Source organism: Klebsiella sp. Q11 (assembly GCF_964241505.1).
Lineage (GTDB): Bacteria > Pseudomonadota > Gammaproteobacteria > Enterobacterales > Enterobacteriaceae > Klebsiella > Klebsiella michiganensis.
On sequence record NZ_CAXSXW010000009.1, the window covers coordinates 170,636 to 274,434 of the forward strand.

At 54.9% G+C, this 103,799-nt stretch carries 104 protein-coding genes, 2 tRNA genes, 1 other RNA gene and 1 pseudogene (1 of these 108 cut by a window edge); 47 read left to right on the forward strand and 61 right to left on the reverse strand.

Translation table 11 applies throughout. From position 1 onward, the window contains the following. From ACESQ2_RS16710 to ACESQ2_RS16725, 4 genes are all read left to right on the forward strand, one after another. Positions 1-7: the end of a YqjK-like family protein gene (locus ACESQ2_RS16710; protein WP_004854457.1), read on the forward strand. 293 nt of this gene lie to the left of the window's left edge; the window shows 7 of its 300 coding nt (coding positions 294-300); its start codon lies off the left edge, out of view; it ends in the stop codon at positions 5-7. Positions 8-351: 344 nt separating this feature from the next. Next, positions 352-744, forward strand: coding sequence for a DoxX family protein (locus tag ACESQ2_RS16715; RefSeq protein ID WP_004125512.1), 393 nt, complete (start codon positions 352-354; stop codon positions 742-744). A gap of 69 nt (positions 745-813) precedes the next feature. Beyond that, positions 814-1,800: a glutathione S-transferase family protein gene (locus ACESQ2_RS16720; RefSeq protein ID WP_373170938.1), complete on the forward strand. Its 987-nt coding sequence runs from the start codon at positions 814-816 to the stop codon at positions 1,798-1,800. A gap of 126 nt (positions 1,801-1,926) precedes the next feature. Further along, the gene (locus ACESQ2_RS16725; RefSeq protein WP_004105984.1) at positions 1,927-2,295 is read left to right on the forward strand and encodes a DUF805 domain-containing protein; all 369 of its coding nucleotides are present in this window, start codon (positions 1,927-1,929) and stop codon (positions 2,293-2,295) included. 36 nt (positions 2,296-2,331) lie between these two features. Here ACESQ2_RS16725 and ACESQ2_RS16730 read toward each other — a convergent pair whose 3' ends face one another. Continuing rightward, the gene (locus tag ACESQ2_RS16730) at positions 2,332-3,228 is read right to left on the reverse strand and encodes a LysR family transcriptional regulator (protein ID WP_014226944.1); all 897 of its coding nucleotides are present in this window, start codon (positions 3,226-3,228) and stop codon (positions 2,332-2,334) included. A gap of 104 nt (positions 3,229-3,332) precedes the next feature. Between ACESQ2_RS16730 and ACESQ2_RS16735 the strand changes: the two genes are divergently transcribed. Both ACESQ2_RS16735 and ACESQ2_RS16740 read left to right on the forward strand, forming a co-directional pair. Continuing rightward, the gene (locus tag ACESQ2_RS16735; protein WP_014226945.1) at positions 3,333-4,034 is read left to right on the forward strand and encodes a pirin family protein; all 702 of its coding nucleotides are present in this window, start codon (positions 3,333-3,335) and stop codon (positions 4,032-4,034) included. Positions 4,035-4,058: 24 nt separating this feature from the next. Beyond that, the gene (locus tag ACESQ2_RS16740) at positions 4,059-4,220 is read left to right on the forward strand and encodes a hypothetical protein (protein ID WP_162934508.1); all 162 of its coding nucleotides are present in this window, start codon (positions 4,059-4,061) and stop codon (positions 4,218-4,220) included. A 33-nt stretch (positions 4,221-4,253) separates the two neighbouring features. On the opposite strand, the gene ACESQ2_RS16745 is transcribed toward ACESQ2_RS16740, so the two are convergent. The 6 genes from ACESQ2_RS16745 to garP all read right to left on the reverse strand — a co-directional run bounded on the left by ACESQ2_RS16745 (position 4,254) and on the right by garP (position 9,809). Next, positions 4,254-4,664: a Spy/CpxP family protein refolding chaperone gene (locus tag ACESQ2_RS16745; RefSeq protein ID WP_014226947.1), complete on the reverse strand. Its 411-nt coding sequence runs from the start codon at positions 4,662-4,664 to the stop codon at positions 4,254-4,256. A gap of 470 nt (positions 4,665-5,134) precedes the next feature. Continuing rightward, positions 5,135-5,513: RNase P RNA component class A (gene rnpB / locus ACESQ2_RS16750), an RNA gene on the reverse strand. 32 nt (positions 5,514-5,545) lie between these two features. Then, entirely contained in the window at positions 5,546-6,691 is a 1,146-nt protein-coding gene (gene garK, locus ACESQ2_RS16755) for a glycerate 2-kinase (protein WP_014226948.1), read from the reverse strand. 65 nt (positions 6,692-6,756) lie between these two features. Beyond that, positions 6,757-7,647 (reverse strand): 2-hydroxy-3-oxopropionate reductase, encoded by an 891-nt coding sequence (gene garR, locus ACESQ2_RS16760; protein ID WP_004105999.1) that lies wholly within the window; start codon positions 7,645-7,647, stop codon positions 6,757-6,759. 28 nt (positions 7,648-7,675) lie between these two features. Beyond that, on the reverse strand, positions 7,676-8,446 hold the full coding sequence (gene garL / locus ACESQ2_RS16765; protein WP_049071564.1) for a 2-dehydro-3-deoxyglucarate aldolase: 771 nt from the start codon (positions 8,444-8,446) through the stop codon (positions 7,676-7,678). Between the two features lie 28 nt (positions 8,447-8,474). After that, complete coding sequence (gene garP / locus ACESQ2_RS16770) at positions 8,475-9,809, reverse strand: galactarate/glucarate/glycerate transporter GarP (protein ID WP_049078864.1); 1,335 nt, start codon at positions 9,807-9,809, stop codon at positions 8,475-8,477. Positions 9,810-10,327: 518 nt separating this feature from the next. Between garP and garD the strand changes: the two genes are divergently transcribed. Continuing rightward, positions 10,328-11,899: a galactarate dehydratase gene (gene garD, locus ACESQ2_RS16775; protein ID WP_025108326.1), complete on the forward strand. Its 1,572-nt coding sequence runs from the start codon at positions 10,328-10,330 to the stop codon at positions 11,897-11,899. A gap of 50 nt (positions 11,900-11,949) precedes the next feature. Here garD and ACESQ2_RS16780 read toward each other — a convergent pair whose 3' ends face one another. Continuing rightward, positions 11,950-12,897: a sugar kinase gene (locus ACESQ2_RS16780; RefSeq protein ID WP_014226952.1), complete on the reverse strand. Its 948-nt coding sequence runs from the start codon at positions 12,895-12,897 to the stop codon at positions 11,950-11,952. Between the two features lie 10 nt (positions 12,898-12,907). Next, complete coding sequence (locus ACESQ2_RS16785; RefSeq protein ID WP_162097181.1) at positions 12,908-13,702, reverse strand: DeoR/GlpR family DNA-binding transcription regulator; 795 nt, start codon at positions 13,700-13,702, stop codon at positions 12,908-12,910. Positions 13,703-14,054: 352 nt separating this feature from the next. Here ACESQ2_RS16785 and ACESQ2_RS16790 point away from each other — a divergent pair, with 352 nt between their 5' ends. The 10 genes from ACESQ2_RS16790 (at position 14,055) to ACESQ2_RS16835 (ending at position 23,691) form a co-directional block, all read left to right on the forward strand. Next, complete coding sequence (locus ACESQ2_RS16790) at positions 14,055-14,909, forward strand: tagatose bisphosphate family class II aldolase (RefSeq protein WP_014839619.1); 855 nt, start codon at positions 14,055-14,057, stop codon at positions 14,907-14,909. Between the two features lie 24 nt (positions 14,910-14,933). Then, on the forward strand, positions 14,934-15,848 hold the full coding sequence (gene pfkB, locus ACESQ2_RS16795; RefSeq protein ID WP_049078861.1) for a 1-phosphofructokinase: 915 nt from the start codon (positions 14,934-14,936) through the stop codon (positions 15,846-15,848). Positions 15,849-15,858: 10 nt separating this feature from the next. Beyond that, on the forward strand, positions 15,859-17,271 hold the full coding sequence (locus ACESQ2_RS16800; RefSeq protein ID WP_032720221.1) for a PTS fructose transporter subunit IIC: 1,413 nt from the start codon (positions 15,859-15,861) through the stop codon (positions 17,269-17,271). Between the two features lie 10 nt (positions 17,272-17,281). Beyond that, positions 17,282-18,097 (forward strand): HPr family phosphocarrier protein, encoded by an 816-nt coding sequence (locus ACESQ2_RS16805; RefSeq protein WP_049082258.1) that lies wholly within the window; start codon positions 17,282-17,284, stop codon positions 18,095-18,097. 176 nt (positions 18,098-18,273) lie between these two features. Beyond that, positions 18,274-19,545, forward strand: coding sequence for a tagatose-bisphosphate aldolase subunit GatZ (gene gatZ / locus ACESQ2_RS16810; protein ID WP_373170947.1), 1,272 nt, complete (start codon positions 18,274-18,276; stop codon positions 19,543-19,545). Positions 19,546-19,559: 14 nt separating this feature from the next. Beyond that, complete coding sequence (gene gatA, locus ACESQ2_RS16815) at positions 19,560-20,027, forward strand: PTS galactitol transporter subunit IIA (protein ID WP_014226959.1); 468 nt, start codon at positions 19,560-19,562, stop codon at positions 20,025-20,027. Between the two features lie 26 nt (positions 20,028-20,053). After that, positions 20,054-20,338: a PTS galactitol transporter subunit IIB gene (gatB, locus tag ACESQ2_RS16820; RefSeq protein WP_004106023.1), complete on the forward strand. Its 285-nt coding sequence runs from the start codon at positions 20,054-20,056 to the stop codon at positions 20,336-20,338. Between the two features lie 5 nt (positions 20,339-20,343). Further along, positions 20,344-21,717: a galactitol-specific PTS transporter subunit IIC gene (locus ACESQ2_RS16825; RefSeq protein WP_373170949.1), complete on the forward strand. Its 1,374-nt coding sequence runs from the start codon at positions 20,344-20,346 to the stop codon at positions 21,715-21,717. A gap of 46 nt (positions 21,718-21,763) precedes the next feature. Next, the gene (gene gatD / locus ACESQ2_RS16830) at positions 21,764-22,807 is read left to right on the forward strand and encodes a galactitol-1-phosphate 5-dehydrogenase (protein ID WP_014226961.1); all 1,044 of its coding nucleotides are present in this window, start codon (positions 21,764-21,766) and stop codon (positions 22,805-22,807) included. Between the two features lie 110 nt (positions 22,808-22,917). After that, a complete protein-coding gene (locus ACESQ2_RS16835) occupies positions 22,918-23,691 on the forward strand; it encodes a DeoR/GlpR family DNA-binding transcription regulator (protein WP_014226962.1) in 774 nt (257 codons plus the stop codon). Between the two features lie 64 nt (positions 23,692-23,755). On the opposite strand, the pseudogene ACESQ2_RS16840 reads toward ACESQ2_RS16835, so the two are convergent. Further along, positions 23,756-24,757, reverse strand: a pseudogene (locus ACESQ2_RS16840) (Fic family protein). A 4-nt stretch (positions 24,758-24,761) separates the two neighbouring features. After that, positions 24,762-25,625 carry a 16S rRNA (cytidine(1402)-2'-O)-methyltransferase gene (gene rsmI, locus ACESQ2_RS16845; RefSeq protein WP_014226964.1) on the reverse strand — a complete coding sequence of 288 codons (864 nt, stop codon included), beginning with the start codon at positions 25,623-25,625 and terminating at the stop codon, positions 24,762-24,764. A gap of 63 nt (positions 25,626-25,688) precedes the next feature. On the opposite strand from rsmI, the gene ACESQ2_RS16850 reads away from it, so the two are divergent. Genes ACESQ2_RS16850 through dolP form a run of 4 tightly spaced genes read left to right on the forward strand, consistent with a single transcriptional unit; the run spans position 25,689 to position 29,312 of the window. Next, positions 25,689-27,770 (forward strand): penicillin-binding protein activator, encoded by a 2,082-nt coding sequence (locus tag ACESQ2_RS16850; RefSeq protein ID WP_373170951.1) that lies wholly within the window; start codon positions 25,689-25,691, stop codon positions 27,768-27,770. Continuing rightward, positions 27,728-28,114, forward strand: a complete 387-nt coding sequence (locus ACESQ2_RS16855) for a YraN family protein (protein ID WP_046878313.1) — start codon at positions 27,728-27,730, stop codon at positions 28,112-28,114. The genes ACESQ2_RS16850 and ACESQ2_RS16855 overlap by 43 nt, the downstream gene beginning before the upstream one ends. A gap of 22 nt (positions 28,115-28,136) precedes the next feature. After that, positions 28,137-28,727 carry a DnaA initiator-associating protein DiaA gene (diaA, locus tag ACESQ2_RS16860; protein ID WP_002918211.1) on the forward strand — a complete coding sequence of 197 codons (591 nt, stop codon included), beginning with the start codon at positions 28,137-28,139 and terminating at the stop codon, positions 28,725-28,727. Positions 28,728-28,736: 9 nt separating this feature from the next. Continuing rightward, positions 28,737-29,312: a division/outer membrane stress-associated lipid-binding lipoprotein gene (dolP, locus tag ACESQ2_RS16865; protein ID WP_004125578.1), complete on the forward strand. Its 576-nt coding sequence runs from the start codon at positions 28,737-28,739 to the stop codon at positions 29,310-29,312. Positions 29,313-29,419: 107 nt separating this feature from the next. On the opposite strand, the gene ACESQ2_RS16870 is transcribed toward dolP, so the two are convergent. Both ACESQ2_RS16870 and ACESQ2_RS16875 read right to left on the reverse strand, forming a co-directional pair. Then, entirely contained in the window at positions 29,420-30,460 is a 1,041-nt protein-coding gene (locus ACESQ2_RS16870) for a permease (RefSeq protein ID WP_032720217.1), read from the reverse strand. Between the two features lie 69 nt (positions 30,461-30,529). Beyond that, positions 30,530-31,180, reverse strand: a complete 651-nt coding sequence (locus tag ACESQ2_RS16875) for an NAD(P)H-binding protein (protein ID WP_046878314.1) — start codon at positions 31,178-31,180, stop codon at positions 30,530-30,532. A 128-nt stretch (positions 31,181-31,308) separates the two neighbouring features. Between ACESQ2_RS16875 and ACESQ2_RS16880 the strand changes: the two genes are divergently transcribed. Further along, entirely contained in the window at positions 31,309-31,827 is a 519-nt protein-coding gene (locus ACESQ2_RS16880) for a type 1 glutamine amidotransferase domain-containing protein (RefSeq protein WP_004854517.1), read from the forward strand. Here the strand turns inward: ACESQ2_RS16880 and ACESQ2_RS16885 are convergent. Next, on the reverse strand, positions 31,807-32,250 hold the full coding sequence (locus ACESQ2_RS16885; RefSeq protein ID WP_046878315.1) for a YhbP family protein: 444 nt from the start codon (positions 32,248-32,250) through the stop codon (positions 31,807-31,809). The genes ACESQ2_RS16880 and ACESQ2_RS16885 overlap by 21 nt on opposite strands. A 55-nt stretch (positions 32,251-32,305) precedes the next feature. On the opposite strand from ACESQ2_RS16885, the gene ACESQ2_RS16890 reads away from it, so the two are divergent. After that, entirely contained in the window at positions 32,306-32,590 is a 285-nt protein-coding gene (locus tag ACESQ2_RS16890; protein ID WP_004854522.1) for a GIY-YIG nuclease family protein, read from the forward strand. On the opposite strand, the gene ACESQ2_RS16895 is transcribed toward ACESQ2_RS16890, so the two are convergent. Then, complete coding sequence (locus ACESQ2_RS16895) at positions 32,577-33,080, reverse strand: GNAT family N-acetyltransferase (protein ID WP_004125592.1); 504 nt, start codon at positions 33,078-33,080, stop codon at positions 32,577-32,579. The genes ACESQ2_RS16890 and ACESQ2_RS16895 overlap by 14 nt on opposite strands. Further along, the gene (locus ACESQ2_RS16900; RefSeq protein ID WP_004854523.1) at positions 33,074-33,598 is read right to left on the reverse strand and encodes an SCP2 domain-containing protein; all 525 of its coding nucleotides are present in this window, start codon (positions 33,596-33,598) and stop codon (positions 33,074-33,076) included. The genes ACESQ2_RS16895 and ACESQ2_RS16900 overlap by 7 nt, the downstream gene beginning before the upstream one ends. Before the next feature lie 221 nt (positions 33,599-33,819). On the opposite strand from ACESQ2_RS16900, the gene ACESQ2_RS16905 reads away from it, so the two are divergent. The 3 genes from ACESQ2_RS16905 to ACESQ2_RS16915 all read left to right on the forward strand — a co-directional run bounded on the left by ACESQ2_RS16905 (position 33,820) and on the right by ACESQ2_RS16915 (position 36,853). Further along, on the forward strand, positions 33,820-34,815 hold the full coding sequence (locus tag ACESQ2_RS16905; RefSeq protein ID WP_004106058.1) for a peptidase U32 family protein: 996 nt from the start codon (positions 33,820-33,822) through the stop codon (positions 34,813-34,815). Then, complete coding sequence (locus ACESQ2_RS16910) at positions 34,806-35,702, forward strand: U32 family peptidase (protein WP_345911737.1); 897 nt, start codon at positions 34,806-34,808, stop codon at positions 35,700-35,702. Before ACESQ2_RS16905 ends, ACESQ2_RS16910 begins: the two co-directional genes overlap by 10 nt. Positions 35,703-35,845: 143 nt before the next feature. Next, positions 35,846-36,853, forward strand: a complete 1,008-nt coding sequence (locus ACESQ2_RS16915) for an LLM class flavin-dependent oxidoreductase (RefSeq protein ID WP_032693258.1) — start codon at positions 35,846-35,848, stop codon at positions 36,851-36,853. A gap of 32 nt (positions 36,854-36,885) precedes the next feature. On the opposite strand, the gene mtr is transcribed toward ACESQ2_RS16915, so the two are convergent. From mtr to ACESQ2_RS16975, 12 genes are all read right to left on the reverse strand, one after another. Then, entirely contained in the window at positions 36,886-38,130 is a 1,245-nt protein-coding gene (gene mtr, locus ACESQ2_RS16920; RefSeq protein ID WP_038423732.1) for a tryptophan permease, read from the reverse strand. A 144-nt stretch (positions 38,131-38,274) separates the two neighbouring features. Further along, the gene (locus ACESQ2_RS16925) at positions 38,275-40,236 is read right to left on the reverse strand and encodes a DEAD/DEAH family ATP-dependent RNA helicase (RefSeq protein ID WP_014839626.1); all 1,962 of its coding nucleotides are present in this window, start codon (positions 40,234-40,236) and stop codon (positions 38,275-38,277) included. Further along, positions 40,229-40,309, reverse strand: coding sequence for a protein YrbN (yrbN, locus tag ACESQ2_RS16930; protein ID WP_085903200.1), 81 nt, complete (start codon positions 40,307-40,309; stop codon positions 40,229-40,231). Before yrbN ends, ACESQ2_RS16925 begins: the two co-directional genes overlap by 8 nt. A gap of 100 nt (positions 40,310-40,409) precedes the next feature. Continuing rightward, positions 40,410-41,294, reverse strand: coding sequence for a lipoprotein NlpI (nlpI, locus tag ACESQ2_RS16935; protein ID WP_004854535.1), 885 nt, complete (start codon positions 41,292-41,294; stop codon positions 40,410-40,412). Positions 41,295-41,401: 107 nt separating this feature from the next. Next, the gene (gene pnp / locus ACESQ2_RS16940; protein ID WP_009651902.1) at positions 41,402-43,540 is read right to left on the reverse strand and encodes a polyribonucleotide nucleotidyltransferase; all 2,139 of its coding nucleotides are present in this window, start codon (positions 43,538-43,540) and stop codon (positions 41,402-41,404) included. A gap of 241 nt (positions 43,541-43,781) precedes the next feature. Further along, positions 43,782-44,051 carry a 30S ribosomal protein S15 gene (rpsO, locus tag ACESQ2_RS16945; protein WP_002918244.1) on the reverse strand — a complete coding sequence of 90 codons (270 nt, stop codon included), beginning with the start codon at positions 44,049-44,051 and terminating at the stop codon, positions 43,782-43,784. A gap of 147 nt (positions 44,052-44,198) precedes the next feature. Next, the gene (truB, locus tag ACESQ2_RS16950) at positions 44,199-45,143 is read right to left on the reverse strand and encodes a tRNA pseudouridine(55) synthase TruB (RefSeq protein ID WP_014839629.1); all 945 of its coding nucleotides are present in this window, start codon (positions 45,141-45,143) and stop codon (positions 44,199-44,201) included. After that, positions 45,143-45,544 (reverse strand): 30S ribosome-binding factor RbfA, encoded by a 402-nt coding sequence (gene rbfA, locus ACESQ2_RS16955; protein ID WP_004106092.1) that lies wholly within the window; start codon positions 45,542-45,544, stop codon positions 45,143-45,145. The genes truB and rbfA overlap by 1 nt, the downstream gene beginning before the upstream one ends. Positions 45,545-45,635: 91 nt before the next feature. Further along, positions 45,636-48,326: a translation initiation factor IF-2 gene (gene infB / locus ACESQ2_RS16960; RefSeq protein ID WP_025108147.1), complete on the reverse strand. Its 2,691-nt coding sequence runs from the start codon at positions 48,324-48,326 to the stop codon at positions 45,636-45,638. Between the two features lie 24 nt (positions 48,327-48,350). Beyond that, positions 48,351-49,838, reverse strand: a complete 1,488-nt coding sequence (gene nusA / locus ACESQ2_RS16965) for a transcription termination factor NusA (RefSeq protein ID WP_004854539.1) — start codon at positions 49,836-49,838, stop codon at positions 48,351-48,353. 27 nt (positions 49,839-49,865) lie between these two features. Beyond that, positions 49,866-50,318, reverse strand: coding sequence for a ribosome maturation factor RimP (gene rimP, locus ACESQ2_RS16970; protein ID WP_004125659.1), 453 nt, complete (start codon positions 50,316-50,318; stop codon positions 49,866-49,868). 206 nt (positions 50,319-50,524) lie between these two features. Then, a tRNA-Met gene (locus ACESQ2_RS16975) sits at positions 50,525-50,601 on the reverse strand. Positions 50,602-50,909: 308 nt separating this feature from the next. Here ACESQ2_RS16975 and argG point away from each other — a divergent pair. Beyond that, entirely contained in the window at positions 50,910-52,253 is a 1,344-nt protein-coding gene (gene argG, locus ACESQ2_RS16980) for an argininosuccinate synthase (RefSeq protein WP_004106101.1), read from the forward strand. 155 nt (positions 52,254-52,408) lie between these two features. On the opposite strand, the gene ACESQ2_RS16985 is transcribed toward argG, so the two are convergent. The 6 genes from ACESQ2_RS16985 to rlmE form a co-directional block, all read right to left on the reverse strand. After that, positions 52,409-52,495: transfer RNA gene (locus tag ACESQ2_RS16985), tRNA-Leu, on the reverse strand. A gap of 14 nt (positions 52,496-52,509) precedes the next feature. Beyond that, complete coding sequence (gene secG, locus ACESQ2_RS16990; protein WP_004106103.1) at positions 52,510-52,839, reverse strand: preprotein translocase subunit SecG; 330 nt, start codon at positions 52,837-52,839, stop codon at positions 52,510-52,512. A gap of 229 nt (positions 52,840-53,068) precedes the next feature. Next, positions 53,069-54,406: a phosphoglucosamine mutase gene (gene glmM / locus ACESQ2_RS16995; RefSeq protein ID WP_014226977.1), complete on the reverse strand. Its 1,338-nt coding sequence runs from the start codon at positions 54,404-54,406 to the stop codon at positions 53,069-53,071. After that, positions 54,399-55,247 (reverse strand): dihydropteroate synthase, encoded by an 849-nt coding sequence (folP, locus tag ACESQ2_RS17000; protein WP_014226978.1) that lies wholly within the window; start codon positions 55,245-55,247, stop codon positions 54,399-54,401. Before folP ends, glmM begins: the two co-directional genes overlap by 8 nt. Before the next feature lie 98 nt (positions 55,248-55,345). After that, positions 55,346-57,280: an ATP-dependent zinc metalloprotease FtsH gene (gene ftsH, locus ACESQ2_RS17005; protein ID WP_004854549.1), complete on the reverse strand. Its 1,935-nt coding sequence runs from the start codon at positions 57,278-57,280 to the stop codon at positions 55,346-55,348. Positions 57,281-57,379: 99 nt separating this feature from the next. After that, positions 57,380-58,009 (reverse strand): 23S rRNA (uridine(2552)-2'-O)-methyltransferase RlmE, encoded by a 630-nt coding sequence (rlmE, locus tag ACESQ2_RS17010; protein ID WP_004106110.1) that lies wholly within the window; start codon positions 58,007-58,009, stop codon positions 57,380-57,382. Between the two features lie 124 nt (positions 58,010-58,133). Here rlmE and yhbY point away from each other — a divergent pair, with 124 nt between their 5' ends. Further along, positions 58,134-58,427, forward strand: coding sequence for a ribosome assembly RNA-binding protein YhbY (gene yhbY, locus ACESQ2_RS17015; RefSeq protein ID WP_004139797.1), 294 nt, complete (start codon positions 58,134-58,136; stop codon positions 58,425-58,427). Positions 58,428-58,579: 152 nt separating this feature from the next. On the opposite strand, the gene greA is transcribed toward yhbY, so the two are convergent. Further along, the gene (gene greA / locus ACESQ2_RS17020) at positions 58,580-59,056 is read right to left on the reverse strand and encodes a transcription elongation factor GreA (RefSeq protein WP_004854554.1); all 477 of its coding nucleotides are present in this window, start codon (positions 59,054-59,056) and stop codon (positions 58,580-58,582) included. A gap of 234 nt (positions 59,057-59,290) precedes the next feature. Here greA and dacB point away from each other — a divergent pair, with 234 nt between their 5' ends. After that, positions 59,291-60,724, forward strand: a complete 1,434-nt coding sequence (dacB, locus tag ACESQ2_RS17025) for a serine-type D-Ala-D-Ala carboxypeptidase (RefSeq protein WP_004854556.1) — start codon at positions 59,291-59,293, stop codon at positions 60,722-60,724. A gap of 45 nt (positions 60,725-60,769) precedes the next feature. Here dacB and cgtA read toward each other — a convergent pair whose 3' ends face one another. The 4 genes from cgtA to rplU form a co-directional block, all read right to left on the reverse strand. After that, the gene (gene cgtA / locus ACESQ2_RS17030) at positions 60,770-61,942 is read right to left on the reverse strand and encodes an Obg family GTPase CgtA (RefSeq protein ID WP_046878320.1); all 1,173 of its coding nucleotides are present in this window, start codon (positions 61,940-61,942) and stop codon (positions 60,770-60,772) included. A 15-nt stretch (positions 61,943-61,957) separates the two neighbouring features. Continuing rightward, the gene (locus ACESQ2_RS17035) at positions 61,958-62,923 is read right to left on the reverse strand and encodes a DMT family transporter (protein ID WP_014226981.1); all 966 of its coding nucleotides are present in this window, start codon (positions 62,921-62,923) and stop codon (positions 61,958-61,960) included. 95 nt (positions 62,924-63,018) lie between these two features. Next, positions 63,019-63,276 (reverse strand): 50S ribosomal protein L27, encoded by a 258-nt coding sequence (gene rpmA / locus ACESQ2_RS17040; RefSeq protein WP_003861831.1) that lies wholly within the window; start codon positions 63,274-63,276, stop codon positions 63,019-63,021. 19 nt (positions 63,277-63,295) lie between these two features. Further along, a complete protein-coding gene (gene rplU / locus ACESQ2_RS17045; protein WP_004106123.1) occupies positions 63,296-63,607 on the reverse strand; it encodes a 50S ribosomal protein L21 in 312 nt (103 codons plus the stop codon). Between the two features lie 260 nt (positions 63,608-63,867). Here rplU and ispB point away from each other — a divergent pair, with 260 nt between their 5' ends. Together ispB and sfsB are read left to right on the forward strand one after the other, a co-directional pair. Next, the gene (ispB, locus tag ACESQ2_RS17050; protein ID WP_004854564.1) at positions 63,868-64,839 is read left to right on the forward strand and encodes an octaprenyl diphosphate synthase; all 972 of its coding nucleotides are present in this window, start codon (positions 63,868-63,870) and stop codon (positions 64,837-64,839) included. Positions 64,840-65,038: 199 nt separating this feature from the next. Further along, positions 65,039-65,311 (forward strand): DNA-binding transcriptional regulator SfsB, encoded by a 273-nt coding sequence (gene sfsB, locus ACESQ2_RS17055; RefSeq protein WP_004854566.1) that lies wholly within the window; start codon positions 65,039-65,041, stop codon positions 65,309-65,311. Positions 65,312-65,366: 55 nt separating this feature from the next. Here sfsB and murA read toward each other — a convergent pair whose 3' ends face one another. From murA to mlaF, 7 genes are all read right to left on the reverse strand, one after another. Beyond that, entirely contained in the window at positions 65,367-66,626 is a 1,260-nt protein-coding gene (gene murA, locus ACESQ2_RS17060) for a UDP-N-acetylglucosamine 1-carboxyvinyltransferase (RefSeq protein WP_004854569.1), read from the reverse strand. 54 nt (positions 66,627-66,680) lie between these two features. Beyond that, positions 66,681-66,935 (reverse strand): BolA family iron metabolism protein IbaG, encoded by a 255-nt coding sequence (gene ibaG / locus ACESQ2_RS17065; protein ID WP_004106141.1) that lies wholly within the window; start codon positions 66,933-66,935, stop codon positions 66,681-66,683. Positions 66,936-67,070: 135 nt separating this feature from the next. Continuing rightward, a complete protein-coding gene (gene mlaB, locus ACESQ2_RS17070) occupies positions 67,071-67,361 on the reverse strand; it encodes a lipid asymmetry maintenance protein MlaB (protein ID WP_004854573.1) in 291 nt (96 codons plus the stop codon). Next, entirely contained in the window at positions 67,361-67,996 is a 636-nt protein-coding gene (mlaC, locus tag ACESQ2_RS17075; RefSeq protein ID WP_004125682.1) for a phospholipid-binding protein MlaC, read from the reverse strand. The genes mlaB and mlaC overlap by 1 nt, the downstream gene beginning before the upstream one ends. 18 nt (positions 67,997-68,014) lie before the next feature. After that, a complete protein-coding gene (mlaD, locus tag ACESQ2_RS17080; protein ID WP_014226983.1) occupies positions 68,015-68,566 on the reverse strand; it encodes an outer membrane lipid asymmetry maintenance protein MlaD in 552 nt (183 codons plus the stop codon). A gap of 4 nt (positions 68,567-68,570) precedes the next feature. Further along, positions 68,571-69,353, reverse strand: a complete 783-nt coding sequence (mlaE, locus tag ACESQ2_RS17085; RefSeq protein WP_004125690.1) for a lipid asymmetry maintenance ABC transporter permease subunit MlaE — start codon at positions 69,351-69,353, stop codon at positions 68,571-68,573. A gap of 7 nt (positions 69,354-69,360) precedes the next feature. Beyond that, positions 69,361-70,173, reverse strand: a complete 813-nt coding sequence (mlaF, locus tag ACESQ2_RS17090) for a phospholipid ABC transporter ATP-binding protein MlaF (protein ID WP_004125691.1) — start codon at positions 70,171-70,173, stop codon at positions 69,361-69,363. Positions 70,174-70,382: 209 nt separating this feature from the next. Between mlaF and ACESQ2_RS17095 the strand changes: the two genes are divergently transcribed. From ACESQ2_RS17095 to npr, 11 genes are all read left to right on the forward strand, one after another. Beyond that, entirely contained in the window at positions 70,383-71,360 is a 978-nt protein-coding gene (locus ACESQ2_RS17095; protein WP_004854581.1) for a calcium/sodium antiporter, read from the forward strand. Continuing rightward, positions 71,357-72,361 carry an arabinose-5-phosphate isomerase KdsD gene (gene kdsD, locus ACESQ2_RS17100; protein ID WP_160741439.1) on the forward strand — a complete coding sequence of 335 codons (1,005 nt, stop codon included), beginning with the start codon at positions 71,357-71,359 and terminating at the stop codon, positions 72,359-72,361. Before ACESQ2_RS17095 ends, kdsD begins: the two co-directional genes overlap by 4 nt. Positions 72,362-72,375: 14 nt before the next feature. Then, on the forward strand, positions 72,376-72,942 hold the full coding sequence (kdsC, locus tag ACESQ2_RS17105) for a 3-deoxy-manno-octulosonate-8-phosphatase KdsC (protein WP_004854584.1): 567 nt from the start codon (positions 72,376-72,378) through the stop codon (positions 72,940-72,942). Beyond that, positions 72,939-73,514, forward strand: a complete 576-nt coding sequence (gene lptC / locus ACESQ2_RS17110) for an LPS export ABC transporter periplasmic protein LptC (RefSeq protein ID WP_004854587.1) — start codon at positions 72,939-72,941, stop codon at positions 73,512-73,514. Before kdsC ends, lptC begins: the two co-directional genes overlap by 4 nt. Then, positions 73,483-74,028, forward strand: coding sequence for a lipopolysaccharide ABC transporter substrate-binding protein LptA (gene lptA, locus ACESQ2_RS17115; protein WP_004125703.1), 546 nt, complete (start codon positions 73,483-73,485; stop codon positions 74,026-74,028). The genes lptC and lptA overlap by 32 nt, the downstream gene beginning before the upstream one ends. Positions 74,029-74,034: 6 nt before the next feature. Beyond that, positions 74,035-74,760 carry an LPS export ABC transporter ATP-binding protein gene (lptB, locus tag ACESQ2_RS17120; RefSeq protein ID WP_004125705.1) on the forward strand — a complete coding sequence of 242 codons (726 nt, stop codon included), beginning with the start codon at positions 74,035-74,037 and terminating at the stop codon, positions 74,758-74,760. 47 nt (positions 74,761-74,807) lie between these two features. Further along, positions 74,808-76,241 carry an RNA polymerase factor sigma-54 gene (gene rpoN / locus ACESQ2_RS17125; protein ID WP_025108150.1) on the forward strand — a complete coding sequence of 478 codons (1,434 nt, stop codon included), beginning with the start codon at positions 74,808-74,810 and terminating at the stop codon, positions 76,239-76,241. Positions 76,242-76,263: 22 nt separating this feature from the next. Continuing rightward, positions 76,264-76,551, forward strand: a complete 288-nt coding sequence (gene hpf, locus ACESQ2_RS17130) for a ribosome hibernation promoting factor (protein ID WP_004106167.1) — start codon at positions 76,264-76,266, stop codon at positions 76,549-76,551. Between the two features lie 65 nt (positions 76,552-76,616). Further along, entirely contained in the window at positions 76,617-77,105 is a 489-nt protein-coding gene (gene ptsN / locus ACESQ2_RS17135) for a PTS IIA-like nitrogen regulatory protein PtsN (protein WP_004854593.1), read from the forward strand. 45 nt (positions 77,106-77,150) lie between these two features. Further along, on the forward strand, positions 77,151-78,005 hold the full coding sequence (gene rapZ, locus ACESQ2_RS17140) for an RNase adapter RapZ (RefSeq protein ID WP_004106169.1): 855 nt from the start codon (positions 77,151-77,153) through the stop codon (positions 78,003-78,005). Continuing rightward, positions 78,002-78,274 carry a PTS phosphocarrier protein NPr gene (gene npr / locus ACESQ2_RS17145; RefSeq protein ID WP_004106170.1) on the forward strand — a complete coding sequence of 91 codons (273 nt, stop codon included), beginning with the start codon at positions 78,002-78,004 and terminating at the stop codon, positions 78,272-78,274. The genes rapZ and npr overlap by 4 nt, the downstream gene beginning before the upstream one ends. 51 nt (positions 78,275-78,325) lie before the next feature. Here the strand turns inward: npr and mtgA are convergent, their stop codons facing one another. The 4 genes from mtgA to ACESQ2_RS17165 form a co-directional block, all read right to left on the reverse strand. Beyond that, on the reverse strand, positions 78,326-79,051 hold the full coding sequence (gene mtgA, locus ACESQ2_RS17150; protein ID WP_014226984.1) for a monofunctional biosynthetic peptidoglycan transglycosylase: 726 nt from the start codon (positions 79,049-79,051) through the stop codon (positions 78,326-78,328). Continuing rightward, positions 79,048-79,701, reverse strand: coding sequence for an isoprenoid biosynthesis glyoxalase ElbB (gene elbB, locus ACESQ2_RS17155; protein ID WP_014226985.1), 654 nt, complete (start codon positions 79,699-79,701; stop codon positions 79,048-79,050). Before elbB ends, mtgA begins: the two co-directional genes overlap by 4 nt. 234 nt (positions 79,702-79,935) lie before the next feature. Continuing rightward, complete coding sequence (gene arcB, locus ACESQ2_RS17160; RefSeq protein ID WP_014226986.1) at positions 79,936-82,275, reverse strand: aerobic respiration two-component sensor histidine kinase ArcB; 2,340 nt, start codon at positions 82,273-82,275, stop codon at positions 79,936-79,938. Positions 82,276-82,406: 131 nt separating this feature from the next. After that, on the reverse strand, positions 82,407-83,342 hold the full coding sequence (locus ACESQ2_RS17165; RefSeq protein WP_224260265.1) for a TIGR01212 family radical SAM protein: 936 nt from the start codon (positions 83,340-83,342) through the stop codon (positions 82,407-82,409). A gap of 673 nt (positions 83,343-84,015) precedes the next feature. Here ACESQ2_RS17165 and gltB point away from each other — a divergent pair. Together gltB and gltD are read left to right on the forward strand one after the other, a co-directional pair. Beyond that, positions 84,016-88,476 (forward strand): glutamate synthase large subunit, encoded by a 4,461-nt coding sequence (gltB, locus tag ACESQ2_RS17170; RefSeq protein WP_025108152.1) that lies wholly within the window; start codon positions 84,016-84,018, stop codon positions 88,474-88,476. A 9-nt stretch (positions 88,477-88,485) separates the two neighbouring features. Beyond that, positions 88,486-89,904 (forward strand): glutamate synthase subunit GltD, encoded by a 1,419-nt coding sequence (gene gltD, locus ACESQ2_RS17175; RefSeq protein ID WP_004854608.1) that lies wholly within the window; start codon positions 88,486-88,488, stop codon positions 89,902-89,904. A gap of 46 nt (positions 89,905-89,950) precedes the next feature. Here gltD and ACESQ2_RS17180 read toward each other — a convergent pair whose 3' ends face one another. The 9 genes from ACESQ2_RS17180 to zapE form a co-directional block, all read right to left on the reverse strand. Continuing rightward, the gene (locus ACESQ2_RS17180) at positions 89,951-90,511 is read right to left on the reverse strand and encodes a hypothetical protein (protein WP_046878322.1); all 561 of its coding nucleotides are present in this window, start codon (positions 90,509-90,511) and stop codon (positions 89,951-89,953) included. Beyond that, on the reverse strand, positions 90,502-92,916 hold the full coding sequence (locus tag ACESQ2_RS17185; protein ID WP_046878323.1) for a fimbrial biogenesis usher protein: 2,415 nt from the start codon (positions 92,914-92,916) through the stop codon (positions 90,502-90,504). Before ACESQ2_RS17185 ends, ACESQ2_RS17180 begins: the two co-directional genes overlap by 10 nt. A gap of 9 nt (positions 92,917-92,925) precedes the next feature. Then, entirely contained in the window at positions 92,926-93,636 is a 711-nt protein-coding gene (locus ACESQ2_RS17190; RefSeq protein ID WP_102075995.1) for a fimbria/pilus chaperone family protein, read from the reverse strand. Positions 93,637-93,741: 105 nt separating this feature from the next. Continuing rightward, on the reverse strand, positions 93,742-94,419 hold the full coding sequence (locus ACESQ2_RS17195; RefSeq protein WP_046878324.1) for a DUF1120 domain-containing protein: 678 nt from the start codon (positions 94,417-94,419) through the stop codon (positions 93,742-93,744). Positions 94,420-95,168: 749 nt separating this feature from the next. Then, the gene (gene sspB, locus ACESQ2_RS17200) at positions 95,169-95,657 is read right to left on the reverse strand and encodes a ClpXP protease specificity-enhancing factor (protein WP_014226996.1); all 489 of its coding nucleotides are present in this window, start codon (positions 95,655-95,657) and stop codon (positions 95,169-95,171) included. A gap of 3 nt (positions 95,658-95,660) precedes the next feature. Continuing rightward, on the reverse strand, positions 95,661-96,299 hold the full coding sequence (gene sspA / locus ACESQ2_RS17205) for a stringent starvation protein SspA (protein WP_014226997.1): 639 nt from the start codon (positions 96,297-96,299) through the stop codon (positions 95,661-95,663). Positions 96,300-96,610: 311 nt separating this feature from the next. After that, positions 96,611-97,003: a 30S ribosomal protein S9 gene (gene rpsI / locus ACESQ2_RS17210; RefSeq protein ID WP_000829815.1), complete on the reverse strand. Its 393-nt coding sequence runs from the start codon at positions 97,001-97,003 to the stop codon at positions 96,611-96,613. A 15-nt stretch (positions 97,004-97,018) separates the two neighbouring features. After that, positions 97,019-97,447: a 50S ribosomal protein L13 gene (gene rplM / locus ACESQ2_RS17215; protein ID WP_004106200.1), complete on the reverse strand. Its 429-nt coding sequence runs from the start codon at positions 97,445-97,447 to the stop codon at positions 97,019-97,021. Between the two features lie 219 nt (positions 97,448-97,666). Next, positions 97,667-98,800, reverse strand: a complete 1,134-nt coding sequence (gene zapE, locus ACESQ2_RS17220) for a cell division protein ZapE (RefSeq protein ID WP_046878325.1) — start codon at positions 98,798-98,800, stop codon at positions 97,667-97,669. 190 nt (positions 98,801-98,990) lie between these two features. On the opposite strand from zapE, the gene zapG reads away from it, so the two are divergent. The 3 genes from zapG to degS all read left to right on the forward strand — a co-directional run bounded on the left by zapG (position 98,991) and on the right by degS (position 102,077). Continuing rightward, positions 98,991-99,389: a Z-ring associated protein ZapG gene (gene zapG, locus ACESQ2_RS17225; protein WP_004854637.1), complete on the forward strand. Its 399-nt coding sequence runs from the start codon at positions 98,991-98,993 to the stop codon at positions 99,387-99,389. 172 nt (positions 99,390-99,561) lie between these two features. Next, positions 99,562-100,929 carry a serine endoprotease DegQ gene (degQ, locus tag ACESQ2_RS17230; RefSeq protein WP_014226999.1) on the forward strand — a complete coding sequence of 456 codons (1,368 nt, stop codon included), beginning with the start codon at positions 99,562-99,564 and terminating at the stop codon, positions 100,927-100,929. 86 nt (positions 100,930-101,015) lie between these two features. Further along, complete coding sequence (degS, locus tag ACESQ2_RS17235) at positions 101,016-102,077, forward strand: outer membrane-stress sensor serine endopeptidase DegS (RefSeq protein WP_009651894.1); 1,062 nt, start codon at positions 101,016-101,018, stop codon at positions 102,075-102,077. 27 nt (positions 102,078-102,104) lie between these two features. Here the strand turns inward: degS and ACESQ2_RS17240 are convergent, their stop codons facing one another. Both ACESQ2_RS17240 and ACESQ2_RS17245 read right to left on the reverse strand, forming a co-directional pair. Then, entirely contained in the window at positions 102,105-102,806 is a 702-nt protein-coding gene (locus ACESQ2_RS17240; protein WP_046878326.1) for a membrane protein associated with oxaloacetate decarboxylase, read from the reverse strand. Between the two features lie 213 nt (positions 102,807-103,019). Continuing rightward, the coding region (locus tag ACESQ2_RS17245; protein WP_373170974.1) for a sodium ion-translocating decarboxylase subunit beta at positions 103,020-103,799 on the reverse strand (780 nt) is incomplete at its 5' end.

Consider the following 103,799-nt stretch of genomic DNA (forward strand, 5'->3'; position numbering starts at 1 on the left):
GCGCTAAGGCTAATGACCGGGTCCGGCGCCAGCCGCCGCCCGGCATCCCTCTCGCCCCACTGTCCCCGTCAGGTTTGCCCCTCTTCTTGCTCACCAGCAGACCGCTTTCGCCTTTCAGCGTCTGCCGTCATTTTGCGCAGCACCGCCTGTACGACCCGCTACAGCCCCACTTACATTCATGTCCTTTATCAATAATTACTCAGAAACTTTGAAGAAGATCTACAGTTTTCCTTGCTAACAATCACATCTCATCCTCGCTAATATCCTCTCCATCGACAGCAAGCCCGCGTAACTACGCAGGATTGCACCAAAAAACAAAATCGCCGCCCTTTGGGTTTTCTGGAGTAAGAAATGAAAAAATTAGAAGATGTTGGTGTACTGGTAGCGCGCATTCTGATGCCCATTCTGTTTATCACCGCAGGTTGGGGAAAAATCACCGGTTATGCGGGTACTCAACAATATATGGAAGCCATGGGCGTCCCTGGGTTTATGCTGCCGCTGGTTATCCTGCTTGAATTCGGCGGCGGTCTGGCGATTCTGTTCGGTTTCCTGACCCGCACCACCGCGCTGTTCACCGCAGGCTTCACCGTGCTGACCGCGTTTCTGTTCCACAGCAACTTTGCTGAGGGCGTGAACTCGCTGATGTTCATGAAAAACCTGAGCATCGCAGGCGGCTTCCTGCTGCTGGCTATCACCGGTCCAGGCGCCTTTAGTATCGACCGCGTCCTGAATAAAAAGTGGTAAGCGCACTATACTAGTAAATAAAAAAGCGAGGGGACTTCTCCTCGCTTTTGCTATCTGAAGGAGGAAATAATGGGACAATTAGTTGACGGCGTCTGGCACGATACCTGGTATGACACCAAATCCACCGGAGGGCGATTTAAACGTTCTGTGTCCGCCTTTCGCAACTGGCTAACCGCCGACGGCGCGCCGGGCCCAAGCGGCGAAGCCGGGTTCGCTGCGGAAAAAGACCGTTACCATCTGTACGTTTCTCTGGCCTGCCCATGGGCGCATCGCACCCTGATCCTGCGCAGCCTGAAAGGACTGGAGCCGTTTATCTCCGTCTCCGTGGTCAACCCCCTGATGTTCGAGAACGGCTGGACTTTCGACGATAGCTTCCCGGCAGCGACGGGCGATACCCTCTACCAGCACGAATTTCTTTATCAGCTTTATCTGCATGCCGATCCCCACTATAGCGGGCGCGTCACGGTGCCGGTATTGTGGGATAAAAAGCAGCAAACCATCGTCAGCAATGAGTCGGCGGAAATCATCCGCATGTTGAATACCGCATTTGACGGACTGGGTGCCCGCGCTGGAGATTACTACCCGCCTGAGCTGCGCGCGCAAATTGATGAGCTGAACGGCTGGATCTATGACAACGTCAACAACGGGGTCTATAAAGCCGGATTCGCCACCAGCCAGCAGGCCTATGACGAAGCGGTCGATGCGGTGTTTACGTCTCTGGAGCGTCTGGAACAAATCCTTGGTCAACACCGCTTCCTGGCCGGTAACCAGCTGACGGAGGCCGATATTCGTCTGTGGACCACCCTGGTTCGTTTCGACCCGGTGTATGTGACCCACTTTAAATGCGACAAACGCCGCATCAGCGATTATCTCAATCTTTATGGCTTCCTGCGCGATATCTACCAGATGCCGGGCATCGCGGAAACGGTGGATTTTGCCCATATTCGCAACCATTACTACCGTAGCCATAAGACGATCAACCCAACCGGGATTATCTCCGTCGGCCCGCAGCAGGATCTTAACGAACCGCACGGCCGCGATCTTCGCTTCCGCTAATCCGTTGGGCGCCCTTTACCGCGCCCAATAATTCACAAAACAAATATTTACCAGCATTTCATTCACGTCTATTCTTATTTCGATCGCTTTAAAAACAAGTGATTGACGGTTAATCGAGGCGTAAAAATGGACTGGTATCTTAAAGTATTAAAAAACTACATTGGATTTGGCGGCCGCGCCCGGCGCAAAGAGTACTGGATGTTTATTCTGGTCAACATCATCCTGACCGGCGTACTCAGCATTATTGATAAAATGCTCGGATGGCAGCGCGCAGGAGGGGAAGGCATTCTGACGACCATCTATGGCGTGCTGATATTCTTACCGTGGTGGGCGGTGCAGTTTCGTCGATTGCACGACACCGACCGCTCGGCATGGTGGCTGTTATTGCTGCTGATCCCCGTGATCGGCTGGCTGGTGATCCTGGTCTTCAATTGCCAGAACGGCACTCCCGGCAATAACCGCTTCGGGCCGGACCCGAAACCGACCTCTTACTGACCATGCGCCCCTCGTCAAAAAGGGGCGCATTTTGTTTTATCTTGCCATAAATAGCTTCGGGATTTCCCGCAGACACCATGATTTTGCCTCACCCATGCTGTCCCGGCGCCAGGCCATAATAATGTCGATCTCGTTGCTGTACTCCGGGCTGACCACCCGCAGGCGCCCTTCGGCAATATCCCGCTCAACCAGCGGATAGGGCATCGTGGCGACGCCCAACCCTGCCAGCAGCGCCTGGCGTTTATCTTCGATCGAGCTCACGGTTAATCGCGGCTGTTTATCAAGCAGCTGCACCGTCAGCACCGGACGTTCGCGGGCGGTGTCCGCCACCGCCACGCCGCGATACTTCACGCGCGTGACTTCAGAAAGCGGCTCAGGCTCGAGGTGAATGGGATGGTCGGGCGCGGCAACGTAGACGCTCATAACCGAGTAGAGCTTACGGGAGTTAATTTCCGAGGAGGAACGGAAATGCATATCCGGCGCAACGACAATATCCGCCCGCCCCTGCTCAAGACGCTCCCATGCTCCGGCCAGCACTTCGGTAATAATCGACAGCTGAGTGTTCGATTTGGTCGCGAGCTTTTCAATTAGCGGAAACAGGTCGGTGGTGGGTACCAGCGCCTCGGTGACGATGGTCAGGTGCGTTTCCCAGCCGCGCGATAGCGCTTCGGCATCGGTTGTCAGCTTATCCGCCGCTTCCAGCAGAACGCGCCCGCGCTCGAGCAGCATTCGGCCAACGTTGGTGAATTTTGTTCGATGACCTGAACGGTCAAACAGAACGACATCCAGCTCTTCTTCCAGCTTTTGCATGGTATAGCTGAGCGCTGAAGGCACTCGACCAAGCTCATCAGCCGCCGCCGCAAAGCTTCCGCGCCGGTCAATCGCATCCATAACGCGTAACGCTTCCAGCGTTAATGCTCTCTCTTTAGCCATCGTTCTCTCATTCAGGAAATTTGAACATACCGGGCAGAATATCTGGCTAACAATACAGCGTCCATACCTTTACCATTGATTTAGTGTAAAGAGAGGTCAAGAAGATGATTACAACCCGAACAGCCAAACAGTGCGGTCAAGCCGACTTCGGCTGGCTGCAGGCCCGCTACACCTTTTCCTTTGGCCACTACTTCGACCCGAAATTGCTAGGTTACGCGTCGCTGCGCGTGCTCAACCAGGAAGTCCTGGCGCCCGGCGCGTCGTTCCAGCCGCGTACCTATCCGAAAGTCGACATTCTGAACCTGATACTGGAAGGTGAAGCGGAATACCGCGACAGCGATGGCAACCATATCCAGGCTAAAGCTGGCGAAGCGCTGCTGATATCCACCCAGCCCGGCGTGAGCTACAGCGAGCACAACCTGAGCAAAGAGAGCTCGCTGACGCGAATCCAGCTGTGGCTGGACGCCTGCCCGCAGCATGAAAACCCGCTGGTGCAAAAAATCGCTATCGCCGAGGGAGCGCAGCAGCTGCTGGCTTCGCCGGACGGCAGCCAGAACAGTCTCCAGCTGCGCCAGCAGGTATGGATCCACCATATCAATCTGGCGAAAGGCGAGCAGCTTAACGTGCAGCTCCACGGCCCGCGCGCCTACCTGCAGTCGATTCACGGCACGGTACATGCGCGAGTGCAGGAAGAAGAGAAACAGGCTTTGACCTGCGGCGACGGCGCGTTTATTCGTGACGAAGCTAACATTACCCTCGTTGCCGATACGCCGCTGCGCGCTTTGCTGATAGATTTACCTGTGTAACAACGGCAGTAAGGGAGTGTGTCAGTGGGCAAGAAGAAAACAAAAAAAGCGGTGCTGGCAGCATCGCAGCCGCAGCCAGAAACCATAACAACGGTTAGCTTTGGTTATGAAGAGATGTTGAGCGAACTGGAGGCGATCGTCGCAGAAGCGGAGATACGGCTCCAGGAAGAAGAAAGCGTCGCCTGACGTCAATATCGGCCCCGGCCGGGGCCGATAGATTTACTCACTCAGCGCCTGAGCTAAATCTTTTTGGACCTGCTTACGCTGTTCTGGCGTCAGGACCTGATTCACATCAAAATAGTACTTCACGCGATAATAGCGGACCTGCTGTTCGACTTTACTAAACGCCGCCAGCTGATCTTTGACCGCTTTTTCATTCCATTTTCCGGAATCAATCACATCAAATAATACGCCGTCTTTAATATCCTTCTGGGAGATCTGCTGAACGTTTTTTTCCAGCTGCTGGTGCAGGCTTTTAATTTTCGTTACCTGATCCTGGGTCAGTTTTAAGTGTTGGACAATCGGATCCTGCGCCGGGGCTGGCGCAGCGTTAACATCCGCAGCCTGTGCCGCCATTGAGAAGCCCGTAGCGAGGACGGTTGTCACTGCAATGCGAGTCATTAATTTCATTTTTTGTTTTATCCTGATTAATTATCACCGATGTGGCTGGCTATTATTTTTCATAAGCCGATGACGAAATGTAAAAAATAGTTCGCATAAATGTAGTTAAATCAGGAGATACATAATAAACATGAATGCCATAATTGAATTCATTTATTTTAAATATATTAATTAAGCAAGAAGAACGCATAACCGCATGAGTCATAATGCGGTTGATGGCAGACCTGTTTCCTCCATTGTGCCGCTTTCTTTTGGGGTATAGCGTCGTGGACAGGCATTCATCTGCCCTCTGTTTCAACCTGCCGTATGAAGCAAAAACCCCCGCCATTGCTGACGAGGGTTTTCTTTGAATGAGGAAGCTGACCGTTAAGCCGCTTTCTTTTGGGTATAGCGTCGTGGACAGTCATTCATCTGTCCTGTGTTTCAACCTGCCATATGAAGCAAAAACCCCCGCCATCGCTGGCAGGGGTTTTGTAGAAAGTTGAAGCTGACCGTTAAGCCGGGTTCTGTCGTGGACAGTCATTCATCTAGGCCAGCAATCGCTCACTGGCTCAAGCAGCCTACCCGGGTTCAGTACGGGCCGTACCTTATGAACCCCTATTTGGCCTTGCTCCGGGTGGAGTTTACCGTGCCGCGAACTGTTACCAGACGCGCGGTGCGCTCTTACCGCACCCTTTCACCCTTACCTGATCCCACTTGCGTGGGCCATCGGCGGTTTGCTCTCTGTTGCACTGGTCGTGGGCTTGCGCCCCCCAGGCGTTACCTGGCACCCTGCCCTATGGAGCCCGGACTTTCCTCCCCTCCGCCCGTCTCCCCCGAAGAGGACGACGACGAAGCGGCGACTGTCTGGTCAGCTTCGGCGCGCAGTATAGAGGGTTTACCGACGGTTGTCATCCTTCCGTCGCCATCCCAACCTGCAATGTCGCCGCAATATTACGCGACGCATGATAAATATTGTCCGCCGCGCCGCGAAACGCCTCTTCGAGCGTCGTTACGCTGGTCAGTACGCTAAACACCGCATCAATCCCATACTGGTGAACCACGCCGACGTCCCGGGTCAGACTACCGGCAATGCCAATTACCGGCTTATGATACTTTTTCGCCACGTTCGCCACGCCAACCGGCACTTTACCGTTAATACTCTGGCTATCCAGCCGGCCTTCACCGGTCACCACCAGCGAACAATCGAGGATATGCTCTTCCAGATTCAGCGCCTGGGTCACGATTTCAATCCCGCTGCGTAATTCAGCGTTCAGGAACGCCATCAGCGCTGCGCCCATACCGCCCGCCGCGCCCGCGCCGGCAACCTGCTTCACATCGACATGCAGATCGGCCTTAATAACGTCCGCATAGTGCGCCAGGTTGCTGTCCAGCTCGCGGATCATCGCTTCGGTAGCCCCTTTCTGCGGACCAAATATCCTTGATGCGCCGGTATCGCCAGTCAGCGGATTGGTGACATCGCAGGCGACCCGAATAGCGCAATCATGCAGTCGCGCGTCAAGACCGGAGAGATCTATCGAATTGAGGCTACACAGACTACCGCCGCCGTTGCCAATCTCCACGCCATTGGCATCGCAGAGACGCGCGCCCAGCGCCTGAACCATCCCCGCGCCGCCGTCATTGGTGGCGCTGCCGCCAATGCCAATGATGATATTTTTCGCCCCATGATCCAGCGCCTGCAAAATCAGCTCGCCGGTACCGCGCGACGTCGTCAATAGCGGGTTACGCTGAGCGGGCGGCACCAGCCCCAGCCCGCTGGCCGCAGCCATTTCGATAAACGCGGTTTTGCCGTCGCCGGAGAGCCCCCAGCAGGCATTAACCGGAACACCCAGCGGCCCCGTCACGCAGGCGCTCATTTCGGTTCCCTGCGTCGCGGCAATCATCGCCTCAACGGTACCTTCTCCGCCATCGGCGAGAGGAACCTTCACGTAGAGCGCATCGGGGAAAATTTCCCGAAAACCTTTTTCTATAGCCTGAGCAACCTCGGTGGCCGAGAGGCTTTCTTTATAAGAGTCTGGGGCGATTACGATTTTCATAGTTATGTAGCCTGACAGTGCCGCGCGAGGCAAGAATTACAGGGCGCGCATCCGCGCCCTTCTTGTTAGCGAGTGACTTCCACTTTCGCCAGTTTTTCGTAGTAGCATGCAAGCGCGCTGTGGTCGGCGGTACCCAAACCGTCGGCGCGCAGCGCCTGCATCATCTCCATCACCGCGGCGGTCAGCGGCAGCTGGGCGCCCACGCCGTGAGAAGTGTCCAGCGCATTCGCCAGATCTTTGATATGCAGATCGATACGGAAACCCGGCTTGAAGTTGCGGTCCATCACCATTGGCGCTTTGGCATCCAGTACGGTACTTCCGGCCAGCCCGCCGCGGATCGCCTGATATACCAGATCCGGGTTCACGCCCGCTTTGGTCGCCAGCGTCAGCGCTTCGGACATCGCCGCAATGTTCAGCGCCACGATCACCTGGTTGGCCAGCTTGGTCACGTTGCCCGCGCCGATCTCGCCGGTATGCACCACCGAACCCGCCATCGCTTTCAGCAGATCGTAATATTTGTCGAAAATCGCTTTATCACCGCCCACCATCACCGACAGCGTACCGTCGATGGCCTTCGGTTCGCCGCCGCTGACCGGCGCATCCAGCATATCGACGCCTTTCGCTTTCAGCGCTTCGCTGATTTCGCGGCTCGCCAGCGGCGCGATGGAGCTCATATCGATCAGCACGGTGCCCGGCTTCGCGCCTTCAATAATGCCGCCTTCACCCAACGCCACCTCTTTCACGTGCGGGGAGTTCGGCAGCATGGTGATGATCACATCGCACTGCTCGGCAATCGCTTTCGCTGACGCGGCGGTTTCTGCGCCTGCGGCAATCACTTCGGCAATCGCTTCCGGGTTACGGTCAGCAACCACCAACGAGTAACCTGCCTTGAGGAGGTTTTTACTCATTGGTTTACCCATGATACCGAGGCCAATAAAACCAACTTTCATTGTCATGTCTTTATCTCTCTAGTTTCGGTGGTGGTTATTTCTTAAAGGAGTCAGCCAGCTTCTGCGTGGAAGAACGGAAAACGCCCAGGTCGCTGCCGACGGCAACAAAGGTCGCGCCCCATTCCAGATAGCGGCGCGCGTCGGCTTCAACCGGCGCCAGAATGCCGCTCGGCTTACCGTGCTTTTTCGCGCTGGCAAAAATGTGCTGGATAGCTTTCTGCACTTCCGGATGGGAAGCATTGCCCAGATGGCCCAGCGCAGCGGCCAGATCGCTTGGGCCAACAAAAATACCGTCAACGCCCGTCGTGGCGGCTATCGCATCAACGTTATCCACGCCCTGCTGGCTCTCGATTTGCACGAGGATGGTGATGTTGTTGTTCGACTGCGCGAAGTAATCCGGCACGGTGCCAAACATATTGGCGCGGTGCGAGACGGATACACCGCGAATGCCTTCTGGCGGATAGCGGGTTGAGGCGACGGCGTTAACCGCCTGCTCTTCCGTTTCGACAAACGGAATCAGGAAGTTATAAAAACCGATATCCAGCAGACGCTTAATAATCACCGGCTCATTGGTCGGTACGCGAACGACCGGCGCGCTGGCGCTGCCTTTCAGCGCCATCAGCTGCGGGATAAAGGTTGAGATGTCGTTCGGCGCATGTTCGCCATCCAGAACCAACCAGTCGAAACCTGCCAGACCTAAAACTTCGGTGCTAATTGGGCTCGCCAGCGCGGACCAGCAGCCAATCTGAACCTGATGCGCCGCCAGGGCCGCCTTAAATTTGTTCGGGAAGATATCGTTGTTCATCGTTTATACCTTGTCACTTAACCGTTAATTATTTCTGCAGTTCCATGCGTTTGATGTCGCCGACCACAAACAGATAGCAAACCATCGCCATCAGGGCTGAGCATCCGACGAAGACCAGCGCTGCGTTGAATGAGTGCAGCTCGCTCACCAGGTAACCGATAACCAGCGGGGTTACGATGGAAGCGACGTTACCAAATACGTTAAAGACGCCGCCGCACAGGCCGACAATCTCTTTCGGCGCGGTATCGGAAATCACCGGCCAGCCCAGCGCGCCGAACCCTTTACCGAAGAAAGCCAGCGCCATCAGGGTCACCACCAGCGCGGTGTTATCGGTGTAGTTACACAGAATGATGGTGGAAGCCAGCAGCATTCCGAGGACGATCGGCAGCTTACGCGCCACGGTGATGGAAAAACCGCGTTTAATCAGATAGTCGGAGAACACCCCGCCCAGCACGCCGCCGGCAAAACCGCACAGCGCCGGAATCGATGCGACCAGACCCACTTTCAGAATCGACATGCCCTTTTCCTGCACCAGATAAATCGGGAACCAGGTGAGGAAGAACCAGGTGATGGTATTGATAAAATATTGGCCGAAGAATACGCCCAGCATCATGCGGTTGGTCAACAGCTGCTTGATATAGTGAAGCTTCGGGCCGCTGGCCGCCGCGCTGCCGGGCTTTTTATGGTCCATATCAACGACGGCGCCGTTCTCGGAGATAAACTTAAGCTCCTCCTGCGTCATGCGCGGATGGTCGGTGGGGTTATGGATCAGTTTTACCCACAGGCCGGTCAGCACAAAGCCAATCACGCCCATGACGGTGAAGACGTGCTCCCAACCCCAGGCAAAGGTCAGCCAGCCCAGCAGCGGCGAGAACAGCGCCAGGGAGAAATACTGCGCGGAGTTAAAGATCGCAGATGCGGTCCCGCGCTCTTTCGTCGGAAACCACGCCGCGACGATACGGGCGTTTGCCGGGAAAGATGGCGCTTCAGAGAAACCCAGCATAAAGCGCATAAAAAACATTGAGATACCCGCCCACGCCAGTGGAAACATATCCACAAAGCCTTGCAGGAAGGTAAACAGCGACCAGAAGAACAGGCTGTAAGAGTAGACTTTCTTCGAGCCAAATTTATCGAGCAGCCAGCCGCCGGGGATCTGCATCAGCAGGTAGGCCCAGCCGAAAGCGGAGAAAATATAGCCCATCGAGACCGCGCTCAGCTGCAGCTCTTTCGCCACCTCTGTACCGGCGATCGAGAGCGTCGCCCGGTCGGCATAGTTAACGGCGGTAACAATGAAAATGATCAACAGAATTAAATATCGAGTTGGCACTTCCCTTTTCTGTTCTATCGTTGCATCCAGACTCATCTAATATTCCTCAGGTACAACACACCTTCCATTATTTATTTTGGCGTGATTCTTCATTATTCAGAAATCAATATCAGGAGGTATCGATTTACTTATCCGGCGCATTGCAAGCATGACTCAGTATAATCAGCTTGCGAGCGTTAAACACTGTGCATATAACCTGTAAATGGCGTTTAATAATCGTTATTGTTGTGCAAATGCAATAATCAGTGGGCGCTGTTCCACAGTTCCAGCGATTTCCCTCTTTAACGTATTCGCCCGCGCAGCAATGGGTGATTTAGATCACATTTTCAGATTCAAACACCTGACATTCTCTATTTCACAAATTTGCACATCAGAAATTGAATATACCCTAAATATTTCGAGTTGCATGACGGCGGCAGCGCAGGGAATCCCCAGGAGCTTACTAAAGTAAGTGACTGAGGTGAGCGAGGAAAGCCAACGCACATGCAGCTTGAAATATGACGGGTATAAACGTTTTATTTTATTATTCGCACCTTGCTGGAGAATACTGGACAATGGCTGATATTGAAATTAGACAAGAATCGCCAACGGCGTTTTATATAAAAGTACACGAAACGGATAACGTGGCGATTATTGTTAACGATCGAGGTTTAAAGGCCGGAACGCGTTTCCCTGACGGGCTCACGCTCGTTGAACATATCCCGCAAGGCCATAAAGTCGCGCTGGTCGATATTCCCGTCCACGGTGAAATCATCCGCTATGGCGAAGTGATTGGCTATGCGGTACGCGATATTCCGCAGGGCAGCTGGATTGACGAATCGCTGGTCGAACTACCGAAAGCGCCGCCGCTGCATACCCTACCGCTGGCGACCAAAGTCCCGGCGCCGCTGCCGCCGCTGGAAGGCTATACCTTCGAAGGCTATCGCAACGCCGACGGTAGCGTGGGCACCAAAAACCTGCTCGGCATTAGCACCAGCGTGCACTGCGTGGCGGGCGTCGTCGATTATGTGGTGAAAATTATCGAACGCGATCTGCTGCCGAAGTATCCCAACGTCGATGGCGTTGTGGGTCTGAACCACCTGTATGGCTGCGGCGTGGCGATTAACGCTCCGGCGGCGGTCGTCCCGATCCGCACCATTCATAACCTGGCGCTCAATCCAAACTTCGGCGGCGAAGTGATGGTGATTGGCCTTGGCTGCGAAAAACTGCAGCCGGAGCGCCTGCTGGAAGGCACCGACGATGTGAAAAGCATCCCCGTGGATAGCGCCAGCATCGTCAGCCTGCAGGATGAGAAGCACGTCGGTTTTAAATCCATGGTGGATGACATTCTGCAGGTCGCCGAGCGCCACCTGGAGAAGCTGAACCAGCGCCGGCGTGAAACCTGCCCGGCCTCCGAGCTGGTTGTCGGTATGCAGTGCGGCGGCAGCGATGCGTTTTCTGGCGTCACCGCCAACCCGGCGGTGGGCTACGCGTCCGATCTGCTGGTGCGCTGCGGGGCGACCGTTATGTTCTCGGAAGTCACCGAAGTGCGCGATGCGATCCATTTGCTGACGCCGCGCGCCATCAACGAAGAAGTCGGAAAACGCCTGCTGGAGGAGATGGCCTGGTACGATAACTATCTCGATATGGGCAAAACCGACCGCAGCGCCAACCCCTCCCCGGGCAACAAGAAAGGCGGCCTGGCGAACGTCGTTGAGAAAGCGCTGGGCTCTATCGCTAAATCCGGGAAGAGCGCGATTGCCGAAGTGCTCTCTCCGGGGCAGCGCCCGACCAAACGCGGGCTGATTTACGCCGCGACGCCGGCGAGCGACTTTGTCTGCGGTACTCAGCAGGTAGCTTCCGGGATCACGGTGCAGGTCTTTACTACCGGTCGCGGTACGCCGTACGGCCTGGTCGCCGTGCCGGTCATAAAAATGGCGACGCGTACCGAGCTGGCAAACCGCTGGTATGACTTAATGGATATCAACGCGGGAACCATCGCCACCGGAGAAGAAACCATCGAAGAGGTAGGGCTGAAGCTGTTTGAATTTATTCTTGATGTCGCCAGCGGCCGCAAGAAGACCTTCTCGGATCAGTGGGGATTGCACAATCAGCTGGCGGTGTTTAACCCGGCGCCGGTGACATGATCGAATCAGCAATTTATCCCGCTCGTGATGCTTCGGGCGGGATACCTCTGCTATTGATGCGCGTTAAGAAAGGCCTCTATCTGCGCCTTCGTGGACGTTCCCTCCATCGGGCCACGGCGGGAAATCGCCAGAGAGCCGCTGGCGTTGGCCCATCTCAGTGCCTCCTGCGGCGATGCGCCGGACAGGAACAGGCTGACAAAGGTCGCACCGAAGCAGTCGCCAGCTCCCGTTGGGTCCACGACCGGGACATGAAAACCGGCAACATGATGCATTTCCCGGGCGCTGAAATAGCTCGCTCCGCGCGGGCCGCGTTTAATCACCACGTGCTTAACGCCGCGCTTTAAAAGCTTATCCACCAGCACCTGTTCATCGCGCCCCGGGTTGAGGCCAAAGTAATCCAGTTCGCCATCGCTGGGCAAAAAGATATCGGTGTAATCAAGGATATACTCAAAGGCCTGCGACATTTCAGGGATATTAAGCATCTCTTTACGGATATTCGGATCGAACGAAACCGTGCCGTTGCGCGCTTTGATATTTTCAATCGCTTTACGCATCGCGTCGATCATGCGAAACGAAAACAGCGAAGAGCCCATAATGTGAAAATGGTTGCACTGGCTAAGCAGAGTATCGTCAATATGGTCAGCGGTTAGCAGGCCGCAGGCGCTGTTCGGCATATTAAAAATAAAATCGCGCTGCGCCTGGCTGCGGTAGCTCACAAAAGCGCTGCCGGTGGTCGCCTTTTGCAGTATGGCGATGCCATTAATATTCACGCCGTCGCTTTCCAGCCGCGCGATATTCATTTCACCAAACGCATCGTTGCCAACGCAGCTAAAAAGCACCGACCCTAACCCCAGCTTTGCCACCTGATCGGCGAAAATTGCCGGCGCGCCGCTGGGATATGGCCCCCAAAACTCTCCCGGGCGCGAAAAGCCCTGGTTCTCTTCTTTTGCCAGAAACTCCACCAGTAGTTCGCCGATGGTGCAAATGGTCACATTCATCATCGCTCCTTTACTTTGCCTTTTGCAAAGCAGGGTTGAGCCATGTCAGGCACTCGTTATTGGTATAGCTGTTAGTCAGGCCAGCGGCGAGAAGGCGGGCATGATACTCCGCGGCGACAATCTGCGGCGTCACGATGCCGCTAATTTGCTGCAAATCGCCAATCGGGTAGCGCTTGTCGCCATACACCGGACGATGCGCGACGACCGCAATCGCCCTCTCACTTTGCGCCACCGCTTCGCTCAGCAGGCGGGCGCTGGCTTCCTGTCTGACGCTTAAGGTGCCATCTTCAGCAATGTGGTCGACAGCGATCAGCGCTCGCGAGGGACGATAATGACCCAGCGCGCTCAGCGCCAGATCGCCTTCGACTATTTTGCCGCTACTCCCCAACACACCGCCGAGCAGCACGGTTTCTCCATTCAGGAACTCCTGCGCCAGCGGCACATGCGCCAGGTCGTTTAATAGCAGGCAGAGCTCGTCATAACCGGCAAGGAAAGGGATCACTTTGCGTAAGATTGATCCCTGCCCCAGGAACAGCGTTTCGCTATCTTCGATCTGCGCAGCGATCTGGCGCGCCATTTCGGTCTCCAGCGCTTTGTCCGTGGCAACCGGGGCTTCCTGAGCCAGGGCGACCGGAGCGCCGGCCTGGGAAGTGTAAATTGCGCCGCCAAACGAGCGCTTAAGGTAGCCCTGCTGTTCAAGGTAGTTCAGGTCATTACGGATCGTTACCCCAGATACAGCCAGCATTTCAGCCAGATCGTCGACTTTGATCTCTCCGTTCTTGCGCACGATCTCCGCGATGTCCAGGCGCCTTTTCAGCAGACTTGTAGACGGTTTTGCCACAGTGTTGTGCCTTCTTATTTTCTCCCAGAATAACTTTCATTTTTAAATTTCCCCGCTGCATTGTCAAACGCAAGGCCTTGCATACCTGTTTCACATCGATTTAAAAACATTTAATTCAGTAAGTTACATAAAACATCGTCATTTAAGATACTTTTAAAAAAGAAAACAAACAAGACTATATAACTTTCGTTTTTAAAATTACATCACTGTTGTGTGCGATTGATCACAACAATACGTCGAGACGATCGCTACATTACTTTCAAAATGAAGACTCAAAACACAAAAACACTTACAACATGAAAGTAAAGGAGAACGAATGTACATTATTTCGAGTAAAAACATGCTGTTGAAAGCTCAGCGCCACGGCTATGCCGTTCCCGCCTTTAATATCCACAACCTGGAAACGATGCAGGTGGTGGTAGAAACCGCCGCCGAACTGCGTTCTCCGCTGATCCTTGCCGGCACCCCGGGAACTTATAGCTATGCAGGAACCGGGAACGTGGTGGCGATCGCTCGCGATCTGGCTAAATACTGGGATCTTCCCTTAGCGGTCCACCTCGATCACCATGAAGATCTGACCGATATCACGCATAAAGTGCAGGCCGGTATCCGCTCGGTCATGATCGATGGTTCACACTCGCCTTTTGAAGAAAACGTCGCGTTAGTCAAGAGCGTGGTTGAACTGAGCCATCGCTATGATGCCAGCGTTGAAGCCGAACTCGGCCGTCTGGGCGGCGTGGAGGATGATTTGGTGGTCGATGCAAAAGATGCGCTGTATACCAACCCGGAACAGGCGCGCGAATTTGTCACCCGCACCGGCATCGACTCGCTGGCGGTGGCTATCGGTACGGCGCACGGCATGTACGCCGCAGAACCCAAACTCGATTTTGAGCGCCTCGCCGCCATTCGCGATCGCGTTGACGTCCCTCTGGTTCTTCATGGCGCATCCGGGCTGGCCGATAGCGATATCCGCCGGGCAATCTCTCTGGGCGTGTGCAAAGTCAACGTCGCTACCGAGCTGAAAATCGCGTTCTCCGATGCCCTGAAGCAGTACTTCGAGGAAAATCCGGACGCTAACGATCCGCGTCATTACATGAAACCGGCCAAAGCGGCGATGAAGGATATCGTACGCAAAGTCATTCACGTTTGTGGCTGTGAAGGACAACTGTAATTTTCGGATCGAAGGAGCAATGTCGTGATCCATACCCTGACACTCAATACGGCAATCGATATGAATATCTTTTGCGATCCGCTGAAGCCGTCGGCAGTGAACCGAACCCGGCACACCGAATATTGCCCGAATGGCAAAGGAGTGAACGTTTCGCTGATATTAAATCACTATCAGCAACCCACTCACATTATGGGTATTTTCGGTGGTTTCACTGGCCGTTATATCGTGGAAGAGTTACGTCAGAAAAAAATTAAAGTGACGCCGACATGGGTATCTGAGCCAACCCGAATTAATATTTTTATAAATGACGGCGCAGAGGAATATAAGCTCGTTAACCCCGGTGCAAAAATTGATGACGAGTGTAAACAGCAGGTTATTCATCATCTGCAATGCGTCACCTCCGGGGATTATTTAGCGATCAGCGGCAGCCTGCCGCCGGGAATTGAAAGCCGGTTCTATAGCGAGATCATTGAATTATGTCAGCAGAAAGGCTGCGAGGTTATCCTCGATATCAGCCATCCGGTTCTGCGCCAGCTGCTGGAATTACGGCCATTGTTGATCAAACCCAACGATGACGAGCTGCGGGAAATATTTGGTCTCGACGTCAGCAACCATCAGCAGGTACGCGAAGCTATGCGTACCCTGCATCAGTTGGGCGCTCGCAACGTGCTGCTGACGATGGGCGCGGAGGGCCTTTACTTTTCCGATGGCGCAAGCGTGTGGTTTTGCTCCGCACCGAAAATTGACCTGGTCAGCTCCGCCTGCGCCGGCGACGCCGCGCTGGGCGCCTTTCTCAGTAAATGGATTAACGAAGACGATGTCGCTCACGCCCTGGCACTAGCCAGCGCGACCGGCGCCGACGTCGCCGGTTCCGCCGGATTAGGAAATTTACAACGCACAGAAGAATTATTACAGCAAATTCAGGTCGTTCAATTATAAAGGTCCGATTATGAAAAAAATTATTGCAGTTACCGGCTGCCCTACGGGTATTGCGCATACTTTTATGGCTGAAGAAGCCTTAAAAACCGCAGCGAAGAAATTAAATGTCGACATTAAAGTGGAAACCAACGGAGCTTCCGGCGTTGAAAATGCCATTACCCCCGCGGATTTAGAAGATATTTATGGTGTAATTATTGCCGCCGATAAAGACGTTAACGCCGAGCGATTTAATGGTCTGCCGGTCATTGAGGTTCCGGTTAAAGAAGCCATTCATCATCCGGTCGATTTAATTAATAAAGTGATCGGCGGCCAGGCGTCGCGCCGTCAGGGTATTTCTTCCTCGCCGGAGTCACCGGAGAAATACGCGCAAGAGTCTTTCGGACGCCAGGTTTATAAGCACCTGATGAGCGGCGTATCCAACATGCTGCCGTTTGTGGTCGCCGGGGGGATTTTAATTGCCATCTCCTTCCTGTGGGGTATCTACTCAGCCGATCCGAACTCGCCGCAGTATAACGTTATTGCCGCGACGCTGATGAAAGTAGGCCAGCAGGCCTTCTCAATCATGGTGCCGATTTTTACCGCTTATATCGCCTGGTCTATTTCCGGCCGCCCCGGTATGGTTGCGGGCTTCGTCGGCGGCTTACTGGCCAACGCGACCGGCGCAGGCTTTCTCGGCGGGATTATCGCTGGTTTCGCCGCCGGTTATTTTATGTTGCTGATCCGCAATATGCTCAACGGCCTGCCGCGTCAGTATGAAGGGCTGAAATCGATCTTCATTATGCCGCTCGTTGGCGTGCTGGTAATAGGCGTGATGATGGTGCTGCTGGGTCAACCTGTCGCCGCCATCAACAACGCAATGATGAACTGGCTGAGTTCATTACAGGAAGCAAACCCGATTCTGCTGGGTATTGTGGTAGGCGCGATGTGCTCCTTCGACTTCGGCGGTCCGGTGAATAAAGCCGCCTACGTCACCGGTACGCTGCTGCTTGGCCAGGGGAACTACTTCTTTATGGCCGGGGTTTCCGCCGCCTGCATTACGCCGCCGCTGGTTATCGCGCTGGCGACAACCTTCTTCCCGAAAGGCTTCAGTGAAGAAGAGCGCGCCGCCGGGATGGTCAACTATATCCTCGGCTGCACCCATATTACTGAAGGCGCTATTCCGTTCGCCGCGAAAGATCCTTTACGCGTCATCCCCATGATGATGATCGCCTCTTCCATCTCTGCGGTTCTCAGCTATAGCCTGCAAATCCAGGTTCCTGCTCCGCACGGCGGCTTCCTTATCCTGCCGCTGGTAAGTAAACCGCTAATGTGGGTGCTGTGTATTCTCGCCGGTTCCGCCTGCGGCGCGGTCATGCTGGGATGCTGGAGGCTATGGCAAAAACGGACCCAGGAAGCAGCGACGCTTGCCGGTGCCATTAAATAAGGAGCTATTTATGCAACTGACTTGCGCAGATATCCATTTCGATCGCGCGATCAAAACGAAAGATGAAGCGCTGCAACGCGTCGTTGGCAGATTAACCGAAGCCGGGCATACCACGCCCGCTTATCTGAACGGCATGCGCGAACGCGAAGGGCAAATCAGCACGTACCTTGGCAACGGTATTGCCATTCCTCACGGCACGCCGCAGAGCCGCGATGCGGTACTGAAAACCGGTGTCAAAGTACTGGCCTGCCCGCAGGGGGTGGATTGGGGAGAAGAACAAGCGGCTTATCTGATTGTGGGGATCGCCGCGCAGAACAACGAACACCTTGATATTCTTCGCCAGCTTACCCACGCCCTGAGCGACGAACGCGTACCTGCAGCGCTATCGCGCGCTGAGAGTCCGCAGGCGGTGCTGGAGATTCTGGCCGGCAATATCTTCCCGGCCGAAGGGGAAGAGATTGAACCGCCCCCGGCGTTCGATGAAGAGGCGACTTTTACCCTGCGCAATCCCCACGGACTGCACGCGCGGCCAAGCGCTGTACTGGTGAAAGCGGTGAAGCAGTGGCGATCGCAAATTCGGGTGGAAAATCTCGACACCCGTTCCGCTATTGTTGACGCCAAAAATCTGATGCGGGTGGTTTCTCTCGGCGCAAAACAGGGACATCGGCTGCACTTTATGGCCAGCGGGGAAGATGCCCATCAGGCGCTGGAGGCTATCGGTACGGCCTTTAATGCCGGATTAGGCGAAATTGCCGCTCAACCGCAGCAGGTCGTTCAGCCAGCAGAAAAGCCTAAACGGAGCTGGATTTCACGAATATTTAGTTAAATTTCAATAAATTAAAAACGCTCTGCCGTCATCGCCAGAGCGTTTTTTTATCTTTAACTTTCGTAACATTACGTTTTATCTTTCTTTTTTTCGAGATTGATCACAAATCAAAACAAAGGAGTTTGCGGGCAAAACAAAACATAACGAATATATTCGAAAGAAAACGGAGGTTTTAAATGAAAGATATTATTTCCCGCCACAAAGCTGGCGAACACATCGGCATCTGCTCAGTTTGTTCCGCGCATCCGCTGGTTATCGAAGCCGCGTTACGTTTCGATCTGCATACCAACAACAAGGTTCTTATCGAAGCAACCTCTAATCAGGTTAACCAGTTTGGCGGCTACACCGGAATGCAGCCTGCGGACTTCCGTGATTTCGTGAATAAAATTGCCCGCGAAGTCGGTTTCCCGTCAGAGCGCATCATCCTTGGCGGCGATCATCTCGGGCCGAACTGCTGGCAGGGCGAACCCGCCGCCGAAGCGATGGAAAAATCGGTCGATCTGATTAAAGCCTACGTCGCCGCGGGCTTCAGCAAAATCCATCTCGATGCCTCAATGTCCTGCGCTGACGATCCGGTACCGCTGGACCCGGCCGTCGTCGCCGAACGTGCCGCTCGCCTGTGCCAGGCCGCGGAAGAGACGGCAACCGACGCGCAGAAACGCCATCTGACCTACGTCATCGGCACCGAAGTTCCGGTTCCCGGCGGCGAAGCCAGCACCATCGGCAGCGTCCACGTGACCCGCGCCCAGGATGCGGCGGCAACGCTGGAAACCCATGAAGCCGCCTTCCGCAGGCTGGGTCTTAACGCAGCGCTGGAACGCGTCATTGCTATCGTGGTGCAGCCCGGCGTTGAGTTCGACCATACGCAAATTATTCATTACCAGCCGGAGGCCGCCAAAGCGCTCTCCGCGTGGATCGAAGGCACGCCGATGGTCTATGAAGCGCACTCGACTGATTACCAGTCTCGTCAGGCATATCGGGCGCTGGTGCGCGACCATTACGCCATCCTGAAAGTTGGCCCGGCGCTAACCTTCGCGCTGCGCGAAGCCATTTTTGCCCTCGCGCAAATGGAAAATGAGCTGGTCGCTCCGGAATCCCGCAGCCGCGTGATGGAAGTGATTGATGAAGTAATGCTTAACGAGCCGGGCTACTGGAAGAAGTACTACCGCCCGACCTGGAGCCAGGCAATGGTGGATATCCACTTCAGCCTGTCCGATCGCATTCGCTACTACTGGCCGCATCCGCGTATTCGCCAGAGCGTGGAAAAGTTAATTGCAAACCTGACCGAAACTAAGCTGCCGCTGGGCCTTATCAGCCAGTATATGCCCGTGCAGTTTGAACGACTGTCGTTAAACGAACTCGCCGCCGTGCCGCACGACCTCATCCTCGACAAAATTCAGGATGTGCTGCGTGCCTACCGTTACGGCTGTTCATCCGAAATCGCCTGAAGTAAAGAGGATTTATGAGTCAATTGTTTGTTCGTACCGGCATTCATTTTAGTTCCAGCCGGCAGGCGCTGGAGCACATTGGCGAAGAGATGCTGGCGCGCGGCGTTGTGCACGACAGCTATCCACTGGCGCTGCTCGAACGAGAAGCAACTTTCCCCACCGGCATTGCGCTGGAGCAGCACGCGGTCGCGATTCCCCACTGCGAGGCGGTACATGCGAAGTCTCCGGCTATCTACCTGATTCGCCCGGACAACCCGGTCCCTTTTCAGCGTGCTGACGACGACGGCGAAATCGACGTTTCGTTAATCATCGCGCTGATTGTAGAAAATCCGACTGCACAGCTACAGCTGCTGCGCCGGTTATTTAGTGAGCTACAGAACCCGAACACGCTTGAAGCATTGCTGGCTGCCTCACAGGAGCAGCTGCCCGAGCTGTTTCGGCACTCTATCCTTGAGTCAGAGCCCAGCGCTCAGGCTTTATAACAGACTGATAATAAAAGGGGTACCCTATGAAACGTAAAGTAATCGTCGCCTGTGGCGGCGCTGTCGCCACCTCGACCATGGCTGCAGAAGAGATCAAAGATCTGTGCGCGGACCACAGCATCGAGCTGGACCTGGTGCAGTGTCGGGTGAATGAAATCGAAACCTATATGGACGGCGCGCACCTCATCTGCACCACCGCCCGGGTTGACAGAACCTTTGGCGACATTCCGGTGGTTCACGGTATGCCTTTCATTTCTGGCGTAGGCATTGAAGAACTGCAGCAAAAAATCCTGAACATCCTGACGGAGTAACGCCCATGTTTAGCGAAATCATGCGTTATATCCTCGACCTTGGTCCAACGGTGATGCTGCCGATCGTGATCATCATCTTCTCCAAAATACTGGGGATGAAGCTCGGGGACTGTTTTAAATCAGGCCTGCACATCGGGATTGGTTTCGTCGGTATCGGCCTGGTCATCGGCCTGATGCTCGACTCTATCGGCCCGGCGGCGAAAGCGATGGCGGAGCATTTCCAGATTAACCTGCACGTGATTGATATTGGCTGGCCGGGGTCGTCGCCGATGACCTGGGCATCGCAAATCGCGCTGGTGGCGATTCCCATCGCCATCGCGGTCAACATCTTCATGCTGGTCACCCGAATGACTCGCGTCGTGAACGTCGACATCTGGAACATCTGGCATATGACCTTTACCGGCGCAATGCTGCATATCGCGACCGGTTCTTACTGGATTGGGATTCTTGGCGTAGTGGTGCATGCGGCTTTCGTCTACAAGCTCGGCGACTGGTTTGCGAAGGATACCCGCGACTTTTTCAGCCTCGATGGTATTGCTATTCCGCACGGTAGCTCGGCGTATTTAGGGCCGATAGCGGTGCTGGTCGATACGATTATCGAAAAAATTCCCGGCCTGAACCGCATCCACTTCAGCGCTGACGACATCCAGAAACGCTTCGGTCCGTTTGGCGAACCGGTCACCGTCGGTTTTGTGATGGGTCTGGTTATCGGCGCGCTGGCGGGCTACGACCTGAAGGGCATCCTCCAGCTGGCGGTCAAAACCGCGGCCGTCATGCTGCTGATGCCGCGCGTTATCAAACCTATCATGGATGGCCTGAACCCGATTGCCAAACAGGCGCGTAAACGTCTGCAGGCGAAATTCGGCGGCCAGGATTTCCTGATTGGCCTCGATCCGGCGCTGCTGCTTGGCCATACATCGGTCGTATCGGCCAGCCTGATCTTTATTCCGCTCACTATTCTGATCGCGGTTGTGGTGCCGGGCAACCAGGTCCTGCCGTTCGGCGATCTCGCGACCATTGGATTCTTTGTCGCCATGGCGGTGGCGGTACACCAGGGGAACCTGTTCCGCACGCTGATTTCCGGGATCATCCTGATGGGGATCACGCTATGGATTGCGACGCAGACCATCGGCCTGCATACCCAGCTGGCGGCTAACGCCGGGGCTCTGAAGACGGGCGGCCTTGTGGCCTCTATGGACCAGGGCGGTTCACCGGTTACCTGGCTGCTCATTCAGCTCTTCACCTGGCAAAACGTGGTGGGTTTTGTGGTTATCGGCGTCATCTATGTTGCCGGCGTGCTGTTGACGTGGCGTCGGGCGCGCAGCTTCGCCGCCGCAGAGAAAGCCGCCGTCGCGCAACAAAGCCCGGGCGTTTCTTAATCTCAAGGGGGAGCATCCGCTCCCCCGGACATTTCTGGAGAATATTATGCAATCAGTGGTTATCCATGCTGAGGGGACAGTGCGCGTTGAAGAACGCCCGATACCGACTCTACAAACGGAAAACGATGTCCTGGTCAAAGTCGTCAGCTCCGGATTGTGCGGTTCCGATATTCCGCGCATCTTCGCCAAAGGCGCCCACTACTATCCCATCACCCTGGGTCATGAGTTCAGCGGCTATGTTGAATCTTACGGCTCAGCGGTGACCGACCTGCAGCCGGGCGACGCGGTAGCCTGCGTGCCTCTGCTCCCCTGTTTTAACTGCCCCCAGTGCCAGCGCGAATACTTCTCTCTCTGCAAACAGTACCAGTTTGTCGGTTCGCGCAGCGAAGGCGGAAATGCGCAGTACGTGGTGGTCAAACGCGCCAACCTGTTCCGTCTGCCGGACCAGATGCCGATTGATGACGGCGCGTTTATTGAACCGATGACCGTCGGCCTGCACGCCTTCCATCTGGCTCAGGGCTGCGAAGGGAAAAACGTCATTATTATTGGCGCAGGCACAATTGGTTTGCTGGCGTTGCAGTGCGCCCGCGAACTGGGCGCCAAAAGCATTACGGCAATCGATATCAACCCGCAGAAGCTGGCGCTGGCAAAAACGCTCGGCGCAACGCACGTCTTTAACAGCAAGGAGATGAGCGGCAAACAGATTCAAACGGCGCTGGAAGAGATTCAGTTCGACCAGCTGGTGCTGGAAACCGCCGGTACGCCGCAAACCGTGGCGCTGGGCATTGAGGTCGCCGGACCGCGCGCGCAGCTGGCGCTGGTGGGTACCTTGCACCATGACTTAACGCTGCCTTTCGCCACCTTTGGCCAGATTCTTCGAAAAGAGCTGACTATTGTCGGCAGCTGGATGAACTACTCGGGCCCGTGGCCTGGAAAAGAGTGGCAAACGGCGGTTCGCCTGCTGACGGAAAAACGCATTCAGCTTGCCCCGCTTATCACCCACATCGGCGATGCCGAAAGCTTTGCCCGCGAAGTCCAGGCGCTCAACGGTGCGCCGATGCAGGGGAAAATCCTGCTTAAACTCTCCTGACCAACTGAGCCAGCAATCAGAGCTGGCTCACATAACCTTTCGAAAATTATCGTTCAACTTTCATTACCCTTCGATTACACTAAGATCAGTTAATTATCAGGCAAATTAATATGAACTCATTCGAGCGAAGGAATAAAATTGTCGAAATGGTCAATGCGCAGGGTAGCGTATTGGTGCTGGACCTTTCGAATCTCTTTGGCATCTCCGAAGTGACAATCCGGGCCGATCTCCGTTTACTGGAAGAAAAAGGGTTACTCACCCGCTTTCACGGCGGTGCCGCAAGGCCCGGCAGCAATTTGACCGAAGGAGATAATCTGGAAGTGGTGCTTGAAGATCGTTATCAGTTGGCCAGCGATCCGAAAAAACGGATAGCCCAGGCCGCGGCGGCGATGATTAGCGAAGGCATGACGGTGATCCTGGATAGCGGCAGCACTACCCTACTGATTGCCGAGGCGCTGGTACGTATGACCAATATCACGGTGATTACCAACAGCCTGCCCGCGGCGTTTACGCTATCCGAAAACAAAGATATCACCCTGGTGGTCTGCGGCGGCACCGTACGCCACAAAACACACTCCATGCACGGCACCATCGCCGAACGTTCTCTTCAGGGCATCAGCGCCGATCTGATGTTCGTCGGCGCAGACGGCATCGATACCACCAACGGCATCACCACCTTCAACGAAGGTTACTCCATCAGCGGCGTCATGGCCGCCGCGGCACATAAGGTCATTGCCGTGCTGGACGCCAGCAAATTCAATCGCCGCGGGTTCAATCAAGTTCTACCGATGGAGAAAATAAACTGCGTGATTACCGACAGCGAAATAAATGAAGAACATCGGAAGGCATTAAAAAGTACCGGGATTGAGTTACACATCGTATAGAAAATAAGGCAGATGCGGTGACATCTGCCCTATTGACCATCACGTTTTGTACGCTGATAACCCGCTAAAGAATGCGCCAGGCTCCCCTTTTTTTTGCGCCGGTCCGCTGTAATCTTCCCTTTTGCTGCAGCGTCTTCAGATACCGCTCAACGGTTCTGGCAGAAACATCTATTTCCTGAGCCATGTCTTTCGCGGTGCGCGTGGGTTCTTTAGACAAAAGCTTGAGGATCCGTTCCTCAACGGCCGCCAGCATTTCCACTTTTTCTTCCGACATTTATTCCGACATTTCTTCCGACAGAGAAGCTGTTTGTCCCATGCCATCTTTCAACGCGATAACCATATTTTCCAGCATAAATTCAATAAACGGCGTGCTGTCACTCTGGCTATCACACATCCCTAAAACCTGGTAATAGCGCTCCTGCTGATAATGCATCAACGTTTCAACTGGTAGCCAGGCAAGCTCCGCGCGCCATTGGCTAAGAATTAAGGTTTGCCACAGGCGTCCCATTCGGCCATTACCATCGGCAAATGGATGGATAAACTCAAATTCGTAGTGGAAGACAGCTCCAGCGATAAGCGGATGAATGTCAGTGACTTTCAGCCATAGCAGCAACTCGTTTATCAAACGCTCGACCTGAGAGGCGGGGGGAGCCATATGAACCAGTCTGGTATCCCGGAAGATCCCTAAATCACCGTCACGCAGCTGGCCGGGGTTATCATCCAGCCCTATCATCAGCGTCCGGTGGGCGGTCAAAAGATCGGTTAACCGGTGGCTTTTCCATGTAGGCATTTTTTCATATGCCAGAAGAGCGTTTCTCACTTCCTGAATATCTTTTGCTGGCGCAAGAACACGTTTACCCTCCACTAGCGCAGTGACCTGATCGGTACTCAGGCTGTTATGCTCTATCGCCAAAGACGCCTGAATCGTACGAATACGATTCTCTTTTCGCAGAAGGGGGGAGGCTCGTCCCGTTTGAGCTGACCAGTGCCCTAACAGCTCACCAATCTCAACAACCAGATTGAGAATGGCAGGAGTAATGCTAAACGGCGGCTGGTAATGACTCATGAGATTAGTCTCCCTGCTGCTCCAGGGCATACTTATACAGGGCGTTTTTCTTCACGCCGTGGATTTCCGCAGCCAGCGCGGCGGCTTTTTTCAGCGGCAGCTCAGCCTGCAGCAGGGCCAGCGTACGCAGCGCTACCGCCGGCAGCGCCTCTTCCTGCGCTTTAAAACCTTCTACGATCAGCACCATCTCGCCTTTACGGCGATTTTCGTCCTCTTTCACCCATGCCAGCAGCTCGCCGATCGGCGCTCCGTGAATCGATTCCCAGGTTTTGGTTAGCTCACGCGCCAGCACCACGTAGCGGGACTCCCCCAGCACAGCGCAGATATCCTCCAGGCTTTCCAGCAGGCGGTGGGTAGACTCATAAAAAATAATCGTCCGCGGCTCTTCTTCCAGCGCCTTCAGCGTGTCACGACGCCCTTTGGATTTGGCAGGCAAAAAGCCTTCATAGCAGAAGCGATCCGAAGGCAGACCCGCCGCGCTCAGCGCCGCAATCGCCGCACAGGGGCCGGGCAGAGGCACCACGCGAATATTAGCTTCACGGCAGGTGCGCACCAGATGATAGCCGGGATCGTTAATCAGCGGCGTTCCGGCGTCGGAAACCAGCGCGATGTTTTGCCCCGCTTTAAGCTTCGCGACCAGCGTTTCCGCCTTTTGCTGCTCGTTGTGGTCATGAAGCGCGAATAAACGGGCGTTGATCGCAAAATGCTGCAGTAGCAAACCGGTATGGCGGGTATCTTCCGCTGCAACTAAATCAACGGCTTGCAACACTTCCAGCGCGCGTTGCGTGATATCAGACAGATTCCCTATCGGAGTGGGCACAATATAGAGCTGTCCCTGAGAATTATCTGCTGATTCGTGTTGTTTCATTGTCTCGTCCGTATTGCCGAATTAATATTGAGCATTGAGCCAAAAAAATATCACTGGACACATATGGTACCGTCAACATTTCTTCGTTCTAAACCCGTGCGTTGTCTGCCCGTACTGCTGGCCGCGCTGATCTTTGCCGGCTGCGGTACCCATACTCCGGATCAAAGTACGGCGTATTTGCAGGGTACGGCCCAGGCAGACTCCAGTTACTATCTGCAACAGATGCAGCAAAGCACGAATGATAGCAAGACCAACTGGCAATTACTCGCCATTCGTGCACTGCTGAAGGAAGGTAAGAAACCGCAGGCGATCGACCTGTTCAACCAGCTACCGTCTAATCTCAACGGTGCGCAAAGCCGCGAAAGGTCGCTGCTGGCGGTGGAAGTGAAGCTGGCGCAGAACGATTTCCAGGGCGCGCAGACGCTGCTCAGCAAGCTCGACCCGGCAAGCCTTGAGGAGAACCAGCTGCCCCGCTACTGGCAGGCGCAAATTGACGCCAGCCAGGGTCAACCCTCGCTGAACCTGCTGCGGGCCCTGATTGCCCAACAGTCGCTGTTAAGCCTGCCTGCGCAAAAGCAGAAAAACATCGACGCGACCTGGAAAGCGCTCACCGCCATGACCAAAGATCAGGCCAACGCGCTGGTCATTAACGCCGATGAGAACGTCCTGCAGGGCTGGCTGGATCTGCAGCGCATGTGGTTTGATAACCGCAGCGATCCGACGATGCTCAAGGCGGGAGTGAAAGACTGGCAGACTCGCTACCCGCAAAATCCGGGGGCGAAAATGCTGCCGACGCAGCTAGTGAATATGCAGAACTACCAGGCCGCATCGACCAATAAAATCGCCCTGCTGCTGCCGTTAAACGGCCAGGCGGCGATTTTTGGCCGCACGATCCAGCAGGGCTTTGAAGCGGCGAAGAACGGCGCGCCTGCCGTTGCAGGAAGCGCAGTACCCGCCCAGGTCGCCCAGGCGGCGAACGTTGCCGAAAGCGCCGTAGTCAGCCCATCGCAGGCGGAGGTCACCGATCTGACGACCACCAATAACGCTCAGACCCCGGTACAGGCGCCAGCGGCCGACCAGGCGCAAACCGCGGCGCCGGTCACCGCGCCGGCGGCAGTACAAGCCCCGACGCCGGAGGCCACCAGCCAGCCGGCGGAAGCGCCGCAGGCTCAGGCCGTCGCCGCAACGCCAGCCAACCCTTCCGCAGAACTGAAAATCTACGACACCACCGCTCAGCCAATGAGCCAGCTGCTGGCCCAGGTGCAGCAGGATGGCGCGACCATCGTCGTCGGCCCGCTGCTGAAAGATAATGTCGAAGATGTCATCAAGAGCAATACCTCGCTGAACGTGCTGGCGCTCAATCAGCCGGAAAAAATCGAAAGCCGGGCCAATATCTGCTATTTCGCCCTCTCGCCGGAAGATGAAGCCCGCGACGCGGCGCATCACATTCACGATCAGGGCAAACAGACTCCGCTGCTGCTGGTGCCTCGCGGCGCCCTGGGCGATCGGGTGGTTACCGCCTTCGCCAACGAGTGGCTGAAGCTGGGGGGCGGTACCGTCCTGCAACAGCGCCTGGGCTCCACCGCCGAGCTGCGCGGCAGCGTCAACAGCGGTATTTCGCTAAGCGGTACGCCGGTCTCAACCCTGCCGTCAGCGCAGGACAGCGCCCTGGGTAGCCCGAGCGATGTGCCGGTCAGCAGCACCGGCGGCGTCGACGCCGCGTATATCCTGGCCACGCCGGAACAAATCGCTTACATCAAACCGATGATCGCCCTGCGTAACGGCAGCCAGAGCGGCGTAACGCTCTACGCCAGCTCCCGCAGCGCCCAGGGGACTTCCGGACCGGACTTCCGTCTGGAGATGGAAGGTCTGCAATATAGCGAGATCCCGATGCTGGCGGGAAGTAATCCTGCCCTGCAGCAGCAGGCGCTGGCCGCCGTTCGTAACGACTACTCGCTGGCGCGCCTGTACGCCATGGGCGCCGACGCCTGGTCCCTGGCCAACCATTTCTCGCAGATGCGCCAGGTTCCCGGCTTTGAGCTGAACGGCAATACCGGCGATCTCACGGCCACGCAGGATTGCGTGATCAACAGGAAACTGTCATGGCTCAAATACCAGGGTGGGCAGATCGTCGCAGCCAACTAAGTAAACAGACCGGCGATGCCTGGGAAACCCAGGCGCGCCGCTGGCTGGAGAGCCAGGGTCTGCGTTTTATCGCCGCCAACGTCCGCGAGCGCGGCGGCGAGATAGACCTCATCATGCGCGACGGCAGCGTCACCGTCTTTGTCGAAGTACGCTATCGTCGCAGCGCAAACTACGGCGATGCCGCCTCCAGCGTGACGCCGCAAAAGCAACAAAGACTGCTCAAAGCCGCGCGTCTGTGGCTCTGCCGACAGAATGGGAGCTTTGAGACTGTGGATTGCCGTTTCGATGTGGTAGCCTTCACCGGAAACGACATCCAATGGCTAAAAAACGCCTTTGGCGAATAGCGTAAACGAATTAAGGGATCCCGTGCTCGACAGAATCAAAGCCTGCTTCACCGAAAGCATTCAAACCCAAATTGCAGCAGCGGAAGCACTCCCGGACGCCATCTCCCGTGCGGCGATGACGCTCGTTCAGTCGCTGCTGAACGGCAACAAAATCCTCTGTTGTGGTAATGGCACTTCCGCCGCCAACGCACAGCATTTTGCTGCCAGTATGATTAACCGTTTTGAAACAGAGCGTCCTGGTTTACCCGCCATTGCACTAAATACCGATAATGTGGTCTTAACCGCAATTGCCAACGATCGCCTGCATGACGAAATCTATGCTAAGCAGGTGCGAGCGTTGGGACACGCCGGCGACGTGCTGCTGGCGATTTCTACGCGCGGCAACAGCCGGGACATCGTGAAAGCCGTGGAGGCGGCGGTCACCCGCGATATGACTATCGTGGCGTTAACCGGTTATGACGGCGGTGAACTGGCTGGCCTGTTAGGGCAGCAGGACGTCGAAATCCGCATTCCGTCGCATCGCAGCGCGCGAATTCAGGAAATGCACATGCTCACCGTCAACTGTCTGTGCGATTTGATCGATAACACGCTTTTTCCACACCAGGACGATTAAGGAGAACACATGAAGGCTCTCTCGCCCCTCGCCATTCTGCTGTCTGCGCTACTGCTTCAGGGATGCGTTGCTGCCGCGGTAGTCGGAACGGCAGCAGTCGGCACTAAAGCCGCGACGGACCCGCGTACGGTAGGTACTCAGGTGGACGACAGCACGCTGGAGCTGCGCGTTAACAGCGCGCTGTCGAAAGATGAACAAATTAAGAAACAGGCCCGCATCAACGTGACCGCCTACCAGGGCAAAGTTCTGCTGACCGGGCAGTCCCCAACGTCCGATCTCTCCGCGCGCGCGAAGCAAATCGCTATGGGCGTAGAAGGTACGACGGAGGTGTTTAACGAAGTGCGTCAGGGCCAGCCGATCGGCTTAGGAACCGCGTCTTCGGATACCTGGATCACCACCAAAGTCCGCTCCCAGCTGCTGGGTACCGACCAGGTGAAATCCTCCAACGTGAAGGTGACAACCGAAAACGGTGAAGTGTTCCTGATGGGTCTGGTCACCGACCGTGAAGGACGCGCGGCGGCGGATATCGCCAGCCGGGTGAGCGGCGTGTCTCGCGTCACCACCGCCTTTACCTATATCAAGTAAGCGTCTCTGCCTCCCGGCCTGCGCTACGCTGAGCCGGGCTACGGGTTCACCGTTGGCTGTGGGCCGATAGCCCGGACAGGCGCGCAGCGCCGCCTCCGGGAAGATCATCAGAGTAAAGCGACGCCCCCAACCACCGCGCCGCACAGCGCCACCAGCCCACCGGTCAGCCACAGCGCCTTCGCCGGGAACGCTTTACGCAGCATAATCAGTGACGGTACGCTGACAGCAGGCAGCGTAATCAGCAGCGCCAGCGCGGGCGCCATGCCCATTCCTGCCAGCATCATGGTCTGCACAATCGGGATCTCCGCCGCCGTCGGTATCACAAACAGGCAGCCGGCAATCGCCATGGCAATCACCCAGAACAGCGTATTCTCCACCACGCCATCGGCGTGAGGGAATAGCCACACCCGCGCAGCGCCCAGCACCAGAACCGCCAGAATATAAACCGGGATGGTATTCCAGAACAGCGTCCACAGCGCGCGCAGCCAGCGGCTGAAGAAGCCGTCCTGCCCCGTTGTGACCGACATTTCAGGCACGGGAACCGGCTGCGTCGCCGCTTCTTTCACCCATTTCTGAACCAGCGTGGCGACCACCAGTACGGTCGCCAGTCCCGCCAGCAGGCGAATCAGCGCAAACTGCCAGCCCAGCACGAAGCCCATAAACACCAGCGTCGCCGGGTTGAGCAGCGGATTGCCCAGCCAGAATGCCAGCGCGCCGCCCATGGATACCTGCTGTTTACGCATTCCCGCAGCCACCGGCGCGGCGCAGCAGGTGCACATCATCCCCGGTAGAGAGAATGCGGTCCCCAGCAGCGTACCGCGAAAACGCGATTGCCCTAACGTGCGCCGCAGCCAGTCACGCGGGATCAGCACCTGAATGAGCGATCCCAGCAGCACGCCTAATACCGCCGCTTTCCATACCGCCAGGAAATAGACCAGCGCGTAATCCCAGGCCGCAGCGAAAGGATTCGCATCGCTATTTGCAAGAATGGATTTGCCGATACTGTGCGTCTCAGCGGCGGTAAAGGCTTTGCCGTAATAGGGCTGCCATTTAACGAACCACAGACCAACGATAACGACGAGAAAAAACAGCGCGGGCTTCCACCATTGAAACGGTGCTGCCGCCTGAGATGAAGACTGACCAGCCATAGCATTCCCCAGGGAGTGTCATGATAAATTGAGGACATGAATACTACGCCTCCGGGGAAACTTTGGAAATCAGTAATCCCCCGCGCGCGCGGCCCTCTCGCGCAGCTGCGACGAGGAGAGAATGCGGACGCCTTCCTGCGCGGGCGAGAGCGCCTCCGCGAGTAGCGCGCTTGCCACGTCCCGCGCGTCTATCGATTTCAGGTTTCCCGGCAGCAGGCTAAAAAGCGGCGCAAGGAGCGTCTCGCCGGCGCGTTTTTTTTCGCGCTCGCCTACCAGCATTGATGGACGGGCAATCGTCAACCTCGGCCACTGCTGCGCAATCAGCGCCTCTTCCATCTCGCCTTTTACCCGATTATAGAAAAAGGGGGAATGCGCGTTCGCCCCCATCGCGCTGACCACCAGCATATGCTGCGCGCCCAGCTTTTTCCCCACCAGCGCGGTATCAATGACCAGCGTATAATCGGCATGCACAAACGCCTCTTTGCTTCCCGCTTCCCGGCGGGTGGTCCCCAGGCAGCAGAAAACAATATCGACCGGATCGACCACCTGCGCCAGCGCATCCGTGAGCTGCGGATCGTGCGGGTTAAATACGCCGGAGATATCGCTCAGCGGCCGACGCGTGGGCGCAGCAATGGACTTAATATCCTGTGCGTTGAGTAGCATTCGCAGTAAGTGACCACCAACTAACCCGGTTGCCCCCGTTAACAGTACCTGACTCATCGAAACTCCTTTGCAGATTTTTCTATGTTGCGATCCCAGCCTCATGTTCCAGACTTAATACTCTACGAGGTAATTATCCATCATCATCAGGGAAATGCCTCATTCCACACCGAAACACTGGAGGAAGAATGAGTAAGAAGATAGCCGTTTTAATTACCGACGACTTTGAAGACTCGGAGTTCACCTCACCCGCGGACGCCTACCGTCTGGCCGGACACAAGGTGGTGACCATTGAAAAACAGGCGGGGAAGAAGGTAAAAGGAAAAAAAGGGGAAGCTGAAGTCGTTATCGATAAAGCCATTGATGACGTCAGCCCTGCCGACTTCGACGCCCTGCTGCTGCCGGGCGGATATTCACCGGACTCGCTGCGCGGCGACGAACGCTTTGTCACCTTCACCCGCGATTTTGTCAATAGCGGCAAACCGGTCTTCGCCATCTGCCATGGCCCGCAGCTGTTGATTAGCGCTGATGTGATTCGCGGGCGTAAACTGACGGCCGTGAAGCCTATCGTAGTCGACGTGAAAAACGCCGGTGGCGAATTCTATGACCAGGAAGTGGTGATCGACAACGAACAGCTGGTGACCAGCAGAACCCCGGACGACCTGCCGGCCTTTAATCGTGAAGCCTTACGCCTGCTCGGCGCCTGATTCGCGCAGCCAGTGCAGCTTTTTCCCAAACCCCAGCGTGTTATCGGTGAACTTGATCTCATCGGGACGTATCTCCCAGACTGGCGCCGATAGCATGCGGGCGACAGGAAAACGGCTGACGTAGCGCTTGCGCATCGCCGCCTCTTCTTCCCCGGTGAGGCGGCGAATTTTACCTTTGAACTGTACGCCGCGGATCAGCGCCACGCTCTTTGGCTGGCCGTTGACCGTCCCGGCCACGTTGGCGCTTTCCCCGGTCATTTGACCGTGGCGCGTTTTTTCATCGCTGAGCAGATAAAATGCGACCTTCTCCGGGTCATAAACGTAAAAAGCATTGGCGCACCACAGCTCATCATCGCGGGCGACGCACCAGGTCACGACGTGCTGCTTACCCAGCCAGCGGCCGATCGCGGCGAGCGTATCCATCTTTACTCTCCAGTATGTTATGGTGCTCACACCTTAACATAGCGACCTCTGTACCGTGTGCTGGTTTCTCTATTTGATTCGTACCGCCGATAATCGCCTTTATACCGGGATTACCACCGATGTTTCACGCCGCTTTTGCCAGCACCAGACTGGCAAGGGCGCGAAAGCGCTGCGTGGAAAAGGCGAGCTTGAGCTGGCCTTCAGCCAGGAAGTTGGTGAACGCTCACTAGCGTTGCGGCTTGAGTATCGTATTAAGCAGCTAACGAAGCGCCAGAAAGAGCGCCTCGTTGCCGGGGACGGTTCATTTGAGGCGCTGCTGGAAAGCCTCAGAAGCGATTAAAGTGGTCGCTATATTCGACCAGCCCGCTCACGCCGTTCAGCGCGTCATCGGCCAGACGATGCACCTGGAAAGCCTCGGCGCTATCGGGCCAGCGGCAGCGCAGATCGAAACGCGCCGCGGGTTCAAAGCCCAGACGGCCATACAGCGCCGGATCGCCAAGCGTCACGACGGCGGCATAGCCAAACTCGTTCAGGGAATCGAGCCCTTCATAGACCAGTTGACGCCCGATGCCCTGACCGCGGTAGCTTTCATCGACCGCCAGCGGAGCCAGTCCAACCCACTGCAGCTCTTCGCCTTCGACGGCGACCGGGCTAAAGGCCACGTAGCCTACGACCTGACCTTCGTCATCCGTCGCCACCACGCCCAGCGTGATCAGGCCATCTTCACGAAGACTGTGCACCAGCTGCGCTTCCGCGTCGCCGCCGAAGGTACGACGCAATAGAGCATCGATACCCGGCGCATCAATCCCAATCTCTACTCGAATCAGCATGCCTCACCTACCGATGTCTGTTCAGGTTTCTGCGGGCCTTTCAGGCCAGCTTCAACAAAGTCCGCCAGCTGCAGCAGCATAATACGCAGCGCCTTTGGCATCTGCTCCAGCTCAATGGCATCCATCAGGTTTTTTACATACAGTCCCAGCTCGGTATCGCCTTCGATAACCAGGCGACGCTGGAAGAACAGCGTATCCGGATCCTGCTTACGCGCCGCGATCATCAGCAAGTCGCTGGCGTCGGCGCTGAAGCTGACGTCCGCTTCAGCCGCAGGGCTGACCACCAGACGACCGTCCACCACCGAGGTATACCACAGCAGGCCGATGTCGCGCACATGAATACTTAACCAGCGCCCCTCGAGAAACTCCAGTTCCCCATCCGCCAGCGCCTGGCGAAATTGCCAGCTTAATACCTGTTCCAGCACCTGGCGCTTGAGGGCAAATGGCGCCAGCTTAACCGGCACGCTCATCATCGACGGGCCAAAGTGAACCAGTTTGGAACGCAGTTTATCCAACACAAGCTTTACTCCATGAATGCAATAGTTCCTCTATTGTGCCATATCAAATAAACGACATAGCGGCGTAAATCAACAAAATCACGATGCCGGGCCGCAGGTATTGATCCCGCCAATACGCTTTTAACTGCCTCAAATCAAAAATTGTCACCAAAAGGTTAACTAAAATCCCAGCTCATTAACCATCCAGCGTCCCTGACGGGCCGCGTTTTTCAGGAAAAATTATGGAGCTGCTCTGCCCAGCCGGTAACCTTCCGGCGCTTAAGGCGGCCATCGAAAACGGCGCCGATGCCGTCTATATCGGGCTGAAAGATGACACCAACGCCCGCCACTTTGCCGGCCTTAATTTCACCGAAAAGAAACTGCAGGAAGCCGTCAGCTTTGTGCACCAGCATCGTCGCAAACTGCATATTGCCATTAACACCTTCGCGCATCCTGATGGTTATGCCCGCTGGCAGCGCGCGGTCGACATGGCGGCGCAGCTGGGCGCCGACGCGCTGATCCTCGCCGATATCGCGATGCTGGAATACGCCGCCGAGCGTTATCCGCATATTGAGCGCCACGTTTCCGTCCAGGCCTCGGCCACCAACGAAGAGGCGGTAAAGTTTTATCATCGCAATTTTGACGTCGCCCGCGTGGTGCTGCCGCGCGTGCTGTCGATTCACCAGGTCAAACAGCTGGCGCGCGCCACGCCGGTGCCGCTGGAGGTTTTTGCCTTCGGTAGCCTGTGCATTATGGCGGAAGGACGCTGCTACCTTTCCTCTTATCTGACCGGCGAATCGCCGAATACCGTCGGCGCCTGTTCGCCGGCGCGCTTCGTGCGCTGGCAGCAAACGCCGCAGGGGCTGGAATCACGCCTTAACGAAGTGCTGATTGACCGCTATCGGGACGGTGAAAACGCCGGCTATCCCACCCTCTGTAAAGGGCGGTATCTGGTCGACGGCGAACGCTACCACGCGCTGGAAGAGCCCACCAGCCTGAACACCCTGGAGCTGCTGCCGGAGCTGATGGCGGCAAATATTGCCTCGGTCAAAATCGAGGGCCGCCAGCGCAGTCCGGCGTACGTCACCCAGGTGGCGAAAGTCTGGCGTCAGGCGATCGATCGCTGCAAAGCCGATCCGCAAAACTTCGTACCGCAGTCCGCGTGGATGGAGACCCTCGGTTCCATGTCCGAAGGGACGCAAACCACCCTTGGCGCCTATCACCGTAAATGGCAGTGAGAACAGCAATGAAATATTCATTAGGGCCGGTGCTTTATTACTGGCCAAAAGAGACGCTGGAAGATTTTTACCAGCAGGCGGCAAGCTGCAGCGCGGACACGATTTACCTCGGCGAAGCGGTATGCAGCAAACGTCGCGCCACCAAAGTCGGCGACTGGATCGACATGGCAAAAACGCTGGCGGGAAGCGGTAAACAGGTGGTGCTTTCCACCCTCGCGCTGGTGCAGGCGTCCTCGGAGCTGGGCGAACTGAAGCGCTATGTCGATAACGGCGAATTTCTGATTGAAGCCAGCGATCTCGGCGTCGTTAACCTGTGCGCGGAACGTAAACTGCCGTTCGTCGCCGGGCACGCGCTTAACTGCTACAACGCCGTCACCCTGCGTCTGCTGCTCAAGCAGGGCATGGTGCGCTGGTGTATGCCGGTCGAACTTTCCCGCGACTGGCTGGCGAATTTGCTGACCCAGTGCGACGAGCTGGGCATTCGCGACCGGTTTGAGGTAGAGGTCCTGAGCTACGGTCATCTGCCGCTGGCCTACTCCGCCCGCTGCTTTACCGCGCGCTCGGAAGACCGGCCGAAAGACGAGTGTGAAACCTGCTGCATAAAATACCCTAACGGGCGCGACGTGCTTTCGCAGGAGAACCAGCAGGTGTTCGTCCTCAACGGCATTCAGACCATGAGCGGCTACGTCTACAACCTCGGGAATGAGCTAAACACCATGACCGGGCTGGTGGATATGGTTCGCCTGTCGCCGCTGGGTAGCGAGACCTTCTCTATGCTGGACGCCTTCCGGGCGAATGAAAACGGCGCGGCGCCGCTGCCGCTGACGGCGAACAGCGATTGCAACGGCTACTGGCGACGGCTGGCCGGGCTGGAATTGCAGAGCTGATTAACCGCTCACTTTGTTAATGGCTATCGCTGCTTTTTAATGCACTATTAAAGATGCAGCTTTTCTGGCTGGCGTATCCTGGATGCGCCAGGCTGGAAGAAGACCTTCAATCTGATGACGATGCTGTAGCAAAGTGAGCCTTTATGACTGACAAATCTGTTTCGTTCTCGGTGCTCGATCTGGCGCCGATCCCGCAAGGTTCTTCCGCAAAGGAAGCCTTCTCCCACTCTTTAGACCTGGCGCAGCTGGCGGAAAAGCGCGGCTATCACCGCTACTGGCTGGCCGAACACCATAATATGGTCGGTATCGCCAGCGCGGCGACTTCCGTACTGATTGGCTACCTTGCCGCGAATACCACCACTCTGCATCTGGGCTCCGGCGGCGTGATGCTGCCGAACCATTCGCCGCTGGTGATTGCCGAGCAGTTCGGTACGCTCAATACGCTCTACCCGGGACGCATCGATCTCGGCCTTGGCCGCGCGCCGGGCAGCGATCAGCCAACCATGCGCGCGCTGCGTCGCCATATGAGCGGCGATGTCGATAACTTCCCGCGCGATGTCGCGGAGCTGGTGGACTGGTTCGACGCCCGCGATCCTAATCCGCACGTGCGCCCGGTTCCCGGGTATGGCGAGAAGATCCCGGTCTGGCTGCTCGGCTCAAGCCTGTACAGCGCCCAGCTGGCGGCGCAGCTTGGGCTGCCGTTTGCCTTTGCCTCGCACTTCGCCCCGGATATGCTCTTTCAGGCCCTGCACCTCTACCGCACCCACTTCCAGCCGTCAGAGCGGTTAGCGAAGCCGTACGCGATGGTATGCATTAATATTATTGCCGCCGACAGCGACAGAGATGCGGAATTTCTGTTTACGTCCATGCAGCAGGCGTTCGTCAAACTGCGCCGCGGCGAGACCGGACAGCTGCCGCCGCCGGTGCAAAATATGCATCAGCTGTGGTCCGCTTCAGAGCAGTACGGCGTCGAAAAAGCGCTGAGCATGTCGCTGGTCGGCGATAAAGCGAAAATCCGTCACGGGCTGGAGTCGATCCTGCGGGAAACCCAGGCCGATGAAATCATGGTCAACGGCCAAATCTTCGATCATCAGGCGCGCCTGCATTCATTTGATTTGGCGATGCAGGTGAAAGAAGAGCTTCTCGGATAGTGAAAAATGCGGCATTTCTGCCGCATTTTCAATTAGTGATAGGTGGGTAATACGTTAAAGCTCGACAGGAAATGCACGATAACGTTACCCAGCCCGAACAGCAGAACCAAAGCAATCATCGGCTTTCCGCCCCAAACGCGAAACAATGGGCTACCAAAGCGTTTGCGCGATGCGCGAGCCAGCAGCGCCGGTACAATTGCCGCCCAGATCGTCGCCGCCAGCCCCGCATAGCCGATCGCGTAGAGGAATCCGTTCGGCCACAGCAGGCCACCCGCCATCGGCGGAACAAAGGTGAGAAGCGCGGTTTTAAAGCGTCCCAGCGAGGAGTCATCGAACCCGAACAGATCCGCCAGATAATCAAACAGACCGAGCGTCACGCCAAGGAATGAACTGGCAACGGCAAAGTTCGAAAAGATGACTAACAGCAGATCCAGACTCCGGCTGTTCAGAACCCCACTGAGCGCCTGGACCAGGACATCTATGTTGCCCCCCTTCTGCGCAATACCGATAAACTCAGGGCGTGGGATATTGCCCATCGTCACCAGCAGCCACACCACGTACAGACCCAGCGCCAGCAGCGTACCGTAAACCAGGCACTTAACGATTGTGCGCGGATCTTTGCCGTAGTACTTCATCAGGCTCGGCACGTTGCCGTGATAGCCGAAGGACGCGAGGCAGAACGGCAGCGTCATCAGCAGGTAGGGCATATACGAGGCATTTTGTTCAGCCACGTTAAACAGGGTGGTCGGCTGGACGTGCCCCAACAGGCTGCCAAAGGTCAAAAAGAAGGTAATGACCTTAGCTCCCAGCACAATGGCCGTCATGCGGCTCACCGCTTTGGTGCTCAACCAGACGATAAACGCCACCAGCAGCGCAAAGCCGAAACCTGCCGCCCTTGCCGGTACGTTCAGCGACATTTCGCTAAACGTATGGTGCAGGATCGAGCCGCTGGCGGAGATATAGGCGTAAGTCAGAATATAAAGTACAAAGGCGATCGACACGCCGTTAACCAGATTCCAGCCTTTACCGAGCAGATCTTTAGTAATGGTATCGAAGCTCGAACCAATCCGATAATTCAGGTTCGCTTCGAGGATCATCAACCCGGAATGCAGCATACAAAACCAGGTAAAAACCAGCGCCGCCAGAGACCAGAAGAACCATGCGCCGGACATCACAACCGGCAGCGAAAACATGCCCGCGCCAATAATTGTCCCGCCGATAATCACTACGCCGCCAAATAAGGACGGTCGGGTTGCCGTAGTGGTAAGTGTCGCCATTTGCCGAAATCTCCAGTCGAAAATACTTTTCTTGTTATCAACGTGACGCACTGTACCAGTACACGAGTACAAAGGAAATAAAAAAAGCCCCAATCGTTAAGATCGGGGCTGTATCGTTTACTTTACGTTAGCGGAAAGCGCTAATTATGCATCGCCACCGAAACGACGACGACCTGCGGAGTCATCGCGACGCGGCGCTGAAGCATCATCGCGGCGCGGCGCGCGGCCACCTTCGCGACGTTCACCGCTGAAACGGCGACCTTCACCACGGCCGCCTTCGCGACGCTCACCGCCGAAACCACGGCCTTCACGACGTTCACCGCCGCCGAAGCTACGACCGCCTTCACGACGCTCACCGCCGCCACGACGTTCGCCGCTGCGTTCAGGACGCGGCTGAGCATCGCCCAGCAGCTGCATGTTCATCGGCTTGTTCAGGATGCGGGTACGCGTAAAGTGCTGCAGCACTTCGCCCGGCATGCCTTTCGGCAGTTCGATGGTGGAGTGAGAACCAAACAGCTTGATGTTACCGATGTAACGGCTGCTGATGTCGCCTTCGTTAGCAATTGCGCCAACGATGTGACGAACTTCAACGCCGTCATCACGGCCCACTTCAATACGGTACAGTTCCATATCGCCAACGTCACGACGCTCACGCTTCGGACGATCTTCGCCGCTGCGTTCCGGACGGTCGCCGCGCGGGCCACGGTCGTTACGGTCGCCGCGACGTTCGAAACGATCGTCACGGTCGCGGAACTCGCGCTTAGGACGCATAGGCGCATCCGGCGGCAGGATCAGCGGACGTTCGCCCTGAGCCATTTTCAGCAGCGCGGCGGCCAGCGTTTCCACGTCCAGCTCTTCGCCTTCGGCAGACGGCTGGATTTTCGCCAGCAGCGCACGGTACTGATCCAGATCGCTGCTTTCCAGCTGCTGCTGAACTTTCGCCGCGAATTTTTCCAGACGGCGTTTGCCCAGCAGTTCTGCGTTCGGCAGTTCAACTTCCGGAATGGTCAGCTTCATCGTACGTTCGATATTGCGCAGCAGACGACGCTCGCGGTTCTCAACGAACAGCAGCGCGCGGCCAGCACGACCCGCACGACCCGTACGGCCGATACGGTGAACGTAAGACTCGGAATCCATCGGGATATCATAGTTAACCACCAGGCTGATACGCTCAACGTCCAGGCCACGGGCCGCAACGTCGGTTGCAATCAGGATATCCAGACGACCGTCTTTCAGACGCTCCAGAGTCTGCTCACGCAGGGACTGGTTCATATCGCCGTTCAGCGCAGCGCTGCTATAACCGCTACGCTCCAGCGCTTCGGCCACTTCCAGGGTCGCGTTTTTGGTACGAACGAAGATAATCGCCGCATCAAAATCTTCCGCTTCCAGGAAACGCACCAGCGCTTCGTTTTTACGCATACCGTAAGCAGTCCAGTAGCTCTGGCTGATGTCCGGGCGAGTCGTTACGCTCGACTGGATGCGCACTTCCTGCGGCTCTTTCATAAAGCGGCGGGTAATACGGCGAATGGCTTCCGGCATGGTGGCAGAGAACAGAGCGGTCTGATGACCCTCCGGGATCTGCGCCATAATGGTTTCTACGTCTTCGATGAAGCCCATGCGCAGCATTTCGTCAGCTTCATCCAGAACCAGACCGCTCAACTTAGAGAGATCCAGCGTACCGCGTTTCAGGTGGTCCAGCAGACGACCCGGGGTACCGACAACGATTTGCGGCCCCTGACGCAGCGCGCGCAGCTGCACGTCATAACGCTGGCCGCCGTACAGGGCAACCACGTTTACGCCGCGCATATGTTTAGAGAATTCCGTCATTGCTTCAGCAACCTGTACCGCCAGTTCGCGGGTCGGCGCCAGCACCAGAATCTGCGGTGCTCTCAGCTCAGGATCGATGTTGTTCAGCAGCGGTAAAGAGAACGCTGCGGTTTTACCGCTACCCGTCTGGGCCATACCCAGAACGTCGCGGCCGCCCAGCAGATGCGGAATGCACTCAGCCTGGATCGGAGATGGTTTTTCGTAACCCAGATCGTTAAGCGCTTCAAGGATGGGAGCCTTCAGGCCCAGATCTGCAAAAGTGGTTTCGAATTCAGCCATGTAGTACGTGTGCCTCAAAATTAATGGCGGCCAGTCTACATAACTCATCGTGAAAATTTACGGTAATTTTCATTGAAAAGTGTGAACCGGCTCAAAGTAGGTGTATTAACGAACAACAACGCCCTCACCCGCAAAGGTGATGGCAATCAAAAAAGGGCTGATGTGTTCGTCAGCTATTGCTGGTCCGATTCTGCCAGGTCGTCTTGCTCCTGGCCCAAGAGCGATAATTCCAACAATGCGTATCGGTGCTCAACGTAGTTATGAACGTTGTTTGCGACCGCCAGTTTGAACAGTGCCGTAGCGCTGTCCTTGTCCCCCAGACTTAGGTAGTACTTACCTAAATAGAAGTTGGTTTCACTGAGATGCTCAGCGAGCGAGGTGTTATCCGTTGCGTCTGCCTTCAGACGGTCCATTAGCTCTTTTTCGCTAATGTCGCCAAGGTAGAACCCGACAATGTTCCATCCCCATTGTTCTTTATCCGACTTGTTTAAGCGCTGTCTCAGTGCTTCAAGCGCCTGCTTCTCATCGAGCTGACGCTCGGCGAGATAAAGCCACAGGCTTCGGAAAGGATCATTGGGATCGTCTTGATAAAACGCCAGCAGATCATCTTGCGCTAACTTAGCGCGACCGCCGTAATACAGGGCGATACCGCGATTTAAGTGCGCGTAGTTGTAAGTTGGATCAAGCTCAAGTACAGAATCAAACGCTTCATAGGCAGCATCAAAATTGCCTGCCTGCGTTAAGTAAATGCCTAAGTAATTGAATACTTCAGGCATATCCGGTCGGATTGCCAGCGCTTGTGAAAAATCATTTCGCGCTAATGCCCTCAGACCGAGACTATCATACAACACTCCGCGCTCATATAAAAGCTGTGCGCGTTCGTCATCGGTTAAAGCCCGACTGGCAAGAATTTGTTCCATGCGCGCCAGAATCACTTCCTGCTGCAAAGTCGGTTGCAATGGCACCGCGAGGACTGCGTCCTTACGCCAGGCAGAGTTACTGCATCCTGCCAGCGTGAGAGCTGTCGCCACGAAACACCAGCGCAAAAAAGGCTTCATTTCCCACTCCCGAAGACAACGATTGGATGAACGTCCAGTTCCCCGGCTGCAAACAGGGCGTCCTGCCCGCAATGCGCCCTCCGCAATGCGGAGGGCAAACGGCAACCTTACTCGCCCTGCTGTTCGGCAGCCGGAGCTTCCGGCGCAGCCGCAGGCTGAGTTTGTTCAGTTGCTTCTTTGATGCTCAGACGGACGCGGCCCTGACGGTCAACTTCCAGAACCTTAACCGGCACTTCCTGACCCATCTGCAGATAGTCGGTCACTTTCTCAACGCGCTTGTCGGCGATTTGAGAGATGTGAACCAGACCTTCTTTACCGCCGCCAATGGCAACAAACGCGCCAAAGTCAACGATACGGGTCACTTTACCGTTATAGATACGGCCAACTTCGATCTCAGCGGTGATCTCTTCGATACGACGAATCGCGTGCTGCGCTTTGTCGCCGTCGGTTGCCGCGATCTTCACGGTACCGTCATCTTCGATTTCGATAGTGGTGCCGGTTTCTTCGGTCAGCGCACGAATAACGGAACCGCCCTTACCGATAACGTCTTTGATTTTGTCCGGACTGATCTTGATCGTGTGGATACGCGGTGCGAATTCAGAGATATCGCCGCGCGGCGCGTTAATCGCCTGTTCCATCACGCCCAGGATGTGCAGACGCGCACCTTTAGCCTGGTTCAGAGCAACCTGCATGATCTCTTTGGTGATACCTTCAATTTTGATATCCATCTGCAGAGCAGAGATACCTTCGCGGGAACCCGCTACTTTGAAGTCCATATCGCCCAGGTGATCTTCATCGCCCAGAATGTCAGACAGTACGACGAAGTTGTCGCCTTCTTTCACCAGACCCATTGCGATACCCGCAACGGCGGCTTTCACCGGCACGCCTGCGTCCATCAGCGCCAGAGAAGCGCCACAGACGGAAGCCATGGAGGAGGAGCCGTTAGATTCGGTGATTTCAGAAACCACGCGAACGGTGTACGGGAACTCTTCGATAGTCGGCATCACGGCCAGTACGCCGCGCTTAGCCAGACGACCGTGACCAATTTCACGACGCTTCGGAGAACCGACCATTCCCGTTTCGCCTACGGAGTACGGAGGGAAGTTATAGTGGAACAGGAAGGAGTCCGTGCGCTCGCCCATCAGTTCATCGATGTTCTGCGCGTCGCGTGCGGTACCCAGGGTCGCGGTAACCAGCGCCTGAGTTTCGCCACGGGTAAACAGTGCGGAACCGTGGGTACGCGGCAGAACGCCGGTACGAACGTCCAGACCACGAATCATATCTTTTTCACGACCATCGATACGCGGCTCACCGGCCAGTACGCGGCTACGCACCACGTTTTTCTCGATTGCGTGCAGGATTTCGCCCAGTTCGTTAGCGTCCAGAGCTTCATCTTCCGCAACCAGGGTCGCGATAGTTTCAGATTTGATCACGTCAACCTGAGCATAGCGCTCCTGTTTGTCGGTGATACGGTAAGCATCGCTCAGGCGAGATTCAGCCAGCGCGGCAACGCGCGCGTTCAGCGCCGCATCAACCACTTCCGGCTGCCAGTCCCAGCGCGGCTTACCGGCTTCTTTCACCAGATCGTTGATGTTCTGAATAACCACCTGCTGCTGGTCGTGACCAAACACGACCGCGCCCAGCATCTGGTCTTCGCTCAGCAGTTCAGCTTCGGATTCAACCATCAGTACTGCGGCTTCGGTACCTGCGACAACCAGATCCAGTTTGCTGGACTTCAGCTCTTCCTGGGTCGGGTTCAGCACGTACTGGTCATTAATATAACCCACGCGAGCGGCGCCAATTGGGCCGTTGAACGGAATACCGGACAGGGACAGCGCTGCGGAAGCGCCGATCATCGCGACGATATCCGGGTTAACCTGCGGGTTAACGGAAACCACGGTCGCGATAACCTGAACTTCGTTAACGAAGCCTTCCGGGAACAGCGGGCGAACCGGGCGGTCAATCAGACGCGCGATCAGGGTTTCGCCTTCGCTCGGACGGCCTTCACGACGGAAGAAACCACCCGGGATTTTACCTGCAGCGTAGGTACGCTCTTGATAGTTAACGGTCAGCGGGAAGAAATCCTGGCCTGGCTTCGCTTTTTTCTGGCCCACAACGGTAACGAATACCGCGGTGTCATCCATGCTAACCATAACGGCGGCAGTTGCCTGGCGCGCCATCATGCCGGTCTCCAGCGTTACGGTATGTTGGCCGTACTGGAATTTACGAACGATCGGATTAAGCAAAATTCTATCCTTTTATCTATAGATGATGTCAAATCCACGATAAGACATCGTATGACCCGATCTTCTGCATCCTCGCGACTAATGACAACCTTTACCCGCCCCTGCGAGTCAAGCCTCTCATTAGCCGCGCGAACCTCTGCATGAAGATCATTAATAGCAACAATACATGAGTTTTTAATGAATTGCTGCCGCCCGGTCGAAAAAAGGGGCCGTGAGGCCCCTTCTTCTGAAACTCGCAGAATTAGCGACGCAGACCCAGACGCTCGATCAGAGCAGAGTAACGTGCAACATCTTTACGTTTCAGGTAGTCGAGCAGTTTACGACGCTGAGAAACCATGCGCAGCAGACCACGACGGCTGTGGTGATCTTTTTTGTGCTCTGCAAAGTGACCCTGCAGGTGGTTGATCTGTGCAGTCAGCAGTGCAACCTGAACTTCAGTAGAACCGCTGTCGTTTTCGCCACGACCGAACTCAGAAACGATTTTTGCTTTAGCTTCAACGCTTAGAGACATTTTCGAACTCCAAAATTAAAAGAAAGAAAGGGTGCCGATCTCTAATTCAGCAACCCCTGATATAACGCTCGCAAATGTTAAAACACGTTGGCGAACGTTAAGCGGCGATATTCTACTCGCAGCAGCCTTTTATCGCAAGGAAAGCGCTCAGACAGGGTATTCAACCACCAGACGACGAGGCGCCACGCGGCCTTCATCATCCATCTCACCCATACCAAGAAACTTCTCTTCAGCGCCTTCAGTAACGCGAACCAGCCCCTGCAGCGGCGCGCCCGATGTCCGCACCGGGTTACCGTTTTTAAAGTAGACGGCCGAGGTTTCCGGAATATTCACCAGCGGGTAATCCGAAGCCGGACTGTCCATCGGCATCAGCAGCGGGTCCAGCAGCTGGGCTGCGGGAATATCCTGCGCATGTGCTTGTTCGACCAGCGCCTGCAGCTGCTCCAGCGTCACCATCCGTTCGACGGGATATTTACTGACCGCCAGGCGACGCAGGAAAATGACGTGCGCGCCGCACCCGAGTTTCTCGCCTAAGTCATCAATAATCGTGCGGATATAGGTGCCTTTCGAGCAGTGAATCTCCAGCTCAAGCTCCGTCCCCTCATGGCGAATAAACAGCAGCTCGTACACCGTAATCGGCCGGGATTCACGCGGTACTTCAATCCCCTGTCGGGCATATTCGTACAGCTTTTTCCCCTGGTATTTCAGCGCCGAATACATCGACGGTACCTGCTGGGTTTCGCCACGGAAGCCGTCGAGCGCTGCCGCCAGCTGCTCCGGGCTAAACGTCAGCGGACGCTCTTCCACCACCTGGCCATCGGCATCAGAGGTATCGGTGCGCTGGCCAAGCCTGGCAATCACGCGGTAGCGCTTGTCAGAATCGAGCAGATACTGGGAAAACTTTGTCGCTTCCCCGAGGCAAATCGGCAGCATACCGGTCGCCAGCGGATCCAGCGCCCCGGTGTGCCCTGCCCGATTAGCATTATAAAGCCGCTTAACTTTCTGCAGCACGTCGTTGCTGGATGCGCCCTGCGGTTTATCCAGCAACAGTACGCCATGCACGTCACGGCCGCGACGACGAGGACGACTCATTAGTCCTCCTTACTGTCGTCCGGGTTCACACGACGTTCATCGTCATGTTTTACCACGCTGGTCACCAGGTTCGACATGCGCATCCCTTCGACTAATGAATTGTCGTAGAAGAAAGTCAGCTCCGGCACGATACGCAGGCGCATCGCTTTGCCCAGCAGCGAGCGGATAAAACCAGACGCTTCCTGTAAGGCCTTGATCCCCGCTTTCACGGCGGCTTCGTCTTTGTCGTTCAGGAAGGTCACAAACACTTTGGCATAGGCCAGGTCGCGGGACATTTCAACGCCTGAAACGGTCGTCATCATGCCCAGACGCGGGTCTTTAATTTCGCGCTGCAGGATGATTGCGATCTCTTTTTGCATCTCCTGGGCCACGCGCTGCGGGCGACCAAATTCTTTCGCCATAATAAATTCTCCAGACAAATAAGGGGGCCACGCGGCCCCCTTTAATTTTGTATAACCGGGTGGCGCTGCGCTTCCCCGGCCTACTAAACGATTAATCGATGGTACGTTGAATCTCGATGATTTCGAACACTTCGATCATATCGCCAACGCGAACGTCGTTGTAGTTCTTAACGCCGATACCACACTCCATACCGTTACGAACTTCGTTAACGTCATCTTTGAAGCGGCGCAGGGATTCCAGCTCGCCTTCATAGATAACCACGTTGTCGCGCAGGACGCGGATTGGGTTATGACGCTTGATCGTACCTTCGGTAACCATACAGCCTGCGATGGCGCCGAATTTCGGCGATTTGAACACATCACGGACTTCAGCCAGACCAATGATCTGCTGTTTCAGTTCCGGAGACAGCATGCCGCTCATCGCTGCTTTCACTTCGTCGATCAGATGGTAGATGACGGAGTAGTAGCGCAGATCCAGGCTTTCCGCGTCGATAACTTTACGTGCGGATGCATCAGCACGTACGTTGAAGCCAACCAGAATCGCGTTGGATGCGGCCGCCAGGGTCGCGTCGGTTTCGGTGATACCACCTACGCCGGAACCGATAATCTTCACTTTCACTTCGTCGGTAGACAGTTTCAGCAAGGAGTCGGAGATCGCTTCCACAGAGCCCTGCACGTCCGCTTTGAGGACGATGTTCACTTCGTGAACTTCGCCTTCGGTCATGTTGGCGAACATGTTCTCAAGCTTAGATTTCTGCTGACGAGCCAGTTTAACTTCACGGAATTTACCCTGACGATACAGCGCAACTTCACGTGCTTTTTTCTCGTCACGCACAACGGTCACTTCGTCACCGGCAGCCGGTACACCTGACAGGCCAAGGATTTCCACCGGAATGGACGGACCCGCTTCCAGCACTTCCTGACCCAGTTCGTTACGCATCGCACGAACGCGACCGTATTCGAAACCGCACAGGACGATGTCGCCTTTATGCAGCGTACCTTCGCGTACCAGAACGGTGGCAACCGGACCACGACCTTTATCGAGGAAAGATTCGATAACCGCGCCGCTCGCCATACCGTTGCGAACCGCTTTCAGCTCCAGAACTTCAGCCTGCAGCAGGATAGCATTCAGCAGATCGTCAATACCGGTACCGGCTTTAGCGGATACAGGGATGAACTGCGCTTCGCCACCCCACTCTTCCGGCATAACACCGTACTGAGAGAGCTCGTTTTTAACGCGATCCAGGTCCGCTTCCGGCTTATCGATTTTGTTCACCGCAACCACCAGAGGTACCTGCGCCGCTTTCGCGTGCTGGATAGCTTCGATAGTCTGCGGCATTACGCCGTCGTCTGCCGCCACAACCAGAACCACGATATCCGTCGCCTGCGCACCACGAGCACGCATAGAGGTAAACGCGGCGTGGCCCGGGGTATCCAGGAAGGTGATCATGCCGTTGTCGGTTTCGACGTGGTACGCACCAATGTGCTGGGTAATGCCGCCCGCTTCGCCAGAAGCCACTTTCGTTGAACGAATGTAGTCCAGCAGAGAGGTTTTACCGTGGTCAACGTGACCCATGATGGTCACAACCGGTGCGCGCGGTTCAGCCGCTGCGCCGGTGTCACGGTCGCTCATTACCGCTTCTTCCAGCTCGTTTTCACGACGCAGGATAACTTTGTGGCCCATCTCTTCGGCAACCAGCTGTGCGGTTTCCTGGTCGATGACCTGGTTAATCGTCGCCATGGCGCCCAGCTTCATCATCGCTTTGATGACCTGAGAACCTTTGACGGCCATCTTGTTGGCCAGATCGCCAACGGTGATGGTTTCGCCGATGATAACATCACGGTTAACCGCCTGAGCCGGCTTCTGGAAGCCTTGCTGCAGAGCAGAACCTTTACGATGCTTGCCACCTTTACCGCCGCGAACGGCCGCACGGGCTTCTTCACGATCGGCTTTCGATTCAGCGTGTTTGTTGCCTTTCTTAGCCGGACGCGCTGCTTTCGCATTACGTCCACGGCCGCGACCGCCTTCAACTTCACGATCGTTATCGTCTTCAGCCTGACGCGCATGCTGAGAAGTCGTTACGTGATAGTCAGTGGTCTCTTCAGGGGTTTCTGGCGCTTCAGTCCAGTTCTTTTCATTTTCTTGAGCCATACGGCGTGCTTCTTCCGCTACACGGCGCGCTTCTTCTTCAAGTTTGCGGCGTGCTTCTTCTTCCGATTTGCGCTTCAGCTCCGCAGCTTCGTTTTCGCGGCGTTGCTTTTCAGCCTGGGCGGTTTTGGTCATATCGTCGGTTTGTTGATTGCTCACTTTGTCTTTTTCCGCGGCTTCACGTTTCGCTTTATCGGCGAGTTCACGTTTCGCTTGTTCTGCGGCCTCACGTTCAGCTTTTAATTGCGCCTCGCGTTTGGCAGCTTCTTCTGCCTCACGACGGGCTTGCTCTTCCGCTTCACGCTGCGCCTGCTCTTCCGCGGCAAGGCGTTCGGCCTCTTGCGGATCGCGTTTCACAAAGGTGCGTTTCTTGCGGACTTCGATTTGTACCGACTTACTCTTTCCACCGGTACCCGGAATATTTAACGTGCTGCGCGTTTTGCGCTGCAGCGTCAGCTTGTCGGGCGCTGAGCCGTGTTCACGGTTCAGGTGCGTCAACAAGGTTTGCTTCTCTTGCGCGGTCACAGAATCATCAGCCGATTTGCGGATCCCTGCATCAGCAAATTGCTGTATCAGGCGATCCACAGAGGTCTGAATCTCTGAGGCCAGCGCTTTAATGGTCACATCTGTCATGCTGTTCCTTCCTGCTACAGTTTATTACGCTTCGTCGCCGAACCAACAAATATTACGAGCGGCCATGATAAGTTCTCCGGCTTTCTCGTCGGTCAAGCCTTCGATATCAGCCAGATCATCAATGCCCTGCTCGGCGAGATCTTCCAGCGTACAAACACCACGGGCGGCCAGGGTGAATGCCAGAGCGCGATCCAAACCTTCCAGATTCAACAGATCGTCGGCAGGTTTGCTGTCACCCAGGCTCTCTTCTTTGGCCAGCGCCAGCGTGGTCAGCGCGTTTTTCGCCCGCTCACGAAGTGCTTCAACGGTCGCTTCATCCAGACCGTCAATTTCCAGCAGTTCTTTCATTGGCACATAGGCCAGCTCTTCCAGAGTGGCGAAACCTTCTTCAACCAGCAGCGTGGCGAAATCTTCATCGATATCAAGATATTTAGTGAAGGTATCAATCGCTGCATGGGCTTCAGCCTGATGCTTAGCCTGGAGGTCATCAACGGTCATGACGTTGAGTTCCCAGCCGCTCAGCTGAGACGCCAGACGGACGTTCTGACCGTTACGGCCAATGGCCTGCGCCAGGTTGCCCGCTTCTACTGCGATATCCATGGTGTGCTTGTCTTCATCTACCACGATAGATGCGACGTCAGCCGGAGCCATGGCGTTAATGACAAACTGCGCCGGGTTATCGTCCCACAGCACGATATCGATACGCTCGCCGCCCAGTTCAGTCGAGACTGCCTGAACGCGCGCGCCGCGCATACCGACGCAGGCGCCAACCGGATCGATGCGCTTGTCGTTGGTTTTAACCGCGATTTTGGCACGAGAGCCAGGATCGCGAGCCGCCGCTTTAATTTCGAGAACTTCTTCACCGATTTCCGGCACTTCAATGCGGAACAGTTCAACCAGCATTTCCGGCTTGGAGCGAGTCACGAACAGCTGCGCGCCGCGCGCTTCCGGACGAACTGCGTACAGTACGCCGCGGATACGGTCACCCGGACGGAAGTTCTCACGCGGCAGCATATCTTCGCGCAGGATCACGGCTTCAGCGTTGTTGCCCAGATCCAGCGTAATATTGTCGCGGTTCACTTTCTTCACTACGCCCGTGATGATTTCACCTTCGTGCTCACGGAACTGATCGACGACCATTGCGCGTTCGGCTTCACGTACTTTTTGTACGATAACCTGCTTCGCGGTCTGCGTAGTGATACGGTCAAAGGTGACAGATTCAATCTGGTCTTCGACGTAATCGCCAGGATTCATGCTTTCATCTTCGAAACGCGCAGCTTCCAGCGTGATTTCGCGAGTCGGCTGGGTCACTTCTTCAACAACCAGCCAGCGACGGAATGTGTCGAAATCACCGCTTTTACGATCGATTTCTACGCGAACGTCGATCTCTTGCTCATATTTTTTCTTGGTAGCCGTTGCTAGCGCACTTTCCAACGCTTCGAAAATTTTCTCACGCGGCAGCGCCTTTTCGTTGGAAACGGCTTCAACAACAGCCAAAATTTCTTTGTTCATCGGGGCCTTTCACCTCAATCCAGACTGTTAAAAGTGGGGAACCAGGTTCGCCTTCTGGATGTTACTCAGCGCGAACACTTCATCTTTGCCTTCGACGGTTACCGTGATCATCTCACCGTCTACCGCTTTGATAAGGCCCTGCCATTTGCGTCGGTTCTGTACCGCCATGCGCAAAACCAGCGAAACTTCTTCGCCGATGAAACGCTCATAGTGCTCGGCGGTAAACATAGGACGATCGAGACCTGGAGAAGAAACTTCCAGGTTATAAGCGACTGTAATCGGGTCTTCTACGTCCATAACAGCACTGACCTGGTGGCTCACATCAGCACAATCATCAACATTGATGCCATCTTCACTATCAATATAGATGCGCAGTGTGGACGTGCGACCGCGAATAAATTCGATGCCGACCAGCTCAAAGCCAAGCGCTTCAACTGGCGCTGTGAGCATCTCTGTTAATTTTTGCTCTAATGTGGACAAACCCACCCCCAAGACATAAAAAAAGGGCGTATAGCCCAGTTATTCTGAAGTCAGATAACAAAAAACCCCGATAAATCGGGGCTTTAGATAACTGAACCCTGAGATCGCAACTGCGATCTGGAACACTTTCCAGAAGAATTCTTTCAAATTCGTCTACGAAGGACCCGGTCCTCACAGTATATTTGAAAAAGTACTTAATGGGAAAGTGGTTGCGGGGGCCGGATTTGAACCGACGACCTTCGGGTTATGAGCCCGACGAGCTACCAGGCTGCTCCACCCCGCGCCTGAAACGTGGCATATTTTACTCGTTTTGAGTAAAAGACGCAAATACTGCTGGGATTTGGTACCGAGAGACGGGACATAAAATCGTAGTGAATTGTATTGATACTTCATATATTTTGTCAACATGAATTTCACATTGCCAGGTTTCGGTTCATGCTGGTATTTCTGGGTTTTTTGGCAAAAAGCGGCTCAGCCTCTTCCTGTCGCCAGCAAAAGATGATTAAATGAAAACTCACAATTAATGCATAAACATGCAATAAAGATTGTTGAGTCAAACTCACCACAGTCTATCTAGCAGGGTTTTATTTTATGACGACGATTCTCAAGCATCTCCCGGTTGGCCAACGTATTGGTATTGCTTTTTCTGGTGGGCTGGATACCAGCGCCGCGCTGCTGTGGATGCGTAAAAAGGGAGCAGTCCCTTATGCATATACCGCCAATCTGGGACAGCCAGACGAAGACGATTACGAGGCCATTCCTCGTCGTGCCAAAGAGTATGGTGCTGAAGGGGCTCGTCTGATCGACTGCCGTAAGCAGCTGGTTGCGGAAGGCATTGCCGCGATCCAGTGCGGCGCATTTCATAACACCACCGGCGGGTTGACCTACTTTAATACCACGCCGCTGGGCCGCGCAGTGACCGGTACCATGCTGGTCGCCGCAATGAAGGAAGACGGCGTTAACATCTGGGGCGACGGGAGTACCTATAAAGGCAACGATATCGAACGTTTCTATCGTTACGGTCTGCTGACCAACGCTGAGCTGAAAATTTACAAACCGTGGCTGGATAGCGACTTTATCGACGAGTTAGGCGGCCGCCAGGAGATGTCAGAGTTTATGATCTCCTGCGGGTTTGACTATAAAATGTCCGTTGAAAAAGCCTACTCAACCGACTCCAATATGCTGGGCGCGACGCACGAAGCTAAAGATCTTGAATTCCTGAACTCCAGCGTCAAGATTGTGAACCCGATTATGGGCGTCAAGTTCTGGGATGAAAGCGTCAAAATCCCTGCGGAAGAAGTCACCGTTCGCTTTGAACAGGGCCATCCGGTTGCGCTGAACGGGCAGACCTTTAGCGATGACGTTGAACTGATGCTGGAGGCTAACCGCATCGGCGGACGCCATGGTCTGGGTATGAGCGATCAGATCGAAAACCGTATCATCGAAGCGAAGAGCCGCGGCATCTATGAAGCTCCGGGAATGGCGCTGCTGCATATTGCCTATGAGCGTCTGCTGACCGGTATTCATAACGAAGATACCATTGAGCAATACCACGCGCACGGTCGTCAGCTGGGTCGTCTGCTGTATCAAGGGCGCTGGTTCGATTCCCAGGCGCTGATGCTGCGCGACGGCCTGCAGCGCTGGGTAGCAAGCCAAATTACCGGCGAAGTGACGCTTGAACTGCGTCGCGGCAACGACTACTCCATCCTGAATACCGTCTCTGATAATCTGACCTATAAAGCAGAGCGTCTGACGATGGAAAAAGGTGACTCGATGTTCTCCGCTGAGGATCGTATCGGCCAGCTGACGATGCGCAACCTGGATATCACCGATACTCGCGATAAGCTGTTTGGCTACGCGCAGTCCGGACTGCTGACCGCGTCTTCCGCCACTGGCCTGCCGCAGGTGGAAAACCTGGAAAATAAAGCGAAGTAACGCTGCAGAGAAATTCGCAAAGGCCGCTAACGCGGCCTTTTTTATGCAGAAAAATCCCGAACCCAACCGGAGTGACATATCTGCCGCTAATGCTGCTGCTCAACTTTTTGGGGACGAAAAAAAAAGACGCTTTTCAGCGTCTTTCTTCAGGAAATTGGTACCGAGGATGGGACTCGAACCCACAAGCCCGTTAGGGCACTACCACCTCAAGGTAGCGTGTCTACCAATTCCACCACCTCGGTACGGATACTGCTTATCAGTGCGGGATGTCGCTGCTCGGCTGCGCCGGCGCGGTCGGCTGAGTTTGCTCAGTTTTCGGCGCGCTCAGGTTATCCCACTCACTTCCTTTATTGGTCTTGTTGCTGTTGATATTGCCCAGCGCCAGACTGATGATGAAGAACAGCGCAGCCAGGATACCAGTCATACGGGTCATGAAGTTGCCAGAACCGCTGGATCCAAACAGAGTGCCGGAAGCGCCTGCTCCGAAGGAGGCTCCCATATCAGCGCCTTTACCTTGCTGCAGCATAATCAGACCCACAAGGCCAATTGCCACAATAAGGAAAACAACTAAAAGAGCTTCGTACATAATCAACCTGTTCCTTGCGGATTTGCCGCATACCAAGTGCTTCGACCAATAAAGCGGGACGTTTTAACGTTTCCCACTGAAGCGGGTGTGAATACTAACCAAAGCGAATGACCTTCGCAAGGGCAATTTCAGCGCATTGTATCAAGTGCGGAAAAAAACAGCAAAAAGCGATTTATTGTCGATTAAAAAGGCGGCAAGCGTCGCCTTTTTAATCACTTAGCAAGAGAAATTAAACGCTTTTTACGGCATCGGCGATACGGTGGGCAAATTCGTGCACCTGCTCTTCGTGCTCACCTTCCACCATAACGCGAATCAGCGGCTCTGTGCCTGATTTACGCAGCAGTACGCGCCCCCGATTGCCCAGCGCCGCTTCCACTTCAGCCGTTACCGCTTTTACGTGCTCATGTTCCAGCGGGTTACCGCTACCTTCAGTAAAGCGAACGTTAACCAGAAGCTGCGGGAACATTTTCATTCCGCTGCACAGGTCGTGCAGGCTCATATGGTTACGCACCATCGCCGCTACAACCTGCAGGCTGGCGACAATCCCATCCCCCGTCGTGGTTTTATCCAGTAAGATCACATGACCGGAGTTTTCTGCGCCAATTCGCCAGCCTTTCTCCTGCAGCTTCTCCAGCACATAGCGGTCGCCCACCTTCGCGCGAACGAAAGGAATGCCCAGCTGTTTGAGCGCCAGTTCAAGGCCCATGTTGCTCATGAGCGTCCCGACGGCGCCGCCCCGCAGCTGCCCCTGGCGTAGCCCCTCACGGGCAATGATATAGAGGATCTGGTCACCGTCGACTTTGTTGCCTTCGTGGTCCACCATGATGACCCGGTCGCCATCGCCATCGTAGGCAATACCCAGGTCGGCTTTCTCCGCCAGCACGCGCGCCTGCAGAGCACGAACGTCCGTCGCCCCGACCTCTTCATTGATGTTGAGGCCATCAGGCTCACAGCCCATCGCTATAACCTGAGCGCCCAGCTCGCGGAAAACATTCGGCGCAATATGATAAGTCGCCCCGTGAGCGCAATCGACTACCACCTTCAAAGCATTGAGACTCAGCTCGTTCGGAAAGGTGCCTTTGCAAAACTCGATATAGCGACCGGCGGCGTCGACGATACGACTGGCTTTACCCAGCTCGGCGGAATCCACGCAGGTCAGCTCTTTTTCCATTTCGGCTTCAATGGCTTCTTCTACCTCATCCGGAAGCTTGGTACCTTCGATAGAGAAGAATTTGATGCCGTTGTCATAAAACGGATTATGTGAAGCGGAAATCACAATCCCGGCTTCCGCGCGGAAGGTGCGCGTCAGATAGGCAATTGCCGGCGTTGGCATCGGGCCGGTAAAAGAAGCGGATAATCCCGCGGCGGCCAGTCCAGCCTCCAGCGCGGACTCCAGCATATACCCGGAAATACGGGTATCTTTACCAATAATAATCTTCCGTGAACCGTGGCGTGCCAGCACCTTACCCGCCGCCCAGCCCAGCTTTAATACAAATTCTGGCGTTATTGGCGCATCGCCTACGCGGCCACGAATACCATCCGTACCAAAATATTTGCGGTTACTCATAACGTTTATTTTCCTTAGCGGCCAGGGTAGCTTCCACCACGCGCAGCGCTTCTACCGTTTCTTTGACATCATGGACGCGAATAATCTGCGCGCCCTGCATTGCAGCAATGACTGCGCAAGCCAGGCTGCCATTCAGGCGTTCCGTCGGCCCGACATTCAGCAACTGACCTACCATCGACTTACGTGACATGCCTACCAGCAGCGGAAGACCAAAATGATGGAACTCTCCAAGTCGGGCAAGCAGTTCATAATTATGAGAAAGATTTTTACCGAAACCAAATCCCGGGTCGAGCAACAATTTATCTTTTGCGATACCGGCCCGTTCGCAACGCACAATATGTTCGATAAAAAAGCGCTCAACGTCAGCAAACACGTCCGCGTACTTCGGGGCATCCTGCATTGTCTTCGGCTGACCCTGCATATGCATCAGGCACACCGGCAAGCCCGTTTCAGCCGCCGCCTCCAGCGCTCCCGGTTCGGTCAGCGAGCGGATATCGTTGATGATATGCGCGCCAACACGCGCTGACTCGCGGATCACCTCCGGCTTTGAGGTATCAACGGAAATCCAGACTTCAAAGCGCTGGGCAATCGCTTCTACCGTCGGAATGACTCGCGCCAGCTCTTCCTCGACGCTGACATCTGCCGCCCCCGGACGCGTCGATTCCCCACCGATATCAATGATAGTCGCCCCGGCATTGATCATCAGATTGGCATGCTTCACGGCTTCGACCAGCGTGTTGTGGGTTCCGCCATCAGAGAACGAATCCGGGGTAACGTTAAGAATACCCATCACATGTGGGTGAGAGAGATCGAGGGTTGAGCCCTGGGCTACAAGTTTCATCGCTAAATCCCTGAGTCAGAGAAAGATTGAAAAAGAAAAACCCCGGAGCAAACGCTCAGGGGTTTTAGAAAAGTACAACAGCATCAATAACGGCTAACTTATTTGTCGCCCAGCTGTTCTGACATCGTATTACCCGGGTTTGGCGTACGCGGTTCATCGACCGGACGCGGCGCACGAGGCGTGCCATTGTTGTCAGAATTGTTGGACGAGCCCGGTTCTTCCCAGCCAGCTGGCGGGCGAACATCGCGGCGAGCCATCAGGTCATCAATCTGCGGGGCGTCGATGGTCTCATATTTCATGAGCGCATCCTTCATCGCGTGCAGGATGTCCATATTATCGTTCAGGAGCTGGCGTGCACGATTGTAGTTACGCTCAATCAGTGACTTCACTTCCTGGTCGATGATACGCGCCGTTTCATCGGACATATGCTTCGCTTTCGCAACGCTGCGGCCAAGGAATACTTCACCTTCTTCTTCGGCATACAGCAGCGGGCCGAGTTTGTCAGAGAAGCCCCACTGGGTCACCATGTTACGCGCCAGGTTGGTCGCGACTTTAATGTCGTTCGACGCACCGGTAGAAACATGCTCTACGCCGTAGATAATCTCTTCCGCCAGACGACCGCCGTAAAGGGTAGAAATCTGGCTTTCCAGCTTCTGACGGCTGGCGCTAATCGCGTCGCCTTCAGGCAGGAAGAAGGTGACACCCAGCGCGCGACCGCGCGGAATAATCGTCACTTTGTGCACCGGATCGTGTTCCGGCACCAGGCGACCAATAATTGCGTGACCGGCTTCGTGATACGCGGTGGACTCTTTCTGCGCTTCCGTCATCACCATGGAGCGACGTTCCGCACCCATCATGATTTTGTCTTTCGCTTTCTCGAATTCAACCATCGATACAACGCGCTTGTTGCCACGAGCGGCAAACAGCGCAGCTTCGTTCACCAGGTTTGCCAGGTCAGCACCGGAGAAGCCAGGCGTACCGCGGGCGATAATTGCCGCGTCGATATCCGGCGCCAGCGGTACGCGACGCATATGCACTTTCAGAATCTGTTCGCGACCGCGGACATCCGGCAGACCGACCACAACCTGACGGTCAAAGCGGCCTGGACGCAGCAGCGCAGGGTCAAGAACGTCCGGACGGTTGGTTGCCGCGATAACGATGATACCTTCGTTACCCTCGAAGCCGTCCATCTCTACCAGCATCTGGTTCAGCGTCTGCTCACGTTCATCGTGACCACCGCCCAGGCCTGCGCCACGCTGACGGCCCACGGCGTCGATTTCATCGATAAAGATGATGCACGGAGCCGCTTTCTTGGCTTGTTCAAACATGTCGCGCACGCGGGATGCACCCACACCGACGAACATTTCAACGAAGTCAGAACCGGAAATCGTAAAGAACGGCACCTTTGCTTCACCCGCGATGGCTTTTGCCAGCAAGGTTTTACCGGTACCCGGAGGGCCAACCATCAGGACGCCTTTCGGGATTTTACCGCCCAGCTTCTGGAAACGGCTCGGTTCACGCAGGTATTCAACCAGTTCACCGACTTCTTCTTTCGCTTCGTCACAACCGGCGACGTCGGCAAAAGTGGTTTTGATCTGGTCTTCCGTCAGCATACGCGCCTTGCTCTTACCGAACGACATGGCGCCTTTGCCACCGCCGCCCTGCATCTGGCGCATAAAGAAGATCCAGACGCCGATAAGAAGCAGCATCGGGAACCAGGAGATGAAGATAGAAGCCAGCAGGCTCGGTTCTTCTGGCGGCTCACCTACCACCTTGACGTTTTTAGTCAGAAGGTTATCAAGCAGCTTAGGATCGTTCACCGGGATGTAGGTCGTGTAACGGTTACTATCTTTCTTGGTAACGTTTATCTCACGTCCGTTGATACGCGCTTCGCGAACCTGGTCCTGATTGACCTCCTGCAGGAAGGTAGAATAATCCACCTTGCGGCCATTCGACTCGCTGGGCCCAAAGCTCTGGAATACTGACATCAGCACAACGGCAATGACCAGCCAGAGTATTAGGTTTTTCGCCATGTCACTCAAGGGATTAACCTCATATTACAACTGTGTTAAAAACAGCGTCAGGATACTCTATATCCAGCGTCTTTCAAACTTTCGTTTGAAATCTGCCGGTTATGGTTTACGCCCGGTCGCTACAATATACACTTCACGCGAACGGGCGCGAGAAGAGTCCGGCTTACGAACTTTGACCTTCGTAAACAGGGAGCGAATCTCTCTTAGATACTCATCGAAGCCTTCGCCCTGGAACACCTTCACTACAAAACTACCACCTGGCGCTAATACATCACGAGCCATTCCAAGCGCCAGTTCCACCAGATACATGGCCCGGGGAATATCCACCGCCGGTGTTCCACACATATTTGGCGCCATATCGGACATGACAACTTGTACTTTACTGTCACCTACACGCTCAAGTAACGCTTTCAGGACTAATTCATCACGAAAGTCGCCCTGAAGGAAGTCCACACCAACGATTGGATCCATAGGTAAAAGATCGCAAGCAATGATGCGGCCGCTGTTACCGATCTGCGTAACCGCGTATTGCGACCAGCCACCGGGTGCAGCGCCGAGGTCAACTATCGTCATCCCCGGTTTAAAAATCTTGTCACTTTGCTGTATTTCATCAAGTTTAAACCAGGCACGGGAACGTAACCCCTTTTTCTGTGCCTGCTGAACATATTTATCGCTAAAGTGTTCCTGAAGCCAACGACTTGAGCTGGCAGAACGCTTTTTACCTGTCATTTAACATTCCCATTTCGGGTTCATCGTACTTCGCGACGTAAAAATCGACGCGGTAGTTTGGCGATATATGGGAGATGGCGGTAGAATGAACCGTTTTCAATCCCAACGTAAGCAAAAAAATACGATGAATCTGAGTACTAAACAAAAACAGCACCTGAAAGGTCTGGCACATCCGCTCAAGCCGGTAGTTATGCTTGGCAACAATGGTTTGACCGAAGGGGTACTGGCCGAGATTGAACAAGCGTTAGAGCACCATGAACTTATCAAGGTGAAGATCGCCTCGGAAGATCGCGAAACTAAAACCTTGATCGTGGAAGCTATCGTGCGCGAAACCGGCGCCTGTAATGTACAGGTCATCGGTAAAACGCTGGTTCTGTACCGCCCAACTAAAGAGCGTAAAATCTCGCTGCCACGCTAAGAATATCCTGGTTATCGACACAACTTTGTGTAAATCGAGGGTTTTCTGCGGGTAGACGAGCAAAATGCCATGCTCCGGACGCTGATAAAAGGCCGCTACGCGGCCTTTTTCCTTTCTTTACAATCCATCAACATCGTAGCGTTAAATTCGAATTAAAGGTACTCAACCTTAAGAATTTCGAATTCGACTTCCCCGCCCGGTGTACGGATAACCACCACATCGTCCTGCTCTTTGCCGATTAAACCACGTGCAATCGGCGAGTTTACAGAAATCAGATTTTGCTTAAAATCGGCCTCGTCATCGCCAACGATACGATAAGTTTGCTCTTCATCCGTATCGAGATTCAGAACGCTGACCGTCGAACCAAAAATCACCCGGCCATTGTTGGGCATTTTGGTGATATCGATGACCTGCGCGTTCGACAGCTTCGCTTCGATATCCTTAATGCGACCTTCACAGAAGCCCTGCTGTTCACGGGCAGCATGGTACTCAGCATTTTCTTTCAGATCGCCGTGCTCGCGGGCCTCAGCGATGGCTGCGATGATTTCAGGACGACGTACGGACTTCAGGAAATCCAGTTCTTCGCGCAGTTTTTCAGCGCCACGTAAGGTCATCGGAATAGCTTGCATTTGTTATACCTCTTTTTCATTCCTTCATGGAGCAGACAACGCCGCTCCGCAGCCGGTCAAGACTTGAGCAGGGCCGGAGCAAAAGAAAACCGACCCGGAAAGTCATCCCCAGGCCAGCAGCAATTTTCAATTTGATACGTATTTTACCCTGAAGTTCACTATGGGTCATCGTTTACTTTACAGGGCGATGCACCGTAGTATGACGGACTGGTTTCAGGTTGTTAGCGCGAGATTATGCGATTTTCCAGATTTATCATCGGATTGACTGCCGGTATAGCGCTTAGCGCTCAGGCGGCGAATATTGACGAGTACATCAATCAGCTTCCTGCGGGCGCAAACCTTGCCTTTATGGCGCAGAAGGTGGGATCCCCGACGCCGGAGATAGACTACCATAGCCAGCAGATGGCGCTCCCCGCCAGCACCCAAAAAGTGATAACCGCGCTTGCCGCGCTGCTGCAGCTGGGTCCGGACTTCCGCTTCACCACGACGCTGGAAACGAAAGGCAGCCTCGATGGCGGCGTCCTGAAAGGCGACCTCATTGCGCGCTTTGGCGGCGATCCTACCCTCAGGCGTCAGGATATTCGTAATATGGTGGCCACGCTGAAGAAAGCAGGCGTCCAGCGAATTGAAGGTAATGTGCTGATCGATACCTCCATCTTCGCCAGCCATGACAAAGCGCCTGGCTGGCCATGGAACGATATGACGCAGTGCTTTAGCGCCCCGCCGGCGGCGGCGATTGTCGATCGGAACTGCTTCTCCATCTCGCTCTATAGCGCGCAAAAGCCGGGCGATCTGGCGTTTATTCGCGTGGCGTCTTACTACCCGGTGACCATGTTCAGCCAGGTGCGTACGCTGCCCCGGGGCTCTTCTGAAGCCCAGTACTGTGAGCTTGACGTGGTTCCCGGCGACCTGAACCGTTACACCCTGACCGGCTGTCTGCCGCAGCGCAGCGAGCCGCTGCCGCTGGCTTTTGCCATTCAGGATGGCGCCAGCTACGCCGGTGCGATTCTGAAAGCTGAGCTGACCGACGCCGACATCACCTGGAGCGGTACGCTGCTGCGCCAGACGCTGGCAAACGATCCGGGTACCGTCCTGGCAAGTACACAATCTGCGCCGCTGCACGATCTGCTGCGTATTATGCTGAAAAAATCGGACAACATGATCGCCGATACGGTATTCCGCACCATTGGGCACGCTCGCTTCAGCGTACCGGGTACCTGGCGAGCCGGTTCCGATGCGGTACGGCAGATCTTACGTCAGCAGGCCGGCGTCGATCTCGGGAATACCATCATTGCCGATGGCTCAGGTCTGTCGCGCCATAACCTCATCGCACCCGCGACGATGATGCAGGTGCTGCAGTACATCGCCCAGCACGATAATGAACTCAACTTTATCTCGATGCTGCCTCTGGCCGGCCATGATGGTTCTCTGCAGTACCGCGCAGGCCTGCATCAGGCAGGTGTCGATGGCAAAGTCTCGGCGAAAACGGGCTCACTGCAGGGGGTGTATAACCTGGCCGGTTTCATCACGACGGCCAGCGGGCAGAAGATGGCGTTCGTGCAATACCTGTCTGGCTACGCCGTGCCTCCGGCCGACCAGCGTAATCGCCGCATTCCACTGGTGCGGTTCGAAAGCCGATTGTACAAAGACCTCTATCAGAACAACTAAAGCAAAAGGGCCGCATCATTGGCGGCCCTTTTCGTTTGTTCAGGATTAACGTTTGTAGATGAATTCGACGCCTTCTTCGTCGTCTTCGTCCCAATCATCATCCCAGTCTTCATCATCTTCCACTTCAGCTTCTTCAAGCTGCTGGCGGTGATAGTCGTCCCACATAAACTCGACTTTTTCGGCAGGCTTCGCTTCTTCCGCATGCACAATCGGGTTTTCGATGATAAAGGTCATCACGTCCCAGCACAGGTCTTTTACGCCCTGCTGGCTGGCCGCCGAAATCAGGTAGAACTTATCTTCCCAGCCCAGCGCCTGCGCGATAGCTTTCGCTTTCGCTTCCGCCTCAGCTTTGTCCATCAGGTCAATCTTGTTAAAGACCAGCCAGCGCGGCTTAGAAGCCAGTTTCTCACTGTATTTTTCCAGCTCACCGATAATAATCCGCGCGTTCTCCACCGGATCGGAACCATCAATCGGCTCGATATCGATGAGATGCAGCAGCACGCGGCAGCGCTCCAGGTGCTTCAGGAAGCGAATACCGAGACCCGCGCCTTCAGCGGCGCCTTCAATCAGCCCCGGGATATCCGCCACCACGAAGCTCTTCTCGTTGTCCATACGCACCACGCCGAGGCTCGGCACCAGCGTAGTAAACGGATAGTCAGCGACTTTAGGCTTCGCGGCGGAAACGGCACGAATAAAGGTCGATTTACCCGCATTCGGCATTCCCAGCATGCCGACGTCCGCCAGCAGCATCAGCTCCAGCTGCAGATCGCGCTTATCGCCCGGCGTTCCCATCGTCTTTTGACGTGGAGTACGGTTAACGGACGATTTGAAACGGGTGTTACCCAGACCGTGCCAGCCGCCTTTGGCGACCATCAGGCGCTGACCGTGCCTGGTCATATCACCCATCGTCTCACCGGTGCCCTGATCGATGACGCGAGTCCCTACCGGTACCTTCACCGTTACGTCTTTACCGCGTTTACCGGTACAGTCACGGCTCTGACCGTTCTGCCCGCGCTCAGCGCGGAAAGACTTCTCAAAACGGTAGTCGATCAGGGTGTTGAGGTTTTCGTCCGCCTCAAGCCAGACGTCGCCGCCGTCACCGCCGTCACCGCCGTCCGGGCCGCCTCTCGGGATATATTTTTCGCGGCGGAAGCTAACGCAACCATTGCCGCCATCGCCTGCTACGACCAGGATCGTTGCTTCATCAACAAACTTCATTTTACTCTCCGTAAATCATTCGCCTGAGCGGGGGAGCGGCACAACCGCTTCTCGCTTACGCCATCGTCCCCAAAGACGATGACCGACGGCGGAATACATCGCGCCCGCAACCACGACAAACGCACCGAGATAACCCATCAGGTTCAACAGCGGTCTGGCGAAAACGTCGGGCCAGGCCAGTGATAATAAATCTGAAAACAGCAGCGTAAACAGCGGCGTTAAGGTAATCAACGCGCTCACCTGCGCCGCCTGCCAGCGCGCCATCGCTTCCGCCAGGGCGCCGTAGCCGACCAGCGTATTGAGCCCGCAAAAAACCAGACAGGCCAGCTGCCAGTCGCTTAATGCCAGCACCTGCGAAGGCTTCGCTAATGGCAATAGCGATATCGTACATAAAGTGTACAGCAAAAAAAGGATTTGCTGTGATGCCAGACGGCGCAATAACACCTTTTGCGCGACGCCGTAGCACACCCACACCGTCGCCGCCCCTACGCCGAAAATTACCCCCCACGTATAGTCCGTCAGGCGGGTAAAAATCTCGATCAGGCTGGTGTTAAAAAACATCACCAGACCGCTCACCAGCATCAGCGCTCCCACAACCTGAGTGCCGCGCATTTTCTCTTTAAGGACAAAAACGCTGGCCACCATCATGCCGACCGGAGACAGCTGGCCAATCACCTGGGAAGCGGTGGGGCTGAGATATTGCAAGGAAGAACTAAACAGAATGAAGTTACCGAACAAACCCGCTGTCGCAATGACCAGCAGTACCAACCACCGCGGCTTGCGAAAAATCCGCAGCGGGGGCAGCTTTCTTTTCATGGCGAGGATAGCGCCAAGACCAAAACTTGCCATCAAAAAGCGGTAAAACACCACCGTCGGCGGTTCCATCACTTCAAGAACCTGCTTCATTGCTATCGGCAGGGCACCCCAGCACATCGCCGTGGTGAGCGCTAAAATAATGCCGATGCCGGCCTGCTGCTTCATGCCCGTTTTCCCTGCAGAAAATTTTCCGGGGTTTCAATGTAAAAAGCCCCGCAACACGTTGCGGGGCTTTAATCCGTTACCGGACCACGAAAAACTTACTCAGCAACGATGCTGATGTATTTACGGTTGTTCGGGCCTTTAACTTCGAATTTCACTTTACCGTCTGCTTTAGCAAACAGAGTGTGGTCACGACCGCAACCTACGTTAGTGCCAGCGTGGAATTTGGTACCACGTTGACGAACGATGATGCTACCCGCCAGAACGGATTCGCCACCGAAACGCTTAACGCCCAGGCGTTTAGCTTCTGAATCGCGACCGTTACGAGTTGAGCCGCCAGCCTTTTTATGTGCCATTTAAATCTCTCCTCAGGTCTTAGGCGCTGATGCCAGTAATTTTCACATCAGTGAACCACTGACGATGGCCCTGCTGCTTACGGTAGTGTTTACGACGACGAAACTTAACGATTTTAACTTTCTCGCCACGACCGTGTGCAACAACTTCAGCTTTGATTACGCCGCCCTCAACGAAAGGAACGCCGATTTTAATTTCTTCACCGTTTGCGATCATCAGCACTTCTGCGAACTCAACAGCTTCGCCAGTTGCGATGTCCAGCTTTTCCAGGCGAATGGTTTGACCTTCGCTTACTCGGTGTTGTTTACCACCACTTTGGAAAACCGCGTACATATAAAACTCCGCTTCCGCGCACCTCTTCGTATGATTCAGAGTGCGCTATAAATATTCACAATAGGGCGCGAATATTACGCAAAACGCGAGCCTTTGACAAGAGCGATCAGCGATCAACGCAGAAAAAAAACACAACTTTCACTCCAGCGTTTAACTACGGCAATTTTTCAGTACAATCATAGCTTCTTTTAATTCTATCTTAATCCTTCTGTGATCCCATTCGGATACGCGGTAACAGGACATTTGGCCCGGCTTTTGCGATGAATTTAGAAAAAATCAATGAGTTAACCGCGCAGGATATGGCGGGCGTCAATGCGACAATTCTTGAGCAACTCGACTCTGATGTTCAGCTTATCAATCAGTTAGGCTATTACATTGTTAGCGGAGGCGGTAAACGCATTCGCCCGATGATTGCCGTACTGGCCGCGCGTGCCGTTGGATATCAGGGAAACGCTCACGTCGCCATTGCCGCGCTGATCGAATTTATCCATACCGCCACCCTGCTGCATGATGATGTCGTCGATGAGTCTGATATGCGCCGGGGAAAAGCCACCGCAAACGCCGCTTTTGGCAATGCGGCTAGCGTGCTGGTCGGTGATTTTATCTACACCCGCGCCTTTCAGATGATGACCAGCCTTGGGTCATTGAGAGTGCTGGAAGTGATGTCGGAAGCCGTTAACGTCATTGCCGAAGGCGAAGTCCTGCAGCTGATGAACGTTAACGACCCGGATATCACTGAAGAAAACTACATGCGGGTCATTTACAGCAAGACCGCACGTTTGTTTGAAGCCGCAGCCCAGTGCTCCGGCATTCTGGCCGACTGCAGCGCGGAACAAGAGAAAGCGTTACAGGACTACGGACGCTATCTGGGTACCGCTTTCCAGCTGATCGACGATCTGCTTGACTACAGTTCAGACGGTGAGCGTCTGGGTAAAAACGTCGGCGACGATCTGAATGAAGGCAAACCCACCCTTCCGCTGCTGCATGCTATGCAACACGGCAACGCAGAACAGTCCGCCATGATCCGTGGGGCGATTGAGCAGGGTAATGGCCGTCATCTTCTCGACGCCGTACTGGAAACGATGGCAACCTGCGGCTCGCTGGAATGGACCCAAAAACGCGCGGAGGAAGAGGCTGATAAAGCGATTGCCGCGCTTCAGGTCCTTCCCGATTCTCCGTGGCGTGAAGCGCTAATCGGTCTTGCCCACATCGCTGTGCAACGCGATCACTAACCCTCCTCTATGCTTTCCCGCGCAAACCGCGGGAAAGTTCCAGTAAGCGTCAAAAAAAACCAAGATCCAGCCGTATCCCTTGATATATTCCTAATATCAAATCCATTAAAAGAACTTGTTAGAACATTACTGGAACCCGCGGTATAGTCATTTTGTCGTCCATTAAGGACGCCAGGCATGTTTATTACCAGGAGAATTTATGGATAAGTTCATCGACTGGCATCCGGCGGATATTATTGCCGGATTACGCAAAAAAGGGACGTCGCTGGCAGCTGAATCGCGGCGTAATGGTTTAAGTTCTTCAACGCTCGCCAATGCGCTGACCCGGCCCTGGCCCAAGGGCGAGCTGATTATTGCTAACGCGCTGGAAACCGATCCGTGGGTAATATGGCCATCGCGCTATCACGATCCCCATACCCATCAGTTTATCGACAGAACGCAAATGATGCGCCCAAGGAAGAACAACAAGTAAAGCGAGGTTGCAGACAACAGCCCCCGGACAAACGTCAGAGGGCTGCTGCTACGGCTTATTCGCCTTTGACGCGTTCGATATTCGCACCAAGCGCCTGAAGCTTGTCTTCGATACGTTCGTAGCCGCGGTCAATGTGGTAAATACGATCGACAATCGTCGTACCTTCCGCAATACAGCCCGCCAGTACCAGGCTGGCTGACGCACGCAGATCCGTCGCCATCACCTGGGCGCCAGAAAGCTGCTTCACGCCGTGGCAAATCGCCGTATTGCTTTCGATTTCCGCATGCGCGCCCATACGGATCAGTTCCGGGATATGCATGAAACGGTTTTCGAAGATCGTCTCGGTGATCACGCCGGTGCCCTCGGCAACCAGATTCAGCAAGGTGAACTGAGCCTGCATGTCGGTCGGGAAGCCTGGGTGTGGGGCAGTACGCACGTTGACGGCCTTCGGACGATTGCCGTGCATGTCCAGGCTAATCCAGTCTTCGCCCGTTTCGATATCCGCACCGGCGTCGCGTAGCTTGGCCAGAACCGCATCAAGGGTATCCGGCTGGGCATTGCGGCACAGGATCTTACCGCCAGAAATCGCCGCCGCCACCAGGAACGTCCCGGTTTCAATACGATCCGGCAGAACGCGGTAGACGCCGCCGCCGAGGCGCGCTACGCCTTCGATGGTGATACGATCGGTACCCTGACCTTTGATCTTCGCACCCAGCGTGTTGAGAAAGTTCGCGGTATCGACAATTTCCGGCTCGCGCGCGGCGTTTTCGATAACGGTCGTACCTTCCGCCAGCGTCGCAGCGCTCATGATGGTCACGGTAGCGCCAACGCTGACCTTATCCATCACAATATGCGCGCCTTTCAGACGTCCATTAACCGACGCCTTGACATAACCTTCTTCCAGCTTGATTTCCGCACCCAGCTGCTCAAGGCCGGTAATGTGTAAATCAACGGGGCGCGCGCCGATGGCGCAGCCGCCGGGAAGAGAAACCTGCCCCTGGCCAAAACGCGCCACCAGCGGTCCCAGCGCCCAAATAGACGCGCGCATGGTTTTGACGAGGTCATACGGAGCACAGAAAACGTCGACCGGGCCGGCATCGATCCATACGGAGCCGTTGCGCTTAACGTTCGCGCCCAGCTGGCTCAGCAGCTTCATGGTGGTATCGATGTCTTTCAGCTTCGGTACGTTTTGGATCTCAATCGGCTCTTCGGCTAATAGCGCGGCAAAGAGGATTGGCAGGGCGGCGTTTTTCGCGCCGGAAATGGTGACCTCGCCCTGAAGACGAGTTGGCCCCTGAACACGGAATTTATCCATTGATTCTGTTCTCTGTTAAGAATTCACATACGCTGCGGGGAACATCCCCACAGCTTATAAGCCATTAAGTTTGCGGTCTCGCGCCCACTCCTGCGGAGTAAACGCTTTAATCGACAGAGCATGGATGCGGTTATCGGCAATATATTCCATCAGCGGGGCATAGATAGCCTGTTGCTTCTTGACCCGACTCATGCCGTCGAACATCTCACCCACAGCAATAACCTGAAAGTGGCTGCCATCGCCAGAGACGTGGACTTCCTGAAGGGAGAGTGCGTTCATCAGCACGGTCTGAATTTCATGATTTTCCATGGGCTACATTTATCTGATAGTGAAAACAGCCCAACATCTTAGAGGAAAGTGGCGCCGTCTTAAACAAGCAAAAAGCCCCATCGAAAAGTTTGATGGGGCTTTCAGAATAGCTTCAGCACTAAGGCACTGAAAAAGTTATGGGATCATATCAGCAGGAAGGTTATACAACCTGACCAGGGTTTGCAGATTTTCACTCTTCCCGGTCAATTTAGCCTCCCCACCCTGCCGACGAATCAGTGCGATAAAATGCACTAATAGCGCCAGCCCGGCGGTGTCCACGCGGGTCACGGCGCTCAGGTCGATGGCAGACACGCCATCCGTCGCCTGCGCGCGCGCTTCCCACAGCGGGACCAGAAGATCCTGGTCCAGCTCTCCGCGCAGCGCCAGCGTCTCACCATCGCGAGCCCAGCTCAGCTGCCCGGTCATTATTTTTTCTGTTCCAGAGTAATCGGCTGCGCTGAGCTTGCCTTCAGCTGCGCCGTCAGACCATCAACGCCTTTAGTACGCAGCAGATCGCTCCACTCGTTTTGTTTAGTGGTGATCATGCTCACCCCTTCCGCAATCATGTCGTACGCCTGCCAGTTACCGGTCTGGGTATTTTTACGCCACTGGAAATCCAGGCGCACCGGCGGACGGCCATTCGGATCAAGGATGGTGACGCGGATAGGAACAATGGTCGCGCTGCCCAACGGCTGCTCAGGGGCAATCTGATAGGTCTGACCGTGATACATCGCCAGCGCCTGGCCATAGGCCTGCTTCAGATATTCGCGGAAGGCGGCAAAATAGGCTTCACGCTGCGCCGGGGTCGCTTCTTTGTAATAACGACCTAACACCAGCGCGCCGGCGTATTTCACCTGAACATAGGGCAGCAGTTCCTGATCGACGATATCGCGCAGGTAGTTCGGATTAGCCTGAATCTTCGGCTGCTCGTTCTTGAGGCGATCGAAGGTTTTCTGCGCCGCTTCGTCCATCAGCTTGTACGGATTGGACTGATCCGCGGCGGTGGCCGCAGTCAAAGGTGCAATCACCAGCATGGCGACCATTAGTAAGCGTTTAAACATATCTTAACTCTCCTGAAATTAGTGCGTCGTGCCGGCTGGCGGCGTAGCGTCAGTATGACTCTCTCCAGCAGCCTGTTCATCGCCAGAATTCTTATTGTCGCTACCTTTACTGTTATAAAGGAACTGGCCTATCAAATCTTCCAGCACCATTGCGGATTTGGTGTCCTGAATGGTACCGCCATCTTTAAGGATAGTGGTTCCCAGCTCAGGATCTTCAAACCCGATATTCATCGCCAGGTACTGTTCGCCCAGCAGACCGGAAGTTCGGATCGCCAGCGAGCTGGTATCCGGAATATGGTTGTAGCGCTCATCAATATCGAGCGCGACGCGAGGCAGGTAGGTCTTAGGATCGAGCGTAATATCCGCCACACGTCCAACGACAACGCCGCCAATCCGCACCGGAGAGCGCGCTTTGAGACCGCCGATATTGTCAAAAGTGGCATAGAGCCGATAAGTCGGTTCGGTACGTAAAGAGGTTACGTTTGCCGCCTTCAGGCAGACAAACAGCGCGGCCAGCAGCGCAACCAGTAAAAACACCCCTACCCAGATTTCATTTTTTCTCGTTTGCATGAACTCAATTCCCAAACATCAGCGCAGTCAGCACAAAATCCAGCCCCAGAACCGCCAGCGACGCATGCACCACGGTACGCGTCGTCGCCCGGCTAATCCCGGCGGAAGTGGGGATAGCGTCATAACCGTTAAATAACGCGATCCATGTTACCGTAATGGCGAAAACCAGGCTCTTAATCAGGCAGTTAACCAGATCCATCCGCCAGTCAACGGCATTTTGCATCGCGCTCCAGAAGAAGCCGCCATCGATGCCCTTCCAGCTGACACCAACCAGCGAGCCGCCCCATACGCCGACCGCCACAAAAATAATCGTTAACAACGGCAGTGAAATCACCCCCGCCCAGAAACGCGGAGAGATCACGCGGCGAAGCGGGTCGACCGCCATCATCTCCATACTGGAGAGCTGTTCCGTTGCGCGCATCAGGCCAATTTCAGCAGTCAGCGCCGAGCCGGCACGCCCGGCAAACAGCAGCGCGGCGACCACCGGCCCCAGCTCACGCAGCAGCGACAGCGCCACCAGCATGCCCAGACTGGTTTCGGCGCTATAGGTGGTCAACACCAGATAGCCCTGCAGACCCAGCACCATACCGATAAACAGCCCCGATACAATGATGATCAGCATCGATAGCACGCCAACGTTGTATAGCTGACGCACCAGCAGCGGCGCATGCTTGCGAAACTCAGGCTTGCCCACAACCGCGTTGAAGAGCATTAATCCAGCACGCCCGAACGTCGCGATAGTTTTTATACCGCGATGCCCAAGCGCGGCTAGCGCATTTAACAACATGAGTCGCTTAACTCCCTTTGCCCAATAAATCATGATGATAATCCCCCGCCGGATAGCGGAACGGCACCGGGCCGTCGGCGATACCATCAATGAACTGACGGACCCGAGGGTCGGCATTTTCACGCAGCGACTGCGCGCTCCCATGCGCTACGACCTTTTTGTCCGCCACGATATATGCAAAGTCCGCGATGCTGAGCACCTCCGGCACATCATGCGAAACCACGATACAGGTGACACCCAGGGTGCTATTGAGTTCAGAAATCAGCTTCACCAGCACCCCCATCGTAATGGGGTCCTGCCCGACAAAGGGCTCATCGAACATGATTAAATCAGGTTCGAGCGCAATCGCCCTCGCCAGGGCGGCACGGCGCGCCATGCCGCCGGAAAGCTCAGAAGGCATCAGCTTCGCGGCTCCGCGTAGCCCAACGGCTTCCAGCTTCATCATCACCGTGGTGTGCAGCAGCGCTTCCGGCAAACGCGTATGCTCGCGCAGCGGATAAGCGACGTTATCGAACACATTCAGATCGGTGAACAGCGCGCCGGACTGAAACAGCATGCTCATGCGCTTGCGGACGGTATACAGGCGCGAACGCGACATCTGCGGTACGTTTTCACCATCAAACAGGATCTCGCCTTTATCGGGCGGGATTTGACCGCCGATGAGACGTAACAGGGTGGTTTTGCCGATCCCTGATGGCCCCATTATCGCGGTGATCTTGCCGCGGGGTACCGATAGCGAGATATCATCGAAGATCACGCGATCGCCCCTCGAGAAGCGAATACCGCGCACTTCGACTAGATTCGCCGAACTCTGGCTCATAAAATCATCCTTACTAGACACCCGTCGGGCTAAGCATGGCGCTTTCTTTCACCACAAACCCAACATTTTTACAGAATCTTACCCGCCCGGGTTAGCGAAAGCTGGCATTTGTTTTACTTTTGGCACACATAAAGTCAAAATTAAGAATTCGTTACGCTGCCTACGGACGGCCAGCGAGGCGACGATTATACCTGAAGAAAGGACTTTAGATGCTCTTAGCGACGGCTCTGTTAATTATTGGTTTATTGCTGGTTGTCTACAGCGCCGATCGTCTGGTCTACGCCGCTTCAATACTCTGCCGTATGCTGGGGATCCCTCCCCTGATTATTGGCATGACGGTAGTCAGCATCGGTACCAGTTTGCCGGAAGTGATTGTTTCCGCCGCCGCTTCCCTGCATGGGCAAACCGATCTGGCGATCGGCACCGCTCTCGGATCGAATATCACCAATATCCTGCTGATCCTCGGCCTCACCGCGCTGTTTCAACCTTTTACCGTGCATTCTGATATCCTGCGCCGCGAATTGCCGTTAATGTTGCTGGTCAGTTTACTGGCAGGTTTTGTGCTGTACGACGGCCAGCTTACGCGGATAGACGGCCTTTTTTTGCTGGCGCTGGCCATACTGTGGCTGCTGTTTACCCTTAAAATTGCCCGCCTTGCGGAACGCCAGGGTAACGACAGCCTGACCCGTGAACAGCTGGCGGAGCTGCCGCGAGAAGGCTCGCTTCCCGTCGCGCTGCTCTGGTTGGGCGTCGCGATGATTGTGATGCCGATGGCTACGCGGATGGTGGTCGATAACGCCACGGTGCTGGCAAACTTTTTTGCTATCAGCGAACTGACCGTCGGCTTAACGGTCGTCGCTATCGGCACCAGCCTGCCCGAACTGGCCACGGCCATCGCCGGAGCGCGAAAAGGCGAAAATGACATCGCTATCGGCAATATCATTGGCGCTAATATTCTTAATATTGTACTGGTCCTCGGGCTCCCCGCGCTGATTGCGCCAGGCACTTTTGCCGCCGAGGCCTTTACCCGCGATTATGGCGTCATGCTGCTGGTCAGCCTGATCTTCGCCGCGCTGTGCTGGCGCCGTAAGCAGCAGCCCGGTCGCCTTGCCGGTGCCCTGCTGCTGGGTGGTTTTGTGCTTTGGTTAGCGATGCTGTACTGGACAGCGCCGCTCTTCGTTGAATGATTCGGGATAACATTATGTCGCAAATAGATTTGCCAGCGGATTTTGACTTTCAACGGGCAGGCCGCGAGGTTCTGGACATTGAACGTGAAGGTCTGGCCCAGCTCGATCAATACATTAATGAAGATTTTACCCGTGCCTGTGAGACCATTTTCCGCTGTACCGGTAAAGTTGTGGTGATGGGAATGGGGAAATCCGGCCATATCGGGCGAAAAATGGCAGCCACTTTCGCCAGTACCGGAACGTCATCTTTCTTCGTTCATCCCGGTGAAGCCGCGCACGGCGATTTAGGCATGGTAACTCCATGCGACGTGGTGATCGCGCTATCCAACTCGGGCGAGTCAAATGAAATCCTCGCCCTGATTCCGGTGCTTAAGCGCCAGCAGGTGGCGCTGATTTGTATCACCAGCCGACCGGAAAGCAGCATGGCGCGCGCGGCGGATATTCATCTGTGCGTGAAGGTGCCCAAAGAGGCCTGCCCGTTAGGGCTGGCCCCCACGTCAAGCACCACCGCCGCGCTGGTCATGGGCGATGCCCTTGCCGTAGCGCTGCTGGAAGCCCGCGGTTTTACCGCTGAAGATTTTGCGCTATCGCACCCTGGCGGCGCTCTGGGTCGTAAGCTACTGCTGCGGGTCAATGATATCATGCACACCGGCGATGAAATTCCGCACGTTGGCCTGGAGGCCACGCTCCGCGATGCGTTGCTGGAAATCACGCGCAAAAATTTAGGCATGACCGCCATTTGCGATGATGAAATGAATATCATCGGCATCTTCACCGATGGCGATCTGCGCCGCGTATTTGATACCGGCATTGATATGCGTAACGCCAGTATTGCCGAAGTGATGACGCGAGGCGGAATCCGCATCCGTCCCGGCACGCTGGCCGTTGATGCGCTGAACCTGATGCAGTCCCGTCATATCACCTGCGTGCTGGTTGCTGATGGCGACCGTCTGGTAGGTGTGATACATATGCACGATCTCCTGCGCGCGGGCGTAGTGTAAGTAAGGAAAAAATAATGAATAATGCTGATGCCCTGATAGCGACCTGCTACGGGCCGGTAAGCCAGGACTTTCTTGACCGGGCGGCGAAGATCCGTTTATTGATACTTGATGTAGACGGCGTTTTGTCCGACGGTCTTATCTATATGGGTAACAACGGCGAAGAGCTGAAGGCGTTTAACGTGCGCGACGGCTACGGTATCCGCTGCGCCCTGACTTCAGATATTGAAGTGGCGATAATTACCGGGCGAAACGCTAAACTGGTGGAAGATCGCTGCCAAACGCTGGGCATTACGCATCTCTACCAGGGGCAGTCGGATAAGCTGCTGGCGTTTCGTGAACTACTCAATAAACTGGCCGTTAGCGCGGATGAAGTCGCTTATATTGGCGACGATCTGATCGACTGGCCGGTGATGGCTGAAGTGGGTTTAAGCATAGCGGTAGCCGATGCGCATCCGCTGCTGCTCCCGCGCGCGGATTACGTTACTCGTATCAACGGGGGTCGCGGAGCGGTACGCGAAGTGTGCGATTTGCTACTATTGGCGCAGGGCAAGCTGGATGAGGCCAAAGGGCAATCTATATGAGTAAAACCAGACGTTGGGTTATCATTTTACTGTCGCTGGTCGCGCTGATCCTGATCGGCCTGAACCTGGCGAGTACGGACGATACCACCCAGCAAGCGATCAATCCTGACGATCCAACGTATACCAGCGAGCATACTGATACCGTCGTGTATAGTCCCGAAGGGGCGCTTAACTACCGGCTCATCGCGGAACACGTGGAGTATTTTTCCGAACAGCAGCTCTCGTGGTTCACAAAACCGGTGATGACCACCTTTGATACCAATAAAGTACCAACCTGGTCTATCAAAGCGGATAAAGCTAAGTTGACGAATGACCGCATGCTGTATCTTTACGGGCACGTTGAGGTAAATGCGCTGACGGCGGATTCTCAACTGCGCAAAATTACGACGGATAACGCCCAGATAAACCTGGTGACGCAGGATGTTACCTCCGATGACATGGTGACGTTGTACGGAACAACATTTAATTCCAGCGGCCTGAAAATGCGCGGGAACCTGCGCAGTAAAAATGCCGAGCTGATTGAAAAGGTTAGAACCTCATATGAAATTCAGAACAAACAAACTCAGCCTTAAGATTGCGCTCGCCAGCGCCTTACTGGCCGCCAGCCTGTCGGCACAGGCAAAGACAGGTGATACCGATCAGCCGATTCACATTGAATCCGATCAGCAGTCGCTGGATATGCAGGGCAACGTCGTCACCTTTACGGGGAATGTTGTCGTCACTCAGGGAACGATCAAAATCAACGCCGACAAAGTTGTTGTGACCCGTCCGGGTGGAGAGAAAGGCAAAGAGGTTATTGATGGCTACGGTAACCCGGCCACCTTCTACCAGATGCAGGACAACGGTAAGCCGGTAAAAGGCCGCGCGTCGAAAATGCATTATGAACTGCAAAACGACTTTGTCGTCCTGACCGGCAATGCGCATCTGGAACAGATCGATAGCAATATCCAGGGCGACAAAATCACTTACCTGGTGAAAGAGCAAAAAATGCAGGCCTTCAGCAATAAAGGCGGGCGCGTGACCACGGTTCTGGTTCCTTCGCAGCTGCAGGACAAGGGTAGCGATCAGTCAAAGAAGGGTAAGTAATTCGTTATGGCAACATTAACTGCAAAGAATCTTGCTAAAGCCTATAAAGGCCGCCGCGTTGTAGAAGACGTCAGCCTGACCGTGAATTCGGGCGAGATTGTTGGTCTGCTCGGTCCGAACGGTGCCGGTAAAACCACCACGTTCTATATGGTCGTTGGTATCGTACCGCGCGACGCCGGCAACATTATCATCGATGATGAAGATATCAGCCTGCTGCCCCTGCACGCGCGCGCGCGTCGCGGAATCGGCTATTTGCCGCAGGAGGCCTCCATATTCCGCCGCCTGAGCGTTTACGATAACCTGATGGCGGTACTGCAGATTCGCGACGACCTGAGCAACGAGCAGCGTGAAGACCGGGCGAAAGAGCTGATGGAGGAGTTTCACATTGAGCATCTGCGCGATAGCCTCGGCCAGGCGCTCTCCGGTGGTGAACGCCGCCGCGTCGAGATCGCCCGCGCGCTGGCCGCTAACCCGAAATTTATCCTGCTGGATGAACCCTTCGCCGGCGTGGACCCCATCTCCGTCATTGATATCAAACGCATTATTGAACACCTGCGCGACAGCGGTCTTGGCGTCCTGATAACCGACCATAACGTCCGGGAAACGCTGGCCGTGTGTGAGCGTGCTTATATCGTCAGCCAGGGCCACCTGATAGCTCACGGTACGCCACAGCAAATCCTTGAAGACGAGCAGGTTAAGCGCGTGTATCTTGGGGAAGACTTCAGACTCTGATAGGGTAGAGGTTACAGACGTTTTAGCCGGAGATATTGGCCCTGAATATGAAGCAAGGTTTGCAATTAAGGCTAAGCCAACAGCTTGCCATGACGCCACAACTGCAGCAGGCGATTCGTCTACTGCAGCTGTCCACGTTAGAACTCCAGCAAGAACTCCAGCAGGCGCTGGACAGCAACCCGTTGCTGGAGCAAACCGATCTTCACGATGAGGTAGAAACCAAAGAGGCCGAAGATCGTGAGTCTCTGGATACCGTCGATGCCCTTGAGCAGAAAGACATGCCCGAAGAGCTGCCGCTTGATGCCAGCTGGGATGAGATTTACACCGCCGGAACGCCGTCAGGCAACGGCGTTGATTACCAGGATGATGAACTGCCCGTCTACCAGGGCGAGACCACGCAAAGCCTGCAGGATTATCTGATGTGGCAGGTTGAACTGACGCCCTTCACCGATACCGATCGCGCGATCGCGACCTCTATCGTCGATGCCGTTGATGATACTGGCTACCTGACCGTTCCTGTCGAAGACATCGTGGAAAGTATTGGCGATGATGAAATCGGGCTTGAAGAAGTAGAAGCGGTTCTCAAGCGCATTCAGCGTTTCGATCCCGTCGGCGTAGCGGCAAAAGATTTACGCGATTGCCTGCTGGTTCAGCTTTCACAGTTTGCCAAAGAGACGCCGTGGATTGATGAAGCTCGCCTGATCATCAGCGAACACCTTGATCTGCTTGCCAATCACGACTTCCGTAGCCTGATGCGCGTGACCCGCCTCAAAGAAGACGTGCTAAAGGAAGCGGTAAATCTGATCCAATCGCTGGATCCGCGCCCGGGCCAGTCGATCCAGACTGGCGAGCCAGAATATGTCATTCCTGACGTTCTGGTGCGTAAAGTGAACGATCGTTGGGTCGTTGAGCTCAATTCAGATAGCCTTCCGCGCCTGAAGATCAACCAGCACTATGCCGCCATGGGTAACAGTACGCGCAATGACGCTGACGGCCAGTTTATCCGCAGCAACCTGCAGGAAGCGCGCTGGCTTATCAAGAGCCTCGAGAGCCGCAACGACACCCTTCTGCGCGTCAGCCGCTGCATTGTCGAACAGCAGCAGGCTTTTTTTGAACAAGGTGAAGAGTTTATGAAACCGATGGTGCTGGCGGACATCGCTCAGGCCGTCGAAATGCATGAATCCACCATTTCACGCGTTACTACGCAAAAATACCTGCACAGTCCGCGCGGTATTTTTGAGCTGAAGTATTTCTTCTCCAGCCATGTGAACACCGAAGGCGGCGGCGAAGCATCGTCGACGGCCATTCGTGCGCTGGTGAAGAAATTAATCGCCGCGGAAAACCCCGCGAAACCATTGAGTGACAGTAAGCTCACCACCCTGCTATCCGATCAGGGTATTATGGTGGCGCGGCGAACCGTTGCTAAGTACCGAGAGTCTTTATCCATTCCGCCGTCAAATCAGCGTAAGCAGCTGGTTTGACCCAACCGATAAGGAAGACACTATGCAGCTCAACATTACAGGACACAACGTTGAAATAACCCCCGCGATGCGCGATTTCGTTACCGCGAAGTTCAGCAAACTGGAGCAGTTTTTCGACAGGATCAACCAGGTCTACATTGTGTTAAAAGTGGAGAAGGTGACGCAAATAGCGGACGCCAATCTGCATGTCAACGGTGGTGAAATCCATGCCAGTGCGGAAGGGCAGGATATGTATGCTGCGATCGATGGTCTTATCGATAAGCTGGCAAGACAGCTAACAAAACATAAAGATAAACTGAAACAACACTAATTGTCCGGGCAATAGCCTACGCCAACCGCCCGCAGGCGGTTGGCCAGGAGAGCTCAGGTGAAATTATGATAAATAACGATTCGGCTCTACAACTGAGCAATGTCCTTAACCAGGAATGTACCCGTAGCCAGGTTCACTGCCAGAGCAAAAAACGCGCGCTGGAAATCATCAGCGAGCTGGCGGCAAAGCAGTTAGGCTTACCGCCCCAGATCGTCTTCGAGGCGATCCTCACCCGTGAGAAAATGGGCAGTACCGGGATTGGCAACGGTATTGCGATCCCACACGGTAAACTCGAAGAGGATACGCTGCGGGCCGTGGGCGTTTTTGTTCAGTTGGAAACCCCAATTGCCTTCGATGCTATCGACAATCAACCCGTCGATCTGCTGTTTGCCCTTCTTGTCCCGGCCGATCAAACTAAAACGCATCTGCATACGCTCTCGCTGGTGGCGAAACGTCTGGCAGATAAAACTATTTGCCGCCGCCTGCGCGCTGCGCAAAGTGATGAAGAGCTGTATGAAATCATTACTGAAGCGGGAAGTAATAATGAGGCGTAACGGAAGTCGCACCTTACTCTTTTTCGTACTGAGGAGAAACGGTACATGGTACTGATGATCGTCAGCGGCCGTTCAGGGTCGGGGAAATCCGTCGCCCTGCGAGCGCTGGAAGATATGGGTTTTTACTGCGTCGATAACCTGCCGGTTGTGCTGTTGCCCGAGCTGGCGCGCTCGCTCGCCGACAGAAACATCTCGGCAGCCGTCAGCATTGACGTGCGTAACATGCCCGAGTCGCCGGAAATCTTCGAGCAGGCGATGAAAAATCTGCCCGCAGAATTTTCACCTCAGCTGCTGTTCCTGGATGCCGATCGTAACACCCTGATTCGCCGCTACAGCGACACGCGTCGTTTACATCCTCTGTCCAGTAAAAACCTGTCGCTGGAAAGCGCCATCGATGAAGAGAGCGACCTGCTGGAGCCTCTGCGTTCCCGCGCCGACCTGATCGTCGATACCTCAGAAATGTCGGTGCATGAGCTGGCAGAAATGCTGCGCACGCGTTTATTAGGCAAACGCGAGCGCGAACTGACGATGGTGTTTGAATCCTTTGGCTTTAAGCACGGTATACCTATCGATGCCGACTACGTTTTTGACGTGCGCTTTCTGCCGAACCCGCACTGGGATCCGAAGCTTCGTCCCATGACCGGCCTCGATAAGCCCGTTGCCGCCTTCCTCGACCGGCACACGGAAGTTCACAATTTTATCTACCAGACCCGCAGCTATCTTGAGCTATGGTTACCTATGCTGGAGACCAATAACCGCAGCTATTTGACGGTGGCCATTGGTTGTACCGGTGGTAAACACCGTTCGGTTTACATCGCCGAACAGCTGGCTGACTACTTCCGCTCGCGCGGTAAGAACGTGCAGTCTCGTCATCGGACGCTGGAAAAACGCAAATCATGACCGTTAAGCAAACCGTTGAAATCACCAATAAGCTGGGCATGCACGCTCGCCCGGCGATGAAGCTGTTTGAATTAATGCAGAACTATGATGCCGAGGTGCTGCTGCGTAATGATGAAGGTACCGAAGCGGAAGCAAATAGCGTGATTGCGCTGCTGATGCTCGATTCAGCTAAAGGGCGTCAGATCGAGATTGAAGCCAACGGCCCACAGGAAGTGGAGGCGCTGGCAGCGGTTATCGCGCTGTTCAACGCCGGGTTTGATGAGGATTAGCTTTCATTCCCCGGTGGCAGCGTGCCTTCCGGGTTACCGGTTGTGAAATCATCAATGCAGCTTATTCGCCTGCATAAACCCTTCCCCACCTAACTGCCTCATCTGGCGCAGGATCCACGCCTGACGGCTGCGAACATAACCCGATGGCGCATCGGCGCGGAAGCGTATTGGGTTAGGCAGCACCGCAGCGAGCAGCGCGGCTTCGGAAGCCGTCAGTTTACTAGCCGGTTTGTGAAAATAGCGCTGCGACGCGGCTTCAACGCCAAACGTCCCCTCACCAAATTCAGCAATATTGAGATAGACCGTGAGGATCCGCTTTTTACTCCATACCGTCTCAATGCCGACGGTCAGTCCCGCCTCCAGCCCTTTTCTCAGCCAGCTGCGGCCGTCCCACAGAAACAGGTTTTTTGCCGTCTGTTGCGACAGGGTTGAGGCGCCGCGAATGCGGTTCTCATTGCGTTCATTATGCGCCAGCGCCTTCTCAATGGCCGTGACGTCAAATCCCCAGTGTTCCGGGAATTTCTGATCTTCTGCGGCAATAACCGCCAGCCCCATCCACGGCGAAATTTCATCCATGTCCACCCAGTCGGAATGGGCGAGGTAATGAAAATCCCCTGAAAGCCAGGCGCCGACCTGTCGCTCCAGCATCACCGCCGAAAAAGGAACAGGTACGAAGCTAAACAGGGCAATCCCGCCGCCCCAGAGCACCGCACAAGCCAACAATAGCCTCAGCACAAAGCGCTTAATTAACCGCAACGGCGAAAAGCGAAATGTCATGCCGTCAGAACCAATACGCGAGAGACCAGTTTTTCAATGCCGCTCGCCGCTTCGGCGATGTTCTGCGCCAGCATATACGCGGGGGTCGTCACCACTTTGTTGTCTTCATCCACCACAATATCGTCGACCGGGCAAGGCACGTGTTCAGCCCCCATCTCTTCAACCGCGTCGGCAGTATCAAGATCGGTACCAATGGTCACGCGTAGCGGTATAGCAAATATTTTCGGCAACAGTGCCGGAGCGATACAGATAAAGCCCAACGGTTTACCCGCCTGATGCATCGCCAGCGCCAGCGCCTTGAGATCGCGATCGACTTCACATTCGCTCCCCTGTGAAGCAAAGCTGCTGAGGTTCTTTGCTGCACCAAAACCGCCGGGGACGATCAGCGCATCCAGCGCATCCGCTCGGGCATTGGCCAAAGGCTGAATCTCTCCGCGTGCGATACGCGCCGCTTCCACGAGCACATTACGGCTTTCCGCCTGCGCTTCACCGGTCAGGTGATTGATAACATCGGTTTGCACTTTATCTGGCGCATAGCAGATGGCCTGAGCGCCGCTGCGGGCTATTGCCAGCAGAGTAATGACGGCTTCATGAATTTCACTTCCGTCATAAACGCCGCAGCCGCTCAGCACCACACCAATTTTCTTCATCACATCAGCCCCTTAGTACAAGTTTATGAAAGCAGTCAAAAATTTTGAATTACTCGCTATGCTTCACATATTTTACTGTTTCATGTAACAAACTATTTAAGGTTTGCTATCTTAATGAGCGAGTAAGCCAAATCCTCAGGTTGCGCCGTGTAAAAAAATCACTCAAATGATTCTGGCGTAACGACCAGTTCCCTGGTGTTGGCGCAGTATTCGCGCACCCCGGTTTATCCGGGGTCATTTTTTATCTGCCGCCGCGACCCACGCTTTCAGCACCGCGACATCGTTTTGCCACTCTGATTTCATCTCTTCAACCCATTCACCCACGTTATCCGACCACGCAGGTAAATCCGGCGTTTGAATCTGCTGCCCTAACTGCTGGATATGGCGCAAACCGATTGAGCCCGCAGCCCCTTTAATCTTATGCCCCTCATCGACAATGCCTTTCTGGTCGCGAGCGGTTAAATTGGATTCCAGGACTGCCAGGTAGCCCGGCATCATTCTTTCAAAAACGGCCAGACCGTCATTAATCAGCTTCGGCCCTACCAGTTCGATATACTGCTCAAGCATCGGAATATCCAGTACAGAAGCCGATTTACTGCTATCTACAGATGGCATTGCATTCTCCTCTTCTTCCGGCGCATCCCAGAATTTTTTGATAATCGCGGTTAATGCCGGAACCGATAATGGCTTACTAAGAACATCATCCATTCCCGCATCCAGATACTCATTCTTGTTCTTCAGCACGTTAGCGGTAAGCGCCACCAGCGGCGGGAGCTCATCGGCGGCAAAGCGTTGTTTCAGCTGACGAGAAATATCGAGTCCAGTCATATCCGGCAGCTGAATATCAAGCAGAACCAGATCGTACTCGCCGGGTACAAACATCTCCAGCGCAGCCTTGCCGGTCATCGCCACATCCACGCTGTTGCCCAGCTTCTCCAGTACCGAGCGCGCCACGATCACGTTGAGCTCAATATCTTCCACCAGCAGCACGTTCAGCGCAGGTAATGGCATTTCATCTTCTGCCAGCGTGTCCTCGACCTCTTCAGCTACGGCCGGAGCGTGTACGGTAAGCGTAAAAGTCGCGCCTTTACCCGGGAGGCTGGTAACGCAAATATCACCGCCCATATTCCTCGCCAGGCGCCGCGATACGGCGAGGCCGATGCCGGTGCCCGTCGCTGGCTTGCCGCCCTGGCTATCTTTCACCTGGTAATACATGGCGAAAATTTTATCCTGTTCCGCTTCAGGGATGCCAATCCCTGAATCTTCTACTTCAAAGTGCAGGATATCGCCTTCGTCATAGCGCACGCGGACGTTCACATTCCCGCCTTGCGGAGTAAATTTCACGGCATTACTAATAAGATTCCACAAGATTTGGCGCAAACGCGTTCCGTCGGTGATCACTTTATGCGGCAGCGGAAGCGTGGGGTCCAGCACAAAATGCAGGCCTTTCTGCTGCGCCTGCAGGCCGGAGAGGTTTTCCAGGTCGGCCAGGAAGCCGGTAAAGTCCACCGGCTGGTTATCCAGCTGAATTTTACGCCGCTCCATCTTATCCATCTCAATAATATCATTGAAGATATTACCCAGCGTTACCGCTGAGACGTGGATGGTTTTCAGGTATCTTTCCTGTTCATCGGTAAGATCGGTATCCAGAAGGATTCGGCTAAGGCCTACGATGCCGTTAAGCGGCGTACGCAGCTCGTGGCTGATCGTTGAGATAAAGGTGGTCTTATCACGGCTGGCCCGCTCCAGCGCGTCCTGATAGCGCTTACGCTCCGTAATATCGCGGCCAAACCCCATCAGGCCGCGCCGCTTACCGACGCGGTCATAATAAGGCACTTTGCGGATTTCAAAGCAGGCCTTGCGCCCGTCCGGATAATCCAGCCACTGCTCGTAGGTGAGCGATACGTTATGGCGGAAGACTTTCTCATCCGTCTCCAGCACTTTCTCCGCCACCTCTTCGCTGTAAACATCCTGCGGCTTAAGATGAATAAGCTGCTTTTCACTTTTACCGGTCAACAGTTCCATCGCTCGGTTACAGCCAGAAAACTCTTTATCTTCATTACGATAGAAAACCAGGTCCGGAGAGGCATCCAGGAAGGAGCGCAAGAAGGAGGATTGCTGTTCCAGCTGAATTTGCGCCTCTTCACGCTCTTTCATCTCAATTTTCAGCTGCTCAAGCGTCGTTTCACGTTCCGCTTCCGCCTTTTCACGTTCGCCGATTTCCTGATTAAGCTGGGCGATGTTGTCCTTAAGCTGCACATTCAGCTTGAGATCGCGTTCGCGCATCTCCTCCAGTTTCTCCACCAGCCTCGAGAGGCGCTGCCGGGACTCTTCCAGCTGCTCAACCACCACCGACAGGAAATAGACCGCCCACGGGGTAATCAGCAAACCAAAGAAGATGGAGCGGATCACATCAATACTTTCCACCTGGCCGTGCAGCACCATCGTCACGGCCATCTGCACAACGATCGCCAGCACCACCAGCGCAAAGGCCAGCAGCATTGAAAAGCGCACCAGACCCAGCTTCATCATCAGGTCAACATAATACTGCGCCAGCATACGGATTTGCTTCATAAGGGATTCCTTCGCGACAACTTCGCACAATAATACTCAATTCTGAGCAAGACGCTGTAAGTTGTGCCAAAAATGCGGGAAGGATTGTAGTTACGCGCCTGACGGTGGAGAGCCGTCAGCCGGAAAAGACGTTATTCGGCAGCAGCCGGAGAGATCCAGCAACGCCCGATGGCTGACCCCTGCACGCCGTATTCATTGAGATATTTATCCAGCTCAACCATCCCGGTCCAACGGTTCTCACACCACAGCGGCGCCAGCAACGTCGGGCGTCGGGCGCTGGCGGAGATACGGTGATAAATCACGTCTGGCGGAGTATGGCGAATCATCTCTCCTGCAGTGACCGTATACGCTTCCAGCGCAATACCGTTTAACCTGCCGGCCTGCCACGCCCTGGCCATGATACTGCCCTTCACAATATGAAGTGGATGCAGCTTAATGCCGTCTACGCCGGTCTCTACCACCTGCGCTAAGGTCTCCAGACATTCGCGCTGCCCTTCGCCCGGCAGGCCCACGATAAGGTGGCTACACACTTTGAGGCCGCGTTCGCGTGCCAGACGGGTGGTTCGCTGATAGCAGGCAAAATCGTGGCCGCGATTGATTCGGTGCAGCGTTTTATCATGCGCGGTCTGTAAACCCAGCTCGAGCCAGACTTCATACCCCTGCTCCCGATATTCAGTCAGCAGATCCAGTACCGCGCCGGGGACGCAGTCCGGGCGAGTCCCTACGCATAGCCCGACAATATTCGCCTGGCTGACCGCCTGCTGATACATGGCGCGCAGCACCTGCACCTCGGCAAAAGTGCTGGTATAAGCCTGGAAATAGGCCAGATAGCGCTTTGCGCGATTCACCCGCTGCGCCTGATGGGCCAGCTGTTCCGCAATCGAGCGGTGCTGCTGCTCTTCATCGGCAAAAGAGGCCACATTACAGAACGTACAGCCGCCGCGACCAATAGTGCCATCGCGATTTGGGCAGTTAAATCCACCATGCAGCGTCAGTTTATGAACCTTTTCACCATAGCGGCGCATAAGATCCCCACCAAACATATTGACTAATTTTTGTAACTGCATAATCTGATAGACCGGCCTTAAGAAAGGGGCCAAGCCTGCCATTTTTAGCTACCGACGGCGATGACCTGGATCAATCGTCAACGCGGCTGCCTATCTCATTGCATAAACACTCAAGATAACTGCAATTTAATTCATCCTTATGGTAATGAGTTTTCCTTATATATAGCCGCTGATTTGCCATTATCTTTACCAGGGCATAAAACAGTATTAGTCACCGCAAATCAAACAAAAACCAGTTTAAAAAACTGCAATGAAAAAACAATTCAGCACAGAAGGATAATGTCTCGCCGTCGATATAGTGAGACAGATCACACTCAATTATGACGACCGGTACGTTTCCCTGGCATTTAAAATGCCATTATTTTCTTAAAAATCATTAAATTAGGTGTTGTATAGCACATTTTTGTATAAATAAGATTGCCATTTGACGTATGTGTGGATTCCCGATAAGTTGGGAATCCGCTGGAAGCTTTCTGGATGAGTGCTCTGCTCATCATATTTATGCAGTAATTGAGATTCCCTCTTAACAGCAAGTCCTCAAACTTGTGTACCGATGCGAAAAGGATTTAAAGAGGGCGAATGCGAGGTGTAAACCCCGTCGCCATGCTCTTTCTGTGCCCGTGCGCAATCGGTATCGGAGGGTGTCCCGTAGAGCCTGGGGAGGTTCACTGATATGTTGTACGATAAATCCCTTGAGAGGGATAACTGTGGTTTCGGCCTGATCGCCCACATAGAAGGCGAACCTAGCCACAAGGTAGTGCGAACCGCTATACACGCACTGGCCCGAATGCAGCACCGCGGCGCGATTCTTGCCGATGGAAAAACCGGCGACGGTTGTGGCTTGCTGCTACAAAAACCCGATCGTTTCTTCCGAATTGTTGCGGAAGAGCGCGGCTGGCGTTTAGCCAAAAATTATGCCGTTGGGATGCTGTTCCTTAATAAGGATCCTGAACTGGCCAAAGCGGCGCGCCGCATCGTCGAAGAAGAACTTCAACGCGAAACGCTGTCTATCGTCGGCTGGCGCGATGTGCCGACCAATGAAGGCGTTCTCGGTGAAATCGCCCTCTCCTCGCTGCCTCGTATTGAACAAATCTTTGTGAACGCCCCGGCTGGCTGGCGTCCGCGCGATATGGAGCGCCGTTTATTCATCGCGCGTCGCCGTATCGAGAAGCGTCTGCAGGAAGATAAAGATTTCTACGTTTGCAGCCTGTCGAACCTGGTCAACATTTATAAAGGTCTGTGTATGCCGGCGGATCTGCCGCGCTTCTACCTGGACCTCGCGGACCTGCGCCTGGAGTCGGCAATCTGCCTGTTCCATCAGCGCTTTTCCACCAACACCGTGCCGCGCTGGCCGCTGGCGCAGCCGTTCCGCTATCTGGCGCACAACGGCGAGATCAACACCATCACCGGCAACCGCCAGTGGGCCCGCGCCCGTACCTATAAGTTCCAGACGCCGCTGATCCCGGATCTCCACGACGCCGCGCCGTTCGTCAATGAAACCGGCTCTGACTCAAGCTCAATGGATAACATGCTGGAGCTGCTGCTGGCGGGCGGGATGGATATTATCCGCGCTATGCGCCTGCTGGTTCCGCCAGCCTGGCAGAACAACCCGGATATGGATCCTGAGCTGCGTTCGTTCTTTGACTTTAACTCCATGCATATGGAGCCGTGGGACGGCCCGGCGGGCATCGTAATGTCCGATGGTCGTTTCGCCGCCTGTAACCTCGACCGTAACGGCCTGCGTCCGGCGCGCTATGTGATCACGAAAGACAAGCTCATCACCTGCGCCTCCGAAGTCGGTATCTGGGATTACCAGCCGGATGAAGTGGTTGAAAAAGGCCGCGTCGGCCCGGGCGAGCTGATGGTTATCGATACCCGCGAGGGGCGTATTCTGCACTCCGCGGAAACCGACAACGATCTGAAAAGCCGTCACCCGTATAAAGAGTGGATGGCGAAAAACGTCCGTCGTCTGGTGCCGTTCGAAGAGCTGCCGGATGAAGAAGTCGGTAGCCGCCAGCTGGATGATGATACCCTCGCCAGCTACCAGAAACAGTTCAACTACAGCGCCGAAGAGCTGGACTCCGTCCTGCGCGTACTGGGTGAAAACGGCCAGGAAGCGGTCGGCTCAATGGGCGACGATACCCCATTTGCCGTGCTCTCCAGCCAGCCGCGTATCATTTACGATTACTTCCGCCAGCAGTTCGCGCAGGTGACCAACCCGCCGATCGACCCGCTGCGCGAAGCGCACGTCATGTCGCTGGCCACCAGCATCGGCCGTGAAATGAACGTCTTCTGCGAAGCGGAAGGCCAGGCGCACCGCCTGAGCTTCAAGTCGCCGATTCTGCTGTACTCCGATTTTAAACAGCTGACCACCATGGAAGAGGAGCACTATCGCGCCGACGTCCTGGATATCACTTTTGATGCCACCGAAACCACGCTGGCTGAAACCGTGAAGGCGCTGTGCGATAAAGCCGAACAAATGGTGCGCAGCGGTACCGTTCTGCTGGTGCTCTCTGACCGCAACATCGCCAAAAACCGTCTGCCGGTACCGGCTCCGATGGCGGTAGGCGCGATCCAGACCCGACTGGTCGATAAGAGCCTGCGCTGCGATGCCAACATTATTGTCGAAACCGCCAGCGCCCGCGATCCGCACCACTTTGCCGTGCTGCTCGGCTTCGGCGCGACGGCTATCTACCCGTATCTCGCCTATGAAACCCTGGCGAAGCTGGTGGATAACAAAGCCATCGACAAAGCGTACCGCGCGGTGATGCTGAACTATCGTAACGGCATCAACAAAGGTCTGTATAAGATCATGTCGAAGATGGGGATTTCGACCATTGCCTCCTATCGCTGCTCGAAGCTGTTTGAGGCGGTCGGTCTGCATCGCGAAGTCTCCGACCTGTGCTTCCAGGGCGTCGTCAGCCGTATCGGCGGCGCGGGCTTCGAGGATTTCCAGCAGGATCTGCTGAACCTGTCGAAACGTGCCTGGCTGGCGCGTAAACCGCTGGATCAGGGCGGCCTGCTGAAATACGTCCACGGCGGCGAATATCACGCCTATAACCCTGACGTGGTGCGCACGCTGCAACAAGCCGTACAAAGCGGCGAATACAGCGATTACCAGCAGTACGCGAAGCTGGTTAACGAGCGCCCGGCGGCAACGCTGCGCGATCTGCTGTGCGTAACGCCGGACGGAACCACGGTGAACCTGGACGACGTTGAGCCGGCCAGCGAACTGTTTAAACGCTTCGATACCGCGGCGATGTCTATCGGCGCGCTGAGCCCGGAAGCGCACGAAGCGCTGGCGGAAGCCATGAACAGCATCGGCGGTAACTCCAACTCCGGCGAAGGCGGCGAAGACCCGGCGCGCTACGGCACCAATAAAGTCTCGCGCATCAAGCAGGTCGCCTCCGGCCGCTTCGGCGTGACCCCTGCTTACCTGGTTAACGCCGACGTTATTCAGATTAAAGTCGCTCAGGGCGCGAAGCCCGGCGAAGGCGGCCAGCTGCCGGGTGATAAAGTCACCCCCTATATCGCCAAGCTGCGCTATTCCGTACCCGGCGTAACGCTGATCTCCCCGCCGCCGCACCACGATATTTACTCTATCGAGGATCTGGCTCAGCTGATTTTCGACCTGAAGCAGGTTAACCCGAAAGCGATGATCTCCGTGAAGCTGGTTTCTGAACCGGGCGTCGGGACTATCGCCACCGGCGTAGCCAAAGCCTATGCGGATTTAATCACCATTGCCGGCTACGACGGCGGCACCGGCGCCAGCCCGCTCTCTTCTGTGAAGTATGCGGGTTGTCCGTGGGAACTGGGACTGGTGGAAACCCAGCAGGCGCTGGTTGCCAACGGGCTGCGCCACAAAATTCGTCTGCAGGTGGACGGCGGTCTGAAAACCGGCCTTGATATCATCAAAGCGGCCATCCTCGGAGCTGAGAGCTTCGGCTTCGGTACCGGCCCGATGGTCGCGCTGGGCTGTAAATATCTGCGTATTTGCCACCTGAACAACTGCGCAACCGGCGTAGCGACTCAGGATGACAAACTGCGTAAGAACCACTATCACGGTCTGCCGTTTAAGGTCACCAACTACTTTGAATTCATCGCCCGCGAAACGCGCGAGCTGATGGCGCAGCTGGGCGTGAAGCGTCTGGTGGATCTGATTGGCCGTACCGACCTGCTGAAAGAGCTGGACGGTTTTACCGCCAAACAGCAGAAGCTGGATCTGAGCAAGCTGCTGGAAACCGCGGAGCCGCATCCAGGCAAAGCGCTGTACTGCACAGAGAACAATCCGCCGTTCGACAATGGCGTACTCAATGCTCAGCTGCTGCAGCAGGCAAAACCGTACGTTGACAGCAAGCAGAGCAAAACTTTCTGGTTCGATATCCGCAACACCGACCGCTCCGTTGGCGCATCGCTGTCCGGCTATATCGCCCAGACCCACGGTGACCAGGGCCTGGCAGCCGATCCGATTATCGCCCACTTTAGCGGTACCGCGGGTCAGAGCTTCGGCGTGTGGAATGCCGGCGGCGTTGAGCTGCATCTGACCGGCGACGCGAACGACTATGTGGGTAAAGGGATGGCCGGCGGCCTGCTCGCCATTCGTCCTCCGGTAGGCTCGGCCTTCCGTAGCCATGAGGCCAGCATCATCGGCAACACCTGTCTTTACGGTGCGACCGGCGGTCGTCTGTATGCTGCGGGTCGTGCAGGCGAGCGTTTCGCGGTACGTAACTCCGGTGCGATCACCGTCGTCGAAGGCATTGGCGACAATGGCTGTGAATACATGACCGGCGGTATCGTCTGCGTGCTGGGCAAAACCGGCGTCAACTTTGGCGCAGGCATGACCGGCGGCTTTGGTTACGTTCTGGATGAAGACGGCGACTTCCGCAAACGCGTGAACCCTGAACTGGTAGAAGTGCTGGACGTTGACTCTCTGGCCATCCATGAAGAGCACCTGCGCGGTTTAATTACCGAGCACGTGCAGCTTACCGGTTCGCAGCGCGGTGAAGAGATTCTGGCCAACTGGCCGGCCTTCTCAGCGAAGTTTGCGCTGGTTAAACCGAAGTCCAGCGATGTTAAAGCACTGTTGGGTCACCGTAGTCGTTCCGCAGCTGAGCTGCGGGTGCAGGCGCAGTAAGGGGTTAAGATGAGTCAGAATGTCTATCAATTTATCGACTTACAGCGAGTTGATCCGCCAAAGAAAGCGCTGAAGATCCGTAAAATTGAATTTGTGGAAATTTACGAGCCGTTTTCAGAAGGCCAGGCTAAAGCGCAGGCAGACCGCTGTCTGTCCTGCGGCAACCCGTACTGCGAATGGAAGTGCCCGGTTCATAACTACATCCCGAACTGGCTGAAGCTGGCCAACGAAGGGCGTATTTTTGAAGCGGCGGAGCTGTCGCATCAGACCAATACCCTACCGGAAGTGTGCGGGCGCGTTTGCCCGCAGGACCGCCTGTGCGAAGGTTCCTGCACGCTGAACGATGAGTTCGGCGCGGTAACCATCGGTAACATTGAGCGCTATATCAACGATAAAGCGTTCGAAATGGGCTGGCGTCCTGACCTTAGCGGCGTAAAACAAACCGGTAAAACCGTCGCCATCATCGGCGCGGGCCCGGCGGGCCTGGCGTGCGCCGACGTATTGACCCGTAACGGCGTGAAGGCGGTGGTCTTCGATCGCCATCCGGAGATCGGCGGCCTGCTGACCTTTGGTATTCCGGCCTTTAAGCTGGAGAAAGAGGTGATGACCCGTCGTCGCGAGATCTTTACCGGTATGGGCATCGAGTTCAAACTGAATATCGAAGTGGGCCGCGATGTACAGCTCGACGATCTGCTGAAAGATTACGATGCGGTGTTCCTCGGCGTCGGAACCTATCAGTCTATGCGCGGCGGGCTGGAAAACGAAGACGCCAGCGGGGTCTTTGATGCGCTGCCGTTCCTCATCGCCAATACCAAACAGATCATGGGCTTTGGTGAAACGGCGGATGAACCGTACGTTAGCATGGAAGGCAAGCGCGTCGTGGTTCTCGGCGGTGGCGACACCGCAATGGACTGCGTGCGTACCTCGATCCGCCAGAACGCCACCCACGTCATCTGTGCCTATCGCCGTGATGAGGAGAACATGCCGGGATCGAAGCGCGAAGTGAAAAACGCGCGTGAAGAAGGCGTGGAATTCCAGTTCAACGTTCAACCGCTGGGCATTGAAGTGAATGCCAACGGTAAAGTCTGCGGCGTGAAGATGGCGCGTACGGAGATGGGCCAGCCGGATGCAAAAGGCCGCCGCCGCGCGGAAATCGTGGCCGGTTCTGAGCATGTGGTGCCCGCCGATGCCGTGGTGATGGCATTTGGTTTCCGTCCACACAGCATGGAATGGCTGGCGAAGCACAGCGTCGAGCTCGATTCTCAGGGCCGCGTGATTGCGCCGGAAGGTAGCGACAACGCCTTCCAGACCAGCAACCCGAAAATCTTCGCCGGTGGCGATATCGTTCGCGGCTCTGACCTGGTGGTCACCGCGATTGCCGAAGGCCGTAAGGCGGCTGACGGCATCCTGAACTACCTGGAAGTGTAAAAAACAAAACGCCGGATGAGAAAATCGTCCGGCGTTTAGCTAAGTGCTATTTGATGAGCAGTCGCCAGGCGATATCCGCTTCAATTGTTGTGTTATCGGTATTTCCACTGAACATACTCTCGTTGAGCACGGGGAACAGCATCACGCGAAAACTCATCTGCTTCCCTAGCGGCACGACATTATTTTCTACGGCGATCACCGCCTCATTGTTTCGCACATACAGAGGAGATGTTGTCCCGCTCTCCGGCGTAAAGTTCAGCTGGTCCGCTGTTTTTCCCGCGCTGTAGGACTTGCCATCAACGGTAATATTTTCAACCTTAATCCCAACCCCACCGCGAGCGCCAAACAAAAAGCGACCTTTCTCGCCAGCAGAACCCTGAACCAGCACCGCCATCTGATGCATTTCAGAACAGGAAACATTCACATTCACTTCCCACTCAGACAGTTTGTGCCAATTCTGGGTAGTGGAAACAATGTCATCACGGCGTATGTGGTTATAATCAATTTTTGTCCGGGAGAGCGTAATCTGGCACTCTTCGGCACGAACGGCGCCTGACAGCAACATTCCCGCAGATAACAGCATCCCTACCCACTGATTCATCGACATACGCCGTCCACCTCTTCGTAAAATGCGTCTTCATCCTTCTTGTTGCTTAAGATGTAATCAATTTTGCACAGTCGGTTATTATCGTCGTCCATGGCATACAGCGCCGAAACCTGCTCAGCCTCATTAAGGAAAACATGCCCGTCATCCACGCTGGTGACAATATAATTGCCTTTCTCATCAACGATGGATAATCCCTTATCCAGCGCCCTGTTATCCGCACGCTTAACGCGGATCATCACCCGACGGTTATTCAGGACTTTAAAACCGACTTCGCTCACCGAAGCATGCGCAGCTGCCACATACTTTGTTCCATTTGCCAGCGTCATACTCGCAGGCAGCTTATTCGCGTCAATTTCAATGCGCGAATTACGCCACTCATTCAGCCCAGGGATAACAGCCTGCCCCCAATAATCGGTCCAGACCGTCCCCTGCGGAGTACTGATTTCAACGCCAGCTTTCGATTCACTCAGTTTTGCAATGGCAAACGTATTCCGAATGGTATAAGGCGTGAAGGTGACGCCGCTTTTATGCGCCGCAACCCCGCCTGAGAGCGTGGCATTATAATTACGGTGGCGGGAACCCGAGCGCCCGCCGCCAATGCCTAATCGAGTGTAATGTAAGTTAGTGCTCAGGTTACCGTTAACGCTATTCTCACTCTCTCCCCTGTCCCGATCGACGGAGATATAGTAGTAAGAATCCTGTGACAGTGCGCCAGAGTTCTGTACGCCGTAGCTGTTACGGTTGCCCTGTTTACGCATATAGCTACTGACGCGCTGCGAACCGCCAAACGGAATGCTCAGGTTAACGTAGAGCATGTCATCATCCTGGCTACCCTCTTTGTTCCCCATCGATCTCTGCCAGTTGACAGAAACGGTGGCTCGATCGAAGTTCCTGCCCCACGAAAGCAACAGATAGCGGGAATCATTACCCTCCCCTCTGCTTTGGCTGTAGTTAAAACCAGCGCTAAATGTCCCCCCAGGCGGCGTAAACCAGGCCAAACTGGTGGAATACGTATTGCTATAGGGTTGAAAATCATCGTTCAGCGCGTCCGTCAGTTCACGATAGCCGGGGGTAAAATGTGCCGCGCTCGCTGACGCACTTAAAGATTCAGCCAGCTTAAGTGAACTCTGTAGCTCAGTTTTCACACCGCTGTTTTTCTCGCCGAATTTTTCCTGGCTTACAGCCACGCTGGTAGAGGCACTCCAGTTATCGGTCAACAGATATTCAGTATGGACGCCGCCGCCAAGGTAGTTTTTCGCCGCCGCACCAGAAGCCAGCAGATTCAGCCGAGGCAATATGCGCCAACCGTCAGAGAGGTTAAGCACCCAGGGATTTTCATAATCCCCTTTAATATCGCGTATCTGACCAAAAGAGGCGGCCAGGCCCTGCGGTCGGGAAAGCTTTCGCGCCATGACGGATGCGGCTGGAACAATAAAGCGATTGCTTGAACCATCGGATTCAATAACCGTCACCTCCAGTTCCACATTACTGCTCACTATTGGTACATCATCAAGCGTGAACGGTCCGGCCGGAACCAGCGTGCTGTAGATAAGTCGTCCGCTCTGACGCACCTCCACGCGGGCCTGAGCATTACGCGCCATTCCTGAAACGCTGACGCCGCTTCCGCTGCCCTGCAAAGCACGGGTAGGCATTAGCTGTACGCCAGCGATCGGGGCTCCGCTCAGGACATATGAGCTGGCATTGATCTCCCCGACCTGCGCAGTCATCTTCAAGGCATCAAAAACGTGCTCGGCAAAGGTGTAAACACTTTCAACATTCTTATCGCCGTTATCATCGGTAAGGATATAGCGGCTACGCAACGACCAGTCGCTGATGTTAATGCCACCTTCCAGACTGGCTTGAGAATAGAGATTGGTATCGCTGCCGCCATATTCGCTGCGGGTACTGAACAAATCATAGTTGAGCAATCCAGCTATTCCGCCGTGCTGAAAGTTTTTGATATCACCATTCATCCCGTTCAGCGCCTCCGGCGGGAGATACAGTTCGACCATTTCCTGGCCTGGCAGGGCTTTCACTACCGCCTGCGCGTAGTCATTGACGATGTCATGGCACTCTTCATTCTTTTTCAGAGGGACCGGCATTAACCCGGAAAACTCAATAAAATCACGATCAACGCACAGCGTACCATCCTCGCCAAAACGCGCCGCGACGGTTCCTTTATCCTTACCGTTAATCTTCACCTGCACGGAATGCGTACCGGGGAGAAAACGCGGAGCACGCGCAAAATAACGGTTGAGATTGACATTCAATCCGCGTGACTGAATCATCTCGGTATCAAACGTTATCTCTTTGGCTTGCACATCAACGGAACAGAGCGCAGCCAGCGGCAAGATTCCACACAATGATGCACAGGAGCGAGAAGTAAGACGGCGTTTTTTTAACATAGACGCTTCTTATTTTGCATTCAGGTCCGAAATAAAACCAGGTACTTCAACTCCATAGCGGCTAGCAGGATAGAATTGAACTTTATTATCACCATTAATATTTTTTGAAACGGTGATATTTAACGTTTCTCCCGGCAAGATGTAACTTTTACTGATATGCCCCTTCGTACCAGAGGGAAGAAAAACTATCTCAGGAGCCAGACGAACGACATACTTATCAGGATTGACGACTTTTGCAGTATTTCCTGAGCCTGACCACTGCAGATACTTCCACGCATCAGTCACAACGGGAAGGCCCGCGGGGCGAATCAGCACGGGTAAATCCTGACGAATATTGAAGCCGATTTTAATTCTTTTATTTTCACTTTTTGGCGGAATGCCTTCAAACGTCACGCGTTTAAAATGCTCGACGTCCAATGGTTTATTATTCTGCAGAATAAAACGGATTTGCTGCGTTTGCCCGGGTTCTACGCGAACCACGGGTTGCGTAGGTATCAGCTTTAAATCCTTACTTTCATCCGGCAAATCAACAATCGTTGTATACAATAATGCGGGGTGCGCATCCGTATTTTTCACGTTCATTGTGCCACTGTGAGTCGCCTCATCAATGACTAATAAACTTGTTTCCGGCACCATCCCTTCAGAAAAAACAGAGAGTGAGACAAAAGAGAAAATAGAAAAAATAATAATTTTGGCAGATGAATAATTAAAAAAACGCAAAACAACCCCCCTGGATAATGCACACCCGTGTTAACCACGACAATAAAAATGGGAGCAGCCCAAAATAGTCGCTCCCATTTTATTAATAGCCTATAGTATCAACAATTACAGATAGCGCAGGTTGATAGTTAGCTCACCATCCAGCGCAGTGTCATCAGTAATAGCCAGCGTGCTGGTGTTTTGAATAGCCAGAGACGTTACCAGTGGGAAAGTCGCGGTTTTGAATGCAATCGGTGTTTCAGAACCGAAGGCCGCAACAGAAAAGTCGCGGAAAGAGCCTGCGGTGATACCGCTGGAGCCCTTGACCCACTTAACACCTGAGTCATAATAATCAGCGCTAATAGTGGTCACACCTTCGCCGTCAGCGGTTACGCCATCCACTTTTACGAACATGCCATAGGAACCAATATTGACGTTACCTGCTTTGCCCACGCCGTAAGTCACGCGATCGTCATCAACGGAGTTACCAAGAGCGGTGGCATTTTCAACGGTTAATTTAGCATTAGAACTGCTACGCTCATCAATCAAATTCCAGGATAATTTGGTTGCGGCAGTACAGTTAATGGTCAGGTTGATATTTTTCTGTCCCAGCTGATTAACCGCTGTGGAAGATAATTCACCGAGGTTAATCGTACCATAGTCTACCACGCCGCCATTATCCAGAGTGGGTGTGCATGCTGCGTTTGTTAAAGTACCCTTTACTTTTAATACAGCAGTGGGATTAGCAGCAATAGCCGAAGTCGCGCTCATTGCCAGAATGGCAGCCAGAAGTGTTTTTTTCATGAGTCAATCCTTAACGTATAATATATTTACATATCTAATAAACGCATTTTAAAAGAAAGAGCGCGTCTTAAATACGAAACGCATAATACGTTAAAGGGTACAATAAAATACACTTAGAAAAATTAACTTTAAATGTAGAGAAACTTAATCAATAATTAAACCATATAAATACCTTTCTGGAATTCACGAAAACAAAAACAAAAAGAATGAATCGTAGCAAAAACCCAACGATTTTGCGCCTTAACATGGATATTAATTGACTTTAATTATAAAACCACCATAACCGATAAAAATAACATTGATATATTTTATCATCAGAGCGGCAATAAAACACCATTATTCTAAACAGTCATTTACAAGGAAAATAAGTTAATATCAAACACTAAAATATTAATTATATGAATTCAATAAATTCACATAAATTTCCCGCGCTATATTTTAATTTCAGCCCCCCTGATTTATTACAGACTCAGCAAGCTCTTTCGCTCATCGGCAACCCAGCTTAATAGCTTAACTAAAGACGTACCAGATAGCGGATATACAGTTAAAAGAGGGTGGAAAGGGGAATACAATCAACCCAAGAGCCCTACACAGAGGGTAGTAGAAATATGAGGTTTATAGCGGAGTTTGAAACCAACGCCACGTCCCCGCATCGGAGAGTATGAAATAGAGAATTAAAGCGGGGATGCTTTACGGCATTCACAGTGAATGGCAGAAAGTAAACCAGGCCCCGAAGGGCCTGATAAACATTATTTAACGACGCGCAGCGCCGGACGGCCGCCGCGAGGAGGCGGCGTATCGTCGGGATCGTCGTCGTGATTATCCGGCTTATCGCCATCGATCACCGACATGACCGTTTCGCTGTCAGGCAGCTCTTCGTCATCGTTCAGGCTAGTGACATCTTCATCATAAGCCGCTTCTGGTTCGAACATGGTTCCCGCACCATTCTCGCGCGCGTAAACCGCCAGCACGGCCGCCATCGGCACGGAGACATTGCGCGGCACGCCGCCAAAGCGCGCGTTAAAACGCACTTCGTCGTTGGCCAGTTCGAGGTTACCGACAGCACGTGGGGCAATATTGAGCACAATTTGCCCATCGCGAGCGTACTCCATCGGGACCATTACGCCCGGCAGAGTGACGTCAACGACCAGATGCGGAGTCAGCTGGTTATCCAGCAGCCACTCATAGAACGCTCGTAACAGGTACGGGCGACGCGGCGTCAGCTGTGATACATCCATCATTTAGCCCCGACCGAGACGCATTTCACGTTCGGCTTCAGTTAAAGAAGCGAGGAAAGAGTCGCGCTCAAACACGCGAGTCATATAGCCTTTAAGCTCTTTCGCGCCAGCACCGACCAGCTCTACGCCGAGAACCGGCAGACGCCACAGCAGCGGTGCCAGATAGCAGTCTACCAGGCTGAACTCATCGCTCAGGAAGTAGGGCTTCTGGGTGAATACTGGCGCAATCGCCTGCAGTTCTTCACGCAGCTGCTTACGCGCAGTATCAGCCTGCGCAGCGGTACCGGTCTGAATGGTATTCATCAACGAATACCAGTCCTTTTCGATACGGTGCATGTACAGACGGCTTTCCCCACGCGCCACCGGGTAAACCGGCATTAGCGGCGGATGTGGGAAACGCTCATCCAGGTATTCCATAATGATGCGAGATTCCCACAGAGTGAGCTCACGATCCACAAGCGTCGGTACGCTTTGATTCGGGTTGAGGTCAATCAGATCCTGAGGCGGGTTGTCCTTCTCCACGTGCTCTATCTCAAAACTAACACCTTTTTCGGCCAGCACGATGCGGACCTGATGGCTATAGATGTCAGTAGGACCAGAAAACAGCGTCATTACCGAACGTTTGTTGGCAGCGACAGCCATGAAAACCTCCAGGTATATTCAGAATTTTTGTACTGCTGCCGACCACACATGGCCAGCCAGATGTAAAAACCCCATTTGCGTGACTTCATTTCGTTCGTCATCCAAACAAAAAATGAACAATCACCTGCATTTGGGCAGAAAATTGGATGATAGTTTACCAGATTTTGAAGACGTTGTGGTGAGGGGATTCTGGAAATGCTGAAAAAGTGGTAATAATGGGGCGTTTGTAGAGGGAAAATGGCAAATTTATCCATAAAAAAACCCGCCGAAGCGGGTTTTTTCGCAAATTGTTCTGCGTGAGCAGAAAACAATTAACGTTTGGAGAACTGCGGACGACGACGTGCTTTACGCAGGCCGACTTTCTTACGTTCAACCTGACGAGCATCACGAGTAACGAAGCCAGCTTTACGCAGTTCGCCACGCAGGGACTCATCGTACTCCATCAGAGCGCGGGTGATACCGTGACGGATCGCACCAGCCTGACCAGAGATACCACCACCTTTAACGGTGATGTACAGATCTAATTTCTCAACCATGTCGACCAGTTCCAGCGGCTGACGAACTACCATGCGGGCAGTTTCACGACCGAAGTACTGTTCCAGAGAACGCTGGTTGATAACGATTTTACCGTTGCCCGGTTTGATGAAAACGCGAGCTGCGGAACTTTTGCGGCGACCGGTGCCGTAGTATTGATTTTCAGCCATTGCCTATAATCCCGATTAGATGTCAAGAACTTGCGGTTGCTGTGCCGCGTGGTTGTGCTCGTTACCCGCGTAAACTTTCAGCTTACGGTACATAGCACGACCCAGCGGGCCTTTTGGCAGCATGCCTTTAACCGCGATTTCAATCACACGCTCAGGACGGCGGGCAATCATCTCTTCAAAGGTCGCTTCTTTGATACCACCGATGTGGCCGGTGTGGTGGTAGTACATTTTGTCTTCGCGCTTGTTGCCGGTTACAGCAACTTTTTCTGCGTTCAGAACGATGATGTAATCACCGGTATCAACGTGCGGAGTGTATTCCGCTTTATGCTTGCCGCGCAGGCGCAGAGCCAGTTCGGAAGCCAGACGGCCCAGAGTTTTACCGGTCGCGTCAACAACATACCAGTCGCGTTTTACGGTTTCTGGTTTAGCTGTAAAAGTTTTCATTAAAAGCTTACCCAAATAAATAAGTTACACGTTGGTGAACACCCAAACGTTTAGTCAGTTGAGGTTCACACGACATTGTCCAGCAAACCTACCCCTTCGAATAGCCTATGCCGGCACATAGAAAGTTTTGGGAAAAAAACCTTCTCGTAACGTGGGGTCGCAAGATTATAGAGAAGTCGGGGTCAAAGATCGACCCCTTTATGTGATTTGTCCCCGGTTTTACCCCGCCAGGTGTTCCCGCTTCAGATACTCCTCGCTCTGCATCTCCTGCAGGCGCGATAAACAGCGCTGGAACTCGAATTTTAATCTCTCGCCCTGATAGATCTCATACAGCGGTACCGCCGCGCTGACCACCAGCTTGACGTGGCGCTCATAGAACTCATCGACCAGGGCGATAAAGCGCCGCGCCTCGCTCTCCATCAGCCCGGTCATCACCGGCACATCAAAGAGCATCACGGTATGAAACAGACGCGAGAGCGCAATATAGTCGTGCTGGCTACGCGCATCCACGCACAGCGTGGAGAAGGAAGCCGCCAGCGTCTGGTTCTCAACGCCCAGCGTCGGCAGCGGGCGATGGTTGATCTCCAGCGTTGGCATCTGCTCGCGCTTCGCCCCCGCCAGCGCCAGCCACAGTTTATCCATCTGCTGCTGCGTCTCAGCGTTCAGCGGCGACAGCCACAAATGCGCCTGGGTTAGCGTGCGCAGGCGGTAATCAATACCGGCGTCGACATTCATCACATCGCAATGCTGTTTAATGGCGTCGATGGCGGGCAGGAAACGAGCGCGCTGAAGGCCGTTGCGGTACAGCTCGTCAGGCGGAATATTCGACGTCGCCACCAGGGTTATGCCGCGGGCAAACAGCGCTTTCATCAGGCCGCCCAGCAGCATTGCATCGGTAATATCAGAAACGAAAAACTCATCGAAGCAGAGCACATCGGTTTCAGCTTTAAAGCGATCCGCGACGATTTCCAGCGGATCGCTGTGCCCCTGCAGCGACGTTAACTCTTCATGAACCCGCAGCATAAAGCGATGAAAGTGCAGACGTTGTTTACGTTCTCCCGGCAAACTTTGATAGAACAGATCCATCAACCAGGTTTTTCCTCTGCCGACGCCGCCCCACATATAGAGGCCGCGAACGGCAGCCGTTTCGGCAACGGGTTCGCGCTTGCCCAGCAGTTTGCCAAATTTGGCCCGCAGACCGCCGCCGGTTTGCGGCGCGACCGAAGGTTTATTCTGCAGTTCTTGATAAATCGTATCGAGGCGGCTGACCGCTTCTCGCTGGACGTCGTCAGGTTGATGGCTCCCCTCCTTGAGAGAGGAAAGGTAACGCGATGTTGGGGACAGGCTTTGCATGATCTAATTGTTATTCCTTGAAAACCGTAATGCCGTAGCTCACGATTGACGAAAAAAAGGCCGCTCTACACTACGTGATGATACGCCAGGATTCCACTTCTGTGGAATTAGCGGTTATAGTGGCACTATCGGGCGCAGGCGGAGAGCCTCACAGCCACCCTACGGAACCACAAAACAACGGGAGATGTTCATGACCTGGGAATACGCGCTAATTGGGCTAGTTGTCGGCATCATTATCGGCGCCGTCGCGATGCGTTTTGGCAATCGCAAATTACGCCAACAGCAGGCGCTGCAGTTCGAACTGGAAAAGAATAAAGCAGAGCTGGAAGAGTACCGCGAAGAGCTGGTGAGCCATTTTGCCCGGAGCGCAGAGCTGCTGGATAACATGGCGCATGATTACCGCCAGCTGTATCAGCATATGGCGAAAAGCTCCAACAACCTGCTGCCGGACAGCATGGCGGACGCCAACCCGTTCCGCAATCGTCTGGAAGAGTCCGAAGCGGGCAACGATCAGGCCCCGGTCCAGATGCCGCGCGACTACTCTGAAGGCGCATCCGGTCTGCTGCGCGGCGGCGTAAAGCGCGACTAAACCGGCAACGACAGTAAAAATATTTTCCGGGCGCACCCTCTGCGCCCGTTTCCACCTTCCATCCCAGCTACAATTTAACGATTGCCCACGTTGTTACCGGGTCGAAAATTCAATAACATCAGGCCATTCGGGACGTTTCCCATACACCTTAGGTTACGAGAGCCAGCAACTAATGAATAAACCGACTTTGCTGTTGAGTGCGTTAGCGTTAAGCATTGGGTTGTCGTTGTCCGCCTTACCTCCGGCAGCAGCGTCTTTACCGACACAGGTTCCCGGCCAGGGCGCGTTGCCAAGCCTCGCGCCGATGCTGGAGAAAGTGTTGCCGGCGGTGGTGAGCGTACAGGTTGAGGGTACCGCGTCACCCGCGCAAAATATGCCGGAAGAGCTGAAGAAGTACTTTGGCGACAACGCGCCGCAAGAGCAGGCGCAGCCTTTTGAAGGCCTGGGCTCAGGGGTCATTATTGACGCTGCAAAAGGCTACGTGCTGACCAATAATCACGTCATTAATCAGGCCCAGAAAATCAGCGTCCAGCTCAACGACGGGCGTGAGTTCGATGCCAAACTGGTCGGCAGCGACGAGCAGAGCGATATCGCCCTGCTGCAGCTGCAAAAACCCAGCAACCTGACGCAAATCGCGATCGCCGACTCCGATAAACTGCGGGTGGGCGACTTCGCCGTCGCCGTCGGTAACCCGTTTGGCCTGGGCCAGACCGCCACTTCAGGGATTATTTCAGCCCTTGGCCGCAGCGGCCTGAACCTTGAGGGGCTGGAGAACTTTATCCAGACTGATGCCTCAATCAACCGCGGCAACTCCGGCGGCGCGCTGCTGAACCTCAACGGCGAGCTGATTGGTATCAATACCGCTATTCTGGCCCCGGGCGGCGGCAGCGTCGGCATTGGCTTCGCGATCCCCAGCAATATGGCGAAAATCCTCTCCCAGCAGCTTATTCAGTTTGGTGAAATCAAACGCGGCCTGCTGGGTATTAAAGGTATGGAAATGAGCGCGGATATCGCCAAAGCGATGAACCTTGACGTCCAGCGCGGCGCGTTCGTCAGCGAGGTGCTGCCAAACTCCGGATCGGCCAAAGCGGGAATTAAATCTGGTGACGTTATCGTCAGCCTCAACGGTAAACCGCTCAACAGCTTCGCCGAACTGCGTTCACGCATCGCCACGACCGAGCCGGGCACCAAAGTGAAGCTAGGACTCTTGCGCGAAGGAAAACCCGTTGAAGTGGAAGTCACTCTGGACAAGAGCACCTCTTCTTCCGCCAGCGCCGAGCTTATCGCACCGGCCCTGCAGGGCGCATCGTTAAGCGACGGTCAGATGAAAGACGGAACCAAAGGCATCGTCATTGATAATGTCGATAAAGGCAGCCCGGCCGCGCAGGCGGGCCTGCATAAAGACGATATCATTATTGGCCTCAACCGCGAGCGCGTGCGCTCCATTGCCGAACTGCGCAAAGTGCTCGAAAGCAAACCGACGGTGATTGCGCTGAACGTCATTCGCGGCAGCGAAAGCATCTATCTGCTGCTGCGTTAACTCGCCTTCCGGGCATCGCGTGCAGTGCGATGTCCGGACAAGACGTGTTATGCTGCGCCTGTCTATCCATCAACGATATCTGCATCATGCCTGGAAAGTTTTTACGTTCGATACTTATCGGTTTGATTGTCGGCGGCCTGCTGCTGGCCGTTATGCCTTCGCTGCGCCAGTGGCAGCTTTCGCCGACCACGCAGTACGATAGCGCGGATGAATCCCCCGCCAGCTATAATTCCGCCGTTCGCCGCGCCGCCCCAGCGGTCGTGAACGTTTATAACCGCGCCCTCAACAGCACCAGCCATAACCAGCTAACGCTCGGTTCCGGCGTGATCATGGATCAGCGCGGCTATATCCTGACCAATAAGCACGTTATCAACGATGCCGACCAGATTATTGTTGCCCTGCAGGATGGCCGGGTTTTTGAAGCGCTGCTGGTCGGCTCCGATACCCTCACCGATCTGGCGGTATTAAAAATCAACGCCAGCGGCGGCCTGCCGGTCATTCCGATTAATCCGAAACGCGTGCCGCATATCGGTGACGTCGTGCTGGCGATTGGCAACCCGTACAACCTCGGGCAAACCATTACCCAGGGCATTATCAGCGCCACCGGCCGTATCGGCCTGAACCCCACCGGGCGCCAGAACTTCCTGCAGACCGACGCGTCGATCAACCACGGTAACTCAGGCGGCGCGCTGGTGAACTCGCTGGGCGAGCTTATGGGTATCAACACCCTGTCATTTGATAAAAGCAACGACGGCGAAACGCCGGAGGGCATCGGCTTTGCGATCCCCTTCCAGCTGGCAACCAAGATTATGGATAAGCTGATCCGCGATGGCCGCGTGATTCGCGGCTATATAGGGATCAGCGGCCGCGAAATTGCGCCGATGCATGCGCAGGGCGGCGGCGGTATCGATCAGCTGCAGGGGATTGTGGTGAATGATGTTGCGCCGGAAGGCCCGGCCGCCCAGGCGGGTATCCGCGCCAACGACGTGATTATTTCCGTTAACGACAAGCCCGCCGTTTCCGCCCTCGAAACCATGGATCAGGTCGCAGAGATTCGTCCGGGTTCGGAAATTCCGGTGGTGATTATGCGCGACGATAAAAAAATCACGCTGCATATCGCCGTACAGGAATATCCGGCAACCAATTAACAGGCTCCCCCGCCGGGGGAGCACCTTTCAATCAGCAAATAGCGGCCCGGCCGGGAATGTCGCCAGAAACCCGGTTATGGCCAGCAGCGACTGCAGGTCAGGCCACGCAAACTGGCGCTCCCGCAGCTCGTCATCCAGCGTCATGAGCGCAAACTCGCCTTTATCCCCCAGAACGCCGCCCTGCCAGAGCAACCGTTGAGCCTGCTGCCGGGCCCAGGGGGAATCGCTCTTCCAGGCCAGCAGGTGCAGCAGCGCCTGCTGCAGACAGATACCAGAAGGATGCTTATCCCGCAGCAGCCGCCGGTAAACCGGCAGCGATATGCTGCGTACGGTATAAAAACCGCTGCGGGTTTCGGCATCAGCATCCGCCACGCTGGCGCAATACTGACCGGCCAGATCGCATAGACGATTGTGCGTCAGCGGCTGGCCCAGGGCGTTCAGGCGACCCGCTGCGGCACACAGCAGCCCACTTCTTTGCATCCACGGCGTGGAGTCCCGAAATACCGCATCAGGTAGCGCCGGTTCTGTTTCAGCTGCTTTATTTTGCGTACCCGCCTCATAGCAATGGACAAAAAAATCATAGCCTCCGCGGGCAACTGATGGTTGCGCTAACAGGTTAAGCGCGGGCTGCAGTTGTTCAACTTCATCTACTGATGCCAGCATGTAATCGATAATGACATCTTTTGTCGATGCCCTGCTTTCGGGGCGTAATGTTATGGTTTCATTCATCAAAGCCTCCTTATAGGAAATCTCCCGGTGGCGCTGCGCTGACCGGTCTACGGGTCCGTGCAGTCTGGTAGCCCGGACAAGGCGCGTTAAGCGCCGCCTTCGGGATAATCCCCGGGTCGCGGCTGACGCCTTACCCGGGCTACGGGTTTACAGCCGTCTGCGATCCGGTAGCCCGGACAGGCACAGCGTGCCGCCTCCGGGAAAGGTAACGATTTACATCGCCAGCACGTACTTGAGCATCACCCCGGCGGCAATCGCCGAGCCAATCACCCCCGCCACGTTCGGACCCATCGCGTGCATCAGCAGAAAGTTCTGCGCGTCCGACTCCAGACCCACCTTGTTTGACACCCTGGCCGCCATCGGCACCGCCGACACCCCGGCCGAGCCAATCAGCGGGTTGATTTTGTTCCGGCTGCACAGGTTCAGCAGCTTCGCCATCAGCACTCCCGCCGCCGTCCCCACGCAGAACGCAATCACCCCCAGCACCAGTATTCCCAGCGTCTGCGGCTGCAGGAACTTGTCCGCCACCAGCTTGGCCCCCACCGACAGCCCGAGGAAAATGGTCACGATATTTATCAGCCCGTTCTGCACCGTGTCGCTCAGGCGCTCCACCACCCCGCTCTCGCGCATCAGGTTGCCGAAGCAGAACATCCCCAGCAGCGGCGCCGCGTCCGGCAGCAGCAGCGCCACCAGCAGCAGCAGCACCGCCGGAAAGAGGATTTTTTCCCGCTTACTCACCGTGCGCAGCTGCACCATGCGGATTTTCCGCTCCTTCTCGCTGGTCAGCGCCTTCATAATCGGCGGCTGGATTAACGGCACCAGCGCCATATACGAGTACGCCGCCACCGCGATGGCCCCGAGTAATTCCGGCGCCAGCTTGCCCGACAGATAAATCGCCGTCGGGCCGTCCGCGCCGCCGATGATGCCGATGGCCGCCGCCTGCGGCAGGGTGAAGCTGATGATGCCGAAGTAGTTCAGCGTCAGCGCCCCCAG

Coding starts and splice junctions, on each gene's coding strand:
- ACESQ2_RS16715 (WP_004125512.1), top strand. CDS start 352: ATGAAAAAATTAGAAGATGTTGGTGTACTGGTAGCGCGCATTCTGATG.
- ACESQ2_RS16720 (WP_373170938.1), top strand. CDS start 814: ATGGGACAATTAGTTGACGGCGTCTGGCACGATACCTGGTATGACACC.
- ACESQ2_RS16725 (WP_004105984.1), top strand. CDS start 1,927: ATGGACTGGTATCTTAAAGTATTAAAAAACTACATTGGATTTGGCGGC.
- ACESQ2_RS16730 (WP_014226944.1), bottom strand. CDS start 3,228: ATGGCTAAAGAGAGAGCATTAACGCTGGAAGCGTTACGCGTTATGGAT.
- ACESQ2_RS16735 (WP_014226945.1), top strand. CDS start 3,333: ATGATTACAACCCGAACAGCCAAACAGTGCGGTCAAGCCGACTTCGGC.
- ACESQ2_RS16745 (WP_014226947.1), bottom strand. CDS start 4,664: ATGAAATTAATGACTCGCATTGCAGTGACAACCGTCCTCGCTACGGGC.
- garK (WP_014226948.1), bottom strand. CDS start 6,691: ATGAAAATCGTAATCGCCCCAGACTCTTATAAAGAAAGCCTCTCGGCC.
- garR (WP_004105999.1), bottom strand. CDS start 7,647: ATGACAATGAAAGTTGGTTTTATTGGCCTCGGTATCATGGGTAAACCA.
- garL (WP_049071564.1), bottom strand. CDS start 8,446: ATGAACAACGATATCTTCCCGAACAAATTTAAGGCGGCCCTGGCGGCG.
- garP (WP_049078864.1), bottom strand. CDS start 9,809: ATGAGTCTGGATGCAACGATAGAACAGAAAAGGGAAGTGCCAACTCGA.
- garD (WP_025108326.1), top strand. CDS start 10,328: ATGGCTGATATTGAAATTAGACAAGAATCGCCAACGGCGTTTTATATA.
- ACESQ2_RS16780 (WP_014226952.1), bottom strand. CDS start 12,897: ATGAATGTGACCATTTGCACCATCGGCGAACTACTGGTGGAGTTTCTG.
- ACESQ2_RS16790 (WP_014839619.1), top strand. CDS start 14,055: ATGTACATTATTTCGAGTAAAAACATGCTGTTGAAAGCTCAGCGCCAC.
- ACESQ2_RS16800 (WP_032720221.1), top strand. CDS start 15,859: ATGAAAAAAATTATTGCAGTTACCGGCTGCCCTACGGGTATTGCGCAT.
- ACESQ2_RS16805 (WP_049082258.1), top strand. CDS start 17,282: ATGCAACTGACTTGCGCAGATATCCATTTCGATCGCGCGATCAAAACG.
- gatZ (WP_373170947.1), top strand. CDS start 18,274: ATGAAAGATATTATTTCCCGCCACAAAGCTGGCGAACACATCGGCATC.
- gatA (WP_014226959.1), top strand. CDS start 19,560: ATGAGTCAATTGTTTGTTCGTACCGGCATTCATTTTAGTTCCAGCCGG.
- gatB (WP_004106023.1), top strand. CDS start 20,054: ATGAAACGTAAAGTAATCGTCGCCTGTGGCGGCGCTGTCGCCACCTCG.
- ACESQ2_RS16825 (WP_373170949.1), top strand. CDS start 20,344: ATGTTTAGCGAAATCATGCGTTATATCCTCGACCTTGGTCCAACGGTG.
- gatD (WP_014226961.1), top strand. CDS start 21,764: ATGCAATCAGTGGTTATCCATGCTGAGGGGACAGTGCGCGTTGAAGAA.
- ACESQ2_RS16835 (WP_014226962.1), top strand. CDS start 22,918: ATGAACTCATTCGAGCGAAGGAATAAAATTGTCGAAATGGTCAATGCG.
- rsmI (WP_014226964.1), bottom strand. CDS start 25,625: ATGAAACAACACGAATCAGCAGATAATTCTCAGGGACAGCTCTATATT.
- ACESQ2_RS16850 (WP_373170951.1), top strand. CDS start 25,689: ATGGTACCGTCAACATTTCTTCGTTCTAAACCCGTGCGTTGTCTGCCC.
- ACESQ2_RS16855 (WP_046878313.1), top strand. CDS start 27,728: ATGGCTCAAATACCAGGGTGGGCAGATCGTCGCAGCCAACTAAGTAAA.
- dolP (WP_004125578.1), top strand. CDS start 28,737: ATGAAGGCTCTCTCGCCCCTCGCCATTCTGCTGTCTGCGCTACTGCTT.
- ACESQ2_RS16870 (WP_032720217.1), bottom strand. CDS start 30,460: ATGGCTGGTCAGTCTTCATCTCAGGCGGCAGCACCGTTTCAATGGTGG.
- ACESQ2_RS16875 (WP_046878314.1), bottom strand. CDS start 31,180: ATGAGTCAGGTACTGTTAACGGGGGCAACCGGGTTAGTTGGTGGTCAC.
- ACESQ2_RS16880 (WP_004854517.1), top strand. CDS start 31,309: ATGAGTAAGAAGATAGCCGTTTTAATTACCGACGACTTTGAAGACTCG.
- ACESQ2_RS16885 (WP_046878315.1), bottom strand. CDS start 32,250: ATGGATACGCTCGCCGCGATCGGCCGCTGGCTGGGTAAGCAGCACGTC.
- ACESQ2_RS16895 (WP_004125592.1), bottom strand. CDS start 33,080: ATGCTGATTCGAGTAGAGATTGGGATTGATGCGCCGGGTATCGATGCT.
- ACESQ2_RS16905 (WP_004106058.1), top strand. CDS start 33,820: ATGGAGCTGCTCTGCCCAGCCGGTAACCTTCCGGCGCTTAAGGCGGCC.
- ACESQ2_RS16910 (WP_345911737.1), top strand. CDS start 34,806: ATGGCAGTGAGAACAGCAATGAAATATTCATTAGGGCCGGTGCTTTAT.
- ACESQ2_RS16915 (WP_032693258.1), top strand. CDS start 35,846: ATGACTGACAAATCTGTTTCGTTCTCGGTGCTCGATCTGGCGCCGATC.
- mtr (WP_038423732.1), bottom strand. CDS start 38,130: ATGGCGACACTTACCACTACGGCAACCCGACCGTCCTTATTTGGCGGC.
- ACESQ2_RS16925 (WP_014839626.1), bottom strand. CDS start 40,236: ATGGCTGAATTCGAAACCACTTTTGCAGATCTGGGCCTGAAGGCTCCC.
- yrbN (WP_085903200.1), bottom strand. CDS start 40,309: ATGAAAATTACCGTAAATTTTCACGATGAGTTATGTAGACTGGCCGCC.
- nlpI (WP_004854535.1), bottom strand. CDS start 41,294: ATGAAGCCTTTTTTGCGCTGGTGTTTCGTGGCGACAGCTCTCACGCTG.
- rpsO (WP_002918244.1), bottom strand. CDS start 44,051: ATGTCTCTAAGCGTTGAAGCTAAAGCAAAAATCGTTTCTGAGTTCGGT.
- truB (WP_014839629.1), bottom strand. CDS start 45,143: ATGAGTCGTCCTCGTCGTCGCGGCCGTGACGTGCATGGCGTACTGTTG.
- rbfA (WP_004106092.1), bottom strand. CDS start 45,544: ATGGCGAAAGAATTTGGTCGCCCGCAGCGCGTGGCCCAGGAGATGCAA.
- infB (WP_025108147.1), bottom strand. CDS start 48,326: ATGACAGATGTGACCATTAAAGCGCTGGCCTCAGAGATTCAGACCTCT.
- nusA (WP_004854539.1), bottom strand. CDS start 49,838: ATGAACAAAGAAATTTTGGCTGTTGTTGAAGCCGTTTCCAACGAAAAG.
- argG (WP_004106101.1), top strand. CDS start 50,910: ATGACGACGATTCTCAAGCATCTCCCGGTTGGCCAACGTATTGGTATT.
- secG (WP_004106103.1), bottom strand. CDS start 52,839: ATGTACGAAGCTCTTTTAGTTGTTTTCCTTATTGTGGCAATTGGCCTT.
- glmM (WP_014226977.1), bottom strand. CDS start 54,406: ATGAGTAACCGCAAATATTTTGGTACGGATGGTATTCGTGGCCGCGTA.
- folP (WP_014226978.1), bottom strand. CDS start 55,247: ATGAAACTTGTAGCCCAGGGCTCAACCCTCGATCTCTCTCACCCACAT.
- ftsH (WP_004854549.1), bottom strand. CDS start 57,280: ATGGCGAAAAACCTAATACTCTGGCTGGTCATTGCCGTTGTGCTGATG.
- rlmE (WP_004106110.1), bottom strand. CDS start 58,009: ATGACAGGTAAAAAGCGTTCTGCCAGCTCAAGTCGTTGGCTTCAGGAA.
- yhbY (WP_004139797.1), top strand. CDS start 58,134: ATGAATCTGAGTACTAAACAAAAACAGCACCTGAAAGGTCTGGCACAT.
- greA (WP_004854554.1), bottom strand. CDS start 59,056: ATGCAAGCTATTCCGATGACCTTACGTGGCGCTGAAAAACTGCGCGAA.
- dacB (WP_004854556.1), top strand. CDS start 59,291: ATGCGATTTTCCAGATTTATCATCGGATTGACTGCCGGTATAGCGCTT.
- cgtA (WP_046878320.1), bottom strand. CDS start 61,942: ATGAAGTTTGTTGATGAAGCAACGATCCTGGTCGTAGCAGGCGATGGC.
- ACESQ2_RS17035 (WP_014226981.1), bottom strand. CDS start 62,923: ATGAAGCAGCAGGCCGGCATCGGCATTATTTTAGCGCTCACCACGGCG.
- rpmA (WP_003861831.1), bottom strand. CDS start 63,276: ATGGCACATAAAAAGGCTGGCGGCTCAACTCGTAACGGTCGCGATTCA.
- rplU (WP_004106123.1), bottom strand. CDS start 63,607: ATGTACGCGGTTTTCCAAAGTGGTGGTAAACAACACCGAGTAAGCGAA.
- ispB (WP_004854564.1), top strand. CDS start 63,868: ATGAATTTAGAAAAAATCAATGAGTTAACCGCGCAGGATATGGCGGGC.
- sfsB (WP_004854566.1), top strand. CDS start 65,039: ATGGATAAGTTCATCGACTGGCATCCGGCGGATATTATTGCCGGATTA.
- murA (WP_004854569.1), bottom strand. CDS start 66,626: ATGGATAAATTCCGTGTTCAGGGGCCAACTCGTCTTCAGGGCGAGGTC.
- ibaG (WP_004106141.1), bottom strand. CDS start 66,935: ATGGAAAATCATGAAATTCAGACCGTGCTGATGAACGCACTCTCCCTT.
- mlaB (WP_004854573.1), bottom strand. CDS start 67,361: ATGACCGGGCAGCTGAGCTGGGCTCGCGATGGTGAGACGCTGGCGCTG.
- mlaC (WP_004125682.1), bottom strand. CDS start 67,996: ATGTTTAAACGCTTACTAATGGTCGCCATGCTGGTGATTGCACCTTTG.
- mlaD (WP_014226983.1), bottom strand. CDS start 68,566: ATGCAAACGAGAAAAAATGAAATCTGGGTAGGGGTGTTTTTACTGGTT.
- mlaE (WP_004125690.1), bottom strand. CDS start 69,353: ATGTTGTTAAATGCGCTAGCCGCGCTTGGGCATCGCGGTATAAAAACT.
- mlaF (WP_004125691.1), bottom strand. CDS start 70,173: ATGAGCCAGAGTTCGGCGAATCTAGTCGAAGTGCGCGGTATTCGCTTC.
- ACESQ2_RS17095 (WP_004854581.1), top strand. CDS start 70,383: ATGCTCTTAGCGACGGCTCTGTTAATTATTGGTTTATTGCTGGTTGTC.
- kdsD (WP_160741439.1), top strand. CDS start 71,357: ATGATTCGGGATAACATTATGTCGCAAATAGATTTGCCAGCGGATTTT.
- kdsC (WP_004854584.1), top strand. CDS start 72,376: ATGAATAATGCTGATGCCCTGATAGCGACCTGCTACGGGCCGGTAAGC.
- lptC (WP_004854587.1), top strand. CDS start 72,939: ATGAGTAAAACCAGACGTTGGGTTATCATTTTACTGTCGCTGGTCGCG.
- lptA (WP_004125703.1), top strand. CDS start 73,483: ATGAAATTCAGAACAAACAAACTCAGCCTTAAGATTGCGCTCGCCAGC.
- lptB (WP_004125705.1), top strand. CDS start 74,035: ATGGCAACATTAACTGCAAAGAATCTTGCTAAAGCCTATAAAGGCCGC.
- rpoN (WP_025108150.1), top strand. CDS start 74,808: ATGAAGCAAGGTTTGCAATTAAGGCTAAGCCAACAGCTTGCCATGACG.
- hpf (WP_004106167.1), top strand. CDS start 76,264: ATGCAGCTCAACATTACAGGACACAACGTTGAAATAACCCCCGCGATG.
- ptsN (WP_004854593.1), top strand. CDS start 76,617: ATGATAAATAACGATTCGGCTCTACAACTGAGCAATGTCCTTAACCAG.
- rapZ (WP_004106169.1), top strand. CDS start 77,151: ATGGTACTGATGATCGTCAGCGGCCGTTCAGGGTCGGGGAAATCCGTC.
- npr (WP_004106170.1), top strand. CDS start 78,002: ATGACCGTTAAGCAAACCGTTGAAATCACCAATAAGCTGGGCATGCAC.
- mtgA (WP_014226984.1), bottom strand. CDS start 79,051: ATGACATTTCGCTTTTCGCCGTTGCGGTTAATTAAGCGCTTTGTGCTG.
- elbB (WP_014226985.1), bottom strand. CDS start 79,701: ATGAAGAAAATTGGTGTGGTGCTGAGCGGCTGCGGCGTTTATGACGGA.
- arcB (WP_014226986.1), bottom strand. CDS start 82,275: ATGAAGCAAATCCGTATGCTGGCGCAGTATTATGTTGACCTGATGATG.
- ACESQ2_RS17165 (WP_224260265.1), bottom strand. CDS start 83,342: ATGCAGTTACAAAAATTAGTCAATATGTTTGGTGGGGATCTTATGCGC.
- gltB (WP_025108152.1), top strand. CDS start 84,016: ATGTTGTACGATAAATCCCTTGAGAGGGATAACTGTGGTTTCGGCCTG.
- gltD (WP_004854608.1), top strand. CDS start 88,486: ATGAGTCAGAATGTCTATCAATTTATCGACTTACAGCGAGTTGATCCG.
- ACESQ2_RS17180 (WP_046878322.1), bottom strand. CDS start 90,511: ATGTCGATGAATCAGTGGGTAGGGATGCTGTTATCTGCGGGAATGTTG.
- ACESQ2_RS17185 (WP_046878323.1), bottom strand. CDS start 92,916: ATGTTAAAAAAACGCCGTCTTACTTCTCGCTCCTGTGCATCATTGTGT.
- ACESQ2_RS17195 (WP_046878324.1), bottom strand. CDS start 94,419: ATGAAAAAAACACTTCTGGCTGCCATTCTGGCAATGAGCGCGACTTCG.
- sspB (WP_014226996.1), bottom strand. CDS start 95,657: ATGGATGTATCACAGCTGACGCCGCGTCGCCCGTACCTGTTACGAGCG.
- sspA (WP_014226997.1), bottom strand. CDS start 96,299: ATGGCTGTCGCTGCCAACAAACGTTCGGTAATGACGCTGTTTTCTGGT.
- rpsI (WP_000829815.1), bottom strand. CDS start 97,003: ATGGCTGAAAATCAATACTACGGCACCGGTCGCCGCAAAAGTTCCGCA.
- rplM (WP_004106200.1), bottom strand. CDS start 97,447: ATGAAAACTTTTACAGCTAAACCAGAAACCGTAAAACGCGACTGGTAT.
- zapE (WP_046878325.1), bottom strand. CDS start 98,800: ATGCAAAGCCTGTCCCCAACATCGCGTTACCTTTCCTCTCTCAAGGAG.
- zapG (WP_004854637.1), top strand. CDS start 98,991: ATGACCTGGGAATACGCGCTAATTGGGCTAGTTGTCGGCATCATTATC.
- degQ (WP_014226999.1), top strand. CDS start 99,562: ATGAATAAACCGACTTTGCTGTTGAGTGCGTTAGCGTTAAGCATTGGG.
- degS (WP_009651894.1), top strand. CDS start 101,016: ATGCCTGGAAAGTTTTTACGTTCGATACTTATCGGTTTGATTGTCGGC.
- ACESQ2_RS17240 (WP_046878326.1), bottom strand. CDS start 102,806: ATGAATGAAACCATAACATTACGCCCCGAAAGCAGGGCATCGACAAAA.